At 43.7% G+C, this 115343-nt stretch carries 98 protein-coding genes and 2 pseudogenes (1 of these 100 running past the window's edge); 33 read left to right on the forward strand and 67 right to left on the reverse strand.

The genetic code is table 11. From position 1 onward, the window contains the following. The 3 genes and pseudogenes from OS173_RS10680 to OS173_RS10690 form a co-directional block, all read left to right on the forward strand. Positions 1-127: pseudogene (locus tag OS173_RS10680) on the forward strand (IS982 family transposase); the annotation flags it as partial. 186 nt (positions 128-313) lie between these two features. After that, positions 314-790, forward strand: coding sequence for a hypothetical protein (locus OS173_RS10685; protein ID WP_267184277.1), 477 nt, complete (start codon positions 314-316; stop codon positions 788-790). A gap of 412 nt (positions 791-1202) precedes the next feature. Then, positions 1203-2810, forward strand: a complete 1608-nt coding sequence (locus OS173_RS10690) for a tetratricopeptide repeat protein (protein ID WP_267184278.1) — start codon at positions 1203-1205, stop codon at positions 2808-2810. Between the two features lie 25 nt (positions 2811-2835). On the opposite strand, the gene OS173_RS10695 is transcribed toward OS173_RS10690, so the two are convergent. From OS173_RS10695 to ccoN, 18 genes are all read right to left on the reverse strand, one after another. Further along, positions 2836-3387 carry a hypothetical protein gene (locus OS173_RS10695; protein WP_267184279.1) on the reverse strand — a complete coding sequence of 184 codons (552 nt, stop codon included), beginning with the start codon at positions 3385-3387 and terminating at the stop codon, positions 2836-2838. A gap of 148 nt (positions 3388-3535) precedes the next feature. Next, positions 3536-4216 carry an alpha/beta fold hydrolase gene (locus OS173_RS10700; RefSeq protein ID WP_267184280.1) on the reverse strand — a complete coding sequence of 227 codons (681 nt, stop codon included), beginning with the start codon at positions 4214-4216 and terminating at the stop codon, positions 3536-3538. Between the two features lie 295 nt (positions 4217-4511). Continuing rightward, positions 4512-6152, reverse strand: a complete 1641-nt coding sequence (locus OS173_RS10705; protein WP_267184281.1) for a hypothetical protein — start codon at positions 6150-6152, stop codon at positions 4512-4514. 125 nt (positions 6153-6277) lie between these two features. Continuing rightward, entirely contained in the window at positions 6278-7519 is a 1242-nt protein-coding gene (locus tag OS173_RS10710) for an ABC transporter permease (RefSeq protein ID WP_267184282.1), read from the reverse strand. After that, positions 7516-8715 (reverse strand): efflux RND transporter periplasmic adaptor subunit, encoded by a 1200-nt coding sequence (locus OS173_RS10715; protein WP_267184283.1) that lies wholly within the window; start codon positions 8713-8715, stop codon positions 7516-7518. The genes OS173_RS10710 and OS173_RS10715 overlap by 4 nt, the downstream gene beginning before the upstream one ends. Further along, entirely contained in the window at positions 8712-9683 is a 972-nt protein-coding gene (locus tag OS173_RS10720) for an HlyD family secretion protein (protein ID WP_267184284.1), read from the reverse strand. Before OS173_RS10720 ends, OS173_RS10715 begins: the two co-directional genes overlap by 4 nt. Continuing rightward, positions 9680-10621 (reverse strand): HlyD family secretion protein, encoded by a 942-nt coding sequence (locus OS173_RS10725; RefSeq protein WP_267184285.1) that lies wholly within the window; start codon positions 10619-10621, stop codon positions 9680-9682. The genes OS173_RS10720 and OS173_RS10725 overlap by 4 nt, the downstream gene beginning before the upstream one ends. After that, the gene (locus OS173_RS10730) at positions 10618-11283 is read right to left on the reverse strand and encodes an ABC transporter ATP-binding protein (protein WP_267184286.1); all 666 of its coding nucleotides are present in this window, start codon (positions 11281-11283) and stop codon (positions 10618-10620) included. Before OS173_RS10730 ends, OS173_RS10725 begins: the two co-directional genes overlap by 4 nt. Positions 11284-11434: 151 nt before the next feature. Continuing rightward, positions 11435-12145, reverse strand: coding sequence for a sulfite exporter TauE/SafE family protein (locus tag OS173_RS10735; RefSeq protein WP_267184287.1), 711 nt, complete (start codon positions 12143-12145; stop codon positions 11435-11437). 7 nt (positions 12146-12152) lie between these two features. Further along, positions 12153-12386: a cbb3-type cytochrome oxidase assembly protein CcoS gene (ccoS, locus tag OS173_RS10740; protein ID WP_267184288.1), complete on the reverse strand. Its 234-nt coding sequence runs from the start codon at positions 12384-12386 to the stop codon at positions 12153-12155. Between the two features lie 3 nt (positions 12387-12389). Continuing rightward, on the reverse strand, positions 12390-14780 hold the full coding sequence (locus tag OS173_RS10745; protein WP_267184289.1) for a heavy metal translocating P-type ATPase: 2391 nt from the start codon (positions 14778-14780) through the stop codon (positions 12390-12392). Then, positions 14781-14960, reverse strand: coding sequence for a FixH family protein (locus tag OS173_RS10750; protein ID WP_267184290.1), 180 nt, complete (start codon positions 14958-14960; stop codon positions 14781-14783). Next, positions 14957-16342: a cytochrome c oxidase accessory protein CcoG gene (ccoG, locus tag OS173_RS10755; RefSeq protein ID WP_267184291.1), complete on the reverse strand. Its 1386-nt coding sequence runs from the start codon at positions 16340-16342 to the stop codon at positions 14957-14959. The genes OS173_RS10750 and ccoG overlap by 4 nt, the downstream gene beginning before the upstream one ends. A gap of 23 nt (positions 16343-16365) precedes the next feature. Beyond that, entirely contained in the window at positions 16366-16680 is a 315-nt protein-coding gene (locus OS173_RS10760) for a hypothetical protein (RefSeq protein WP_267184292.1), read from the reverse strand. 4 nt (positions 16681-16684) lie between these two features. Then, positions 16685-17569 (reverse strand): cytochrome-c oxidase, cbb3-type subunit III, encoded by an 885-nt coding sequence (gene ccoP / locus OS173_RS10765; protein ID WP_267184293.1) that lies wholly within the window; start codon positions 17567-17569, stop codon positions 16685-16687. Then, positions 17562-17720, reverse strand: a complete 159-nt coding sequence (locus tag OS173_RS10770) for a cbb3-type cytochrome oxidase subunit 3 (protein ID WP_267184294.1) — start codon at positions 17718-17720, stop codon at positions 17562-17564. Before OS173_RS10770 ends, ccoP begins: the two co-directional genes overlap by 8 nt. Beyond that, the gene (gene ccoO / locus OS173_RS10775; RefSeq protein ID WP_456085714.1) at positions 17717-18331 is read right to left on the reverse strand and encodes a cytochrome-c oxidase, cbb3-type subunit II; all 615 of its coding nucleotides are present in this window, start codon (positions 18329-18331) and stop codon (positions 17717-17719) included. The genes OS173_RS10770 and ccoO overlap by 4 nt, the downstream gene beginning before the upstream one ends. Then, positions 18328-19746 (reverse strand): cytochrome-c oxidase, cbb3-type subunit I, encoded by a 1419-nt coding sequence (gene ccoN / locus OS173_RS10780; RefSeq protein WP_267184295.1) that lies wholly within the window; start codon positions 19744-19746, stop codon positions 18328-18330. The genes ccoO and ccoN overlap by 4 nt, the downstream gene beginning before the upstream one ends. 115 nt (positions 19747-19861) lie before the next feature. Between ccoN and OS173_RS10785 the strand changes: the two genes are divergently transcribed. The 4 genes and pseudogenes from OS173_RS10785 to OS173_RS10800 all read left to right on the forward strand — a co-directional run bounded on the left by OS173_RS10785 (position 19862) and on the right by OS173_RS10800 (position 23698). Further along, a complete protein-coding gene (locus tag OS173_RS10785; RefSeq protein ID WP_267184296.1) occupies positions 19862-20593 on the forward strand; it encodes a helix-turn-helix domain-containing protein in 732 nt (243 codons plus the stop codon). A 50-nt stretch (positions 20594-20643) separates the two neighbouring features. Then, a complete protein-coding gene (trxA, locus tag OS173_RS10790; protein ID WP_267184297.1) occupies positions 20644-20970 on the forward strand; it encodes a thioredoxin TrxA in 327 nt (108 codons plus the stop codon). 234 nt (positions 20971-21204) lie between these two features. After that, a pseudogene (rho, locus tag OS173_RS10795) lies at positions 21205-22458 on the forward strand (transcription termination factor Rho); the annotation flags it as partial. A 94-nt stretch (positions 22459-22552) separates the two neighbouring features. Beyond that, positions 22553-23698, forward strand: coding sequence for a glycosyltransferase family 4 protein (locus OS173_RS10800; protein ID WP_267184299.1), 1146 nt, complete (start codon positions 22553-22555; stop codon positions 23696-23698). A 5-nt stretch (positions 23699-23703) separates the two neighbouring features. Here OS173_RS10800 and OS173_RS10805 read toward each other — a convergent pair whose 3' ends face one another. Then, positions 23704-25587, reverse strand: a complete 1884-nt coding sequence (locus OS173_RS10805; RefSeq protein ID WP_267184300.1) for an ATP-binding cassette domain-containing protein — start codon at positions 25585-25587, stop codon at positions 23704-23706. 208 nt (positions 25588-25795) lie between these two features. Here OS173_RS10805 and OS173_RS10810 point away from each other — a divergent pair, with 208 nt between their 5' ends. Next, positions 25796-26017, forward strand: a complete 222-nt coding sequence (locus OS173_RS10810) for a hypothetical protein (protein ID WP_267184301.1) — start codon at positions 25796-25798, stop codon at positions 26015-26017. 16 nt (positions 26018-26033) lie between these two features. Continuing rightward, positions 26034-29081, forward strand: a complete 3048-nt coding sequence (locus OS173_RS10815) for an MSCRAMM family protein (RefSeq protein WP_267184302.1) — start codon at positions 26034-26036, stop codon at positions 29079-29081. A 25-nt stretch (positions 29082-29106) separates the two neighbouring features. Here the strand turns inward: OS173_RS10815 and OS173_RS10820 are convergent, their stop codons facing one another. Further along, the gene (locus OS173_RS10820; protein ID WP_267184303.1) at positions 29107-29820 is read right to left on the reverse strand and encodes an SIMPL domain-containing protein; all 714 of its coding nucleotides are present in this window, start codon (positions 29818-29820) and stop codon (positions 29107-29109) included. Positions 29821-30231: 411 nt separating this feature from the next. Here OS173_RS10820 and OS173_RS10825 point away from each other — a divergent pair, with 411 nt between their 5' ends. After that, positions 30232-30957: a LytTR family DNA-binding domain-containing protein gene (locus OS173_RS10825; protein ID WP_267184304.1), complete on the forward strand. Its 726-nt coding sequence runs from the start codon at positions 30232-30234 to the stop codon at positions 30955-30957. Here the strand turns inward: OS173_RS10825 and OS173_RS10830 are convergent. The 3 genes from OS173_RS10830 to OS173_RS10840 all read right to left on the reverse strand — a co-directional run bounded on the left by OS173_RS10830 (position 30954) and on the right by OS173_RS10840 (position 33825). Then, a complete protein-coding gene (locus tag OS173_RS10830; protein WP_267184305.1) occupies positions 30954-32453 on the reverse strand; it encodes a carotenoid oxygenase family protein in 1500 nt (499 codons plus the stop codon). The two genes, OS173_RS10825 and OS173_RS10830, sit on opposite strands and share 4 nt — an antisense overlap. A gap of 9 nt (positions 32454-32462) precedes the next feature. Continuing rightward, positions 32463-32897, reverse strand: a complete 435-nt coding sequence (locus OS173_RS10835) for a DUF2141 domain-containing protein (RefSeq protein ID WP_267184306.1) — start codon at positions 32895-32897, stop codon at positions 32463-32465. A 262-nt stretch (positions 32898-33159) separates the two neighbouring features. Beyond that, complete coding sequence (locus OS173_RS10840) at positions 33160-33825, reverse strand: hypothetical protein (protein ID WP_267184307.1); 666 nt, start codon at positions 33823-33825, stop codon at positions 33160-33162. A gap of 196 nt (positions 33826-34021) precedes the next feature. On the opposite strand from OS173_RS10840, the gene OS173_RS10845 reads away from it, so the two are divergent. From OS173_RS10845 to OS173_RS10855, 3 genes are all read left to right on the forward strand, one after another. Next, on the forward strand, positions 34022-34267 hold the full coding sequence (locus OS173_RS10845) for a type B 50S ribosomal protein L31 (protein WP_267184394.1): 246 nt from the start codon (positions 34022-34024) through the stop codon (positions 34265-34267). A gap of 201 nt (positions 34268-34468) precedes the next feature. Continuing rightward, positions 34469-35761 carry a citrate synthase gene (locus OS173_RS10850; protein WP_267184308.1) on the forward strand — a complete coding sequence of 431 codons (1293 nt, stop codon included), beginning with the start codon at positions 34469-34471 and terminating at the stop codon, positions 35759-35761. After that, complete coding sequence (locus OS173_RS10855; protein WP_267184309.1) at positions 35761-36447, forward strand: class I SAM-dependent methyltransferase; 687 nt, start codon at positions 35761-35763, stop codon at positions 36445-36447. Before OS173_RS10850 ends, OS173_RS10855 begins: the two co-directional genes overlap by 1 nt. Before the next feature lie 168 nt (positions 36448-36615). On the opposite strand, the gene OS173_RS10860 is transcribed toward OS173_RS10855, so the two are convergent. Further along, positions 36616-38136 carry a peptide ABC transporter substrate-binding protein gene (locus OS173_RS10860; protein ID WP_267184310.1) on the reverse strand — a complete coding sequence of 507 codons (1521 nt, stop codon included), beginning with the start codon at positions 38134-38136 and terminating at the stop codon, positions 36616-36618. Positions 38137-38163: 27 nt separating this feature from the next. Between OS173_RS10860 and OS173_RS10865 the strand changes: the two genes are divergently transcribed. Beyond that, positions 38164-39516 carry a glutamate--cysteine ligase gene (locus OS173_RS10865; protein WP_267184311.1) on the forward strand — a complete coding sequence of 451 codons (1353 nt, stop codon included), beginning with the start codon at positions 38164-38166 and terminating at the stop codon, positions 39514-39516. 39 nt (positions 39517-39555) lie between these two features. On the opposite strand, the gene OS173_RS10870 is transcribed toward OS173_RS10865, so the two are convergent. The 10 genes from OS173_RS10870 to OS173_RS10915 all read right to left on the reverse strand — a co-directional run bounded on the left by OS173_RS10870 (position 39556) and on the right by OS173_RS10915 (position 51621). After that, on the reverse strand, positions 39556-44037 hold the full coding sequence (locus OS173_RS10870; protein WP_267184312.1) for a PA domain-containing protein: 4482 nt from the start codon (positions 44035-44037) through the stop codon (positions 39556-39558). Positions 44038-44218: 181 nt separating this feature from the next. Further along, entirely contained in the window at positions 44219-45913 is a 1695-nt protein-coding gene (locus OS173_RS10875; RefSeq protein ID WP_267184313.1) for a Na(+)/H(+) antiporter subunit D, read from the reverse strand. Further along, positions 45906-46217, reverse strand: a complete 312-nt coding sequence (locus OS173_RS10880) for a hypothetical protein (protein ID WP_267184314.1) — start codon at positions 46215-46217, stop codon at positions 45906-45908. The genes OS173_RS10875 and OS173_RS10880 overlap by 8 nt, the downstream gene beginning before the upstream one ends. Beyond that, positions 46207-47697: a monovalent cation/H+ antiporter subunit D family protein gene (locus tag OS173_RS10885; protein ID WP_267184315.1), complete on the reverse strand. Its 1491-nt coding sequence runs from the start codon at positions 47695-47697 to the stop codon at positions 46207-46209. The genes OS173_RS10880 and OS173_RS10885 overlap by 11 nt, the downstream gene beginning before the upstream one ends. Next, positions 47694-49169, reverse strand: a complete 1476-nt coding sequence (locus OS173_RS10890; RefSeq protein WP_267184316.1) for a monovalent cation/H+ antiporter subunit D family protein — start codon at positions 49167-49169, stop codon at positions 47694-47696. The genes OS173_RS10885 and OS173_RS10890 overlap by 4 nt, the downstream gene beginning before the upstream one ends. Beyond that, on the reverse strand, positions 49169-49519 hold the full coding sequence (locus tag OS173_RS10895; protein WP_267184317.1) for a cation:proton antiporter subunit C: 351 nt from the start codon (positions 49517-49519) through the stop codon (positions 49169-49171). Before OS173_RS10895 ends, OS173_RS10890 begins: the two co-directional genes overlap by 1 nt. A gap of 2 nt (positions 49520-49521) precedes the next feature. Continuing rightward, positions 49522-50496: a Na(+)/H(+) antiporter subunit B gene (locus OS173_RS10900; RefSeq protein WP_267184395.1), complete on the reverse strand. Its 975-nt coding sequence runs from the start codon at positions 50494-50496 to the stop codon at positions 49522-49524. A gap of 23 nt (positions 50497-50519) precedes the next feature. Beyond that, positions 50520-50858: a monovalent cation/H(+) antiporter subunit G gene (gene mnhG, locus OS173_RS10905; RefSeq protein ID WP_267184318.1), complete on the reverse strand. Its 339-nt coding sequence runs from the start codon at positions 50856-50858 to the stop codon at positions 50520-50522. Further along, the gene (locus tag OS173_RS10910; protein WP_267184319.1) at positions 50858-51148 is read right to left on the reverse strand and encodes a monovalent cation/H+ antiporter complex subunit F; all 291 of its coding nucleotides are present in this window, start codon (positions 51146-51148) and stop codon (positions 50858-50860) included. Before OS173_RS10910 ends, mnhG begins: the two co-directional genes overlap by 1 nt. Continuing rightward, positions 51145-51621, reverse strand: coding sequence for a Na+/H+ antiporter subunit E (locus tag OS173_RS10915; RefSeq protein ID WP_267184320.1), 477 nt, complete (start codon positions 51619-51621; stop codon positions 51145-51147). The genes OS173_RS10910 and OS173_RS10915 overlap by 4 nt, the downstream gene beginning before the upstream one ends. Before the next feature lie 571 nt (positions 51622-52192). Between OS173_RS10915 and OS173_RS10920 the strand changes: the two genes are divergently transcribed. Next, positions 52193-54241, forward strand: a complete 2049-nt coding sequence (locus tag OS173_RS10920) for a hypothetical protein (RefSeq protein ID WP_267184321.1) — start codon at positions 52193-52195, stop codon at positions 54239-54241. 409 nt (positions 54242-54650) lie between these two features. Here the strand turns inward: OS173_RS10920 and OS173_RS10925 are convergent, their stop codons facing one another. From OS173_RS10925 to pal, 5 genes are all read right to left on the reverse strand, one after another. Next, positions 54651-57164 carry a serine/threonine-protein kinase gene (locus OS173_RS10925; protein WP_267184322.1) on the reverse strand — a complete coding sequence of 838 codons (2514 nt, stop codon included), beginning with the start codon at positions 57162-57164 and terminating at the stop codon, positions 54651-54653. Positions 57165-57247: 83 nt separating this feature from the next. Continuing rightward, on the reverse strand, positions 57248-57928 hold the full coding sequence (queC, locus tag OS173_RS10930; protein ID WP_267184323.1) for a 7-cyano-7-deazaguanine synthase QueC: 681 nt from the start codon (positions 57926-57928) through the stop codon (positions 57248-57250). A gap of 14 nt (positions 57929-57942) precedes the next feature. Beyond that, a complete protein-coding gene (queE, locus tag OS173_RS10935) occupies positions 57943-58599 on the reverse strand; it encodes a 7-carboxy-7-deazaguanine synthase QueE (RefSeq protein WP_267184324.1) in 657 nt (218 codons plus the stop codon). Then, positions 58596-59468: a tol-pal system protein YbgF gene (ybgF, locus tag OS173_RS10940; RefSeq protein ID WP_267184325.1), complete on the reverse strand. Its 873-nt coding sequence runs from the start codon at positions 59466-59468 to the stop codon at positions 58596-58598. Before ybgF ends, queE begins: the two co-directional genes overlap by 4 nt. Positions 59469-59546: 78 nt before the next feature. Further along, a complete protein-coding gene (gene pal, locus OS173_RS10945; protein ID WP_267184326.1) occupies positions 59547-60074 on the reverse strand; it encodes a peptidoglycan-associated lipoprotein Pal in 528 nt (175 codons plus the stop codon). Positions 60075-60546: 472 nt separating this feature from the next. On the opposite strand from pal, the gene OS173_RS10950 reads away from it, so the two are divergent. The 3 genes from OS173_RS10950 (at position 60547) to OS173_RS10960 (ending at position 63412) form a co-directional block, all read left to right on the forward strand. Next, entirely contained in the window at positions 60547-61401 is an 855-nt protein-coding gene (locus OS173_RS10950; protein WP_267184327.1) for a hypothetical protein, read from the forward strand. A gap of 16 nt (positions 61402-61417) precedes the next feature. Further along, positions 61418-62671 (forward strand): DUF4785 domain-containing protein, encoded by a 1254-nt coding sequence (locus OS173_RS10955; RefSeq protein ID WP_267184328.1) that lies wholly within the window; start codon positions 61418-61420, stop codon positions 62669-62671. A 135-nt stretch (positions 62672-62806) separates the two neighbouring features. After that, on the forward strand, positions 62807-63412 hold the full coding sequence (locus OS173_RS10960) for a hypothetical protein (RefSeq protein ID WP_267184329.1): 606 nt from the start codon (positions 62807-62809) through the stop codon (positions 63410-63412). A 7-nt stretch (positions 63413-63419) separates the two neighbouring features. Here the strand turns inward: OS173_RS10960 and OS173_RS10965 are convergent, their stop codons facing one another. The 3 genes from OS173_RS10965 to OS173_RS10975 are packed head-to-tail and all read right to left on the reverse strand — an operon-like array spanning position 63420 to position 66543. Next, positions 63420-63989: a lysophospholipid acyltransferase family protein gene (locus tag OS173_RS10965; RefSeq protein ID WP_267184330.1), complete on the reverse strand. Its 570-nt coding sequence runs from the start codon at positions 63987-63989 to the stop codon at positions 63420-63422. Beyond that, positions 63989-66046, reverse strand: a complete 2058-nt coding sequence (paaZ, locus tag OS173_RS10970) for a phenylacetic acid degradation bifunctional protein PaaZ (RefSeq protein WP_267184331.1) — start codon at positions 66044-66046, stop codon at positions 63989-63991. Before paaZ ends, OS173_RS10965 begins: the two co-directional genes overlap by 1 nt. 5 nt (positions 66047-66051) lie before the next feature. Further along, the gene (locus OS173_RS10975) at positions 66052-66543 is read right to left on the reverse strand and encodes a hotdog fold domain-containing protein (RefSeq protein WP_267184332.1); all 492 of its coding nucleotides are present in this window, start codon (positions 66541-66543) and stop codon (positions 66052-66054) included. Between the two features lie 100 nt (positions 66544-66643). On the opposite strand from OS173_RS10975, the gene OS173_RS10980 reads away from it, so the two are divergent. After that, positions 66644-70948: an ATP-binding protein gene (locus OS173_RS10980; RefSeq protein WP_267184333.1), complete on the forward strand. Its 4305-nt coding sequence runs from the start codon at positions 66644-66646 to the stop codon at positions 70946-70948. Here the strand turns inward: OS173_RS10980 and OS173_RS10985 are convergent. The 3 genes from OS173_RS10985 to glnA form a co-directional block, all read right to left on the reverse strand. Next, the gene (locus OS173_RS10985) at positions 70938-71390 is read right to left on the reverse strand and encodes a GAF domain-containing protein (RefSeq protein WP_267184334.1); all 453 of its coding nucleotides are present in this window, start codon (positions 71388-71390) and stop codon (positions 70938-70940) included. The two genes, OS173_RS10980 and OS173_RS10985, sit on opposite strands and share 11 nt — an antisense overlap. Then, the gene (gene mscL / locus OS173_RS10990) at positions 71391-71795 is read right to left on the reverse strand and encodes a large-conductance mechanosensitive channel protein MscL (RefSeq protein ID WP_267184335.1); all 405 of its coding nucleotides are present in this window, start codon (positions 71793-71795) and stop codon (positions 71391-71393) included. A gap of 99 nt (positions 71796-71894) precedes the next feature. Further along, positions 71895-73298, reverse strand: a complete 1404-nt coding sequence (gene glnA / locus OS173_RS10995; protein WP_267184336.1) for a type I glutamate--ammonia ligase — start codon at positions 73296-73298, stop codon at positions 71895-71897. Between the two features lie 145 nt (positions 73299-73443). On the opposite strand from glnA, the gene OS173_RS11000 reads away from it, so the two are divergent. Next, entirely contained in the window at positions 73444-74796 is a 1353-nt protein-coding gene (locus tag OS173_RS11000; RefSeq protein ID WP_267184337.1) for a mechanosensitive ion channel family protein, read from the forward strand. 10 nt (positions 74797-74806) lie between these two features. Here the strand turns inward: OS173_RS11000 and eno are convergent, their stop codons facing one another. The 6 genes from eno to OS173_RS11030 all read right to left on the reverse strand — a co-directional run bounded on the left by eno (position 74807) and on the right by OS173_RS11030 (position 84061). Beyond that, a complete protein-coding gene (gene eno, locus OS173_RS11005) occupies positions 74807-76093 on the reverse strand; it encodes a phosphopyruvate hydratase (RefSeq protein WP_267184396.1) in 1287 nt (428 codons plus the stop codon). A 4-nt stretch (positions 76094-76097) separates the two neighbouring features. Next, positions 76098-76940: a 3-deoxy-8-phosphooctulonate synthase gene (gene kdsA, locus OS173_RS11010; RefSeq protein WP_267184338.1), complete on the reverse strand. Its 843-nt coding sequence runs from the start codon at positions 76938-76940 to the stop codon at positions 76098-76100. A gap of 11 nt (positions 76941-76951) precedes the next feature. After that, the gene (locus OS173_RS11015) at positions 76952-78589 is read right to left on the reverse strand and encodes a CTP synthase (RefSeq protein ID WP_267184339.1); all 1638 of its coding nucleotides are present in this window, start codon (positions 78587-78589) and stop codon (positions 76952-76954) included. A gap of 203 nt (positions 78590-78792) precedes the next feature. Then, entirely contained in the window at positions 78793-81171 is a 2379-nt protein-coding gene (locus OS173_RS11020) for an FG-GAP repeat protein (protein WP_267184340.1), read from the reverse strand. 12 nt (positions 81172-81183) lie between these two features. Next, on the reverse strand, positions 81184-83055 hold the full coding sequence (locus OS173_RS11025) for an FG-GAP repeat protein (RefSeq protein WP_267184341.1): 1872 nt from the start codon (positions 83053-83055) through the stop codon (positions 81184-81186). 370 nt (positions 83056-83425) lie between these two features. Next, on the reverse strand, positions 83426-84061 hold the full coding sequence (locus OS173_RS11030) for an energy transducer TonB (RefSeq protein WP_267184342.1): 636 nt from the start codon (positions 84059-84061) through the stop codon (positions 83426-83428). A gap of 157 nt (positions 84062-84218) precedes the next feature. Here OS173_RS11030 and OS173_RS11035 point away from each other — a divergent pair, with 157 nt between their 5' ends. Together OS173_RS11035 and OS173_RS11040 are read left to right on the forward strand one after the other, a co-directional pair. Continuing rightward, positions 84219-84767 carry a pseudouridine synthase gene (locus OS173_RS11035; RefSeq protein ID WP_267184343.1) on the forward strand — a complete coding sequence of 183 codons (549 nt, stop codon included), beginning with the start codon at positions 84219-84221 and terminating at the stop codon, positions 84765-84767. 329 nt (positions 84768-85096) lie between these two features. Next, positions 85097-85720 (forward strand): hypothetical protein, encoded by a 624-nt coding sequence (locus OS173_RS11040; RefSeq protein WP_267184344.1) that lies wholly within the window; start codon positions 85097-85099, stop codon positions 85718-85720. 25 nt (positions 85721-85745) lie between these two features. Here OS173_RS11040 and folK read toward each other — a convergent pair whose 3' ends face one another. The 5 genes from folK to ftsB are packed head-to-tail and all read right to left on the reverse strand — an operon-like array spanning position 85746 to position 88180. Beyond that, positions 85746-86258: a 2-amino-4-hydroxy-6-hydroxymethyldihydropteridine diphosphokinase gene (gene folK, locus OS173_RS11045; RefSeq protein ID WP_267184345.1), complete on the reverse strand. Its 513-nt coding sequence runs from the start codon at positions 86256-86258 to the stop codon at positions 85746-85748. Positions 86259-86271: 13 nt separating this feature from the next. Further along, positions 86272-86640, reverse strand: a complete 369-nt coding sequence (locus OS173_RS11050) for a SirB2 family protein (protein WP_267184346.1) — start codon at positions 86638-86640, stop codon at positions 86272-86274. Positions 86641-86676: 36 nt separating this feature from the next. Continuing rightward, complete coding sequence (ispF, locus tag OS173_RS11055; protein WP_267184347.1) at positions 86677-87159, reverse strand: 2-C-methyl-D-erythritol 2,4-cyclodiphosphate synthase; 483 nt, start codon at positions 87157-87159, stop codon at positions 86677-86679. 1 nt (position 87160) lies between these two features. Continuing rightward, a complete protein-coding gene (gene ispD, locus OS173_RS11060) occupies positions 87161-87886 on the reverse strand; it encodes a 2-C-methyl-D-erythritol 4-phosphate cytidylyltransferase (protein WP_267184348.1) in 726 nt (241 codons plus the stop codon). A 6-nt stretch (positions 87887-87892) separates the two neighbouring features. After that, positions 87893-88180: a cell division protein FtsB gene (gene ftsB, locus OS173_RS11065; protein WP_267184349.1), complete on the reverse strand. Its 288-nt coding sequence runs from the start codon at positions 88178-88180 to the stop codon at positions 87893-87895. A 148-nt stretch (positions 88181-88328) separates the two neighbouring features. Between ftsB and OS173_RS11070 the strand changes: the two genes are divergently transcribed. From OS173_RS11070 to OS173_RS11090, 5 genes are read left to right on the forward strand one after another with little or no spacing between them, the layout of a single operon-like run. Next, positions 88329-89240 (forward strand): ABC transporter ATP-binding protein, encoded by a 912-nt coding sequence (locus OS173_RS11070; RefSeq protein WP_267184350.1) that lies wholly within the window; start codon positions 88329-88331, stop codon positions 89238-89240. Between the two features lie 8 nt (positions 89241-89248). Beyond that, positions 89249-90490, forward strand: a complete 1242-nt coding sequence (locus tag OS173_RS11075) for an ABC transporter permease (RefSeq protein ID WP_267184351.1) — start codon at positions 89249-89251, stop codon at positions 90488-90490. Further along, positions 90487-91653 carry an ABC transporter permease gene (locus OS173_RS11080; RefSeq protein WP_267184352.1) on the forward strand — a complete coding sequence of 389 codons (1167 nt, stop codon included), beginning with the start codon at positions 90487-90489 and terminating at the stop codon, positions 91651-91653. Before OS173_RS11075 ends, OS173_RS11080 begins: the two co-directional genes overlap by 4 nt. Before the next feature lie 48 nt (positions 91654-91701). Then, the gene (gene ypfJ / locus OS173_RS11085) at positions 91702-92562 is read left to right on the forward strand and encodes a KPN_02809 family neutral zinc metallopeptidase (protein WP_267184353.1); all 861 of its coding nucleotides are present in this window, start codon (positions 91702-91704) and stop codon (positions 92560-92562) included. Between the two features lie 21 nt (positions 92563-92583). Continuing rightward, positions 92584-93096: an acyloxyacyl hydrolase gene (locus tag OS173_RS11090; protein ID WP_267184354.1), complete on the forward strand. Its 513-nt coding sequence runs from the start codon at positions 92584-92586 to the stop codon at positions 93094-93096. 4 nt (positions 93097-93100) lie between these two features. Here OS173_RS11090 and OS173_RS11095 read toward each other — a convergent pair whose 3' ends face one another. Then, positions 93101-94510, reverse strand: coding sequence for a gamma-glutamyltransferase (locus OS173_RS11095; protein WP_267184355.1), 1410 nt, complete (start codon positions 94508-94510; stop codon positions 93101-93103). Between the two features lie 93 nt (positions 94511-94603). Between OS173_RS11095 and hemL the strand changes: the two genes are divergently transcribed. Beyond that, complete coding sequence (hemL, locus tag OS173_RS11100; RefSeq protein WP_267184356.1) at positions 94604-95878, forward strand: glutamate-1-semialdehyde 2,1-aminomutase; 1275 nt, start codon at positions 94604-94606, stop codon at positions 95876-95878. A gap of 1 nt (position 95879) precedes the next feature. Then, the gene (locus tag OS173_RS11105; protein WP_267184357.1) at positions 95880-97784 is read left to right on the forward strand and encodes a DedA family protein; all 1905 of its coding nucleotides are present in this window, start codon (positions 95880-95882) and stop codon (positions 97782-97784) included. Here the strand turns inward: OS173_RS11105 and OS173_RS11110 are convergent. Next, on the reverse strand, positions 97756-98508 hold the full coding sequence (locus OS173_RS11110) for a hypothetical protein (RefSeq protein WP_267184358.1): 753 nt from the start codon (positions 98506-98508) through the stop codon (positions 97756-97758). The genes OS173_RS11105 and OS173_RS11110 overlap by 29 nt on opposite strands. 342 nt (positions 98509-98850) lie before the next feature. Here OS173_RS11110 and OS173_RS11115 point away from each other — a divergent pair, with 342 nt between their 5' ends. The 3 genes from OS173_RS11115 (at position 98851) to OS173_RS11125 (ending at position 104542) form a co-directional block, all read left to right on the forward strand. Then, positions 98851-99924 carry an efflux RND transporter periplasmic adaptor subunit gene (locus tag OS173_RS11115; RefSeq protein ID WP_267184359.1) on the forward strand — a complete coding sequence of 358 codons (1074 nt, stop codon included), beginning with the start codon at positions 98851-98853 and terminating at the stop codon, positions 99922-99924. After that, positions 99921-103052, forward strand: a complete 3132-nt coding sequence (locus OS173_RS11120; protein ID WP_267184360.1) for an efflux RND transporter permease subunit — start codon at positions 99921-99923, stop codon at positions 103050-103052. Before OS173_RS11115 ends, OS173_RS11120 begins: the two co-directional genes overlap by 4 nt. 83 nt (positions 103053-103135) lie before the next feature. Further along, a complete protein-coding gene (locus OS173_RS11125) occupies positions 103136-104542 on the forward strand; it encodes a hypothetical protein (RefSeq protein WP_267184361.1) in 1407 nt (468 codons plus the stop codon). On the opposite strand, the gene msrA is transcribed toward OS173_RS11125, so the two are convergent. From msrA to OS173_RS11155, 6 genes are all read right to left on the reverse strand, one after another. Continuing rightward, entirely contained in the window at positions 104539-105849 is a 1311-nt protein-coding gene (gene msrA / locus OS173_RS11130) for a peptide-methionine (S)-S-oxide reductase MsrA (protein WP_267184362.1), read from the reverse strand. The genes OS173_RS11125 and msrA overlap by 4 nt on opposite strands. Positions 105850-106074: 225 nt before the next feature. Continuing rightward, positions 106075-108588 (reverse strand): M14 family zinc carboxypeptidase, encoded by a 2514-nt coding sequence (locus OS173_RS11135; protein WP_267184363.1) that lies wholly within the window; start codon positions 108586-108588, stop codon positions 106075-106077. Between the two features lie 12 nt (positions 108589-108600). Beyond that, complete coding sequence (locus tag OS173_RS11140; RefSeq protein WP_407659820.1) at positions 108601-109839, reverse strand: multifunctional CCA addition/repair protein; 1239 nt, start codon at positions 109837-109839, stop codon at positions 108601-108603. Further along, positions 109830-111815 (reverse strand): transglycosylase SLT domain-containing protein, encoded by a 1986-nt coding sequence (locus tag OS173_RS11145; RefSeq protein WP_267184364.1) that lies wholly within the window; start codon positions 111813-111815, stop codon positions 109830-109832. Before OS173_RS11145 ends, OS173_RS11140 begins: the two co-directional genes overlap by 10 nt. After that, positions 111806-112456, reverse strand: coding sequence for an HD domain-containing protein (locus tag OS173_RS11150; RefSeq protein WP_267184365.1), 651 nt, complete (start codon positions 112454-112456; stop codon positions 111806-111808). Before OS173_RS11150 ends, OS173_RS11145 begins: the two co-directional genes overlap by 10 nt. Before the next feature lie 6 nt (positions 112457-112462). Next, positions 112463-113359 (reverse strand): recombination-associated protein RdgC, encoded by an 897-nt coding sequence (locus OS173_RS11155; RefSeq protein WP_267184366.1) that lies wholly within the window; start codon positions 113357-113359, stop codon positions 112463-112465. Between the two features lie 201 nt (positions 113360-113560). Between OS173_RS11155 and OS173_RS11160 the strand changes: the two genes are divergently transcribed. Further along, entirely contained in the window at positions 113561-113755 is a 195-nt protein-coding gene (locus OS173_RS11160) for a hypothetical protein (RefSeq protein WP_267184367.1), read from the forward strand. Positions 113756-113763: 8 nt separating this feature from the next. On the opposite strand, the gene OS173_RS11165 is transcribed toward OS173_RS11160, so the two are convergent. The 3 genes from OS173_RS11165 to OS173_RS11175 all read right to left on the reverse strand — a co-directional run. Next, positions 113764-114213, reverse strand: coding sequence for a potassium channel family protein (locus OS173_RS11165; RefSeq protein WP_267184368.1), 450 nt, complete (start codon positions 114211-114213; stop codon positions 113764-113766). Between the two features lie 50 nt (positions 114214-114263). Further along, positions 114264-114704 carry an acyl-CoA thioesterase gene (locus OS173_RS11170; RefSeq protein WP_267184369.1) on the reverse strand — a complete coding sequence of 147 codons (441 nt, stop codon included), beginning with the start codon at positions 114702-114704 and terminating at the stop codon, positions 114264-114266. Positions 114705-114839: 135 nt separating this feature from the next. After that, positions 114840-115343, reverse strand: the 3' portion of a protein-coding gene (locus OS173_RS11175; protein WP_267184370.1) for a hypothetical protein. It continues 138 nt past the right edge of the window; 504 of the gene's 642 nt are visible here — the last part of the coding sequence; its start codon lies off the right edge, out of view; its stop codon occupies positions 114840-114842.

Below are 115343 nucleotides of genomic sequence, written 5' to 3' on the forward strand. Positions count from 1 at the left end.
CTATGCAAAAACATTTAAAGGGTTCGCCACCAGAATCATGGCAAAAATCACTGCACTGACCATAATTCAATGGATAAATTATTTGGAAAACAGGAATATTAACAACCTAAAAATCAAGATCGCCTAAATGCACCACGGGTATCTTATATAAAAACATAACCAGTTTTTTCCTTATTTAGCTGTTCTTTCCTGTGCTATGGCTGGCTTATAAGTGGTTCAGCAAATAATCTTAATAGCCACATCATATAGATGTTTAATTTAACCCCGAAGTGACATTAATGATTAAGTCACTTATAAATAGGAGAGAACAATTATGAAAATTAAATCTTTAAAACTTATGTTGGGCCTTAGTGTATTTATAGCCGGAAGCGTCTCAGCAGAAACCTGGTGTAATGGTGGAACCATCGTTAATGTTGCCACAGTAAACTGGACAGGCACAGTTAACGAGAACATAGCCGGAAACATCATCGTCCCGCCTGGAAATAATGATCCCGAACGATACCAAGCGCAACATGCCGCAGCAAATTATTGCAGCACTTATAAAGGTGGTGGTGGTCCGACATTTGGCCCTGTTGTAACAGGGGCAGGCAGTGTATCAACTATAATTACAGGCCCATTCACATATACCAATACAACGAACAACTATGAGTTGTATATGGGTTTAAATTTCGAATGTAAAAAGTGTTATTCAATACCACCCTATAAAGAAATATTCGAATTAAAAATCGTTAAGCCATTGCCCGGTACAGAAGGTAACGCAGAATATGAGCGAGTTATCGAAAAAAGATAAACATCAAAACTTAGCTTGATTGGTCAAGGGTAGTAATTCTACCCTTGATTTATTTACGCAGAAGACTTTAAACAACACATTAAACTGACTCCAGTATTAATAACCAGCCATTAAAATTCTTTATCAAATCACTGTTTTAAAAATCAACAATCGATACAATGGCTTATTTTAAAGCTATTTATAATGATTATTGAAGATAGATCAGCGTCTCTATTAACCCCTGTTTTATCTTCTATATAAACGTGTGAATTGTATGCGCTGCTTTTTATTTTTGATGTTATTTGGCTTAGTTTTGTTTCCCATAGAAACACGCGCCACCACGGACAATTGTGAGAAAAGTTATGATTTAGGCGATTTTCATAAAGCTGAGATTATCTGTTTAAATGATCTCAAATCAGTAACTCCTGGTAGCTTGTCAGAACTTAATATACTTCTCAATTTAATGACCATCCAACAACACCTACAAGCACCTGAGAAACAAGACTACTATATCGCTAAAGCCAAAAAACACCCTGAATTTATAAACAACATTGCTATCCAATATGACTGGTATCGAAAAGTTGGCCAAAAATTTTACTTTGCGGCCGATTATGCCCAAGCCAAAAAACATTTAAATTCAGCCTATGAAATCGCACAAAAAGAATCAAATAATATCTGGTTAGGTAAAAGCCATAATGATTTAGGTTTAGCGGAAATGAAATTAGGGCGCTATAAACAGGCGTTGTCACACTTTCAAAACAGCCTCTTACAAAAACAGGAAATTGGTAATGACTATCAAATTGCCAAAACTCTGAATAACATTGGTCTCATCAATTTATATTTAGAACAACCCAATCAAGCAGTTAAATATTATGAATCAGCGTTAGCACATTATTTGGACTACAGTAAAAAAGATCAGTTTAATCAACAGGTTTTTAATGACATTACCCATATTTACGAAGATTTAGCAAAAGCCCATGGCGCCGCCGGTAACACCAAAGAAGCTGAGTTCTATGCTCAAAACATAGTCAGTTCCTTAGCTTCCAAAGCCAACAAATCAGAACACTTACGGGCACTGATTAACCTATCACGTTGGCATTGGCAAAATAACAATTATTTAGCACTAAAACAATTAACGACTGCTGCTGAGACTTTAATCAATAACGAATCAAACCCTGAATTTATAGCGCAACTTCATTTACTACAAGCCCAAATGCATGCCCAAGACAATCAGCTCGAACAAGCCCTTGTCCTCATTGAACAAGGGCTCAAAGCCACTGATCGAATACCGGGCTCAATTCTGTTGGCTGATTTACTTAAATTAAAAGCTGAGATTCTAGAGAACAGTCAACCAAAAAAAGCCTTACAAATTTTCAAACAGTACCATGAAATGCGCGCGCAGTTTTTTCAGCAAAAATATGACTCAGACTTAAAAACCATTCAACATCAAATTGATACTCACAAAATAGAACAACAGTTATTGAACCAAGAATTAGCCAACAGCCAACAACAACAAAGGCTTCAAAAGTTAACTAATATGACATTAGCTGTCGGGCTTATTTTATTTTTTGTTACCGCCTTGTTTATTTTTTACCTGCAAAGAAAGAAAAAAGAACAAGATTTATTAAAGCAATCAATTCGCTACCATAAACAGCAATTACTGGTTTTGCAAACCAACCAAAAGAAAGACACTGATGACGATCCCACAAACCACAAGGAAGAGCTAAAAATTGCTCTGGTGGAAGCACTTATTGACACCCTCACAATTTGGGAAAAAACAACTCAAACCAGTCATATTGAATTAGCAGAACAATCAAAAGTCTGGACAGTAACCATCGACAACGGCACATTACGAACACGCTCTCTGGATAAATATCTGTCATTAGATAAAATCCCCGAAAACCCGCGATGGCGAAATGTGGTTCAAACAGGACACTTTGTGCTTAGTCAAAAAAACTTGACGACAAAAGACCGGAAAACCTTAGAGCAGCACTTGGATGACATTATGGAGTTGGTCAGGACTTTATCGCTTAAAAGTTAATATCGATAAAGTCCTGTTTAACTGTTTAGTACGCTATTTTCTTTAATTCCTGTGAATAAGTGGCTTTTTTCATTTTCACTCCGACACAGTTAAAGTGTAACCCATGTGCTAATTTGTAATCGGTGTGGTGATTTTGTGTTGCACTGACACCGTCAGTAAACGTGTTTGGACCAATGTACTGAGGAATTAAGCCATTTTTGTACTGCGATGAATACAGTGAAGCATAAGCATCACATTTATTAATGGCGGCAGAACGTGCTTTAGAGAAATCGTCAAATACACCACAGGTTTTTTCAATGGCATCTGACTCAAAATCACAAATGGTTTTACCTACTTGCTTGTATTCCTGCGCTTTATTACTCGCTCCTGAGCGCTTAGTTAAGGTTTTCATTTCAAATTGAGCTTGTTGCAAATCAAGCGTATCTAATAAATCCTGCTCATCAAACTCAAAGGTTACGGCTATGTGATAATTATTGGCCTCGTAATCATCATTATATACCAGTATTTCAGTCAAAAAGTCGTGGCCATAAACCGGTGAAAACCCTAAAGTCATTAATAGTAAAATAATTTTTTTCATGTCATTCTCCAGATTATATTTATATAGATAATCATACATTTCAATCGTGATTGTCTCCATTGAATAACTGGAACAAACTGGAAAAAATATATTTTTATATTTAATTACAATAACTTAGGAAACATGTTGGTGTTTGACACATTGCATTTTAGGGTATTATTAAATCAACTTGTTTCACCTGCGTAGCAGACTGTAAACCAAAATGACCCAAGTAATAGTTGTAACTCGCCTCTTCACCCCAAATAGAAGAGGAATGAATGCCACCGACAGTACAACCACCGTAGCAAACAATTTGATCTGACCAGCTTTTAATCGAATATACGCGTTTTGCAAAAGTTTTATTTCTTATACTGTTTAAAAACGGACTACCAATCGATAAGCCCCAATAACCACAAGTGGATGTGTACATATTATAAGGGTAATATCCACAACTATGTAAACCACGAACTGCGCCAGCAATACCTACAAATTCGTTGACATTATTTGACAAGCCTAAGTCGATAATTTCTTTGATGGCTAAGGTCACACCCATAGAGTGCCCAATGACATCAATATCTCCACTACAAGAATTTTCCAATGCATCCAATAAAGCATTGGCCACCGGCACTTCTTCACGACCAGAATGATTATTACACGCCACACAAGCACTACCCCAATCAGGTCGATAAATTTCTGCTGCGCTATAACCGCGATTGAGTAACTCAGAATACGTATTCTGCCAATCCGATGAATCTCCACCATTGCCATGAACCAATACCACGTTATCACGACATGCTGCAAAACCCACTGACGTCAAAAAACAACTTAATATAAATACAACGTTTTTCATAAAATTCTCCTCTTTTGTTTTTATTAGCGTATGCGCGTTTTATACAAGTGTCAATATTATTTAAACATATGATTAATTTTCAGTCAGATTTTTGTTATTGCTACTGGTCGTTTTTTTGGAATAAAGTAAACATAAGAAATTTTTATTTAACCGATCAACCCAGTCACAAATGCGCTGCCATCAAAAGCATGCCACACCGGTATTAACCTAAGAACTACCGAAAACAAAGCCAGCAGTACTTAACGTATACTTACAAGGCACTATCCGGAGGGGTTTTTGATTATGATATTAGGGTTTATAAGGCATTGAGTTTTCGATAAACTTCTATGTGTTTACTCGGTTTACCATTTGCATCATAGAGACCCAAAACCTGGGTGAATCCAAACAATTTAATTTCATCAATTAAAACAGGGGATTGGGCTGTGAGGCTGAAGTCAATAGACGCGTTTAGCCTAAACGGATCAGCGGAAACTTTAGTGCAACTTTGCTGTGGCTGAACTTGCCACTCCTTGAGAATCACGCCATCCACCTTAACCTCAAGAACAGTCGCTGCATCGGCCACCAGACAAATTGAAATGTCTTGGTAATTTTCCAGTAACTTAAAGCGTTTATCAGCTAACAAGGATTGTGTGATTGAACTACCTGCTTGCATGTACAAACTTTGATCCTGCTGATTGGTTTTTATTTCAGTCTGTCCTTCAATAAGCCAGCCTTGAGTACCCATCTCAAATGAACCATTAAGAATGGCATTATCATGGTAATCGCGATAGGCCCACACCCCAAAGCCTTTGCTGTATTTTTTTAATAATGGTCCCGCAGCCAAGAGAAAATCACCAATTTCATCCGGTATGATATTGGCATGGTTGGGGTAATGCACTGTGTTGTCATAGAAGTTAAACTGTTCAAGCACATGGTGGGTGTTTTCACCGTTATTTGTGACCATTTTTAACAGATAATCAAAATTCATTAAAGCTTGTTCAGCGGAAATCAGCTCACCTTTATTTTCCGCACCCCAAAAGGGTGCCCAGTAGGTGCCTCTTAGATTTTTTTCTTCTAAATGCAAGTCATGCGCAATCCAGGTATATTGATCATTCTGCTTAACCCCCAGCTGATCTACCCTGATCTCCATGGCAGCATTTGGAAACACCGACTGTGCTGGTTTTAAGACATCTTTAGCAAATTTTTGATCAATGAAATCCATATATAAAACATAGGATAAATCGGCGGGTTGCGGCACCCTCACTTGATTAAAATTAATATGATTTTGTTGAAGCAGCACTTTAACTATATTTTGATTTTGTTGTTGCAGCCAGTCGCCGTAACCCATGGATTGTGCCAATTCAAGGCGTTTTTCTTCATCCCAAGAAGGAAATAGAGTATGCGGACACCAGAAGTCTTCCCATGAGACCAAGATACCGGCAGACGATTTCTGGAATGGTGTGATGGTTTGCTTAATCTTTTCTAAATAGTCAGCCCACTGGTTTTGAGTTTTTCCATCGGTATAAATCCCAATACACTGTTCAAGCGCATAGGTTTTGGTATCAGGCATATGGTAATGAGGAAAACCTAATCGCAGGATAAAACTTAAATCATTCTCAACAATACCATTTAATACAAAACCGAGTCGCTCATAGAGTATCTGATTCGATTGCGTTTGATTTTTATCGAAACCAATTTCAAAACCACGCCACGGCACAATCAAAACAATGGTATTAAACCCATCATTTTTTATTTGTTGTAATTCTCCGGCAACATCATCTTTTTCAAACTCTTGCCAAAATGTGATCGGCCAGGCTGAGGAGAAATAATGTGCTGATTTAATAAAATCCGGCACCAACTTTCCTGTAGACTCAACTTCATTGTAGGTTTCAGGGCTGGTTGTTTGTTCTTGATTGCAACCGGAAATAAAGAGTAAACAAAGAATTATTTTTTTCATTGTTGATTTTAAATTTTTGAATAAAAATATAACAGAATGATTTAATTTTAGTCTAAAAATACGATTAGACTCTGCATGATGGTCACATTCCAGTTATATTTCAAATATTTGTGAGAGATAGTGGTTTAGTTTTTCTGCAATGCCCGAATCGGGTCTAATTCAGCGGCTTGTTTCGCCGGATAGTAACCAAACACGACACCTGTCAATAGACACACGCCCACAGCCAGCACAATTGAAAATAAACTCCAAGCCACCGGCCAATCGGCAAATGATTGAATTAAAAAGGACAAAATGATTCCCATGACAATACCAATCACCGCACCCACCGCAGCGATGGTGGCACTTTCAATCAAAAACTGATTTTTGATGTCAACTTTTCGGGCACCCAAAGCACGCAACAGACCAATTTCCTTGGTTCTCTCCAATACTGTCGCCAACATAATATTCATGATACCAATGCCACCAACCAGTAATGAAATACCGGCGATGCTGGACATGACGATGGTGAAAATTTGCTGGGTTTGGTTTTGTTGATTCAGTAAAGAGGCCGGCACCACAATATTATAATCATCAATATTGCCATGGCGACGCTTTAACAAACGATCAATGGCCACTGAAGCCACCTGCGGCTTTATGCTGTCGTCTAATCCCAAGCGAATGGTATCTAACTGACTCTCCAAAGTGTCCCACTTAAGTCGTTTAAATGCGGTTTCGATGGGAATAAAAACCTGATTATGCTCAGCACCCAGTTTAATTCCTTGGATTTCATTTTTACTCAATTCATCTTTTTGTAAAACACCGATAATGGTTAGCCATAAGTGATTCACTTTAATTCGCTCACCAATCACAGATTCGGTATCGGGAAACAGTTCAGCGGCCACTTCTGAACCAATCACAGCCACCTGTTCATAACTTTGATTCTCCGCATCACCGAAAAGTCGTCCACCATCAACCTGTAAATTACTCATGGCAAAACAATTGGGTGAAATGGCTTTTACTGATCCATTGGAATTACCGTTGCTGGAAAACAAACTCCAGGTTTTAATGGTTTTTTCACCACAGGTTTGTTCTATAAAAGGTAAGCTTTTTTGTAGTGCGTAAATATCATTCATATTTAAACCCAGGGAGTCTTCACGCATCTCTTTTAAGGTTTCCATGTCGAGTTGTTTTTCTTCAATCACCAAATTACGCAGACCCATTTTTTCAATTAACCGGGTGGCTTCCGCCTGTGCACCTTCACCAATGCTCAACATGGCGATAACCGCACCAACCCCAAAAACCATACCCAACAATGTCAGCAAGGTACGCAACTTATGGTGCATCATTTCTGCCAGCGCATGACGCAAATTAATTAATATGGAATTCATAAAGCAACCTCTTGCGTGGGCTCAGTCAAAGCGATGACATCACCATCATTTAATCCACTTTCAATAATACAAAGAGCGGCACTACAAAATCGGGTGGTGATTTGTTGTCGTTCAAACTTGTTGCCCCGTTGTACTTGGACCCAGGATTTATCTTGATCGCGTGAAATCGCTAAAATAGGCACCGCTATGGCGTGATCTGCGGTGGCAACTTTAATGTCAGCCGCTAACCGTTGCGCCGGACGAAAGCGTTCATCATGACCATCCAATGCCACCGTGATGGTAAAATATTTCACCGGATTGTCACGTTCACGGGGTTGAGCCGTTTGACTAAGCGACTCTACGACACCAGTAAAGGTCTCGTTAGGATAGGCATCTAAGCTCAGTTTAACCGGTTGTTCAGGCTTAATGCCAATGGCCTCTATTTCTGGCACATAAACCAGGGCCTGCATTTTCGATAAATCCGGCAGTGCGCCTAATTTAGTACCCGGGAAAACTGCCTTACCCGGTTCCGGCATGGTGCCATCCCAGCTGGCTTGCAATACCAACAAGCCATCATGAGGTGCCACCACTTCAAGGGCACTCAAACTCGCCTGATTAACTTCTTTTTTGGCTTCTTGGACTGCTTTTGAACTTTCTAAAACGCCCAGTTCGGTGGCGGATTTCTCTTCAAAGTTTTCACTGACCTTCTCGATGTGCTGAGTCTTGGCTTTAAGAAATTCTTCATTATCACCGGCTTCAATAATCTCGATTTTGGTATAAAGTAAAGGATCATTGATATTAAACTGCTTGGCCAATTCATACTCATAATCCACCACCTGAGATTCGGTATTAAAAGAGAATTGGGTGTTATCAATTTCTCGTTCTTTATCAAGCATGGCGTATCTTAATTTCTCAAGTTCATAAGCGGTTTCATCCAGCTCAAGCTGAAAATCAGTGCCATCAAAACGCGCCACCACATCACCTTTTTTAACTTCCGAAAATTGCGGCAAAATCCAAGCCAGGGTTTGCGGTCGTCGAGATCCGGCCGGTACCGTCAAAGGCGTTGATTGGGTGGCTTCCAGTTCGCCGGCGGCTCTAACGATCAACTCCACCGGTTGTTTTTGTAAAACCAAAGTAGGTATTTGACTTGTTTCTTTGGGCTGTGTGTCACACCCAGTGATGAGTAAAGTGATAAAAATGAGCGCTATATTTTTCATGATTCGTCTATAATTTTTGCTTTAATGCTCATATTTGGGCGCATAATGGATTTATCCGGGTCATTAATTTTGACTTTAGCATCTAATATTTTAGAGGGTTGGTTTTGCGATTTGGTGCGAACCACTTTTGATAATTCGAAAATGCGACCGGAAAACTCAAGGTCTGGATAAGCATCCATATTAAATGTTACTTTCTGACCCACTTTAACTCGTGACACGTCATTTTCTTTAACCTCCAATTGCGCAATAATATTATCCATATCAGCCACTTCAATTACCCGAGCACCACCCCAAACCTGATCACCAATGGCATATTTATTATTGCCATGATCAGTTTGATGAATGATGATACCGCGCCTTTTAGCCATAATTCTCATACTTGACATGGACTCTTGAAGCTCTGCCACATCGGCTTTTAACTTGGTAATGTTGGCGTTGAGGATATCTATTTCGGTGTCGATTTTTTCTTCATTTAAACGCAAATCATCCTGAGCATGTTGGTATTGTAATTTAGCCAATTCATAATTAAGCTGATTCTCTTCATAATCGTTCTTGGCAATCACATTTTGTGGTAAATCCGCTTTGCGTTTGGCTTTATCCAGATTCATTTTGGTCTCTTCAACCGCCAGGGCTTTATCTGCCAGGGTTTCTACTTTTGTGGATATTTTATTTTTTAATTCGCTTTGTTTTATGCTGAGTTCACCTTGCTTATCCATCAGCTGTTCTTGAATCTCATCGGTCTTAAACATCAATATTGGTTGCCCGGGATTCACTTGACTGCCATCATCTGCCATAAATGCAATGGTATAACGCCAAATTCGTCGCACGTTGGGTGGTGAATAACTGTCCTTTTCAACCGCAACCAGTTGTCCTGAGGTGCTGATAGTTTGGGCTTGAACTGCTGCTGATTGCAACCCAAAAAAACCCATTGCCATAAAAATTAAGTATTGCAACAAAGTCCTCATCATGATGCTTCCTCGGTATAAACTAAGGCACTCATACCAGGTAACAAATCCACCTCATCACTGTTTTCTAAATCGACCGTGATTTCATAGTAAAGTCCGCTACCCCAATTTTTTTTATCATGGCCTCCGGCAGATATGGCAATAATTTCACCGTTTAACTCGACACTCGGTAAAGCATCAAAACGTACCCTAACCGGTTGATTTTTTTTAACCTTTGGCAAGTCAATGGCATTCACCCAAGTTTTAACCTGCATATCAGTGACTTTTGATACTTTAACAATCACTTCACCGGTTCGTACCTGATCACCGATTTGGTATTTACTACCACTCATGGGCTGGGTGGCGTGAATCACATAACCAGCTTGGTTGGCTGTTATGGTTAAACCTTCTAAACGTTCTTGCCAATAAGCCAGCTGCTGTTTTTTTTGTTGCAGACCCAATTCAATTTCTATTCGCTTTTCTTGTTCACGGAGCTTTAAAGAAGCCAGTTTTTTTTCATTATCAACCAGCGTTTTACTGATTTGCTTTAAGGTTAACTGACGCTGCTTGTATTCAAGTTCGCCAATAAAGCTTATGGGCACACCGGCTTTTAAACTGGCCACTTTATGATCTACTTTGGCTTTTTCATAAGCCAATTTAGCATTATTGACATCAATTCTTAACTGAATCATATCGCGCTTTGAGCTGGCTTGATAAACATCTAAAGCTTCCTTTTGTGCTTCAATGGTGGCATCCAAATCACTGCCATCAATGCGCGCAATGAAGTCACCCACTTCGACGCGACTGCCTTCAGTGACCAAGTCGGCTATTTCGGCACGCCAACTTCGCACCATCGGCATGGTTACTTGCTGGGTTTGGCTGGATTCCACTTCACCCGTCAGCATCAGCGTCGAAGCCGGTATACTGGTCATCAATAAAGCCATCATAATAATCATTTTCATGACACAATCTTTCCGTCTAAAAATTCAATGGTACGCCCAGCATTTTCGGCAATATCAGGTTCATGAGTAACCATCACAATGGTTTGACCTTGCTGGTTGAGATCAATTAATAAATCGATGATTTGTTGTGAAATGGCACTGTCTAAATTACCGGTGGGCTCATCTGCTAACAACACGGCAGGGTTGTTAATAAGGGAACGGGCGATGGCCACTCGCTGAATTTGACCACCTGACATTTCATTGGACTGGTGATGAATACGATCACCTAAACCGACTTTTGTTAGTAATTCTTTGGCGCGTTCAATACCGTTTTGTTGTTTTTCCGCGCTCGAAAAACGCAAAGGCACCAGTACATTTTCTAATGCCGATAGCCGTGGTAATAAATGAAATCCTTGAAACACAAAACCAATGTATTCATTGCGGATTTTTGATAAGGCATCGTCATCAAGAACACTGACATCTTGTCCCGCCAACCAATACTTACCTGAACTCGGCTTATCCATACATCCTAATATATTCAGCATGGTGGATTTACCGGATCCGGAACGCCCCATAATGGCGACAAACTCACCTTCTTTTATGCTTAAATCCACTTCATCTAAAGCGCGGATGGTTTCTCCTTGGGTTTTATAAATCTTTGATATTTGTTCCAGTTTTATCATCGGCGTTTATTTAAATGGGTAATTTTGTTGGTTATTATAAAGTGTTACTTGTGAATATTAATAGGTCAAAGGTACCAAATGCACTTGGTATTTAACATTTTTTTAATTTATCTGTCATAGACAGGGATGAATGTAAAAAGTGCCCGACTATTTAAGGGATACACATATCAAGAACGGCACTGAGCTGATAAAAGTAGGGATTATCGGCTGGAATTAATCCATGAGAGATCCAAGGTGCCAACAATACCCATAGGCCAATAATAAAAATAAAGACTGCCGCAGTTCGACGCCAAAATGCCATCGACCCCCGCTCCATCATTTTACGAATCGCCCACTGGGATGCCAATAACGGTAATATCGTACCTAAACCAAAAAACAGCATAAACTGCATACCACTTAATGCATTGGCAGTGGTGGCGGCAATAATCAGCATGCCATACAGTAAACCACATGGAATTAAGCCCCACAACATACCCTTGATAAAAGAAGCACTGCTGTTATGTTTGTTTTGTAATTGTTTTAACTTAAGCGAAACCTTAGACCATCCGGGCAAGGGTTTTTGAATGGTCAGTAAACGGTGATTTTTAAAGAATAAAGCCACCGCTGTTAATACCAGCATGACACCCATAATCATGCGTAACCAAAACCCCCAAGCAACCACCGGTATCGATAAACTGGCACCTTGTACCAACCCGGCAAATACGACACCCAGTATAGTGTAAGTGGCCACACGACCTAAATTAGTAATGAGTACCTGATTATTATTTTGCTTGTGACACAAAGCAGCGCATAAACCGCCACACATGGCAATACAATGGAAACCCGAAAAAAATCCAATTATCAGTGGGGTGAGAAATGACATCGATTAATTACTGCGCATCTTCCTGTTCATTATCAGTTGATTTCTGCGTATCATGTTGTGGGTTGGCAGATTGCTGTTGGCGTCTCTGGTAACGATCAGCCGGTGTATCATCTTCCAGAATAGAATAAGCCGGCGAGTCTAAATCATCAAATTGATTCTTACTAATCGCCCAATGAATTGCCCACACAGCAGCCACCGCTAACAGCAGTGATAACAACACCAAAACAAAAATCATATTCATCTGTTAATTCCGCATTATCCGTCTTGAATTAAGCACCACCAACAATGAGCTAAGCGACATACCAATGGCCGCCATCCAAGGTGCCAGCAGTCCCATCATCGCCACCGGTGTCACCGAACCATTATATAACAAGGCCCAGAATAAATTTTGCTTGATGATGCGTTGTGATTTTTTGGCGGTATTGACGGCCTGTTCAATCGGTGCCAATGAACGTCCCAAAATAATTAAGTCAGAGGCAGAATGGGCTAAATGAGCGCCTTGTTTTAAACTAATGGAGACATCTGCCTGAGATAACACCGGTGCATCATTCACACCATCACCCACCATAACACATTGATTCCCTTGTTGTTGGACCTGTTCAATGGCTTTTATTTTATCTTGGGCTTGCATATTACCTTGGTGCTTCTCGATACCCAACTGTGCCGCCCAAGCGGACACTGTATCGGCCTGGTCGCCACTGATGATGGCCAATTCGCGGTGCTGGCTTTTCAGCCATTGAATCAATACCTGCGCACCTTGTCTTGGTTTAGCTGCCAAGGCAAAAGCCGCTTCAACAGTTGTTTCACAGGCTATGTAAACCACGGTTTGTCCGGATTCTACCGGTGCCGGCTTAAGATTTTTGACACCAACAGATTGTAACCATTCAAAACTACCCATGCGCCACAAGCGACCTGAAACCGTACCCTGAACACCGCGGCCGGTTAATTCTTGGGCATCGTCAACTGCCACCGATTGGTGCTGTCGAAATGCACTGGCCAGTGGGTGATTACTGATGCGTTGTAAACCGGAAGCAATGTCTTCCAGTTGGTCGTTTTGACCATAGCGATGAATCGCTGCAACCACCAATTGATCTTCTGTGAGGGTACCGGTCTTGTCAAAGAACCAATATTGACTTCGTGGTAATTGTTGTAATGCCTCAGTGTTGTTGACCAAAACACCTTGTTGTAACAGTTTGATGCCTCCGGCGGTTAGCGCCGTCGGGGTCGCCAGTGACAAAGCACAAGGACAGGTCGCAATCAATACTGAAAGAACCACCGGCAGCACCAATTCTGGCTGGTGTTGCAAATACCAAAATCCGGTGACCACCGCCAACAATAACACCACAGCAACAAAATAGCCGGCAATGCGATCAACAGTCTGTAAGGTTTTAGGTTTTTTGCTTTGCGCCAGCTCCATCAAGTCAGCTAATTTAGCTAAAAATGTATTTTGGTTATTAACGGTGGTCTCAATGATGACTTCTTCATTAAGTAACCGCGATCCGGCATACACAGTATCACCCTTGGTTTTTTTAACCGGTGTCGATTCTCCGGTTAATAACGACTCATCAAAACGACCCTGTCCTTGTTTAATCTCACCATCGCAAGGCACCACTTGTTGTGATTTTATGAGTAGCCAATCTCCCTTCTTAACTTGATCGACCGGAATCTGCTCTGTCCGATCTTTAGCTATTCGCAAAGCGCTGACCGGAATTAAGGCATTCAGCGCCGATCGCACATCCATACCTTTGTGCTTCACCGCTGATTCCACAAACCGGCCTAATAACAAGAAAAAGATAAACATTGCCATGGAATCAAAATAGACATGACCATGATCAGTAAAACTAATATAAACACTGACAAAATAAGCGATGCTGATGGACAGTGCCACCGGCACATCCATACCCAAATGGCGGTTTGTAATATCGCGCCAAGCATTGCGGACAAAGCTTTGTCCCGCATAAAAGTAAACAACTGTGGCAATTAGCAGGCTAATTAAGCGAAAAAACTGACCGATGTCAGGATCTTGCGCCATTGACTCCGGATTATATAAAGGCACCGCCAAAGTCATGATAAACATCATGCCGAAACCGGCCACAGCGATTTGTCTGAGCTGCTTTTTACGGGCAATATCAGCTTGATGGGCGGTGTCTTGTTGGTACATCGGTCTATAACCCAAACGTGTTATCTGTGAGAACAGTTCACTAAGCGACAGCTGGGACGGATCAAACTCAACGCGCATATTTTGGGTGACACTGTTTATGTGTAAATCCTCAACACCGGGCAAATCCAGTAAAACTTTTTGAATCAGCCAGCCACAAGCACTGCAATACATGCCCTCAATTTTTATCGTGACTTGCCGAAGATTATTGCCGGTTTCTTGGGTTAAACGGTCAAAGACTGCAGGCTCATCTAAATGTGACCATGATTGGCCATCACTATCGACTTGCACACCCGGTCTTTTGCCATCACGGTATTGATAAAAATCATCGTGAGATTCATCCGCCAGAAAACGGGCCACCGCCTGACAACCGATACAACACATGGGCTGTTCAACACCATCAATGGTGGCGGTTAGACGGCAGTTGTCGGGCACCGGTTCCCCACAATGAAAACAGTGTGAGGTTGTGATAGACATTTAATCGTTTTTAAGCTGAAATTTGTTTTGCTTGGCAATCACTTGTGGGGGGTGTTGATAGGCCATGTAAACCGTATACAAACTGGCAACAACAGCGGACGCCGGTAGGGCGATGATAAACCAAACCCAGGCATGTTTATACCAAGGTGCGGGTTTGAACTCTGTGGGATTTTTACTCATTTGTCATATCCAAAATATTTAACCGTTTCGGTACTGCTATTATTGGGGTTATCAACCTCATTCACAATGACCTTAATGGTGTGAATCTTTTTATTGGCCACAGCTCTATCAGCACGAATACGGATAGGCACACTGATAAGTTCACCGGGTTCTGCCGTCAAACCATCTTCAGTTTCAAAATCAACTTTTAAGCCGTCTAAACCGGTGGCTGTTACCTGATACTGAGCAGTAACCGGACCCTTATTCATAATTTTTAAGTTATAAACATTTTCAATTCGTTTAGCATCAACAATGCGGTAAAAACTATTGCGATCAGGTATCACATTGGCATCAATGGTGCTTCGAGAAAACAGGGCATAACCAAATGCACTTAATAACAGGGTTAAAATAATGCCGTAAATAATAATACGGGGTCGAAAAACCCTTGACTCCTTGCCTGCCAAACTATTTTCAGTGGTGTAACGAATTAAACCTTTCGGCAATCCAACCGTCTCCATCACTTCATCACAGGCATCGATACAAGCTGCGCAGGCAATGCATTCATATTGTAGGCCGTCCCGTATATCAATCCCTGTCGGGCACACCTGAACACACATGGTGCAATCAATACAGTCACCGGGATTTTCCGCCTCACGTCGGGTTTTACCACGCATTCTGGGTTCACCACGGGCCACATCATAAGAAATAATGAGGGTCTCTTTATCAAACATGGCGCCTTGAAAACGGGCATAGGGACACATGTAAAGGCAGACTTGCTCACGCAGAAAACCGGCATTACCATAGGTGGCAAAGCCATAAAAGAACATCCAAAAGGTTTCCCATGGACCTAAATTCCAGGTCCAAACACCCACCGCCAATTCTTTAATCGGCGTAAAAAACCCAACAAAAGTAAAACCGGTCCACAATGCAAAGGTAATCCACATTGCCTGTTTTGCCGTTTTTCGCCAGATTTTATTAAAATTCCATGGCCCTTTATCCAGCTTCATGCGTTTATTGCGATTACCTTCGGTGAGTTGCTCCATCCAGATAAAGACTTCGGTCCAGACGGTTTGTGGGCAAGCAAAGCCACACCACAAACGACCGGCCAAAGCGGTGAAGAAAAACAGCGAGAACGCAGCTATAATGAGCATCAAAGCCAAAAAGATAAAATCTTGCGGCCACAGGGTAATACCAAAAATATAGAATCGTCGAGCCGGCAAATCAAATAACACCGCCTGATGACCACCCCAATCTAACCAAGGCAGAAAATAAAACAATCCCAGCAAAACAAAAACCGCTAATTTTCGCTTAAACTGAAAACGACCCTTGGTTTCTCTTGGATAGACTTTCTCGTGGGCTTTATAAAGTTTTAGCTCAACCGGTTTGGTTTCATTTGTTGACATATTTTATGTATTTATTCTTGCATTTATTTGTGGGCGGTTCTTTGCGCTAATTTAGTGCGAGGCATGGCCATAATAACACCACAAAATAAGCCGGTGATAAAATTAAAACCCCAAAAGAACACAAAACCTAAGGCATAGCCTTGCCAGCGACCAATGCTGATGGTGATGCTGGCAATTTCATTCAAATAAGCCGGATCAAATTGTGCAAAAAACACCACTGATTGCACCGCCGCCACCAAAAAGGAAACCCAAATAGCTATGCCTAAGCGACGATAAAAAATACGTTTAATTTGACGCTCATTAAAGTCTTTGTTGGCTGTGATTGGCTGCGTTGGCATGGTTTTATTTCCTGCTTAAAGAATAAACATAGGCGGCCACCAACTTAATACGATGCTCATCCAGCACTTCATTTTGAGGCGGCATATGACCCTGCAGTCCTTCATAAAGCGCGGTTTCGATGATTTCATGAGAACCATACAGCCAATTGTCATCGGTTAAATTAGGTGCACCGAGCATCTGATTACCTTTGCCCTCAGGACCATGACAGGCTGTACAAAACATCTGAAATTTAGGGGCACCTGCTTCTGCTAAGGCAGCATCATGTTCAATACCTGATAAGCTTCGAACATAAGCAGCCACTTGTTGCACACCTTCTTCACCCAAAGGACCTGCCCAGGGTGTCATAATGCCGGTACGGCCATTGGTGATGCTTTGTATAATGGTTTCAAACTCACCACCCCACTTCCAATCATTGTCAGTTAAGTTCGGGTAGCCGTAACCACCTTTGGCATCTGAGGCATGACATTGTGCACAATTATTGGCGTAAATACGCTGCCCGAGTAACATCGCGGTATCATCTTTAATGATTTCATCTACCGGTTTATTAATGAAGGCTGCGTAGGTTTCCTCACGCGCTTCCACCACTTCCTGGTAAGCTGCCTGGAACTCACCTAATTGCGTCCATTCTTTGGTGCCTTTGTAATTACCCATACCCGGATACAGAATTAAATAAATCACTGAAAAGATAATGGTACCGACAAACAGCCATAACCACCATCGTGGCATGGGGTTATCTAACTCAGTAATATCATCATCCCAGACGTGACCGGTGGTATTATCAGCGAGCTTATCGGTTTTTTTCTTGGCTGTTGCAAAAAGTAACCAGCAATAGGCAACGATGTGTAAAGCAACCACAATAATGACGGTCCAATGCCAAAAATTACTCATCTTTTTTCTCCTCAGTTTTTACCCGATCTTCTTCATCTAAAGCCATTTGAGACAGATCTTTAAAGGTATCTTTGTTTTTTTTACTATAAGCCCACAACACAATGCCAATAAAAATAATAAGCAATAAGGCGGTCATTAAGCCACTAATCATTGGTATCTCCGCGACACCGCTGTCCCTAAATTCTGTAGATAGGCCACCAACGCATCCAGATCTGTTTTATCCGCCAAAGCGTCAGCCACACCGGCCAAATCCTCATCACTGTAAGGATGGCCTAACATACGCAACACTTTCATGCTTTTGTATGTTTGTTCAACATCCACAGGTGTTTCGGCCAACCAAGGATAACCAGGCATATTAGATTCAGGCACCAAGGCCCGTGGATCGATTAAATGGATTTCGTGCCATTCATCTGAGTAACGACCACCCACTCGCGCCAAATCTGGCCCGGTCCGTTTTGAACCCCACTGATGGGGCCGGTCATAAACAGACTCACCGGCCAATGAATAATGACCGTAACGCAAAGTTTCATCCACAAAGGGTCGAATCTGTTGTGAATGACAGTTATAACAACCTTCAGCCACGTAGATATTTTGTCCCGCCAGTTGTAAAGCATTTCGAGGCTTCATGCCTTCCACCGGCTCAACCACACTGGCTTGTGAAAACAAGGGAATGATTTCAATGATGGCTGAGAAGCTAATTACGATTGCAATCAATACCCCTAACAGGCCGACATTTCTTTCTACTTTCTCATGCTTAATCATGCTTTTTCTCCAACCACTTCAACCATGCTTTCCTCATCTCTGACTTCACCTTTGATTGTTTTCCAGGTGTTATAAGCCTGAATAAAAATACCGACTAAGAACAAAACACCACCTAAAAATCGAATAATGTAATAGGGGTATGTGGCTTTAATACTTTCCACATGGGTATACACCAAAGAACCACTGGCATCCACTTCACGCCACATTAAACCTTGCATAACACCGGCAATCCACATGGACGCGATATACAGCACGATTCCTAAAGTCGCCACCCAGAAATGGGTATTGATTAATTGCACAGAGTACATCCGTTCTCGTCCCCAAAGTCGCGGAGTCAGTGTATACAATGAACCCATGGTCATCATGGCTACCCAGCCCAATGCACCTGAATGTACATGACCTACGGTCCAATCGGTGTAATGCGATAAGGCATTAACCGTTTTAATGGACATCATCGGCCCTTCAAAAGTACTCATGCCGTAGAACGACAACGCCACAATCATCATTTTAATAATCGGATCTGAACGTAATTTTTCCCAGGCACCGGAAATTGTCATGATGCCGTTAATCATACCGCCCCATGATGGAGCAAACAGAATCAAGGAAAACACCATGCCCAATGATTGTGCCCAATCCGGTAACGAGGTGTAATGCAAATGGTGAGGTCCGGCCCACATATAAGTCGAAATCAACGCCCAAAAGTGAACGATAGATAATCGATAGGAATACACCGGACGTTGCGCTTGCTTGGGAACGAAGTAATACATCATACCTAAGAAACCGGCAGTTAGGAAAAAGCCCACCGCATTATGACCATACCACCACTGGGTTAAGGCATCCACAGCACCGGAGAAGACAGGATAAGACAAATGCCAGTTAACCGGAATCGCCAGGTTATTAACAATGTGCAACAGAGCAATGGTAATGATAAAGGCGGCATAGAACCAGTTAGCCACATAAATATGTTTCACTTTACGGGTTGCCAGGGTACCAAAATAAACCACTGCATACATCACCCAAACGATGGTCAACAGCACATCCAATGGCCAAATCAGCTCCGCATACTCTTTACTTTGGGTGAAACCGAAAGGTAACGTAAAAACCGCACCTACAATCACCAGCTGGTATAACCAAAAGGTCAGGGTTGCTAATTTTTCAGAGAATAACTTCACCTGACAGGTTTTCATCGCCACATACAGCGAAGTACCAATCAATGCGTTACCACCAAAAGCGAAAATAACTGCGTTGGTGTGTAACGGACGTAAACGGCTGTAAGTTAACCATGGAATGTCAAAATTGAGCGCCGGCCAAGCCAACTGTGCCGCAATAAAAACCCCTACAAGCATACCAATAATGCCCCAAAAAATGGTGGCAATGGTAAACTGCTTAATTACCTTTTCATTAAATTCAGTCATGATGTTTGCTGTTTATTTCCCATTTAATTTATATGCGGAATTATAATTTCCTTCCAACAATGTTAATATTGACATTTGTCAAGTTTCCTACACTCTGCAGTATAAGACTTTCGATATGTTTAATCAAAAAACCTCAAGTGGCACCCATTTTAACCAATCTGTCAGCAATTGTGGAGACTGTGAGTTATGTACCCGCATTGTTGACAACCGACGGGTCAGAATTCAATCCAATGAAATTGCTGCCATCGAGACCATTATTGATGCCCACATTATGGTTGAAAAGGGTCAAACCGTCTATGAAAACGACCAAACCTTTCAAAATTTATATACGGTTCATTCTGGCATGTTTAAATCAGTCTACATCACCCAACAAGGCGAAGAACGGATTGTCGATATATTTATTCCCGGTCAAATTATGGGTTTTGACGGTATTCACGGCGGCAAGTATAAAACCACTGTCCGCGCCATAAGCTCGGGCTCTTACTGCGTGATTCCCTTTTATCCGCTGCAGGAATTGGCGATGAAACACCGCGACATCCAAAATCGTTTGATGAAAATGATGAGCGCTAAAATATTTCAGTTTGAGGTGACTCATTCAGAATACACAGCACAACAAAAATTGGTTGATTTTATTCAAGAAGTCTCAGACTTATATTATTCACGCGGTTTTTCTGCCAAACAATTCCCTTTCCAGATTTCGCAACGGGATTTAGCCAACTTTTTAGGCCTGGCAGAAGAAACCTTAAGCAGAACCTTCTCAAAATTAAAAAAACAAGAAATTATGGCATTAACCAATCAACAAATCACCATTTTGGATATGGCAAAATTTAAACAAATCATTGAATAAAAATAATTAACCCCAAAATTAAACAGCTGAATTTAATAGGAGACACGCTTATGAGCGACAAAATCATTACCGCCACAGACGATAACTTCGCTGAAGTTACCAACTCAGAAACACCGGTATTAATGGATTACTGGGCAGAATGGTGCGGTCCTTGCCGCATGATTGCACCGGTTTTGGAAGAGGTGGCAGAAGAACTTGACGGCCAGGTCAAAGTGGCAAAATTAAATATCGAAGACAATAAAGACACCCCGGTCAAAATGGGGATTCGTGGTATCCCTACCTTAATGGTTTTCAAAAATGGTGAAGTCATTGATCAGCATGTTGGCGCTGTATCAAAAGGTCAGTTAATGGACTTTTTAAAGAAACACATCAGCTAAAAACTGTTCAAATGCCCGAATTAATCGCTAATTCGGGCATTTTTTTAATTGTTACTGGACAGTCTAAAATTTTAATGGTAGTTTATGCAACATCCAGTCGGGCAAACCTATTCTCCCGAAAAACCATTCAATACTAATTAATAAAAAACAATACACAACGCTGCTGAACGCAGTTTAGGGATTTTACACTTTTCTACAATACGACTATAACGGCGCCCTGCCGACTAACCTATGAACCTATCTGAATTAAAACAACTACCCTCGACCAAGCTAACTGAAATTGCTGAACAAGTTGGCGTCGATACCCGCTCACGGGTCCACAAGCAAAACTTAATCTTTTCCATCCTAAAGAAGCATGCCAAAAAAGGTGATGATATTTTTGGTGACGGCGTTTTAGAGGTACTACCCGACGGATTTGGGTTTTTGCGCTCACCTGAAGGCTCGTATCAAGCCGGACCTGATGACATTTATGTCTCACCCAGCCAAATTAGACGCTTTGGGTTACGCACCGGTGATACCATTGCCGGCAAAATTAGGCCACCAAAAGACAGCGAGCGTTATTTTGCTTTATTGCAAATCAGCTCCATTAACTATGAGCCACCCGAAAACACCAAAGGTAAAATTGTTTTTGAAAACCTGACGCCTTTGTTCCCTACGGAGCAGCTTAAGCTTGAGCGTGGTGACGGATCTCGAGAAGATTTAACCACCCGAATTATTGATCTTATTTCACCCATCGGCAAAGGCCAGCGCGGACTCATCGTGTCACCGCCAAAAGCCGGTAAAACCATGATATTGCAAAATATCGCCACATCCATTGCCAAAAACAACCCGGAAGCAAAATTATTTGTGCTACTCATAGATGAGCGCCCGGAAGAAGTCACCGAAATGCAACGCACCGTTCGTGGTGAGGTGATTGCCTCAACCTTTGACGAGCCCGCCACCCGTCACGTCATGGTCGCAGATTTGGTCATTGAACGGGCCAAACGTCTGGTTGAACATAAACAAGATGTGATTATTCTTCTGGATTCCATCACCCGTTTAGCACGCGCCTACAACACAGTAACACCGGCATCCGGCAAAATCCTCACCGGGGGTGTCGATGCCAATGCTTTACACAGACCGAAAAAATTCTTTGGCGCAGCACGAAATGTCGAAGAAGGCGGTAGCTTGACCATTTTGGCCACCGGCTTGGTTGAAACCGGCTCTAAAATGGACGAAGTTATTTTTGAAGAATTTAAAGGCACCGGTAACATGGAAGTCCACTTGGATCGTCGCGCAGCAGAAAAACGACTTTGGCCGGCCTTAAACATTAATAAATCAGGCACACGCCGTGAGGAATTAATTGTGGATCCGGAATTTTTACAAAAAGCCTGGATCTTACGCAAAATCCTCAATCCAATGGATGATATACAGGCCATTGAGTTCTTGTTGGAAAAACTGAAAGACACCAAAACCAACGAAGAATTCTTTACCTCCATGAAACGGTAATTGTCTTGTGCGACATCATATTTAACCATTGATGTCGCTAATTCTTCAGGGTCATGGTTTATAATTTCAATTGTATGATGACCAGATTCAAGCCATGACCCAAGCCCTGAATATTATTTATAATGTCGATGCCATCAGTCATCCGTTAACGGGTATTGGTCGCTACACCCATCAACTGGGTTTGCAACTGCAAAATCAGCCGCTAATAAAAGACTTAAAACTCTACTCGGGTGGCCGCTGGCCCTCTGATTTTGAATCATTGGCTGATAATAATCGCTGGCTGGCCAGAGCCCGTCGTTTTATACCCATGAAAAGCTTGGCATTGCGCGTTTATCATGCGCAGCGCAGTCGTGGCTTACAACGTTTGGCCACTTCTTTAAATGACTATGTATTGCACAGTCCTAATTTTATTTTAATGCCCTTTGATGGGCCATCAGTGGCCACCATTCACGACTTAAGTCATGTCCATTACCGTCAAACCCAACCCAGATATCGATTACAGTTTTTAGACCGCGAAATTCCGAAAACGCTGGCCCGGGCAAACCACATTATCACCGTATCTGAAAGTGTAAAATCAGAATTAATAAGCACCTATGGCTTATCTGAAGATCAAATCAGCGTGACTTATTTAGGCGTCGATCGGCGCTTTAAACCGTTACCGGTAGTCGATTGCCAAGAAGTCTTAACCACTTTTGACCTCAACCATCGGCACTATTTTTTGGCTGTGGCCACCCGTGAACCACGAAAAAATCTGATACGTCTGATTCAGGCCTATGCCGGCCTGCCCGCCCAGATAAAAAAACAATACCCTTTGGTGTTGGTGGGTGACCGCGGCTGGCTGAATCATGAACTTAATCAATTAATCAAACAACATCAACAACACATTCGCTTAACCGGTTACCTTGATCAATCCCAGTTGCATCAGTTATATACCGGCGCCACCATGACCTTAATGCCATCTTTGTATGAGGGTTTTGGTTTGCCGATTATTGAATCCATGGCTTGTGGCACACCGGTGATGACCTCCGATGTCGGCGCCATGCAAGAAGTCGCAGGTGGTCATGCATTGTTATGCTGTCCCTTAGAAGTTGATGATATACAAGACAAGTTACAATGGGCGATCGACAACCCAAAATGGCGCCAGCAAGCCGCTGTTAATGGCTTAAACCACAGCCAACAATTCAGCTGGCAAAATTGTGCTGAAGCAACCATCAAGGCTTATGAAAAAGCCCTTCAATAAATAAATTACTCACCCAACTGCTCAGCCAATTCTAACCATTCCGCTTCAACCTCATCCAGCTGGCTTTGATTGGCCTTCGATGCCGCCAACAGATGCTGTAATTTATCAGTCTGATCAGCCTGGTATAAACCTTCGTCATTCAATTCATCGGCCAATTGTTTCTTCTTTTGCGTTAAAAGTTGTAACTGCTTGTCCAGTTTCTGCAGTCGATTTCTTTGGGCTTTCAGCTGCTTACGATTGGCCTGATGGGCTTGACCCTGACTGGAGCCGGTTTCAGCTGTATTTTTTGTTGCTGACGTTTTATCGTTATCATGCGCCCGTAATTCGGCCTTAATGTGTTTTTGATAGGCTTGTAAATCACCGGCAAAATGGTGCACATCACCGGCGTGCACATACCACAAATCATCCACCACACTGTCAATCAAATGTTGGTCATGGGAGACCAGAATCACGGCACCCTGATAGTCCTGTAATGCCAGAGAGATGGCTTCGCGCATATTCAAATCCAAATGGTTGGTGGGTTCATCCAATAACAACAAATCCGGCCGTTGATAGACAATCAAAGACAAGGCTAACCGCGCTTTTTCACCGCCTGAAAAAGGCGCAATCGCACAATCAGCCCGCTCACCGCGAAAACCAAAACCACCGAGAAAATTCAACAAATCCTGAGTGGTGGCGTTGTTATCCACCGCCTGTAAATGATTCAGCGCACTGCTGTCTTTATCTAACTGTTCAAGCTGATGCTGAGCAAAATAACCAATGGATAAATCTTTGGCTGTTATCCGTTCGCCGCCGGCCAAAGCCTTTTCACCGGCCAATGCCTTAATTAAGGTGGATTTACCGGCACCATTGCGACCCAGTAAACCGATGCGATCACCGGCAGCGATGGCAAAGTCCAGGCCCTCAAAGATAAGATGATCGCCATAACCTATATCTGCCCGGTTCAGTGAAACCACCTGATGGGCTAAATTTTGACATGGAAAAAACCGAAAACTAAAGGGATTATCACTTTGCACCGCCGCGACTTTCTCCATGCGCTCTAATGCCTTTAAGCGACTTTGTGCCTGTTTCGCCTTACTGGCTTTATATCGAAAGCGCTCCACATAAGAATGCATATGCGCCATCACTTGTTGCTGTTTTTCATGCTGCGCCTGTTGTGCCGCCAATCGCTCGGCACGAATCACTTCAAAATCAGAATAGTTACCGCTGTATAAAGTCAGCTGATTGTGCTCAATATGCAAAATATGATTCACCACCGCATCCAGAAAATCCCGGTCATGGGCAATCACTAAAAGCGTCCCTTGGTACTGTTTTAACCAGTCAATCAACCACACCACCGCTTCTAAATCCAAGTGGTTAGTGGGCTCATCCAATAGTAATAAATCTGAACGACACATCAACGCCTGCGCCAGATTTAATCGCATACGCCAACCGCCTGAAAATGATTCCACCGGATTGTTCACCTCATCGGCTGAAAACCCCAGTCCATGCAGCATTTGTGAAGCCCGCGCCGGCGCTGAAAACCCGCCGATATGCTCCATTTGGGCATACAATTCACCCAACTGCTCATGCTGTTCACTCGCGGTGGCCTCTGCAATCGATTGTTCAATTTCCCGATAGTGCGCATCACCATCCAACACATAATCCAAAGCCGAACATTCCAAAGCCGGTGTTTCCTGCTTCACATGGGCCAACTGCCAATTTTTAGGTAATTCACAAGAACCACTGTCCGGCTGTAACTGACCACGAAATAAAGTAAATAAAGACGATTTACCGGTGCCATTGGCGCCGGTTAAACCCACCTTTTGACCGGGAAAAATGCTGACATCGGCCTCGTCGAACAACAACAAAGCACCACGCCGTAAGCTCATATTGGATAGTTTAATCATGGTCGGGCATTGTGCGGTAAAGAAGCCTCAAAATCAATTAAGAACTATGCGGGAATCTGTTCTTTCGTCTGTCATTCTCGGGCCAGGTAACTACCGCATCCTGCTAACGTTACAGACTTACGTCGTGTAAGCCACCCGAGAATCTCATCACAAAACGAAATACAAATAATCACATGAACTTCGACAAACATTAACTTATAATCAACTTATGGACACTTTGCCTCTGATTCAATCCACTTTGCTTGGGCTGATATTTATCAGTATCAGCGTCGGTTTTTACGCCCTCATAACAACGCTTAAAAACATCCAAAAACAGCAACACCAATTAAACCAAAGCCTCGAAGACATCGCCCGCTCGCAACGCATCCTCGCCAACAACCCCAAAGATTTCGAAGAAACCAAGCGCATTAACCAATTAAAACGGAACTAACACCAGAAAACCGCTTATGAAACAAACAACCTATCTTCTTTCTTTTATCTTTATTAGCTTATTTTTGTCCAGTGCTGTCCATGCCAAAACTGAGTATAAAGTTAACTACAACTATTTTGGCGAATCATTAACTGATCAAAAATCACTCACTCAGTTAAAACAAGACACACAAGGCGATGGTGTTATAAAAGGCCGGCTTGTAGATCGTGATAGCGGCAATCTATTAAGTGAAGACATCAAATTTTATGTTGTTTTATACAAGCAGCACCCCCGATTTGGTAGTTGGGATGCCGTTGATTCTGTGGATTCGGGCCAGGGTCAAGATTATGAATTTACCGGATTAGAAGTCGGCGAATATGCTGTCGTGATAGGCTGGAAATATCCCGATTTTGAAAATCCAAATTATGAAACGGCTTTTTTAACCACAATATGGACGCCAACAGGTGGTGAGTCATGTGATCACTGTGAGCCTTTAAAACAACAAGCCATATCATTAACTGAATCAAATCCACAAACTCAAGCCGATTTCATGTTAGATAAGGCCGCCGTATTGGAAGTCGATTTATATACACCGGATTCAGAAGAATTAACGGGCTATCCATATATATACAGTTTAGACGAACTGGGCATTAAACGTCCTAAAAGATTTACCGTCACTAAAGTGAATTTTGATCCTTTTGGAACAACAACCTATACAAATAAAGCCGTATTCTTATTACCCGAAGGAGATTACCGTATTTATGCCGAACAAGCACAATACCATGGGTTTATATACGGCGAATCTGAATCATGCAGGCATTGTGAGTTCAAAGTTCGGTCCGGAGCCGGACAAACACTTTCACTCAGCAAAGACCAACCAAAATTGGCCGAAATAACCTTTAAAAGGATATCAGGTGGCTTTAAAGGTTTAATCAAAGACATCGAGAGGTCGTTTATTCAGATTATGGATTTCAATAAGAGTGGAAACCCGTATGACTATTATACAAAAAGTAACGATAATCCGGATTCAGACTACCCTTTAGAGCTCAATGTAACGAATTTAGCCAGCGGTTATTACATGTTACAGTTTTCAAATTATCCTAATATTTATAGCGACCCTTTAAATGATCCAAACTACTATGCCTATTCAAGCCTATATGGTGGTGATTACTGTGATCACCCTCATTGCGACTTTGACAATGTAACCCCGATATTGGTACGCAAACATCAAACCACGCAACTTAGACCCCATGACAACAAACCCACCGGTGGTATGCTAATTGGCCGTACTTATGATCCTCACACACCAGATGGATATTTAATAAGTGATGTCATTTCAGATAACCCAAACGCTTCTCCCTCATTTTATACGTCTAATTGGCTCTCTATCTATAACGAAAACAAGGAACTGATTACCACCAATATCACTTCAGGACCCTTTCAGTATAATTTACCCGCTGGTCACTACTATTTAAAAACCGGTCACGGCAAATTCGGATTTACAAATCGCTACTATGCCAGCACACTCTACCCCAACGTGGACTGTGCGGGTCGGTACTGTGATTTTTCTCAAGGCACACTGGTAGAAGTGAAAGACGATGAGGACACCATTATTGATGATATAGCCTTAAAACGAGGCCAAGGCATTAAAGGTCAAGTCACAGACAAGCAAACTGGCCAGGGCTTAAGCGGCATTAGAGTGGAAGTACTCGACAGTGACCAACATTTAGTTAGTAGCGCATTGACGTCTGTTGATGGTTACTACAGCCATTGGGGATTGTTACCCGGAAAATACTATTTACGCACTCAAAACGGCAGCAAATATCTCAATAAAAGGTATAACATTAACAAAGCCTACACGGGCGGTTATATAAATCAACTATACCCCGACACAACTTGTCTCAATAACCAATGTGATTTCAGCCAGGGAACAGCCATAACCATTACACATGAGGATATTGATCATATTGACTTTAATCTTGTCGCAGGAGAACAACTATCCGGCACAGTCCTTGATATAAATTCCGGGGCGCCTTTATACAAAAAACGCATTAAAGTCTACCAGACCGACGGCACCCAAGTAGGCAATCATCTCACCGATCAACTCGGTGCTTTTACCACGTCTGCACTATTACCCGGTGATTATAAAATCCTGGTGGATGGCGGTTATTTATATTTGGATAAGGCCGTTGGTAACGATGACAAAGACTGCTTATTTGAAGTTTGTGAATTATCCGATGCGCAAACCATCACTTTGCCGTCCGAACCGTTGGATATCCAACTCACCCATAAAAAAGATGTTTTACCGCACTACACCGGTATGTGGTTTAACCCGGAGGAATCCGGCCATGGTCTGCAGTTTGAGGTCCTCGACCATGATAATGCAGCGATTTTATATGTCACCTGGTTTGCGCATGTGGATGGCGAGCCCATGTGGTTGACCGGTTCCGGACCTTTGCTCGGTGATCGTGCTTTTGTAGACTTGATTATCACCGATGGCCAAGATTTTCCGGCCAGTATGAATGCCAAAATTTGGGGCGAACTGCGGGTTAAATTTGATGATTTGAACCACGCCTCGATGAGCTGGCAGCCTTTACTGGAAGGCTTTGAATCGGGCGAACTTGAGTTTGAACGCCTCACCATTGCCACCATTCCGGAACAAGGTGAAGCTTTTTATACTGAAAACACCAACCTGGATGCCTGTGTAACCGGCTCTTATTATGACCCCAAACGCAGCGGTGAAGGCATCCAGATTACCGCCTTGGGTAACCCGAGTAACCATTTGTCTTTTAACTGGTACACTTATTTAGGCGATAAACAATTCTGGTTCACCGGCCAGGGCGACTTTAACCAAGATACTGTTGATTCACTGGCTTATTACACCACAGGCGTTAATTTCACTCCCGATTTCGATCCAAACCAAGTCGAGCTTATTGACTGGGGCAATGTCACCATCCGAAAAATACCACAAGATAATCTTGAAGTGACTTTTACACCAAACGCAGCGCACAGTGATTTTGAGCAAAGAACAGTTCAGCTCATTAGAAACAGCTCGCCTTTCCCGGTAGAATGTGGCTTTCATTAACCGAGGATTATTAATTATCAAAAACCTACGGCTTAATCCTAAACACCACATTAACCTCTTGGTGTAAAACGATATGACTTGGTACCAGCATTTTTGAAAAACTTTTAGGTGGTATCCGTCGATAGGATGTTTTGGGTGAAATACGATAGCGAATATCATATATTTCAAAGCTTTGATCTTCCGCAACAGCTTGTACACCGGCAAGCTCGACACCCAATGCTTCGGCCATACTCTCTGCTCGATGGCGAGCATCTTTACCGGCTGTCAGCATAAGCTCATGAGTCAATGCTTGCTTATTATTAACATCGAATTCCGTGTCTATTTCCGCGACGTTATCAATTGCCACCAACTGAACCATCATATTTTGATAGTTTGATAATTCACTGAGTCGAATTACGATATTGCGTTTGACTTCATAACCTTTGGTGGCCAGCTTATTGTGATTATCATCGCGATCTCGAATGGTTTCTTTCAGAAAGTTAGAAGCTTCCAAAGCATCTTCATTGACGTCGCTATCAGCTAATATTTTTATGATTTTATCCGTGGCATTATTGACGTCTTGCAAAGCATCATCAGAACTTCCACGGTACGAAAATAATTCGATATCAATTTTTGCTAACATCGGCTTGACATTTTTTTCAGCCATGCCGTGGGCAATCAGATAAGGCGGGTGACTGTTTTCGGCGTTAATCACGCCAGTCATTAATAAAAGAATTAAAAAACCCATACGCTGCATCATAATTTTCTCCTGAGATATTCAGTTATCATATCGCAATCTGCACAAAATCGTATATAGCACTTAACCATTTGAACTGTTTTTTGTGTACTTAGAGACTTTTGCATTAATCATGAATCGAGTTAAAAACCATAAAATTCCACCACTCTGCGTTAGAAAACTAGCTAATAACGGCGTATTAGACTGCGTTTCCTGCCTTGATTGGTGAAATTTTAGTATTTTTTCCACCGGCTCAGATTTATGCAAAGGTCTCACTTAATTTTTTAAATTCATGTCATGGTGGATTTTGGATTATTCTAAAAGACCGGATTATTGGTGATACAATTCTTCTTTACATGTAAAAACTAACATTGAGCTTTGCCGAATTCTAAAATCGATTTGAATAAACCGCTGCGTATTCAGTTACCCAGTTTAATGAGCGTGATCATAACCCTGGCTATCGGCCTGGTTGTTGGTTATCTGGGACCGTTTGGCAGTTATGAAATGCCACTGCTAAACAGACTGCTTTATTGGGTGATTTTAATCGGCGGGGGACATATTATTTTTGCACAGACAGATAAAGTTTGTCATTATTTTTTAGATGCGAATAGAACCAACCCGATTTTAACACTGGTGACTTCATCACTGGTGGGTGCTTTATTTTTGTCTTTTTTTGTGGAATTAATATCCCACTATTTTTTTGGCTTAAACTTTCGATTTCCGGAAAATTTTCTGTTTTTCTATCCCAAGGTGCTGGCATTAAGTCTGGTGATTAATGTTGTGGGGTTTTTGTTATCCTCACCCTTAAGTCAAATACCTGAGGTTAACTCAACGGCACAACAGCAACCGGGGCAACTGTTCCTGAAACGGATTCCCCATAAATTAGGCAATGAGTTGGTTTGTTTCACCATGGAAGACCATTATTTACATGTCTTTACCACAAAAGGTGACCACATGATGTTGTTGCGCATGAAAGATGCCTTAATGGAACTTAAGGATTATCCCGGTTTCCAGGTACATCGTTCCTGGTGGGTGGCCACCGATGCCATTGTCGAGGTGCATAAACAACCCAGAAAAGCCGTGTTAACACTAAAAAACGATTTACAAGTTCCGGTTTCACAGAAGTATTTATCACAACTCAAAAAGCACGCATTGATCTAAACACGCTGCGGTTTGAAATTCCCATGAAATCCCAGAGGGATATGAAACGGCAGCCAGGCTCTGGCAATCGGCCCTGCACTTAAATTCTCGGCTTTAAATAAAGAAACACAGGATCTTTTCGATGGCCAGTGTAAGGCTGTACCCAGTAACCAGCCATTGGATTGGGCTTTTTGGCCCTGTTCTACCACAATATGTTCTTCAACCAGATAGTCACGTCCATAATCAAATAAATCAATATGACCTGTTTCCAGATTCACCGAGCGGATTGAATGCATTGTCTCAGCATCAGGATGGCCACTGGTTGTGAATACCTTGGTGTTTTTCAAACCAGTTAATGACGGGTATATTCTTGGAAATTCACTCAACCCGTCAAAAAACGCTTGTTTAGTTTGACCATTTGGATGAATCGAAAACACAACGGTCTGGCTCAATGACTGTTTGTTTGGGCTGGTTTGACCGGCCATGACATCACCCAATACAGTCATAACATTAAAGTCAGGATAACGGCAACCATCAAATTTCAGGGTGCCGTCTTTTTCCTCCCAGGCGTTTCCAAAATGAAACATAAAACAGGCCGGAAATTCATGTGCGGACTTCACTTGAAGGTTGTTCTTATCCACCACCAACACGCGCATGGCTTGGTTTTTGTCGAACTTTTGTTGTTGCATAAAACTTCCGGCATTCACATCAATACTTAAGGGAGGCAATATAAACAACAGGTGGTTTTTAGTGATTAAGAAATCATGCAAAATGGCATGATAACCACTGTCAATCAGGCCATATTTTTTTAATTGACCCCTGGCATTTAACTGGTAAATAATGATTTGACCACTGCCATAATCTAAACCGAAATTCCATATGGTACCGTCCGCTTCCACTTTCGGATGGGCTGAAAACGGCATGCCTTTAAGCTGATCATTTAAACCGATAACACCACTTGTTTCTAAGGTGTCGGGATTCACGCCATAGGCCGAACCTGCCTCCCATAAGGCCCAAAGCTCATCACCCACCGGCAGGATATTTGTGTTGGCCGGATTAATGGTGTCCGCACTACTTATGGGCAGTGGATTCGGGATGCCGATGTCACTGAAATCATATAAAAAGCGATCGGCTGCTTGCTCGGTTTTAAATTTGTGGGTTTGCACAAATTTGTTTCTAAAACTCACCTGGCCCTGTTTAAAGGTAAATGCTTGTATCATGCCGTCACCTTCAAACAAGTGCCCATAGCGAATTGCATTGCGCTCAAACAAGGCCGGACCATTTCGAAATAACCGGCCATTAAAATCAGCCGGGAACTGACCTTCAATTTCCAATTGATCCACCACCCGTTCCTGCGTGTAATTCTGATAACCCAGTAACTCAGGGTTTTTCTGCAGCGCCTGCCGAAATAACTCAAAGGTGCTTGTGGCTGTATCACCCAAAGCCAACAGCGACTTAGGCACCAAACCCATGGCACTTATCAGACCAAGTTGCGATATAAATTGTCTTCTGTTCATGGAAATCTCTTATAAATACGTCATCTTGGTCTTGGTTTTGACGACGCCATCAGATTCTTCTATGCGAACCACCATATCTTTGTATTGCGGCGGCCCCATGTTGGCAACGGCTTCATTGGAAAATCCGTAACCTTCTAACGGCATACCAAAGGCATTCATGTCCAATTGTTGATTACCGTTTTCATCGTGGTAAAGACGCACCACATAATCACCAGGGGTTAAATCTTTAAAAGTGAATTCACCGGCGCCTTGCTTGGCCGGCATCATGGCACTTTGTGCTGCGTTGTTATTGTTATAACTGTCCTCGCCTAAAAATAACTGCGCATAGACAGTCCCTTCGTCACTTTTAATATGATCGATTGTGACTGTCAAATCTGCGGCTTTAACCGAGCAGGTGATTGATAAGATCAATAATCCAGTTGCTATGGCTTTTCGTAAATTCATAATGAATGTTCTCATTGATTAAAGTGAAATCCATCATAATTGGCTTACGCGAAGAATCAATGACCATTACGTCAATGAGCCCGATGGCTTCGCAAAATACCGGTCTAACCGCTTTACGATTCGCGAAATAACCGCTTAAATGACGTGGATTTAGTTGATTAGTAGAATTTAGAGCTGTGGTAATGTGACCACTTAACATCTATGCTGAACTGTTGACAATGAAATTCCTAAAGCGTTTTGGTTTTCAATAATTTTTTATACACTATTCAAGCGCTTGCCTGTCTTCCAATATTGCGAGCCATTGATCAGCCAGGAAATTTGGTGGACTAAGGAGGTTGATTTTAAGGTCACCTTTGCGGTTGGCGAGGCATTTATTGGCAAAGTCGCCAGCCATATTTTCTTTAGTCAGATTAATGCAGGGGTCGTTGTTGGCCATTTCAGTCAATCGCTGATTGATTTCATAGGGCGACGAAATGACTTTCAATCGGCCACGCATTAAGTTAGCACATACCGGCTGCTCATCAATACAGCGGCTAAAATCGATGTTGCTGGGTGCCACCAATAATTCTTCACGCTGTAATATGCGGATGTCTTTGCCGGTTTCACGACGATAAATGGGATGCAAATAAGCCCACAGCAAAATGGGTTTAAGGATTTGTTGTTGATAAAAGCTATATTGATGATAGTTTTCAATCAGCAGTTTAGAATTGGCAACCACAGCAGAAGGCTTGTTATCAATCATCAATAAATAAAGGTTAATGATGTTGTCATTTTTAACAGACAATTGATGGTGACCACGCTCGGCGATAATGACCGTGCGGTCTTGGCTTATCAAAGCATTAACCAATGGATTGTAATCGGGCTTGACCGGCTGACTGGCGCAGGCGACCAGTAACGCGATTGCAGAAAGTAAGATAAGGTGACGCATAACTAGACTTCATGTTAAATAATGGGCTATTGTAGCGTCCATTTCATAAAAATAAATGTGATGCAGCACCCTTTTTGCTGTGATGTTGCCTATTAATGGATTTTATACACTGGAAAAAGTGTTTTGTGGCTTTACTTTATGGGCTTTGTTCTTTAGAATACGCGGTCTTGTTTTGTACAGAACAGTGGACACGATTATGAGAAAAGACATTCACCCAGAATACCGTGAAGTGGTATTTCAAGATTCAGGCGCTGACTTTGCGTTTTTGACGCGCTCATGCCTGCATACTAAAGAAACCATCAAATGGGAAGACGGTAACGAATATCCTTTGGTAAAAATCGAAATCTCATCCAAATCACATCCTTTTTACACCGGTCAACATAAAGTGGTTGATTCCGGCGGACGTGTGGATCGATTCAAACGCCGTTACCAAAGAAAATAGTAAAGAGTCTTTTGCAATAAGGCTTTTTGCCAAGTATTTCAAAAAACCCGATTTTATCGGGTTTTTTTGTGCCAAAGCGATGACAAATTAATGGGTTTGTTATCCTTGCTTAGGTTGATTTGTTTAATCGGTCTCAATATGATGGTAAAATAAACGCTTGTTTGAAACCTGCCCAAGAATAAGAATTCGGAGAATAATTTCATGAGTGACGACGTTGTTAAAATCACCACCCCGGAAGGAACCACCGCTGAGCTACCTGTTAAGCGTTCAGTTTTAGGACCACCTACATTTGATATCAAAACGCTGCACAAACAAACCGGCTATTTTACCTATGATTCAGGTTTTGCCGCCACCGCAGCTTGTACCAGCGATATTACCTTTATTGACGGTGAAGAAGGTGTGTTGTTATACCGTGGTTACCCCATTGAACAATTGGCTGAAAACAGTAACTTCATGGAAGTATCCTATTTATTACTGAATGGCGAACTACCAACCACCAAGGAATATGATAACTTCACATCCTTGATAACCCGGCACACCATGGTACATGAAAAAATCCGCTCTTTCATGAAAGGATTTCAATACGATGCCCATCCAATGGCCATGATGATGAGTGTGGTTGGCTCATTCGCGGCTTTTTATCACCATGATACCGATGTTAACAACCCAAAAGACCGACACTTAGCGGCGATTCGTTTGATTGCTAAGATGCCCACCGTGGCAGCAGCCGTCTACAAAAACTATATTGGCCAACCCATCATGTATCCCAATAACAGTTTAAACTTCACTGAACGGCTGTTACACATGATGTATGGCGTCCCTGCAGAGCCTTACGAAGTTAATCCGGTGGCTGCAAAAGCTTTGGATTTATTGTTTATATTGCATGCCGATCATGAGCAAAATGCCAGTACCTCAACAGTACGTCTGGTGGGTTCTACCGGCGCCAATCCTTATGCCAGTATTGCCGGTGGTATCGCTTCTTTGTGGGGTCCGGCACATGGAGGCGCCAATGAGGCCGTTTTAAATATGCTGGATGAAATTGGTGATGTCAGCCAGATTGATAAATACATCGACAAAGCCAAAGACAAGGATGATCCGTTTAGATTAATGGGTTTTGGCCATCGGGTTTATAAGAACTTTGACCCACGCGCCACCATTATTCGCAAAGCCACCCATGAAGTATTGGATGCGTTAGGGATTGATGATCCACGTTTGGAATTGGCCATGAAATTAGAAGAAATTGCGTTAAAAGATGATTATTTCGTAGAACGTAAGCTTTACCCGAATGTGGATTTTTACTCCGGTATTATCTACAAAGCCTTAAACATTCCGGTACAAATGTTCACCGTGATGTTTGCTTTGGCACGAACAGTTGGCTGGACTGCTCAGTGGTTAGAGCAGCATGAAACTGAAGACACCCGTATCGGACGTCCGCGTCAAGTCTACCGGGGTGCCGAAAAACGTGATTACGTGGCACGACACAAACGCAGTTAATGCTTAAACAACAGTTGCAGATACTGGGTTTCGACCCGGAAATCACACTGCAACAACTTGACGATAATTTAACCCTGTCTTATCAAGACGGGGTTTTGTCTTTATGCCGACAAGGCAATTTAGAACGCTGCTTTGCCATTAATTTCAACGACCCTAAATTTACCTACCGCTTACAACGCGCATCACATGAACAGGTGGTTAAAGCCTGCCGTATAAAAAAACAGAAGCACCTTCGTATTATGGATGCCACTTGTGGCCTGGGTCGTGATGCCATGTTATTACAACAGGCGGGTTTCTCGGTCACTGCGTATGAGCGTCACCCAATTTTAGCGGCATTATTGGCCGATGCTTTACATCGCTTGCCTGAAACCATGACAGGATTCAAATTACAAGCAGCGGCAGCTGAAACCGGATTTAACCACACTGATTATGATGTGATTTATCTGGACCCAATGTTCCCAAGTACTGCAAAATCAGCACGGGTAAAAAAGGATATGCACATCCTGCAAAAATTACACCACCTTGCATCGGATAATGGCCTGGCTTTATTTTACGCCGCCTGGCAAGCCGATTGTCAGCGTATTGTTATTAAACGACCACAAAAAGCCGACACCATAACATCGCAAAAACCCACATTTCAAATTAACGGTAAAACCTGTCGCTTTGATGTCTATCAACGGGCTTAAACTGCTGAGACCTCTGCTTACTGCTTAAGCCTGAGACTTTGTAAAAAAGAATTAAAAGTCTAAAGTTCAAGGCAGGAAACGCGAATAATGGCAGGGTTATAGATTTTTTTAACGCGAAAATTGAGACTTTTTAACGTGATTTGCGACTTAAATTGAGATCTCGATAGATTAAAACCTTAAATATCTACTTAAATGTTTATCGGCCAGATTATCGCTGTAACCTTTGATCTGAGGTTTGACCAAATGTCGTGACACATAGAAATACAAAGGAATCAGCGGTAATTCTGATTGCAAAATGCTTTCCGCTTGTTTAATTAAGTCATTGCGATTATTTTTATCCGAGGTGGCACGGATTTGTTGTACCAATTGGTCATAATCAGCATCATTAAATTGGTAATAATTAAAGCGCGAATCTGATTCAAACAGCTGTAGATAATTCAGCGGATCTTTGTAATCAGCAATCCAGCCACCACGAAACACTTGTTTATTGGGGCCTTGGCGGGTTTTGATAAAAACCTTCCATTCTTGATTATGCAAGCGAGTCTTAATACCTAAATTTTGTCGCCACATGGCAGCCACGGCAAGTGCCGTTTTTTTCTGATTATTACTGTTATTATAGAGTAAATCCAATCGCTCACTATCAACTTTGAAATCACTTTTGGCTAAGTATTCTCGAGCTTTGTACAGGTCAAAGGCATTGCGCTCATTATTTCTCGTCGGAATTAAACCGGCGGCCGGTTTTTGGCCGGATTTCAGTACTTTATCCACCAAAATATCCCGGTCTATGGCCCAATAAAGTGCTGTGCGCAGATTTTTATCTTGCAGGTGTTTATCTGCCAAATTTAAACCCAGAAAAAAGCTTCCGTTGTAAGGCGCCACCCGCAACGCTTTGGGATAATGTTTGCGAAGCCAATCCAACTGATTATCAGGAACGGTTTCGGTGATGTCTAATTCACCGGCACGAAATTTAAGTAGCTCACTGTTTTGGTTTTCAGTAACGATGTACCTTATAACGGGTATGCGCACTGTTTCATGACTGTGATAGTGGCGGTTTTTGTGCAAAGCAATCCATTCATGAGGGCGATGTTCCGACAAGACATAAGCGCCATTATAAACCGGCTCATCAGGCTGGTGTTTCGGCATGGGTGCAAATACCGGTAACAATAACTTATCGGCTAATGCCGAATCTATCTGATTCAGTTGAATGCGTAAATGAGAGGCCTGGTCGCTTGAAATACGTAATTGTCCATCTCGCTGCATATTCGCAAATAAAAATGCGTAAGGTGCTACTGTATCTGGCGACACCGCTTTTTGCCACGCAAAGATAAAATCAGCCGCCGTTAGCGGCTCTCCGTCACTCCAAGAAGCATTGTCTTTGAGGTAAAAGTCCCAGGTTAAACCATCGTCGCTAATTTCATAACGTGCAACAGCACCCGGCACAGCCTGACCGGTTTCATTATAGGTAAATAAACCCTCGTATATATCATGCAAAATATTATGACTATTTAAGCCTTGCGCCAAATGGGGGCGCAGTGAATCCGGTTCTGCACCATTTCCTCGGTTTAATGTATTCGTTTCCGCGGTTGCGACAGAGACAATCAAACTAAACACTAAAATCAACAAGTGGGTGCTGGATATCAATGAATTAACCATAAATGATGTGGTTTTCCGGTTCAGTTTTGGTATCATTCTTATACTTTATCATGGCTCTATCTTATGACCAAATCTGTGCTCATTGAATCAAAAAATCAACTGATTGACTACATTGCTTCAGGCAGTAAACCCAAAGCAGAGTGGAAGGTCGGCACCGAGCATGAAAAATTTGGTTTTCACAAACATAACTTAAAGCCATTACACTATGATGAACCGGGCGGGATTCGTGATATTTTAGAAGGTTTAGCCAAACACCATAATTGGCAACCGGTTTATGAAAACGGTTACCTCATAGCGCTTTCTCGTAACGGTTGTTCAATCACCTTAGAACCGGGTGGACAACTGGAATTATCCGGCGCCCCGTTGGCTGATGTTCACCAAACCTGTGCTGAAACAAATCTCCATCTCAACGAGGTCAAAAGTGTGGCTGAACCATTTGGAACTGCCTTTCTTGGTATGGGTTTTCAACCCACAGCCAGTCGTGAAGACATTGCTTTTATGCCAAAAGACCGTTACAAAATCATGAGTGCTTATATGCCTAAAATGGGCAATTTAGGCTTAGACATGATGAAACGCACCTGCACCATTCAAGCCAACTTAGATTATTCTTCAGAAGCCGACATGGTGAAAAAGTTTCGCGTGAGCTTGGCTTTGCAGCCGGTGGCAACCGCATTATTCGCCAACTCTCCTTTTACCGAAGGTAAAACCAACGGTTTTCTTAGCTATCGCTCGCACATTTGGACAGATACCGACCCTGATCGCTGTGGTATTCTGCCTTTTGTTTTTGAATCCGATATGGGCTTTGAACGATACGTGGATTATATGCTGGACGTACCCATGTATTTCGTTTTACGAAATGGCATTTACTTAGATGCTAGCGGCTTATCATTCCGTGATTTTATGGCCGGCAAGCTGAGTATTTTACCGGGTGAAAAACCCACAATGAAAGATTGGGAAGATCATTTAACCACCGCTTTTCCTGAAGTTCGACTAAAGAAATTCTTAGAAATGCGTGGTGCCGACGGTGGACCTTGGCGGCGAATTTGTGCTTTACCGGCTCTCTGGGTGGGGTTATTGTACGACCAAACCCAACTTAACCAAGCCGCTGACATGATCAGTGACTGGTCCATAGAAGACCATGCTTATTTGCGTAATCAGGTGCCCAAATTAGGACTGTGTACTCCTTTTAAATCAGGCAACGTCAGGGATTTGGCCTTAACCATGCTGGCCATGGCCCGCGCCGGTCTAGAGAAGCGTGCCATTAAAACCAGCTGCGGCAAAGACGAAACGGTTCATTTAAACGCTTTACAAGTCATCGCCGATACCGGCGTCACACCGGCAGAACGTAAATTGGGCAAATACCATGGTGTTTGGAACCAACAATTGGATGAGATTTTTAAACTTTGTGCTTATTGAGCCATAAAAAAAGCCCGCTTATAAACGGGCTTTTCTGATTTAATTTAACTTGAACAAGGTCTGTAAGGGCACAGATTCTCGCAACCATTGCCCACCTTCAACACCATCATAGTTTATGTCGATATCGGCGCTGCCATCGGTTGATAGATCATTCAACTTATTCTTAAGATTTAACCGCAAACTACCCACTTCATTAAATATTAATGGTTGTGGCGCGGCGTCTCTGGGGTAACCCTCCACTTGATAGAAGGCACTGTTATAGTCTTTACTCGGCGATAAAGGTTCATCATCGGCTAAAGCCCAACGCGGATTACCGTCAGCATCATAGTAAAACAAGTAGCCAACCATGGCTTCTTTGTTATGAACAAGAGAAAAACCCCATCCGGTATCCGCTTCACCACCATACCATGCGGTACTGAAATCAGGTTCGGCTTTATTAACATCAACCAGAATAGGCTGAATACACCACACTTCTTGCTCGCCATTAATATGCCATTCTGCCAATGCCACTCGCTGTAAATCGCGATTTTCGTTGTCTTGACAAGCGGCATGGTTTTGAGCTGTTTCCACATTAAAATCAATGCGTAAGCGTCCATCACTTAAATTTGGGTCCTCATACAGTGGATAACCATTTTCCGGATTGATCTGGTAATCATATAAGACCCGTTGCAAAGTTTGTGGTTCAAAGCTGTCATTGAGTACACCATTTTCCAAGGTTGAATAAGATAAATACCAATCAGGTTTACCCAAATCATCATAGGTGTAGAACATGGTGTAATAAATATTGTCACGGCCAACCGGCTCAATTATAAATCCATGACCATTATATTTGGGGTCATACCAAGAACCTTTGGTCGGTCTCACATTACCGGCATTGACACAACTATCACAACTCAATTGCTCACGGTTAAAAACATTGGTTAAACGAATATCATCGACCCAAAACCCATTGACCGATGATTGCGTATCTGACACCACCCGAAATCTGAAACGGATGGTTTTGCTGACGTAAGCTTCACCCAAATCAATATCGGCTTCGCGCCATTGAGGGCGACTTCCAGACCAAGCAAAATGACCTTGAGCGGTGTTATTATTGCTTAATTGTCCATCATAAGGCACACTGCTTAATAAGCCGATATCAAGCCATTCATCTTGGCTTTGTACCTGCATTTCTAAAACTGCACCGTCCCAATATTGGTTGTTACCAAATTCTAAATCATAAGCCAAAGCGAAACTTAAGACGTTACCACCATCGGCCAAAGTCAGCCAAGGTGAGGTCAGGGTTTTATCTGCGAATTTATTTTCCGAGGCAGCAAACCAACTGGCATTACCATTAAAGGCTTTACTGCTGTCTTTTTTCCAGGCCACTGTACCTAAATTTAAACTATCTTGCATCAAGTCGTTGGCTTCGGCACCGGCAAAAAAGTCACCTTTTGTCAGTGTTTGATTCACCGCTGTCATGGCTGTTATCTCAGTAGCAAAATTCCCATACTCGGTCATAATGGTTACTGGAACATTAATGGCGGCTGCACAAGTCGCCGAACTGGCTAAGCTGACAGCCACAGCCACTTTTTGTTGACTAAATGGGGCTAAATTAACTTTTTTGTTACCACCATTAACCGTTAAAGAGCCCTTATTTGACAACGCAAGACTAACATTTTTTAGGGCTTGATCACTGTGATTTTCTAACATCAGCATAAAATGACCCTGTTCACCACGATCAATAAAGTCATCATCATCACAACTGGCATCCGCTGCAATAAATTTCAATAAAGAAACGCTGATTGGGTTTCTTTGTGCACGGTAAGTGCCGCGACCATGGGTGCCGATATATAAATCATTGTCACCGTTCCACACCAAATCCATAACCCGGGTAAAGGCAGGACCGTACTGATATCGCTGCCAGCTATAATCAACGCCATTGGATGTTTCTCCAACCCATAACCCCAGTTCACTGCCCACAAATAAACGTTTAGATTCCATTGGGTCATTAATGACTTGAAATAAAGGAATCTGAGGCAGATTACCGGTGATGTCAAACCAGGATTGACCAGCATTCGTGGATTTAATCAATCGACCTTTGTAATAACCGCCTAACGTGACATACACAGTATTACCGGTGGTATCAAATTCATCCACCCGAATATCAGTGACCACTGTGCTGTTAAATCCAATGACATCTGAATTAATTTTAATTTTAGTTACCGTGTTACTACTGCCTAAGCCATCAATTCTAACCAGGTGATTATTATTTACATTGGCCATACCGGCAAATGCTTGACTTGTTTTATGGGGGTTAAAGGCCACTGCGGACACGGAAGATCCGCTGATTACACCAGTCACATCTTGCCAACTGGCATTCCCTAATTGTCGAATATTACTGGAATAATACACTTTATTGGTACCCACCAACATTCGGTTACCATTATTCTCATCTAATACATATGGCTGAATAAATCGGGCACCTTCAGTATCCGGTAGTTCGATGGCTTCTGCACTTAAACCACCATCTCTGGAGCCGTACATTTGACCGTTCACATAAGAATTATAGATATAATTACTTTGTTGCTGATCCCAGGCGCTGTAACCGCCATCTCCGCCTTGCCACTCTAGCCAAGTCTGCTTATCACCAAAATACAACTGGGCACCATTATCTTGGGTACCTGAGTTGACAAAGCGACCGTCCGGACTGACTGAAATTCCATAAGATTGAGAAATATTCAAACCATTGTTCAAATGGGTAAAGCTATTTCCACCATCCACTGATTTTGCAACACCACCATCATTAACAAAATAAATATGATTGGGGTTATGTGGCGAGAAAAAATAACCGTGATGATCAGCATGCATATAACGCTGTACCTGTCCGGCCTGAGGGAACCAGTTTGATTTCTTAACTATGGCATTACCACCATCATTCGATACAAATAAATCGATGGCGCCGATTAAAACATGGTTGGCATCGTTGGGATTAACAGCAATTGCCAGATCATACCAACCTTGACGCTCAATAAAATTGGTTTGTGAAGCTGTTTTATTAAACTGTAGTTGGTTGCCTGAGTTCGCTGTCCATAAACCCAAGGTTCCATTGGTGGCGCCACCTTCTAATTCCACCGCTTCTTTTGAAACAGCCACATAAACTTGACCGGTTTTTGCAAAACCAATCTCCATACGCTCCACCTCATCGATGGGCAGACCACTGTTACTGAGCTTTTGCCAATTAGCACCTCCATCAATTGAACGCATCACAAAGCGCTGCAGATTTGTCACTGTGGCGGGTTTAATTTGACCGTTGACCGTTGCTTGAGCATTGATGATTTTATTGCCCAAAGACTGTGTAATCATGACTGAAGGAATGCTTATTGAACCATCTTCTCCACCCATAATGATGGGCAAAGAGCTGTCATTTTGATAAACAACCACGGCTTTTGCGCCGGCTGTTTGTGCATTTTTAACTTTAATGGTGAAGTCACATTGGCCCCGTTGAATCAGTGCAATTTTACCGCTGATGTTATTGCTGATACTTTCACAGCCATCTTGGGTGGTAGCAGTGCCATCTTTAACCATGACTATTTCACCACTGATACCAGTATTGGGTACTGCTGGCCCGAAGCCGGCAGGCACGGCATCATATTCACCCACCAAGCCGCCTGGTGTGGTAATCTTTAACGTTGCCTGTACTTGATTTGGGCTACCAAAATGATAAGCCAGCAAATGCTGTTGATTTGATGGGTCTCTTTTTAAATCCGTAAAACCCCGACCCGTGGTGGTGTGTTGGCTTACTTCCTGCCAGCTTTGTCCTAAATTGGTGGAGCGCATAATACCGGCATTGGTGGCCGCCAATAACACGTTACTGCCGGGGATACGGGCTAAACGGTTAACATAAAAAAACTGGGACTGGTTGGTGCTGTTTAGTTGTTGCCAGGTTTCACCAAAATCTTCTGAAACAAAAATACCGGCACCTTGGGCGGCATCGAAATTAAAGAAACCTTCGCCGGTACCGATAAAAACCCGCTCAGAATTATCGGGATCCACCAACATGCTGCCGATAGCAATATTCGGTAAGAAATCGGTTTTAGGCTCCCAGCTCTGGCCATCATCTATTGACTTCCAGACACCTCCTGAGACACCACCGGCCAATAGATAACCGGGTTTATCAGGATGAATGGCAAAACCGCGAATTCGACCACCAAACACACCAGGTCCAATATCTGCAAAGCGCATGGGTAAGGCATGACCGGTTTTAAGTGCTTTTTCCTTGGCCTGAATTTGACGTTTGATGTCCATATTCATTTGTGAAGGATTCTTATTACCTTTCGGCATCTGACGCATATCCGCAAGCCATCGCGCTGCTTGATCCGGTTTATCGTACTTTTTAGGTTCTTTTTGCTTTTTGAAAACGTTAATATTTTTTGTTATTTCACTTAACTGTTCATCACCACCGATTTGCGCCGATGGTCGCATAATGAACACCAAGACACCGAGCAGTGCAACAAACAATAAATTGACAAATAATTTCATGGCTTTGTGGGTGTGGAAAACAGAGCATTTTACCACAAATTAAAAATTAGCCACTGACAAAGCATTTATGCCAAATTAATCAACTGTAACAATGTGAAAGACTTAACTCGGCACTAGGAACCGTGGCAGCAGATAAAAACTGATTAGTTTATATCTGCTGCCAAAGTAAAAAGGGGGTTCTTTATTGAAGAAATGTTAACAGTAGATAGGATGCCAGGATCACCACCACCCAAAGAACCATACTACCGGCCGGGTGTTTGTCAGAAAGTAAACCACTTATTTTAGCGTTTTTGTGTGCCAAATAGTTTGTGGTTAGGGTAAATACCCGAGTCACTGACTGGCTGAACAAACCGTAAACCCGCTGAGACATGGCCACAGTACCTTGCCAAACTGCCGGTAATACACGTCGATAAGTCCATTCCACGTCTATGTTGGTTGACCGTAATTCCGGCGGATACAGGTTTTTCAGGTTTAGCCACACAAAAGCCAAAGCCGAGAAGAACAACAGTTGCGTTTGTGCCAATATATGGGTGGCATCATAAGGGTTATAACCGGTGTCATAAGGCAACAAGGAATACAGGGCCGCCGGATACACACCAATACCGACACATAAGGCCGCTGCTATAAACATGGCAATCAACATATTACTGGGCGGATCACTGGCTCTGATACCTGAGTCATGGGCAAAGAACGCAAAATAAGGAATCTTAATACCGGCGTGATGGAAAACACCTGCCGAGGCAAATAATAACATTAACCACACCCAGTTATGACCATTTTCGAGGGCTGCGCTCATCACCATGGACTTACTCACAAAACCGCTAAACAGCGGGAATGCCGAAATCGAGGCGGCACCCACAATACATAAAATCGTGGTTTTGGGCATGGTTTTATACAAACCACCCAAATCAGAACCATTAATACGTCCGGTCATGTGTAACACCGCACCCATGGACATAAACAACAGACCTTTAAATATAACATCGTTAAACGCATGGGAAACCGCGCCATTAATGGCCAATGCAGTACCAATACCGACACCCACCACCATAAAACCAACCTGGTTAATCAGGCTGTAAGCCAGCACCCGCCGCAGATCATTTTCAATCACCGCAAAAAATATCGGGAAACAGGTCATGGCCGCACCAATATAAATCAACAGTTCGGTACCCGGATAGGCCCGTGCCAAGCTGTAAACAGCCACTTTACTGGTGAAGGCACTGAGGAACACGGTTCCGGTGACTGTGGCTTCAGGATAGGCATCGGTCAACCAGTTATGGGCAAACGGGAAGGCACATTTAATACCAAAAGCGATAAAAATCAGCCAACCTGCAATGCCTTGTAAACCAATATATCCAAAGGCTAGGGTGCCATTCTCGGCGGCATAAAACAGGGCACCCACCAACAAAAGAAGACCCGATATAACCTGGATAATAAGATAACGCATTCCGGCGGTATAAGCTTTTTGCGTGCGACGTGCCCAAATCAGAAACACCGAAGTAAACGCCAATAATTCCCAGAACACAAACAGGCTCAGTAAATCACCTGAAAACACGGCGCCCAAACCACTACCGGCATACATTAAAGCCGCCACTTGCTGCACCGTATCACGCACATGTAAGGCGTAAATAATGGCAATAAAAGCGGCAATATGAAATACATAGCCGAACATCAGGCTGAGTTTGTCTACCCGATAGGGGATTAATTCATAACTGAGAAAGGCAAATTGCAGGTGACTACCTTCAGGCACAGTCCATAAATGAATGGCACTGAGCACCGGGATGAGCACCATCACCAGGCCACGCAAACGCCCACGGGTAACGGCGGCAATCACAGCACCAATAAAAAAAGGTACAAACGGCGGTATCTCAAGCATCCACATTGTTATCACCTTTTGTTAATTGCTGATCTTTTTGGAACCTGGCTTCTTCCAGCTTTTCATAATAATCTTCAGGTCGCATCAAAAAGGTGCGCATCCATTTAGCGACAAACACCAACACCACACAACCCACAAATCCATAGATCGGATAAAACCCCCATAAATTCTCCCAGGGGTGATAGATATGGCGATCTATAACAAAATCCAAAAGCAATAGCAGCGCACACAGCACATAAAACACGGTTAATAAGCGTTTGACGTTTTTTGGATTGTCGAAAATATATTGTTTTTTATTGGCCATTGGCGACCCCCGGCGTGTTGAGTATGGCTTGCACTAATTCATAAAGCGGTTGTGGGTAAACAAACAACACCACACAAGCCACAGTGGTCAAAGATAATGCCATTAATGATGGCAACGGTGCTTCATTCACTGTGATTGCAGATCGGTCAATCGAATCTTTGGGGAAGAAACCCCGTAATGGTATGGGCAATAAGTAAGCAATGTTCAGCAGTGAACTAATCATCAGTATCACCATCAGCGCCCATTGCTGGGTTTCCATGGTACCCATTAATAAGAACCATTTGCTCCAGGTACCACCACCCGGTGGCACCCCGATAATGCTGAGGCTGGCAATGAAAAATGCGATCATGGTCACCGGCATTTGCCAGCCCAATCCCTGCATCTCGCTAATTTTCGATTTTCCGGCAGTCACCAATATGGCACCGGCACAGAAGAACAGGGTGATTTTGCCAAAAGCATGCATGGCGATGTGCATGGATCCGCCAATCACTCCCGCTGATGTGGCTAACAAAGCACCGATGGTGATATAGCCCAGTTGACTGATGGTCGAATAGGCCAAACGGGCTTTTAAATTATCCTGGCGCATGGCAATCAGTGATGATAAAAGTACCGTGATACCCGCCAAGTAAAGTAAAAATTGGGTGCTCGGTAAAATCGCCAATAGATCAATGCCGAAAATAAACACACACACTTTCATGATTGAAAAGACACCGGCCTTAACCACCGCCACAGCATGTAACAAAGCACTGACCGGTGTTGGTGCCACCATCGCAGCAGGTAACCAACGGTGAAAAGGCATAATCGCTGCTTTACCAATACCAAACACGAACAGCATCAAAATAGCACCGGCCAACACCAGATTGACATCACCAGCAAAAACACCGCCGGCGGTAAATGCCAGGCTACCGGCCACCATCCAGGTACTGATTATCGCCATCAGGAAAAATAAAATCGAAGTACTCAGTAAAATGCCCAGATATACCCGGCCTCCGGCTTTGGCTTTATCCGTTCCGGCATGAGTTACCAATGGATAAGTCGATAATGTCAGCACCTCGTAAAAGATAAACAAGGTAAATAAATCAGCGGCAAAGGCCACGCCCATGACGGCACTGATGGCAATCGCAAAAAAACTGTAAAAACGGGTTTGCTTAACCTCATTGTGTTTACGCATGTAACCAATGGCATAAACGGTGGTAATAATCCACAGAAAACTGGCAATCAAGGCAAACAGCATACCCAGGGGTTCTATGCGGAAATTAATACCTAAACCGGGAATGATTTCCAACCACTGAACTTGGATATCTGCGCCTTGTTTTAACCCGTTATAAAGCATAACAACACAATAAAACAGCAGTAAGCCAGTGCCAATGGAAACGCCTTCCCGTAGATTGGGCTTACGGCCCGTGGCCACAATCGCAATCACCGCAAAAAAAGGCAGTGCAATGGACAATTGTAATAATGTTTCTAACGATAGATTCATGGCGCAACCCCAAACAAGTTTTCCGCTGCCATTTGAGCGATTTGCACATTAATCCGGGTATCAACACCAAAATACACATTCGCCAACACCAAAATCCATGTAGGTATTAAGATGCCCAGCGGTGCCTCTTTAACGGATTCGTTGTCTTTATTCGGGGCACGGAAATAAGCGACTTCAACCACGCGCCACAGATAGATAATGGCCAATAAAGAACCGAACAGGATGAGTATCGCCACCGGCCACCAGCCGTTTTCAATCATGGCAACAACCAGATACCACTTACTGATAAAGCCAACTGTGAGCGGCACACCGATTAAACTCAAACCACCGACCACAATAGCCGCCATGGTTAAAGGCATTTGTCGTCCTAAACCCTGAAAACTTTTTAATTGAACATTGCCCAGTCGGTACATAACGCCGGCCAAAGCCAGGAATAAAGCACCTTTCATCAACGCATGGTTAAATATGTGCATAAGACTGGCCGATAAGCCCGCCGCTGTGCCGACACTGATACCGACAATCATGTAACCCACCTGGGCGATACTCGAATAGGCAAATATATGCTTTACATTTTGTTGATAAATGGCCGAAGTGGAGGCCACAAAAACACCCAGCAGCCCCAACACCAAAAACAATATATTTAAGGGCAAAGTGGTGAATGAGAAAGATAAGCCAAAAACAGTAAACGTAAATCTGATGAGCAGATAAATCGCCACTTTGGTGGAAGTAGCCGCCAACATCGCGGTGACAATTGACGGTGCGTAGGCATAGGCATTGGGTAACCACAAATGCAGCGGAAACAACGCCAACTTTAAACACACCCCAACCACCACAAATGCAAAAGACACAAACACGGTTCGGGTTTGCGCCACCTCCGGCAACCGTTCCGCCAGGTCTTGCATATTCAAGGTACCGGTCATCTGATACATTAAGCCGATACCAATTAAAATAAAGGTGGCACCAATGGTACCCATAATGAGGTATTGATAAGACGCCCACAAAGCGCGCCTGTCTTTACCCATGGCAATCAAGGCATAGGCTGACAACGATGAAATTTCCAAAAACACAAACACGTTAAAGGCATCACCGGTGGCCAGAATACCAAGCATACCGGTTAAGGACAACAAATACAGGGCATAAAAATAGGTCTGGCGATTGCTTGATAACTCATTTTCTAAACTGGTGCGAGCCGCCAGAAGAACCACAGCACTGAGACCTGAAACAACCATTATCACAAAGGCATTTAAGGCATCAATGCGGTATTCTATTCCCCACGGTGGTGCCCAGCCGCCCAGTTCGTAACTAATGACCCCTGTGCTGGTGACTTGTTGCACCAACAGAACACTGATTGTGAACGTTAACGCCGTAACCACACAAGCAAACAGCCAAACTAGTTTTGGTCGCTTTAAGAATAAGCACAAAGGTGCCGCCAGCAGGGGTAATATGACCTGCAATATGGGTAAATGTGCCATCACGATAGATTATCTTGTTGTTGAATGAATTCTTCTTCGATACTGTCATACGCTTCGTTAATGCGGACAATAATCGCAAGCCCCAAAGCCGTGGTGGCAATACCCACCACAATTGCTGTCAAAATCAGCACATGGGGTAAGGGATTTGAGTATTGAGTGATACCATCGGCTAAAATTGGGGCACTGCCGCCATCCACTTTGGCCACACTGATGTAAAAAATAAACACCGAGGTTTGAAAAATGGTCAAGCCCACCAATTTTTTTATGAGATTTCCATGCGCAATAATGATATAAAAACCAAGCATCATCAACGCCACCACAACCCAATAATTGTAATGTCCAATTAACATATTTATGCTCCTAAATCATCCGAGATTTGTTGAGGTCCTTTGCGCCCGGCAAAGTTAAAGAAAATAATGATAATCACCGATGCAACGGTCATACCGACGCCCAACTCAATCAGTAAAATGCCTAAATGCTGTCCCGCCACCGGGTTTTCCAACAACACGTTATAATCCAGAAAAGTGCCGCCATTGAGGAAAGAAACAACCCCGACTGCGCCATAAAGCAAAACACCAAAAGCCGCAATCAATTGAATCAAACTTTGACTAATAACCCGGCGGGCTATATCCATGCCAAACAACATCGCATATAAAATGATACCGGCACCAAAAATCACACCGGCTTGGAAACCGCCGCCAGGCCCGTATTCGCCATGAAATTGTACATATAAGGCAAACAACAGAATAAAAGGAATTAATATCTTCCCGACAATGCGCAGTACGATGTGTTGATCTTCAATGGAGTCATTAATCGTCGGCAGTTTCTTGCGGGTGCCTGTACCATTGACTGTGGATAACAAACCAATAATACCGAGACCGGCGGTAAAAATAACCACCACTTCACCAAAAGTATCAAATCCCCGGTAAGAAGATAAAACTGAGGTCACAATATTCGGGATACCAATTTCATCATAGGAGTCTTCAATATAGCGTTGCGCAACATGTGTATGAGCGGGTGCATCAGCCATACCAAAAATAGGCATGTCATAGGTGCCGTAAATTAATAAACCACCTGTGATCACCACCACCAGCAACGCCAGCAACGGTTTATGACGGGAAGGGTGTTCCTTGCGCTTTGTTTTGGCAATCGCCACCAACAATAACAAGGTGGAAATTCCGGCACCGACAGAAGCTTCGGTAAACGCCACATCCACAGCATCCATGGCCATAAAAAAACTGGCGGTGAGTAAACCATAAATACCGAGCAACATAACAACGGCAATCAGGTCTTTCATCCAAATGATTGCGACAACCACGCCCACCATCAAGATGAGCAAGACAATATCAATTAACGTTTCGATGATTTCGACTCCTGCTGACTTTTGTTGTTGGAAATTGGCTTAAGACCACTGCGAAAAGCGGCTTTGGCTAAGGCATGCCCGGCTGTTGGACTGGTCAGTAAAATTAACAATAAAATGATGACCAGCTTCATAATCGCCAAAGCACCCGGATTGAGCAACATCATACCTATGATAATCATGGTCGACGCCAGGGTGTCGGTGACCCCGGTGGCATGCATTCGCGTATAAAAATCAGGAAACCTGATTAAACCAATACCGCCGGCTAAAATTAACAGCGCCCCTGTCAATAAAAATATTCCGCTGAGTATTTCCATGAACATGTCCATTAACGTCTCTCCTGCTGTGATTGGCTGTCACTGTCCTGACTAAACCCATCAGAATCTGATAGCCGCAAGAAGCCAATGACACTGATGAAATTAATTAAGGCATATACCAGAGCCACATCCAAAAAATCCGGGCGACCCATGAAAAACCCCATTAAAGCAATCAATAACACGGTTTTGGTACCAAAAACGTTAACCGCCAGAATGCGGTCATACAGGCTTGGCCCCATAAAACAACGCATGATGGACAAAGCCATAACGACAAATACTGCGATAATTGTGGCACTAATCATGATTTTTCCAGTTGACAAACGCGGCGATCCATTTCGCCGGCTTTAAGGGCTTCTAAATCCTCATGCAATAATGCATGAACGGTTATTTCATCGTCTTCTAACTCAATTGCCACGGTGCCTGGTGTTAAAGTGATTGAATTGGCCAGGATAACTTTACCCATGTCGGTTTTAGCACAGATTTTTATGGTCGCCATGGACGGTGAAATATAGGCTTTGCCTAGCACAATATGTTTTACCACCTTAATGTTGGACAGCACAATCTCTTTCATCAACCAGCCATAATATCGCGGCAACCTAAAGGCTAAATGAAACGGCACCGATTCATAATCAACGACATCCATACGACGGGCAATAAACACCACCAACGCCACAGACACGACCCCTAACATCAGGATAATCGGCGTAAACATGCCGGAATTCATCAACCAAAACAAAACCAGCGCTATTGTTATACTCAGAGTGTATCGCATCATAATATTCGCTCATTAAAAGCCAAGAAAAGATCTGTAAGCAAAGACCATCGGTTTGGCATTCGGGCAGGCTTGCTTATCGCCCTCATAGGAATGGCGTTAAAGGTGAGATAATTTGTGGTCAAGGTTTGTTGCATTAATACTGTCTCTTATCTAATTAATGTGTCATTCCGATCATAAGTATTTGTAAGTAAACTTAATAGAGGCTCAACAACACGTTTGTACCGTTATCAAAACCCAAACCAAAAAAATGATTTTGAGATAATAAGCAATTGTTACCATGGGTGCAAGCATTGACGGAATAATCGGTGCTTAAAAAGCGCAGATAACACCATGGTGAGCCATTAAAAAAACCATCCTGCCGTCATTTTCCAGCTCACTTATACCATGTGCCTGCTAAATCGTGCGATATTATGCTGTTTTTTTAACAGGGAAACAACCGCTTTATAACCGAAAAGTGATGTGCCAAATATCCTAAGAGACCTTTGAACATGTTAACAACCCCCCCCAACCTTGGGGGTACTGTCAAAATGTATTGCACGCTAAACTTTCACCATTAATTTTGGAGAAAACAATGAAATATGTATTTTTAATGCTGTTAAGCAGCACAGTGATGGCTCAACCCTGGTCTTTTGTTGAAGATCTGACCCCTGCCGAGGCCATTGAAGGCGATTATGGTATTGGTATTGTATTTGCCGGTGATTACCTGGTGGCCTCCTGGCCACGTACTTTTTCAGGGGGTCTGACCCAGGGCAGTACCGGCCCAGATTCCTGTGGTGAAATTATTACCTATGAAAAAATCGACGGTCGATTTACCGAGTTATCACGATTAACTGCAGCAGATTTGGTCGGCAGTTGTGTTGAAGGCGATGGCTTTGGTTATGCGATGGCCTATGATAAGGGTCGCTTAGCCATTGGTATGCCGGCCGGTGTTCGTGCCGGTATGGGACGACCGGGTGGTGCAACCGATGCCGATTCTCGGGTTTTTATGACGCATTTTGATAACGGTAACTGGGTGTTAGATGAAACACTGATGGCCAATGATTTAGGCGGTGGCCGCGGCATGGGTATGCAAATGGTTTTAGAAGATGATGTGCTGCTGGTTCATGCCCATGAATACGACACCATTTACGGTTTTTCATTTATTGTGAGTACCGGTGTTTATATTTTTGAAGACAGTGGTAATGGTTTTAGTCAAACCCAAAAACTGACTGAAAACTTCCACTTATTTGGCCAGGATTTTGACATTGAAAATAATCAAATTGTGGTCGGTGCCTGGGGCGAACAAGCCTTAACCCAACCGGGCCGTATCTATGTCTATGATAAACAAGGTACAAACTGGACGCTAACGCAAACCATTAATGATACCCGCAATACCAATCTCGGCAATCAAATAACCATCGACGGAAACCTAATGGCAGTAGGTGCCGTGCAAGCCGGGGGTAATGGGGCAGCGGTCATATATGAAAAATCGGGAAACCAATGGCAAGAAAAGCAGTTTATCCAACCCGATGACAGTGCTTTTAATGACCAGTTTGGCATCCAAGTTCAACTTCATCAAGGTGAGTTGATGGTGGGTGCCACCGGCGGCACCAATTCAGGCGTCAATGGTGGTTTTAATGTGGGTGCTGTTTACTATTTTGAACAAGACACTTCGGGTCAGTTTAAACAAATTCAAAAATTAGAAACCTTAGATCCAAATACCGGCGATGATCAGTTTGCCAGCAATCTCATCTTTAATGACACCGACTTATTAGTGAGCGACTCCAGTGGCGGCACAATCAGCGACGGCATCACGGAACTGGCTCATTTTAGCCGAGAATCAACCGGTGGTCCGGTAAATGCACCGGATGTCAGTTCAAAAACCGCCGGCTTATGGACAGTTGATGGCGTTAATAACCAGGGCGTGAGCATTGAAATCTTAAAAGATGACCGAGTTGTATTTTATGCCCAAGTGAATCACAACAGTGACATGCTGTGGCTGTTTGGTTATGGTGAATTTAATAACAATATGATTGATGTGGTTGATGTCTATCAAGCTGAAGGGGCTAATTTTGGCCAGGGTTTTAATGCCCAAGATGTCCAGATCCAACGCATTGGATCGGCCATGATGACCTTATCAGCCTGTCATCAAGCGGAATTGTTGGTCGATTTAAGCGGCATCAGCACGGAAGCTTATCAGCTGACAAAATCCGTTGAAGTGATTGGTAATGAATGCGGTAACACGACAAAAGTTTTACCCAATGGCATCTCCGGCTCCTGGTTTGACCCCAGTCGAAACGGCGAAGGCTTCAGCGTAATTATGTTTAAAGACAACAATGAAACCAAAGCCCATGTCAGCTGGTACACCTATGACCAAGGTCAACCGTTAACCTTAACCGGTATTGCCGAGGTCAATGGCCAAACTCTGACGGTCAATGAACTGCACAGTTTTTCCGGTGCTGACTTCTTATCAGGCACCAGCCAAGTGACTAACAGAGGACAGTTAAATATGACTTGGAACAAATGCCGTACAGCTGAAGTTGATTATGATTTATCCGCAAGCGGCTTAGACAGCGGCACCATGGATTTAATCCAACTGAGCATTTTAAAAGACACGGATTGTGGCGCATTAACTAAATAATCGTTCATCGTCCTCTCAAGGATGAGTCTTAGGCGCTGTGGCTTCTTGCAACAGCGCCTTTTTTATGTGCCTTGATATTGGATTCGGTATATAATCATAATCCACATACAAAAACAGATATTCATATGAAAAAATTAGCATTAATTCTACTTTGTTGGTCGTTTTTCTCAACTGTAAATGCATCCAACATATCAAGTACCAGCAATGAAACTGTTGTTGTGTGTAAACCTATTGTATTGGCTGACAATACCCAAGCGATGCAGTGTGAGTTGATAGAAGTTAGCTCGTTACAGTCAATTGACAAATGGATTGCTACAATTAATTCTTAATCTTAGTAAATCAGCTTAACTTAAGAACACTCAGCGCATGACTGCTGGTTTTATGGTTAGATAAGCATTAATTTTATGCATCAATCTATGCCCATGAGTTTGTCCAATTTTTTGAGACGTTTATTAGATTCAATAACTCGGTAATGCTCGGCGCCATATTTTTCAATCAGTGCAGGGTTTGAGTAGGCCATCAATTCAGCGGCCTTTTTATATTCACCTAATTGAATCAAAATATCAGCATGAGAATCAGCCATAATGATACACAAGGGGTGTTCAAGGCTGAGCGTGGCTTCACATTGTGGCCGATAAGTTTTATAGACCTCATTGGCCTTTTGGTATTTGCTTTGTTTATTGTAAACAATAGCCATGTTGTGCGGAATTATCAAGGTGGTATAGTTGTCCTTGCTTTCAGATTGTAAAAATAAATCCAGTGTCTCTTGATACATAGCCAATGCTTCGTCTAATTGGCCGGTGTTGTCTAAGACGCCACCCCTAATACTTCTCAAGGTCAAGGTGAATTGATGCATGGGGCCAATATGCTCAATCATTTTAGGCAGCAATTCTGCGGTCATGACATCCGCTTGTGCAAAATCACCGGCATACATATACGTGGTGGCTTTGTTCATTTTGGCCACAAAAGTAGAGGCACTGTTTTCACCGTAATTTTGTTTCATCCCCTCTATGAGCGTGTCATACAATTCAAGCGCTTCATCAATCTTGTTGGTTTCTTGTAAGGCCAATGTCAATTCTTGAATCAAACTCAAGGTGGTGGGGTGTGATTCACCAAATACTGTTTTGGCTTTTTCCAGTTCAGATCTAAACAGCTTCTCTGCTTGATGAACTTCACCCATCTGTCGGTGTATATGGGCTCGGTATTTATTAACCGCAAATTGCTGGTTCAAGTCTAAATCAGTTTGTTGTTGCAATTCATTAATGACCGCTAAGGCTTCAACCATTTTGCCATTGGCAGTATAAAAAGTAGCTTCTTCGAACAAAATTTTGTTATTTAAGGCATTGATTTCGCGTTCATTCAAATCGGCATTATGTAACTGTGCTTTCAATTGCTCAATGGACAGCATCAACTGTTCAAACTGCGTGTTGCTGGCCAACGTTATCAGTTTTTGGGTGGCTATCTCAAAATAAAGTTGGTCTTTTGTTTCAAGTCGATCCAAGCCTTTTTGGTACTGGGAAAGCGCAGCCGGGTAAAGTTCAATCGCATCAAACACATTACCCAAAACCAAACGAATTTGCGCTTCAACCTGTGGTTCATCGGATAAATCTTTATCAACAGAATATTGCGCGCCTTGAATCACTTGTTTAACTGTAATGGCTTCGCCTAAACTTTCCGTGGGATCGGCATTAACGAATAAATCATTGATGAATTGAACCACTTGACGGTTACTTTCTGCTTTTTGTTCCGCCAAGCTACGCGCTTGCTGTTCTTTTAAACCAAACGACACCGCAAACACCAGACCGGTCAACAAACCTAAAAATGCCAATGAGGCACCAGTCACCAGGGCTTTATTTTTTCGGGCGGCTTGTTTTAACCAATACCAGGATGACAAATGAGCCACCGATAAAGGTTCCTGATTTAACCAAGCACTTAAATCTTTTAGTAATTCAGACACAGACTGGTATCTTTGCTTGGCATTTTTTTCCATGGCATGGTGCACCACCGCTGCCAAACCATCATCAATATCACGATTAATGGTGGCCAAAGAAGGGGGCGTTTGGTTAATGATGTCATGTACCGCCGAAAAAAATTGCCCGGCATCCACTTGAATGGGTAATCGACCACTGAGCAGTTGATAAATAACCACACCCATGGCGTAAATATCACTGCGTAAATCACTTTTATCGCTACCGGTAATTTGCTCCGGACTCATATAAGCCAAGGTACCGACAATATCACCCGTGCCGGTTAATTGGGTGAGCATGTGAGTGGCATCATCGCCCAAAGTGGCAATGCCAAAATCCAATAGAATCGGCTGTCCATCTTCTTTGACGATGATATTATCCGGCTTTATATCTCGGTGAATCACACTTTTTAGGTGGGCATATTGCAAAGCGTCCAAAACCTGTAGGCTTAAATCAATAATTTGTGTGGCTGATAATGACTGTTGCTGCACATATCGATCAATGGCGATTCCTGGAATATAATCCATCACTAAAAAAGGTAACTTTTGATCTGCCACCTGAAAATCACCGAAGTCTTTTACCTTGGCAATATTGGGGTGATCCAACCGTGACAACACCTTAACTTCGTGATGAAAACGACTTAATTGGTCATCATTGAGCCACATATTGGGAATTTTGACCGCACATTGCCGACCTGATTGGTCAGTGGCTAAAAACACCCTGCCATTGGCGCCACGACCAATAAGTTTAACCAGTTTATAACCGGGAATTTCCGGCATAAAGCCTGGTTCAATCGCAGCTTCGGAGTCTTTCGGCACAGCATCCAGCCAATCTAATTTATCGGGATATTTTTTCTGAAATTGTTCGACAAGTGCCTGTCTTTGAGGCCCGTTAGTCTGACTTATTTGTTTTAGGTGACTGTAAAAATCATTAACATCAAATGGCGCAGACTGCATAATTGTATTAGCTGTTAGAAAAATTTAAATCCTACCATAAAACAGTCTTATCTAATCAAGAATAATGAATCCGTTGCAGATTATTATTGATAATTAGTTGGATCCGGAACACCGGCTTGCTCAAAGCCAAGTCTTCTGTGATGACACGCATCACACCGCCCACAAGCCCGGCCTTTATCATCCGCCTGATAACAACTGACGGTCAATCCATAATCGACACCCAAATCTGTTCCCAGTCGAATAATCTCAGCTTTACTTAAATCAATCAAAGGTGTTTTGACTTTTAAATAACGACCATCTTCAACTGCCGCCACAGTCGCCAGATTCGCCAAACGTTCAAAAGCATCTATAAATTCCTGCCGGCAATCGGGGTAACCGGAATAATCAACGGCCGTGACACCAATGTATAAGGCCTCGGCACCAACCACTTCAGCATAAGCCAATGCGGTGGATAAGAATATGGTGTTTCTGGCCGGCACATAAGTTAATGGGACTGAAGTGGCATCGGCATCATAATCAGAAACTGCCATGCTGGTATCGGTCAGTGATGACCCACCAAAAGCACCTAAATCCATTTTAATTTGTTTATGATTTTTGGCACCGCCGGCTTTCGAGACTTTTTGAGAGGCGATTAATTCGGCTCGATGGCGTTGTCCGTAATCGATGACTAAGGTATAACAATCATAACCATCGGCTTTGGCGGCGGCCAATGCGGTGGCCGAATCCAGACCACCTGATAATAAAATAACGGCTTTTTTTGTCATGGAAAAAAGAAAGTTTAGGTTCCGGGGGTATCGCCCCACAATAATTTATGTAATTGAATTTGCATACGAACCGGCAAATGATCGGCTAAAATCCATTCAGCCAGTTGCTTAGGGGGCAAGACATCCGCCACCGGCGAAAAAAGCACCTGACAGCGCTCATGGATGGCGTATTTATGTAAGGTCGCCACCGCCCATTGATAGTCCTTATCATCGGCAATCACAAATTTGACCTGATCCTTGTGACTGACCAAATCCAGATTGGTATAATCATTTTTCATCATTTCGCCGGAGCCCGGGGCTTTGAGATCAATGATTTTTATCACATCAGGATGCACATCAGCCACCGATAAGGCACCGGCCGTTTCCAGACTGACTGTATAGTTCTCTGCCATTAAGCGATCCAGCAAACCATGTACCCGTTTCTGTGCCAGCGGTTCACCACCGGTGACACACACATAAGGTGTTTGATGTTGTGCCACTTCAGCCAAAATATCATCGTAGTGCATCCACTGACCGCCGCCAAAAGCATATTCAGTATCACACCACACACAACGCAGCGGACAACCGGTTAAACGCACAAAAACAGTGGGTAAGCCGGTGAGGGTGCTTTCACCTTGCAGCGAATAAAAAATTTCATGGATTTTCAGTTGATCACTGCGATCTTCGCTCAATTGACTTTACCCTCACGCTTTAATAAATTCAGCCGATTTTGTGCCAACCGAGCCACCGATTCATTGGGGAAACTGTTCATGACTTTTGTTAAAGCTGTTTGCGCCTGACTGTAATCTTCCAATTCGTGATAGGTGTAACCGATTTTTAGCAAGGCATCAGGTAGTTTTGCGCTGAGCGGAAATTGCTGCTCCAGTTTTTGAAAAGCAGCTAAAGCCAGTGGATATTGCCGCGTCACATAGTAACTTTCACCCAACCAATAATAAGCATTATCTGTTAACTCATGGTTTGGATAGCTTTGAATAAAGTCTTCAAAAGCCCGGGCAGATTCAGCAAAACGACCTTGTTTCAATTGGTTAAACGCCTGTTGATAATGGGATTGTGCCATGGGATCAGACGCCTCTTGCTGAGCTGATACACTGTCGTTTCCGAGGGTGGATGTGGTTAATTCTGCATCGATTGGCTCACTTAATTCCACTTCATGTTGTTGTCCGCTGTTACTGTCTGACAAAGGTTGATTGCTCGAATCATCATTAACGGCGCTGTCTATGGTCAATTCATTGGTGGATTTAACAGTGACGCCGGCCGTGGCTTCTTCAACTTGTGTTAAACGGTTATCCACGTCCATATATAATACTTTTTGGCGCTCTTTGAGCTGTGTGATTTCGTGTGCTTGCTGCTCAATTTGACCCTGTAACTCGGCAATTTGTGATTGTAATTGCTGTACCTGAATCACCAAATCACCAACATTGGATCCGCTTCCGGCTTGTTGCTCTAAGTTTTTGAGGCGATCTTGAATAGATAAGTTTTGAGCATTGGCACTGAGATTTACTAATGCCAATAACATGACTGTGGTTAATAATTTTCGCATAGTTAATTCCTTATTGGGGACCATTAATAAAAAAACCCGACATAAGCCGGGTTTTTGACCGTTCACCAACGGTAAAGTTTATCTTGCAGTGTAGTTAATCACAGCGCGTCTGTTCTGTGACCAACATGATTCATCACTACACATGGCAACCGGACGCTCTTCACCATAGCTAACCACATTGATTTGATTGTCTGAAGCACCTTCAGCGCGCAACAAATTAGCCACTGAATTACCACGTCGCTCACCAAGAGCCAAGTTATATTCACGTGAACCACGCTCATCTGCATGACCTTCTAACGTCATACGAGCTGATGGGTTCTCACTTAAGTAGCGGCCGTGTAAAGCAATGATATCGCGGAACTCAGCACGAATGGTTGATTGATCAAAGTCAAAATAGATGACACGTTTAGACAACAAGCTATCTGGGTTGTCTAAATCTTCCGGATTACAACAAATGGGACCGTCATGAACCGGGCGGGTATCAACAACATCCGGGGTGTCTCTGGTATCTGAGGTATCGGTATCAGGTTTGACTTCATCTTTTTTACATGCTGTAAAAGCGAATGCAATCAATAAGATAATGGCTAATTTTGTTATTTTGTTCATAGTCACTCCAAGGGGTGTGTAATAAAATCGATTCAACCACATAGTTTACAACAAATCCAATTTAATTAAATGATTTTTTATGTTTATTAGCGGTTACCGCTTTTTAGCCACCCATTTTCCGCACCTCCTTATGTTTCGCTCTATGTACACGTGAGATTTTGTTCCTGACAAAACTTTCACGCCAACCCGAAGGGCAATGGATAGGGACATCCATTGTAAAATTTGTTCCTGACAGATTTTTTATTCGGCGCTTCCCTGCGCCTCACCCTTCGGGCTTCGTGAATATTTGTTCCCGACAAATATTTATTCGGCGCTTCCCTGCGCCTCACCCTTCGGGCTACGTGAAAATCTGTTCCAGACAGATTTTTCAAACGAACGTTTGAAGTATATGCTCTAATGTGCTATAAAAACTTGCCGTTAAAAAATACACTGATATTTACGGCGATTATTAATCTAAAAAGAGGAGCTAACCATGAAACACAAATGTTGGGCACTGCTGTGCCTGTTATTCTTATCGGCACCGTTATGGGCCAACACCGGCGTGGCCTTTGTTCACGGCACCGGTCACCAAACCAACGCCGCATCGGATTACTGGACCTGGTCGAATATCAATTCCATCCGTCAAGGTTTACCAAACCAAAGTAACTATGTGGTGATAAACTGTAATTTTGAAAAATATATGTGGGACAGCGCTGCCAGTGGTTGCTTAGCAGGTCAATTAACCACGTTTATCAATCAAAAAAATATCACCGATTTGGTGGTGATTACCCATTCTAACGGTGGTAATGTCATGCGCTGGATCATGTCAAACCCAACCTGGGACGCTCGCTATCCTAATATTATCAATAAAATTCGTTGGGTCAATGCGTTGGCACCATCATCTAAAGGTACGCCTTTGGCCAATGCCGTGATGCAAGGCAATGTTTTTGAATCGGCCTTGGGTTGGATTTTAGGATACAAAAGTGATGCCGTGAGAATGCAACAAACCTCATGGATGTCTGTTTATAACAACCAATATCTGTTTGGAACTTCAGGTCGACCCAGTTTACCCAAAGGGTTTTGGAACGTGGTGGGATCAGATGTAAAAAGCTCACCGTTCAGTGGCAATGCCTATTGTGGCGGTTATGCGCAAAGCGTCGGGCTTAAGGTCACACAAAACTGGTTGAGTTCTTGTTCAGATGGTTTCTTAGAATGTTCTTCACAAGCCGGTGCCGGCAGCACCTGGTTTTATGACACTTCTCGAACCAAAAGCGGTCGAGTATTAAATCACAACCAGTCAAGACGCAACTGTTTTGATTTGGATAAAATTTTACGAAACGACATTTAAACCACAGGAGCAAACCATGAAATTAATCAAAAATATAACGATTTTGAGCCTGCTGAGTTTATCAACGTTAAGCTTGGCCCAGTACACACCAGAGTGGACTGAATCACCTCAGGAAATTGATTTGGTTGATAGCCAATCACTCAAAAGCATCAGTGATCCTGCCAATACTGAGCAAAAGTCGGTGAATTTCCACTTTAGCCTGCTTGGCAGCGAACCATTAATCGACAACAACCAGGGTTATTTAGCCGAGTCCAAGCAATATTGGCTGAACACCGATGCCCAAAAACTGAAGCAAGGCCTGCAATTGCCCGTCACTTCAGATTTGGCAGTAATTCGTATTAATCCGCTTAATCCGAGCAAATCATCACAGGCACTGAACCAACAGGATATTGTCGTCACTCAATTTGATCAGAATCTGAGCGTCGATGTATTTGCCAACAGTGAGCAACTCAAAGCCACCGGCATGCCGGTATCCGATCACACCGTGGCTTTAGAAGTGCAAACCCAGCCGGGCATGCTAACTTTATCGATGCCGACTGCCACCAAGTCACTGACCAAAGACGATACCTTTGTAGTTCATGTATTTGAGCCCAACAGCGAATATGTGTTGCAACTCAAAACTTCACAGCAGCAATATGCCGCTCATCAAGTGGTTAAAATAAACAGCCAATTACTATCTCATCAAGGCAATAATGATATGACCATGACCGGCTACATCAGCCAACCCAACGGTGAAAAAGTGGCTGACTTAAACTTTCAGCCTAATAAAAATGGGGACTATCAAGCCAGCACCGACCAGTTAACCGGCCAATCCTTGGCACATGGTCTTTGGGAAGTACACACCGTGGCAAGCAGCGACATTAACGGTTTAAAAGTCATGCGTGATGTCTCTTCAGCCTTTGTCTTGAGCTTACCCACAGCCCGCATTAATCAGCAAATGACAGTGCAAAACCATACCCTGAAATTAGGTTTGGATGTGGCTGTGGCCGGTCGTTACGAGGTCAGTGGTGTTTTGTCAGGCATCAATGCGCAAGGCGAGAAGCAAGCCATTGCCATGTTAATGTCGGCAGCCCAATTAAATAAGGGCCAAGCGGACTTAACGCTTGATTTACCCCAGGATTTGATCCGTCAATCGGGTTTTACAGGGCCTTTCGTGGTTGATCATATTAATCTGAAAAACCAAAGTCTGATGGTACCGGTACAACAGTTAAGTGCAGGTATTCAATTGATGCCACTTCGTAAACCCATGAATCAAGACGATTTACGCTAAAGCGTGTCTTAATAAACCCAAAAACCCGGCGATGAGTCGGGTTTTTTGTTAGAATGTTTTAATAATACCGAATCACTCACAATATCCAAGGTTGATTTCCCTATGGATTTATTTTATCAATAGCACTGCAACGTCATGAAGGAAAAGGTCAGTTTGTTCTTGTTATGTTTACTTTTATTTTCGAATAATGCTTTGTCGGGCTCTATTGATTTAAGCATCGAAATTAATCCGGAAACTGTTAACATTTTTAGTGCTGAAGACGTTGGTGAATTTAGTATTACCATTACAAATAATGGTGTAGATGATGCAGGTGCCAGCTCCGGGGATCCTTTCCCTATATCAATTGATACTGAGAGAATATATCTTGAAAATGGTGGGTATTTTGTTGGGTTTGAAGCCAACCCCGATATCAATCAAGATTGTGTTTTGTATCCCTTTTTTGTCGACCCTATTCCCGGAGACCCGCCCAGTGTTTTCTATTCATTTTACACCCCCGTTATTGCCGCAGGTGGATCAATGACTTGTTATGGCCGATACTATACAAACTTAAAAAATGAAACAAAAACGATAGAATGGAGCCCATTGAGTGTAACGGATAATGACACAGACCCATCTAATAACATTTCTGTGATGACCTTTAGGGGGTATATTCCAACAGTCCCCAGTTTATCCATATTCGGACTGGTATTTTTAACATTGGCAGTAATGGGTATAATATTTCGGTTTAACGCTAAAACTTAGTGTTTGTTCACATCGATTTAGGTTTAGGATTTTCCATTTTTAAGCGAATCGGGCCCTGGTTTTCAGGTTTTTTGCCTTGAACACCGGCATAAAAAGCCCTCACTTTATCCATGTCTTTAACCACATCACCTTGCGGCATAAAACAATCGCCAAATTTAATTTGTTTTTCAGCAAAGTTTATAGTGGCCATCACAATTGGTACTCCGGCACCACAAGCGATGTGATAAAAACCCGATTTCCAGTAATTCAAACGACTGCGGGTACCTTCAGGTGACATGGTTAAAATCATATGATCGCGTTGTGAGAACTGTTGTACCATTTGTTCCACCATATTTAGTTTCTGATCTCGATAAACAGGAATGCCGCCCAGGGCCTTAAACCACCAGCCCAACGGTGATTTAAATAAACTGGCCTTTCCTAAAAAGTTCACATTCAGACCCACCGCCCATTTCGCCAGAACCCCATAAATAAAATCCCAATTACTGGTGTGCGGCGCCACTATCAACATATATTTCTTATCATCAGGCAGCTCATTAACAATGTGCCAACCCAACATTTTTAAAATCCACCTGGCCATCAGTTGTCATCTTCGACCACAGGCTCATATTTTGAAGCCACCAAGGTTAAAATATCGTACTGAGCCACCACTTCATCGACTTGATTGGTGGCTTGAATAAACCAGCGAACCTCTCCATAGCCTTTACCGCGACGGTAGGCTTTTTGTTTACAGGTAAAGTGAATGGTGATGTCATCACCGGGATAAACAGGCTCGGTGAAACGCAAATCATCCAAACCATAATTGGCCAGCACCGGACCCTCATCAGGATAAACAAACAAACCGGCTGCCATCGACACAATGAAATAGCCGTGCGCCACACGTTGATCAAAAAATGGATTGCGGGCAGCGGCTTCTTCGTCCATATGGGCGTAAAAACGATCACCGGATAAATCGGCAAAGGCCTCAATATCCGCCAGGGTGATGGTGCGGCTTTCGGTGGTTAGTGACTGTCCTATCTGCAAATCTTCAAAATGCAGTTTAAAGGGATGCTGCGCCGGTTCACTGGTTTGAGCGCCGGGCAAATATTGCCCGATAATTCGGGTGAGGGTGGTGGGCGAACCTTGTAATGCGGTGCGCTGCATATAATGTAATACACCGCGAATACCACCTAGTTCTTCACCACCTCCGGCACGTCCCGGACCACCGTGGGTTAAATGCGGCAAGGGTGAGCCATGACCCGAAGACTGCTTCGCTGAATCCCGATTAATAAGTAATAACCGGCCATGGTATGAGGCGGTACTGATAACCAGCTCATTCACCGCTTCATCATCATAGCCAAAAACCGAACCCACCAGAGAACCTTCACCCATATTGGCCAATTGGGCGGCTTCTTTAAGCGTGTCATAACCCATCAAAGTACTGACCGGACCAAAAGCCTCAATATCATGAACTTCCGGACAAGTGAGGGCATTATGAGCACGCAACAAAATCGGCGAGATAAAAGCGCCGGTTTTTTGATTGCCATCGACCACTTCAACCTGATCGGTATCACCATAAACAGTCACCGCATATTGCGACAATTCCGCCACCCGTTCACGCACTTCACGTTGTTGATCAAGGCTGGCCAAAGCCCCCATTTTCACCGTTTCATTGGCGGGATCACCAATCACCAGATTTTTCAATTGTTCACTGATTGCTTCAGCGACTGCATCGATGAGACTATTGGGAACAATGGCGCGACGAATGGCGGTACATTTTTGGCCACATTTGACCGTCATTTCCCGCACCACTTCATTGACATAGGCTTTAAATTCAGGTGTGTCCGGGGTCGCATCCGGCGTTAAAATGGAACAATTTAAGGAGTCGGCCTCCATGGTAAAACGAACACCCTGTCGCATGATGTTGTCTTTTGATTTCAAATATTGACCGGTGGACGCTGATCCGGTGAACGCCACCACATCCTGACCATCCAACAAGTCCAATAAATTCCCGGTGGAACCGCAGATTAACTGTACCGAACCTTCCGGTAAAACACCCGAAGCAATCATTTCCCGGAACATTAATTCAGTTAAATAAGCGGTATCAGAAGCCGGTTTGACAATCGCCGGCATACCGGCCAATAAAGTCGGCGCCAGTTTTTCCAGCATGCCCCAACAAGGAAAATTAAAGGCATTAATATGCACCGCCACACCTTGCATCGGCGTGCAGATATGTTGACCAATAAAACTACCGTCTTTGGACAACGGTTCATAAGCACCATCGATATAAACTGTATGATCCGGCATTTCCCGCCTGCCTTTACCGGAATAAACGAACAGGGTGCCAATACCGCCTTCGATATCAATCCAGGAATCTTGACGGGTGGCACCGGTGGCCCGTGATAAGCGGTAAAAATCATCTTTTTTAGACAATAAATACAAGGCCAGCTCTTTGAGCATCAAGGCCCGCTCGTGAAAGGTCATCTGCGCCAGCGATGACTGTCCCTTATCTCTGGCGTAATCACGCATGGTTGCGAAATCTAAATCCTGACTGGAAATCCGGGCCATCGGTTCGCCAGTTATGGCGTTGTGGCATGTTTTAAATCCGGCATCGGCCTGATGCCATTGTCCTTGCGCAAATGAGTTTAATGTCAGCATAATTTTTATTTTTCAGAAAGTGGAGATAATAACCAAGTGACGGTAACACGCGTTACCTCATCGCCGGCTTCATCATAAATATGGGCTTGTACCTGATAGTCTGTTTTATCTTCAGTCACCACGGGTATATCTACATCCGCTTGACCAATTAAATCGCCTCGGGCTTTTTTCAAATATTCCGTATCAATGCGGGTGACGATGCCTCTGACATCTTCCGGAAGTCCGGTTAGCATGGCCAAGCCACCCACTAACTCACCCAAATTTGCAGTGGCCAAAGCATGAATAGAGTTCAAATGGTTGGTGTTACTGCGTCGATATTTTAACAACACCTGACAGTGACCCGGCTCAAGTATTTTAACCTTGGGTTTAATACTACCTGAATAGGGAACCTTAAATGCCAAAATTTGATTAAATAGCCATGGACCAAGTGGTTTATTTTGAAGTTTTTGCCAATAGTGATAAAGCCGTTGGCCGGCAGCTTTTTTTGGTGATGTCATGGCTAAATTATATCATGACAAATTCATTAAACTTAGCCGGATTATGACCGAAATGCAACGATGTGGTATATTAAGTGAGTCAAAATTTCAAATACAGTACATGCTTACAAACCTGACTGCACGCGCCATCATTATTCTGCTTAGTTTCAGTGTGTGCTTTCCAGCCATTGCTGATGTAAACAATCATAATGATAACAGCAATGCGCAATTTATTAATGTCATTCACTATGATCAATTTCAGGGTTTGTTAGGGGAAAAGGTCACACAAATGGATCAAGACCATTTAGGCTATATGTGGTTTGCAACGCATCAGGGATTAAATCGTTTTGACAGCCAGACTTTTCATCATTTTAAACAAGACAGTTTAGATGCCGGCAGTCTGCCCAGCAATGAAATATCACTGTTCGTTCAATCTGAACATGATATGTGGTTAAGCCTTAACAACATCGGTTTAGCCCGTTATAAAAAAGACAGCAATGAATTTGCACTAATTCCTCAAATTGACCTCAAAGGTGACGATCAAAGCCACGGCATATTTCACTCCATGATATTTGCCCTAGCCAACGATGATGTGGGCAACACGTGGGTATTTCAGTTTGATGCCGGAATTTCGATTTTTAACCAACAAAGCCAACGTTTTTCACATTTAACCCAAGAAAATACCGAGTGGTTACAATCAGTTCGGTTTTTTGATGCCCAAACCGATGACGATGGCCACATATGGGTCGCCACTTTGGAAGGCATTGTTTATGAGATTGACCCAAACAGCCAACAAGCCGTCATTCATCACATCGAGGTGGCTGATAAGTCGGCCAAAGAAGCCCGCATTTACAGCATCGGCATCTCACAAGACGGTACCGTTTATTTAGGCGCTTACCAAGGTGTTTATCGGTTTGATTCGCAACAGAAACAATTTAGTCAAATCATTAGCCGTGAGCACATCAATCAATTAATGGGCGAGCCGTTGTCGATACGCAATATTATGTCAGACAGCGATGGCCGATTGTGGCTATCGACGATAAAAGGTTTACTTCTGTTTAATCAAGGTTTACTCAGCCACATCAAATTTATCAATCAAGGTGAAGTCATGGATGACCACATCAATATTCGCTCCGTGTATGAAGATAAAGAAAGAAACATTTGGGTGGCCACGGATAATCGCGGTGTGTTGCGATTAAATCACCATTGGGATCAAACCACCATAAAAAGACCTTTTACAAACGCCAAAAAACTCAATATCAGCGAAGCACTCCATAGCGAAGGTCACTTCGAAGACAATATTTGGCTGTACGACAATCAGCAACACGTGTTGTCTCTGAATCTATACAAGAACGGTCGATTAACGACCTTAAAGACCTACGATGCTGAAAATAATTTACCCGACCAAGTCAATGGACTGTTTGTTGACCGTAACTTTAATTTATGGGTGCCCTCAGTCATGGGCCTATACCGACTGAATAACAACACCCTGCAATTTGATTTAATGTCGGAAATGACCGGTATCATGGCGCTGTTTGAAATTAAAGGTCAGCTCTATTTAACCGCTTATGGCGACAATCAACTCTATCGTTGGAATTATCAGCAAAATAGTGTGGAACCGCTACCACAAACACATCTCAATGAAATTAGCACAAATTTAATTGAGGATAATGCCGGCCGACTCTGGATGACCGGCAATAATGGCTTGGAAGTTATGGATGTCAACACATTTGAAACCTTATTTGAAATACCTTCTGAAGAAGGCTTTTTGAATGTTATTTTGGATGAAGACAAAGTCTGGCTATTATCTAACGGTAAAGTTTTGCGCTATCGTCAACAGGACGGTGAGTTAATCAATGAATCAACCAGCCAATTAAATCAATTAATATCAACCTATGGCGTCTATCATTTTCATATTTTTAACCAGCAGTTATGGCTGATAAGTCAAGAAGGCGTGTTGGTGGTTGACCCGTCTGATAATCGTTTAATTAAACGATACAGCAACACCGATGACTTACCCGGACGCTTAGCGATTGATTTGTTAAAAATGCATGACGGCGGAGTCATTATTGTCACTGATAACGGTTTAGCCCAAATTAAAAACCAACCGCAATCAACTGAAACCAACATAAAATCCACTTTGGTGTTAGAACAATTACGCCACAATGGTCAACAAATCAGTGATTTAACAGCGTTGCCATATAACTACGGCAGTTTACAAGTGGACTATCAATTACTGTCTTTTAGTCGGCCTGACAGTCACCGCTATCAATACCGTTTACAATCAAATCAAGACTGGCTGGACAGCGGTCATCAAACCAGTCAAAATTTTTACCAATTACCGGCTGACAACTACCAATTACAAATCCGCGGCAAAACCCTGGAGCAAGATTGGTCTGATCCCCTCACCATAACCTTTCATGTGGCAAAAGAACCCTGGAAAACCGCCACTGCTTATTGGATTTATGGTCTCTTGAGCTTGCTACTGCTTTTAACTTTATTTCTTATTTGGCGAAAACGTTGGCAGTATAATCAGGAACTTAGATTCGCCCATGAAAAACAAGCCTTTGTAGAGAATCAATTATCACTCACCAGTTCGTTGGTACAGTCGTTGGATGTGGATGAACTATTCGCCAAAATCAAACATCAGATTGGCAAACATATTATCTGTGATGCCATTGAAGTATGTTACTGGAACAATGACAATAATGACCAGGTTTTTAGTGATGATAAACTCACCGTCAGTGAACAAAATCGCCTGGGCAGCGTGGCCTTAAAACTCCATGAAACCGACCAAAAATACATGCTTGAATCTATTCAGGATGGTGAACACTTGCGGGTTTTATTCAGTCACTCTGAAAACCGCTTAGGTCTGGTTTCTTTTCATCGCCAATCAGAATCTTTTAAAGCCAACACCATTTCTTTGGCCATTGCCTATGTGGCACAAGCCTCTTTAGCCATCGAAAATGCCAGATTGTTTCAGGCAGTACAACATTTAGCGGAACAAGCCAATACTTCAAGCCAAGCCAAAAGTGATTTCTTAGCTCAAGTTTCTCATGAAATCCGCACCCCGATGAACGGTATTCTCGGCATGAATCAACTTTTGCTTGACTCGCCATTAAATGAAGACCAACGTCTCTACGCCGATGCCGTTAATGAATCAGGTGAGCATTTACTGGCCATTATTAACGATATTTTAGATTTATCCAAAATCGAAGCGGGCAAATTGGTGTTGGAACAGCGACCCTTTAATTTAGTGGAGTTGGCGGATGAGGTCACCCAATCTTTCATTTCTGTCAGTAAAAACAAACGCTTAGACTTTGTCACTTGTTTAGACGCTGAATTGAATGCCAACTGCATTGGCGATGCCACGCGTATTAAGCAAATCATTATCAACCTACTGAGTAATGCTTTTAAATTCACCCAATCCGGTGAAGTTTTATTGAGTATTCTTCCGGCGGATAATCCCGATGAATTACTGATTGTGGTTAAAGACACTGGCATGGGCATAGCACAAAGTATGATTAACAATTTATTCGATCCTTTTGCGCAAGCCGATAGTTCCATTACCCGCAAGTATGGTGGCACTGGTTTAGGTTTAAGTATCGTAAAACAGCTGTGTGAGAAAATGGCCGGTGACATCAACATTGAAAGTCACCCCGGACAAGGCACCGAGGTCAGCTGCCTGATTAAAGTTGGCCGCGATCATTCACCCCAATCCACACCTCAAGTTCGTCATGCCACCGCTGGTTTAATGGCAGAAGATTCAATGGTTAAATCTGCTTTGTCAGAAAGCTTACTGCGCTTAGGCATGACTGTTAGTTACGATATAGAGGAACCGTTTGATTATTTGTTTGTGATTGATCATGGGCAAGCCCATTATGATCATGCCATCAGTATAGCCCACCGTGAATTGAAACCGGTTTACTTACTGAAAAGTCAATTACAAAACAATCCACGTCATCAAGGTTCTTTTAAAGTGCTTAACTGGCCTTTTTTGCAAAAACACATCGCCGGCTTATTTGTGACTTCTCAAGCCGTCACTGAACACACACATAAACCCCTGACAACTAACCGTTCAATGCATTTATTGGTGTTGGAAGACAATGTCATTAACCAACAATTATTGTTGGAATTATTAGAAAAAGCAGGACATGTGGTGGACATATTCGACGATCCTCAACAGGCGCTCAGTGCCATTGACAGCAACCATTATGATGCTTTATTGGTGGATTATCATTTACCGAACATGACCGGCATTGATTTTGTCCTGGCTTGTCGTGAATTAGGTACTCAGTGCACAACAGTTATGATGAGTGCAGATATTTCCACTGAACTCAAACAACGCTGCCAGCAACATCAAATTGATAAGTTAATTATAAAACCCTTTAAAATTGATGACTTAATGCAATTGCTTAGTGACTGATTGAATCACCATAAATCCGCACGACTTGTTCAAAGAATGCGGTATCTTGTTGATCAAATCGATTTAAATCAGGGCTGTCAACATCCAAAACCCCTGTCATCTTGTCATGATAAAATGGCACCACCACTTCCGATTGGCTGGCCGTATCACAGTAAATGTGACCGCTAAATTTGGACACATCCGCCACCGTTAATGATTGCTTGTTGGCAAACGCCTTACCACAAACGCCTTGACCAATGGGCAAACGCGTACAAGCTGGCTGACCATGGAAAGGACCAAGCACCAGCTCATCGCCTTGTTGAAAATAAAACCCCAACCAATTGACGGCATCCAGGGAATGATACAAAAAAGCAGATAGGTTGGCTGCATTAGCCAAAGGGTCATGTTCGCCTTTAAGTAACGCAGCCAGTTGTTGTAATAATAAATCGTGGTTTGAATTCACTTAGCTTTTATCCTTCAATAAATCTCTAATTTCCATTAACAGTAATTCCTCTTTACTGGGTTCCGGTGGGGCTTCGGGCTTGGCTTCTTCTTTGGCTTTTAAATTATTCATAACTTTAACCACTAAAAATATAGCAAACGCAATAATCAAAAAATCAATCGCAGTTTGTACAAATAACCCCCATTGCAATAATACCGGTTCAGTATTTTCAGTACCTGCCTTTAGCACAATGGCTAATTCAGAAAAATCAACACCACCTATTAACAAACCTAACGGCGGCATTAAAACACCATTGACAAAGGCGGTCACGATTTTACCAAAAGCCGCGCCAATAATAATACCCACGGCCATATCCATGACATTGCCTTTGACCGCAAACTTTTTAAATTCAGCCATCATTCCCATAACATTTTTCCTCGATTTTTAGATAAAAAAAGCGCCTGCTAATAGCAACAGACGCTTAAAATTATATACAAGCCAAACAGAAGTTTGGTAATTTAATTTTTACAACGAGTAATACATATCAAACTCAATGGGATGGGTGCTCATACGCATGCGTTGTACTTCTTTCATTTTTAACGCAATAAAACCATCAATCACATCATCGGTAAACACGCCACCGGCTTTTAAGAAATCACGATCCGTATCTAAAGCCGCCAAAGCTTCTTCTAAAGAATGACACACTGTTGGAATATCTTTGGCTTCTTCCGGTGGCAAATCATATAAATCTTTATCCATGGCAGAACCGGGGTCAATTTTATTTTTAATACCATCCAAACCAGCCATCATCATGGAAGCAAACATCAGATAGGGATTACCCATGGGATCACCAAAACGCACTTCAATACGGCGCCCTTTGGGGTTGTTGATAAACGGAATACGTACCGACGCAGATCGGTTCTTGGCCGAATAGGCCAGCATCACAGGCGCTTCAAAGCCCGGTACCAAACGCTTATAGGAGTTGGTCGATGAATTGGCAAAGGCATTAATTGCCCGTGCATGTTTAAAAATACCGCCAATATAATAAAGTGCGGTTTGCGATAAACCACCGTAACCCTCACCGGTAAACAGATTCACACCATCCTTCGCCAAAGACTGATGCACGTGCATACCACTACCATTTTGACCCATCACAGGTTTGGGCATAAAAGTGGCGGTGTAACCATAATCATTTGCCACATTATGAACCACATATTTCATCATCAGCACTTCATCGGCTTTTTTAACCAGGGTGTTAAAACGCATACCAATTTCACACTGGCCCGGACCGCCCACTTCATGATGGTGTACCTCCACCACAAGACCAATATCTTCCATGACTTTACACATGGCCGAGCGTAAATCGTTTAAACTATCCACCGGTTGTACCGGAAAATAACCACCTTGATGACCCGGTCTATGGCCCAAATTCTCGCGGGCATCGGTGGCGCTATCCCAGTGACTTTCACGGGAATAAATTTCAAAATTCATGCGATTGGGCTCAACATTCCAACTGATGCCATCAAACACAAAAAATTCCGGCTCAGGACCAAACAAAGCGGTATCCGCAATGCCGGTTTGTTGCAGGTACGCTTCTGCCCGCTTGGCAATAGAACGCGGATCACGCTCATAGCCTTGCATGGTGTTGGGTTCCAAAATATCACAGCGCACCACCAAGGTTGGAAATTGGCTGAATGGATCCATAAAGGTACCATCTTCAATCGGCATCAACACCATGTCAGATTCGCTGATACCCTTCCAACCGGCTATCGATGAGCCGTCAAACATCTTACCGTCTTCAAATAAATCTTCATCAACCTGAGAAACCGGTAACGTGATGTGGTGCTCCTTGCCTAAGGTGTCACAAAATCGTAAATCCACAAAATCGACATTCTCTTCCTTTATTAAATCTAAAATTTTATCACTCATGGCTGGCTCAAGATTGAAAGCCAGCTATTTTAAGTCATCACTTGATAAATTTATAGCGAATTCCATGCTTTTACAGCTACATTTATTCACGCCATTTATGACAGTTATGCTATTATAATTTTACATTTACGCTGAATGTTCTTTTATGCGACAACTTATTATTTTTTGGGTATTCATCATCCCGGCGCTATCATCTTGGCAACTATCCGCGCAAAGTGTTGTCACAGAACCCACCCTTAAAGACACCGAACAAGTCATTGAAGTTGATAATAAAATCAGTGACGACGCCATTGCCGAGCGACTCAGCAATATTTTAATCAGCTCCAACCGCTTTCAAAACATTGATGTGGCTGTAGAAGACGGCATTGTTTTTATCCAAGGCGAAACCCAGGATCAAAATCATAAACAATGGGCTGAAAATTTAGCCACCCGCACCGAAGGCGTGATTGCGGTGATTAACAACATCGAGATTAAACTGGAAGATGCCTGGAGTTTTCAGCCCGCCGTCGATGAAACACTTAGGCTGTATGACGGGTTTATTCGCACCATTCCTAAAATAACCATTGCCGCCATATTATTGCTATTGACTTGGTTTGTCGGTAAGTTAAGCGTCCGCACTTCTCGACGTATCTTAGACCGTAAATTGAACAACCCGTTTGTGTTGCGAATGGTCACCCGATTAATTGCTTTACCGGTTTTTATCATTGGACTTTATCTGGTTTTACAAATCACCGGCCTCACTAAACTGGCACTGACTTTATTAGGCGGTACCGGGTTAATGGGCGTGATTATCGGCTTGGCTTTTAAAGACATTGCAGAAAACTTTTTAGCCAGTATGCTGATTAGCGTACAACGGCCTTTTAAAATTGGCGATTTAATCAAAGTGGATGACCATGAAGGCGTGGTGCAAAGTGTCACCACCCGGGGCACGGTTATTATGACTTTGGATGGTAACCACATCCAAATCCCCAATTCAACCATCTATAAAACCACCATCATTAATGTTACGGCCAACCCTAAAATCAGACAACAATTTAGCATCGGCATCGGCTATAACGATGGTATTGCCATAGCTCAGCAAATTGCTGTGGACACATTACTCAAACAAGAAGCCATTTTAAAAGACCCGCCACCGGAAGCTTTGGTTGACAGTTTAGGCTCGTCCACGGTTAATTTAGAAATCTATTTTTGGGTGGACGGCACCAAAAACAGCACCTCAAAAGTGAAATCGGCGGCCATCCGTTTGGTAAAACGGGCCTTCGATGCGGCTGATATCAGCATGCCGGATGAAGCCAGAGAAATGGTGTTTCCGGAGGGTATCCGAATTTTATCAGGCGATGCACCGGCACCGATTGACACACCCAAGAAACCGGCCGAACCACTGGCCAACAAAGCCGAAGACAACTTACAAAACGACGAAGTCACAACGGTTCGTGAACAAGGCAAGCGAAACCAGCTGACCACCGAAGATCAGAATTTAATATCGGATGATGCCTAAAAAGTAGCGCTTAGAAAATATTCAGTAAATCAAAAGCACTGCGACCGGCAAATTTAGCCTGAGAACCTAAATAATCTTCAATGCGCAACAACTGGTTGTATTTGGCAGTCCGATCGGAGCGACACAAGGAACCGGTTTTAATCTGAGTGGCCGAGGTGGCCACCGCTAAATCTGCAATGGTGGCATCTTCGGTTTCGCCGGAACGGTGTGAAATCACCGCGGTATAACCCGATTGCCTGGCCAGTTCGATGGCTGCTAAGGTTTCACTCAAGGTACCGATTTGATTCAGTTTTATCAAAATTGAATTGGCAATGTTACGGTCAATGCCCTGTTGGAATATCTGTGGATTGGTGACAAATAAATCATCCCCCACCAGCTGAATTTTATCGCCCAGTTGTTCGGTCATATACTGCCAACCATCCCAGTCAGCCTCATCCAAACCATCCTCAATGCTGATCATGGGATATTGACGCACCCAACCTGCCAGAAAATCGGTCATTTGCTCAGCGGTTAATTGTTTATTTTCACCATCTAAATGGTATAAACCATCGCGATAAAACTCAGAACTGGCGACATCCAAACCCAGATAAACATCTTTTCCGGCGGTGTAACCGGCTTCTTCGATAGCGGTTAAAATCACCTCAACCGCGGCCACATTGGAACTTAAATTGGGCGCAAAGCCACCTTCATCACCGACTGCTGTGGACAAGCCTTGTTTTTTTAACACCGATTTAAGGGCATGGAAAATTTCGGTACCGGCACGCAAACTCTCGGAAAAAGAATCAAATCCCGTCGGTAGCACCATAAATTCCTGCACATCCACATTGTTATCGGCATGGGCACCGCCATTGATGATGTTCATCATCGGCAACGGTAACTGGAAGTCATCCACCGTAGCGATACTTTTAAACAAAGGTTGTTGCTGTTCTGCCGCCACTGCATGGGCATAAGCTAAAGATACACCTAATAGTGCATTGGCACCGAGTTTGCTTTTGTTGTCGGTGCCGTCTAATGCCAACAAGTCACCATCTAATTGCGCCTGACTGTCATAGCTTTTGCCTTCGCAGGCCCCGGCAATGGTGGTATTGACATTGTTCACCGCTTTGCGCACACCTTTGCCCAGGTAGCGTTGTTTATCGCCATCTCGTAACTCGATGGCTTCACGGGCGCCGGTTGAGGCGCCGGATGGCACCATGGCGCGGCCAAAAGCACCCGATTGCAAGGTAATTTCTGCTTCCAAAGTGGGATTACCGCGTGAATCCAAAATTTCACGGGCATGAATTTTTTGAATACCCATATTTTTAGTGCCAGTCATCAGTTTCCTCCGCAAGTGGTTGACTTTTTACTGTGTTATCAATGGCTTTTAAGGTGGTTAACAATGATTTCATTTGTGATAAACGCACCGCATTGGGGCCGTCACTTTTGGCCTCTTCCGGCCGTGGGTGGGTTTCCATAAACAAACCGGAAATACCTGCCGCTGTGGCCGCCCGCGCCAGTACCGGAATATGTTCTCTTTGGCCACCGGAGGTACCGCCCTGGCCGCCGGGCAATTGCACCGAATGGGTGGCATCGAACACCACCGGACAACCGGTTTCACGCATCACCGCCAAAGACCGCATATCAGACACTAAGTTGTTATAACCAAAGCTGGCGCCGCGTTCACAGACCATAATCTGCTGGTTGCCGGTGGAACGGGCTTTTTCAATGACATTTTTCATATCCCAGGGCGCCATAAACTGGCCTTTTTTAATATTAACCGGTTTCCCGGCGGCACACACCCGCAGAATAAAGTTTGTCTGACGCACCAAAAATGCCGGTGTTTGTAAGATATCAACCACATCCGCCACCTCATCAATGGGGCTGTCGTCATGAACGTCGGTAATCACCGGTACGCCAATTTGTTTTTGTACTTCGGACAAAATGTTTAAACCTTCTTCCATACCCAAACCCCGAAACGAATCAAGCGACGTTCGATTAGCCTTGTCATAAGAGGACTTAAAAACAAACGGAATACCCAGTTCGTCGGTGATTTCTTTTAAGTAACCGGCGGTATCAAGTGCCAGTTGCATGGACTCAATAACGCAGGGACCTGCAAGCAGAAAAAAAGGTTGGTCTAAACCGGCTTCAAAGTGACATATTTTCATAACTGTGCTCTTTATGCTTTTTGGCTGTGTTGATAGTTTAACGCAGCCGCAATGTAATGGCTAAATAAAGGATGACCATCACGGGGTGTGGAATTAAATTCCGGATGAAACTGACAGGCTAAAAACCAGGGATGATCGCTTATCTCAACAATTTCCACCAGTTGACCATCCGCCGAATGACCTGAAAAAATTAAACCGGCTGCGGCCAATTGTTCCGCATACTGGTTGTTAAATTCATAGCGATGACGGTGGCGCTCACTAATCACATCCCGGCCATAAACGTTGGCAGCCAAAGTACCTTTAGACAGCTTCGTGTCTTGTGCCCCTAAACGCATGGTGCCACCTAAATCCGAATGACTGTCACGGTATTCTTTTTGCCCCTGGGCATCCATCCATTCAGTGATTAAGCCAATCACCGGGTACTCGGTTTCGGGGTTGTTTTCCGTGGTATTGGCACCTTTTAAACCACAGACGTTGCGCGCGTAATCAATCACCGCCGCATGCATACCATAACAAATCCCTAAATACGGAATGTTCAGTTCCCGGGCCTGGCTCACCGCCCAAATTTTACCTTCAAAACCACGGTTTCCAAATCCACCGGGTACTAAAATGGCATCCACGCCATGCCACACAGCCGAATCGGGATTGTGTTCCAGTTCTTCCGAATCGATGTGCTTAATATGGACTTTTGCTGATTTTCTGATGCCGGCATGGCGCAAAGCTTCATTCAGCGATTTATAGGCATCACTGTGGTCTAAATACTTGCCCACCATGGCCACAGTGACATCATGTTCGGTATTGGCCTCGGCGGCCACCACCCGTCGCCACTCGGATAAATCAATGCTTTGCCCCTGTAAACCCAAGCGTTTGACCACCAATTCATCAAAACCTTCTTTATGTAATTCCTCTGGGATTTGATAAATATTGGCACAATCCAGAACCGGAATCACGGCTTCTGACTTAACATTGGTGAACAGCGCAATTTTTTGCTGCTCCGATTCCGGAATCGGATGCTCACTGCGGCACAATAAAATATCCGGTTGAATACCGATGGAGCGCAGTTCTTTCACTGAATGTTGGGTGGGTTTGGTTTTTAATTCGCCGGCGGCTTTGATATAAGGTACTAGGGTTAAATGCACAAACAGGGTATTTTCTTGGCCTTCTTCCACCCCCATTTGCCGAATCGCTTCCATAAAGGGTAGGGATTCAATGTCACCAACGGTGCCGCCAATCTCCACCATAATAACATCAAAGCCCTCAGCGGCGAGACGCACTTTTTCTTTGATTTCATCGGTGATATGCGGAATGACCTGAACTGTACCACCCAAATAATCCCCCCGGCGTTCTTTACGTATGACATTTTCGTAAATTTGGCCGGTGGTATAATTATTGTGGCGTGACATTTTGGTGCGCACAAAGCGCTCATAATGACCCAAATCCAAATCAGTTTCCGCGCCGTCTTCAGTGACAAACACCTCACCATGCTGAAACGGACTCATGGTGCCCGGATCGACGTTGATATAAGGATCGAGTTTCATCAGGGTGACGTTCAGCCCACGGGCTTCTAATAAGGAGGCGAGCGAAGCCGCAGCAATTCCTTTCCCCAGTGACGATACCACGCCACCGGTCACAAACACATACTTAGCCATAACGGTTAATTATCAGAGACATTCGTTCAATGCGCAGTCCACTCCAATCAATGAAGGCAAAAACCTTGATGAAAAGTGAACACCAGAAAGGACGTGTATTATAGCCGATGACCGAGCTTAAAAGAAGTGTTGAGAATGATAACTTGCCGCAATCGATCATTGCCTGAACTTCCTAAAAAGGTCTTTTTTAAGCCACTACGACTTCACAGTTCAGGCTCCCACAGTGCCCGACTGATGGCATCCGGTCCGTCAAAGCCATGGCGGAAAATCAAATCATCGCCAAATTCACAGCTGATAAACACATCGTTAACATCTGCACCGGTTATGGTCCCGCTGTCATTAATCAAATCACAATTTTGCATGGGATCATTGGGCTGGGTGTGAATGCTGACGTCATAACTTTGCTGGTCATCTAAAGGCGTGGCAAAGGCAAAGGCGCCCGGCTGGTTAATAATTAAATCATCCGTTAAATTGTTTTGTAACCGCATAAAATTATCCGGTATCAAACCATGGACATAACCGCCAATAAAATACTGGCTGATGCTGCAATTGACCTCAATATCGGTGACATCAGCACCTTGTACAGTGCCTGTACCATTAACCACTGCGCAGTTTTGATTGGGGGTGGTGGGATTGGACAGAACCGTGACCTGATACGCCGAACCATCTGTTAAAGGATTTATAAACGAGAATGAACCATTACTGTTAACCACCAGATATTCATCGCCTGAATTGATTGATAAAGTGACGTAATTACCGCTGAACAGGCCCGAGATATTACCGCCGATGGTATGAACATCGGTCACACAATGAACCTGAACGGTGTTAACATCGGCACCGGCAATCACGCCTGAGCCCTGGCTGACGGCACAATGTTGGTTGGGTGAGCTTGGCTGTGTCAGTACGGTCACAGCATAAGCGGACTGATCATCTAACTTGGTGTTAAAGGTAAAACCACCATCGGCATTTACCGTCAGATCATCACCACCATTATTTTGTAACACCACGCCGCCGGTCAGACCGGACACTGTACCGCCAACAGAATACTGGTTGGTACTGCAGGTCACTGTAATGTCCGTGACATCGGCACCGGCCAATGTGCCACTGCCATCATTATGACTGCCCCCTGAAACCACACAGGTTTGGTTCGGTGCAGTGGGTTGGGTCAGAACAGTGACACTGTAATTGGATACGTCATACAGCGCTGTGGCAAAGGTAAAGTTACCATCGGAACTGATGCTTAAATCATCGCCACCGTTATTTTGCAGAACCACTGTATTACCGGCAGCCAGACCGGAAACCTGGCCACCGATGGTGTAGGTATCTAAATTAATCTCATAAACATAAGCCGAACCGGCATCGTCACCATAGGCACCAATCAAAGCCCGCTCACCGGACAGACTGACAGAATAGCCAAAATAGTCAAAGTTTGTTCCATCACTGGTCGTCAGCTTATCCGTTTCAACCCAAACACCGTTATGTAAATCAAACACATAAGCCGCACCTGCGTCCCCACCAATATCATCATCACCGTAGGAACCGATGACAGCCCAATCACCGGACAGACTCACAGACACCCCAAAAAAATCATGGGAATCACCATCACTGGCTGTTAACTTGGCCGATTCAGCCCACAGACCGCCTTGTAAATCAAAAACATAAGCCGAGCCCTTGTTATTACCATCCCGATAGGCCCCGATCAAAGCCCGATCACCCGACAGACTGACCGAATTACCAAAATGATCGAGGTTTCCACCATCACCAGCCATCAACTTAGCCGTTTCAGACCAGCCACCGCCATTTAAATCAAAAATATAGGCCGCACCGGAATCACTGCCATTGTCATTATCAAGATAAGCGCCGATTAAAGCCCGATCGCCGGATAAGCTCACTGCATTACCAAACCGATCTTCAGCACCGCCATCCGAAGCGGTCAGCTTGATTGTTTCCAGCCAACTCCCACCTTGTAAATCAAAGATATAAGCAGCGCCGGAATTAGGTCCATCATCATCATTGTTATGTGCACCGACCAGTGCCCGGTCGCCGGACAGACTAACGGAAATACCAAAAGTATCATCTCCCGATGCATCACTGGCCGTCAATTTGCTTGTTTCCAACCAACTACCGCCTTGTAATTCAAAGACATAAGCCGAACCGGAATTGGTACCATTATCATCATCTTGATGGGCACCGATTAACGCCCGATCCCCCGATAAACTGACTGAATGACCAAATCTATCATTGTAGGCACCATCGCTGGCCGTCAACTTCGCGGTTTCAACCCAACTGCCGCTTTGTAACTCAAAAATATAAGCAGCACCTGAATCGCTGCCATTATCATCATCGAGATAAGATCCTATTAAAGCCCGGTCACCGGATAAACTGACGGAATAACCAAAACGATTATTGGCTGCACCGTACGCAGGTATTAATTTAGCCTCCTCAACCGCCGCTTTTAAGGAAGACCGCTGGGCGCCACTGATACCTTCAGGTTTGTGCTGATCAAAAGCCCAGGCCTGACACTGGAACAAGCCCAGCAGTAAAACCAAAAATAATGGCCGATAGAAACATAAAATAGTCATGCTAAACCTCTGTTATTGTTTATTGTCATCTGGCGCCCACAGTTCCCGACTGATGGCATCTGGCCCGTCAAAGCCATGGCGGAAAATCAAATCATCGCCAAATTCACAGCTGATAAACACATCGTTAACATCTGCACCGGTTATGGTCCCGCTGTCATTAATCAAATCACAATTTTGCATGGGATCATTGGGCTGGGTGTGAATGCTGACGTCATAACTTTGCTGGTCATCTAAAGGCGTGGCAAAGGCAAAGGCGCCCGGCTGGCTAATAATTAAATCATCCGTTAAATTGTTTTGTAACCGCATAAAATTATCCGGTATCAAACCATGGACATAACCGCCAATAAAATACTGGCTGATGCTGCAATTGACCTCAATATCGGTGACATCAGCACCTTGTACAGTGCCTGTACCATTAACCACGGCGCAGTTTTGATTGGGGGTGGTGGGATTGGACAGAACCGTGACCTGATAGGCTGAGGTATCTGTTAAAGGATTTAAAAATGAAAATGAACCGTTGCTGTTAACCACCAAATATTCATCTCCGGAATTGATCGATAAAGTGACATAGTTTCCACTGATCAGGCCCGAAACCTGGCCGCCGATGCTGTAGGCCTGCAAGCGACTAAAAACATACGCCGATCCGGAAAAACTGCCGTTATCATCGTCACCATAAGCCCCAATTAAAGCCCGTTCACCCGACAAACTGACAGCATAGCCAAATAAATCATCGCTGGCTGCATCGCCGGCGGTGAGCTTATCGGTTTGATACCAACGACCACCTTGTAAATTAAAGACATACGCTGAACCGGCTTCGTTGCCATAATCATCATCGCCATAGGCACCAATCAAAGCTCGATCACCCGACAGGCTGACTGAATAGCCAAAAACATCATAGGTTTGCCCATCATCGGGCAATAATTTAACGGTTTCAGTCCAACTGCCACCCTGTAAGTCAAATATATACGCCGATCCTGAATCAGTACCATAATCATCGTTCCTGTAAGCGCCAATCAAAGCCCGATTATTTGATAGACTTACTGCATAGCCAAAGTAATCCTTAAGGGTCGCATCGCTGGCCGTTAGTTTTATCGTCTCAATCCAACCACCAACCTGTAAATCAAAGACATAGGCTGAGCCGGCATCGTTGGCATGATCATCATCACCAAAAGAGCCTATTAAGGCTCGGCCGCCAAGCAAGCTGACGGATACGCCGAATTGATCACCACCGGCGGCATCACTGGCCGTCAGCTTGGTTGTTTCAGTCCAGCTGCCCCCTTGTAAATCAAACACATAAGCTGAGCCGGAATTGGAACCATGGTCATCATCATGATAAGAACCGATAAGTGCACGATCTCCCGACAGACTGACTGAATACGCAAAATAATCATAGGCCGCACCATCGCTGGCCGTTAGCTTGGCCGTTTCAGTCCAAATGCCACCTTGCAATTCAAACACATAAGCAGAACCGGAATCACTGCCGTTGTCATCATCTTTGTAAGACCCAATCAAAGCCCGATCACCGGACAGACTGACAGAAACACCAAATCTGTCAGCCACGGCACCATCACTGGCCACGAGCTTGGCCGTTTCAACCCAACTGCCGCCTTGTAATTCAAACACGTACGCCGAGCCGGAACCGGTGCCGCCAATGGCGCCAATTAGAGCCCGGTCGCCGGACAGGCTGACAGAATACGCAAATTGTTGAGAAGCGACACCATCAGTAGGCAGCAGTTTGGCATCCTCAACCGCCGCTTTTACGGATGACCCGTTTTTATCACTCAAACTATCTGGATGTTGTGGTACAAAAGCCCAGGCCTGGCAGGACAACATGCCGGCCAATAAAAATAAAATAAATGTCTTTAACGCGAATGGCAGTGGCATAAATTTAGATCGGTTGAAAATACAATAACCCTATCACAAATTAAGCGTTTTATAAAATAGTTTCCTCTAAAGTGAGGACATAAACATCACTGGCAGACACATTTAAAAACGCTTGCTTTTTATATGGAAACTTATTTTTTTAGATAACAATCAGGTACATAGATAAGGCACGACCAATCACCAAGGAACGATTTAACCAATTTATTTTTGCACTATGTTCTGGTGAGATTTTTGCCGATGACGTATTTTGTCAGTGGTAGCAACTTTTAAAACAGGCGTTTTATCTGATACCGTGATTAATGACGACTAAGCCGAGAAGCTTATTCAGTGCACCGTTTTTGCCTTAAAAGATGCACTGAATATTGGTTTTTTATTGATCTAAGGTAAATTCAATTTTTTGCACCACTTGGTAAGGCACAACTTGGCCATCCACCTTTTTCGGATGGAAAGTCCACTTATAGACAGCTTTTTTAGCCGCCTGTTCGAAGGCACCGCGCGGTTCAGCACCCAGCACAGAGACACCGGTGACGCGACCGTCTGTACCGACTTTGATTAAAACTTCAACCCAGCCTTCAGTTTGGTTTATGGCTGCTTTACGCGGGTAAAAAGGCGCGATTCCATTTTTTAAACCGCCACCATCATTGCTGATAGAGTGTTCACCGATACCGACACCGGTGTGAGTAAAATCTTTATAAAGCTCAATGTTTTTAGTGTCAACTTTCCCAGGTGGCACACGGACTATACCATCATTGCTATCAGTCATATCAATGGCAGGCATGGCCGGTGGTGTGCTGGTTTTTTCCATCTCCGGTGGTTTTGGCGGTTCTGCCCGGTCCGGAGTGTTAATCTCCGGTGTGGTTTTGACAAAATTAAAAGCAATATTGGCGTCGGTGTTACTTGGTTTAAAGTGCGCCGGTGTCAAAAAACTCAACATCAACAAAAACAGGCCGATAGCGACGATAAATCCCAGGAACCCGGATAAGGTGGAGCGAATCATGGTTTGCATATGCTGTCCTCTTTTCAAGTGTGCTTAATGCACTAAAACCCCCGCTTCAATAACAAACATAAAAATATCTGTTATAAATTGTGACCCCCGCTTTTTGATTTGGTTTAAAAAAATTGACAAATGGTGTAATGTTAGACTGTCCTTCAACATACTTTTTATGAGCGAAATTATTGTTTTTAATAAGCCCTTTCAAGTGATGTCACAGTTCACCGACACGCAACAGCGCGCTCATTTAGGTGACTATATTGAACAACCCGGCTTTTATCCGGCCGGACGTTTGGATTACGATTCTGAAGGCTTAATGCTGCTGACCGATGATGGAAAATTACAACATCAAATCAGCGGTTCTGACTGGCACAAAACCTATCTGATTCAAGTGGAAGGCATCCTCAAAACCAAAGAATTACAGCGATTAAGGACAGGCATCACGATTAAAGATTATCAGGCCAAAGCCATAGACGTAACAGTGCTGGCAAAAAAACCCGGCTGGCTATGGCCACGCACGCCACCGGTGCGCTTCCGCAAAAAAATCCCAACCAGCTGGCTCACAATCACCTTAAATCAGGGTAAAAACCGACAGGTCCGGCATATGCTGGCGGCGGTCAATTTACCGGTATTACGCTTAATCCGAATCCAAATGGGTACCATCGCATTGACCGATTTAAAACCAGGCGAGTGGCGCTGGCAGACACTGACGACCTCTTAAGAATTAACAAGATACCGAAAGTCCTAAAACCTTTACCGGCGAAGGCCGGTATCCAGCGTCTTTTACGATGGTGCATATAAAATAAAACGATTACCACAGAGGCACAGAGGGCACAGAGAAAATAAAAACCTGATGTGTAACATGACATCACACCACAACATCTGTCCTTTGAGTAGGCCAATATCAAGTGTCTCTGAGAATGAGCTTGCTTACAGTGTGATTTATAACTAAGATCGTTGTAATAAAAATCGCCATTAAATAAAGTGAAACCGCATTAAAGTGGAGAGCCAAGAATTTTCTGTAAAGGAATTACAGGGCTGTGAGTAAAAATGCATAAATTAATAATTTTTATTAATATCGTTATATCAGGTACTTTATTAGCTGGCACAGCCGATTTAGCGCTTGAGTTAGAATTCAATGAATTTAATGGGGTTGTTTATGAGCCTCAAGGCGATTTCATTGCCAGAATAACAAATTTAGGCCCCGATGTTGCAGCTGATAATATTCCATTTCCCTTGCCATTAACAACATTCACTTCTGCAATTGACGATAATGGCAATTTTACGCCTGAAATTCAATTTTCTGCAGACACACAAAATAATAATCAAGAATGTTATTTCACACTTGCTATTGGCTCTCCTCCACCTGGATCAATTGGACCCAAATATGTCTATGGAATTGATATACCATCACTCGCTGTTAACGAAACGATTGAATGTCACGGTATATTTTCAAGGCATTTCCAATCAGGTACAAGAGATGTTACTTGGCAGACGTACAATTCATTTGATCATGATCCAAACACTGACAATAACAGTCAGGTTATTACTTTTGGAATCCCTCCCAAAGCGGTGTCGGTAAATAATGTATTTGCTTTAGTATTGCTGTTACTATTGGTGTTTTATTTCGGTTACCATTCAAAATCTAATGACGACATAAAAAACATTTCATAAGTCATTTACACAACTACGCATAACTTTATAAAAACCAATTCTCACTGTTGACCAAGCGGATTGTATTTGCTTCTGCCGCATCAAGCTGTTGCCAAATTTCAGCCATTGTTTGTCCGGTTTCCGGGTGTGTTAGTTGTGGCACTAAATCAAATAATGGCTTCAATACATAGGCACGTTTTGTCAGTTCCGGGCGTGGCAAACGTAGCGTGTTATGTTTTAAAACAACATCACCCGCCAATAAAATATCCATGTCCAGAAAACGGTTGGAAAAACGCGTTTGTTGCTGACTGCGACCGCAGGTGTATTCCAACTGGCGCAACCACTTTTTCAGCACCAGAGGCGCCATGGCGCTGTCAAAGCTGACCACCATATTATAAAAATCCGGCCCTGTAAAACCATAGGCCGGCGATTGGTAAACCGGTGAACAAGTGACGCTTCCAAAGGTGGCTTTTAAAAACCGAATGGCGCATGCCAAATGCGCCCGGCGATTGAGGTTACTGCCCAATGACAGGTAATAGTGAATGCGTTGTCTATTCACCTGACATCATTGACTATAAGAAAAAGGTCGGATTTTTAGTCACGGCCACAGCCACGATATAAGCAAAGGTCAAGGTGGCTAATATGTAGCCAATCCAACGCATCTGACCACGGCCACGCATTGCCAGAACACCAAAACCCACATAGAAAAATAATGCCACTATTTTAGTGGTTAACCAGGGCGAATTCCCCAACGTAAAACCAACGATATAAGCCACAGTAATACCAGTAACCAACAGCAAAGTATCAATAATATGGGGGGTGATTTTAAAGAGTTTACCGGGTGTACGAACTTTGACTGCAAAAGCCCAATAGCGGTATTGAAAAAGAAGAATACTGATTACTGCCAATAAAGCATGGGTGTGTTTAAAAGCCGGATACATGGCAAGTCCTGTTAGTTTGAGAAAGTCGCTATCTTATCAGAAGTTATTAACTGCTGTCAGTAAGCAGATGGCTTGCGCTGCCATGCCTTCTTCCCGGCCCACAAAACCAAGTTTCTCGGTGGTGGTGGCTTTGACGCTGATTTGGTTAATTTTAAGGTTTAAAATGTCAGCTAATTTGTCTTGAATGGCTTTTTTATGGGGTCCGATTTTGGGCTGTTCTGCCATTATCACCGTGTCAATATGGGCGATTTGATAACCGGCTTTGTGAACCAATTTATGACAATGGCGCAAAAAATCGGCACTGTCACAATCCGCCCACTTGGGATCATTCGGTGGAAAATGATCACCGATATCACCCAACGCCAAAGCCCCCAACAGGGCATCACAGATGGCATGAATCAGCACATCGCCATCGGAATGGGCGATAAAACCACGGTTAAACGGGATACGGACATTGCCCAGCATCAGATGATCACCTTCACCAAAGGCATGCACATCAAAACCCAATCCTACGCGCATATTATTCTCCCTGTAACGCCGTTAAATGACTTAAAAAAGATTCAACCTGAGGCAGTTGTTCAGCCCGTGTCAGTTTAATATTACTGGCCCGACCTGATACCATCAGCGGTCGTTCACCCATGGCTTCCATCGCGGAGGATTCGTCGGTGATGGTCATCCCTTGTTGGTCAGCAGCCGTTAAAGCACTCAATAAATCACCCAAAACAAACATTTGCGGGGTTAATGCCGCATACACTTGTTCACGCTTGATGGTTTTATCTACCTGCTGTCCATCTTGAGAAAATTTGAGGGTGTCGTTAATCGGGTTCACCAATAAGCCACCACGCTGCGCAGATACACAGACTTGAATTAAATCTTTGATTTCCTGTTCAGTGACACAACAACGGGCGGCATCATGCACCAGCACCCAGTCTGAATCTGCGGCACCGCCTTGCTGTAAAGCTTGTAAACCTAAACGCACAGAATCAGCCCGAGTTTGACCGCCAACGGCAGTCATTACTGTAAACGGGCCATTGAGTTTTATGTCCGCAAAGTGTGTGTCATCAGGATTTAATGCAATAACGACAGACGTGAGTGGGCTATTGTCAAAAGCTGATAAGCTGTGCTCTAAAACAGTTTGACCGGCAATTTTAATATATTGTTTCGGAACTGAATAATCGTTGGCATCCGCGGCAAAACGCCGACCACTACCGGCAGCTAGTAACAATAAGTGGATTTGTTTAGACATAATAATTTAATCCTGTGAATCCGGGGGGTTGACCACCTGTATAAAGGTTTCACCTTCCTTAATCATTCCCAGTTCCGAACGTGCTCGTTCTTCAATCGCCTCTAAGCCGGTTTTCAAACTCGCCACCTCAGCGGCCAACTGATCATTGCGACGTTCAAGCTCATCTATCTGCGCCTGCTGATCCATCAACTGCTGCTGTTTTTCCCGCAAATCCTGTCGGCCACCGTCACCAAACTGCCACTGCCACAGCGCCAGAATCAACAACAGTACCAACACCCCATTTAACCACTTCACAGCCGTTCCATTCAAATTCAACCAGCGCTTATTGTAACAGTTTTAAGCAACAAACATGTCCGGCTTCATTGATTTAGTGACGAATGCCATATTGTTAGCGGTCAGTCAGTCATGCTAAAGTAGCCATTAAAAGATTCGGGGATTTTATGTGTTAAATGTTGTTCAAATTTCTAAGCGTTTTGGGCAGATAGAGGCGATAAAAAAGGTCTCATTTGAGGTCAAGCCGGGGGAGATTTATGGTCTTTTAGGGCCCAATGGAGCGGGAAAATCCACCTCCATTCGATGTTTATCCGGCCTGACGGTACCTGATGAGGGCGAGTGCCTGATTAATGGTCATTCCATTCACAATGAACCGATTCAAGCCAAAAAACATCTGGGTTTAGTGCCACAGGATCTGGCCATGTACCAGGATCTATCGGCACGGGAGAATCTACAATTTTGGGGGCGTGCCTATGGTCTGTCAGGTCAGGTCCTTAAACTTCGTCAACAAGAAGTGCTTGAACAAGTGGGTTTGGACAAACGGGCCAAAGAACCGGTTAATAATTTCTCAGGTGGCATGAAACGGCGTTTGAATTTTGCCTGTGGCATTATTCATCAACCCAAAGCCCTGTTATTGGATGAGCCCACCGTGGGTGTCGACCCGCAGTCACGGGAACATTTATTATCTGCCATTGAGGACTTAAAAAACCAGGGTACTGCCGTGCTCTATACCACCCACTATATGCAAGAAGCGGAGCGATTATGTGATCGTGTCGGTATTATCGACCAGGGAGAAATTATCGCTCAGGGCAGTGTTACCGAACTCAGAAAACAGATGGGAGAAAAAGATCTGATAACACTGGAAGGGCAATTTTCTGAGACCGACAAAGCCCAATTAGATCACTCTGAAATACTTGAGTTCACGCCCCAACAAATCCGCCTGATGACGAGCAACGCCTCGTCTCAATTGTCGGAGATTTTGGCTCGTTTTGATTCACAGAAAGTGCACCAAGCTTCGGTGCAACAGGCTAATTTGGAAAGTCTCTTTATTAAACTCACCGGTCGTGAACTACGCGACTAAGGCCACCGATGTTATCTTTATCTCACTTAATCGCTAAAATCAGACTGCAATCGGTGGTACGTGAAAAATGGGGGCTGTTTTCCTGGATCACGATTCCCATTATCATTGTTTTTTTGATGAGTTTTATCACCGGTGGCGGTGATCAGGGCGAATCACGCGGTACCTTATTGGTCACCGATTTAGACGATTCTTTTGTCTCCAACTTACTGGTCAACAGTCTATCCCAGGGTGAATTATCGAGCTGGATAGGAATTAAAAAAGTCGACACTGAACAAGGGCAAAATATCATGCAGTCAGGTGATGCCAGTGCCTGGCTCACCATTGAACCGGAACTTGCAAGTGATTTCCTGAACCAAAAACCCACCACTTTATCGCTGGTTAAAAATCCTGCACAGACTGTTATTCCTGACTTAATTGAATCTGCTTTACTACTTTTTACCGATGCCGGCGGCTATTTACAGCAATTGTTTCGTGAGGAATTGGCCACCTTAGCAGCCATAAACAGCAATGATGATTTATCAGATCTTGAATTCACTGCCTTGAGTCTGTCTATTCGTGATCGCATAGACGTTTTTGCGATGAGTTTAGACCCGCTGTTAATCGAGCTGAAAGAACGGCAACAGGAAACCGATAAGTCTTCAACCTCAGTCAATTTTGGGCTACTGATGTTCCCCGGAGCCATTATGATGGCCCTACTGTTTAGCATCAGCTCTTTGGCAATGCTCATTTGGGATGATTTAAAATCGGGTGTGCTGACCCGGCTGAGTGCTTCATCACGCGGCTTAAGTGCCTATTTTTTTGGCCAGCAGTGGGCTGTACTGATTATTTTTAGTGGTATCGTCTTGATGTTGTCTGTACTCGGCGGGCTGTATTTTGGTTTACCTGCACGACAATGGCCGCTGTTGATGATTGGCTTAGTGGTCAGTGGCTTTGCCATGTGGCAAATCCTGTTATCACTGGTGTTACTCATGCCGACGCAGCGCTCGGCCAATATTGTGGTCAATGCCGCAATTTTCCCCATTTTAATGTTGGGTGGCAGTTTCTTTCCCATGGAGGCCTTACCGGACTGGTTGGCACAAGTTGGCTTATATTTTCCAAACGGTTATTTTCTGCAGGCCATTAAAGACGCGATATTTAACCAACAAAACTATGTACTGTCAGCCGGTCTCATAGCCACTGCCATTATTGGGGCATTTGGGTTGATTAATCGAACTTTATTGAAGCGTTTAACGAGGCACAATAACGTATGAAAAATATCCAATTTATTGCCGTTGGGGATCTTCTGGTTACCCTTAAGGATAAAATTGTTTTATTGTGGCTGTTTATCATGCCGATTGTTTTTTTTGCTTTTATCGGCTCCACCACTGGGGGTTTAAGCGGTGGTCAAAACAATGTAAAAACCCTGGCTGTTTGGTATGCCGGTGACATCCAAGACCCGGTTTATGAACAATTAAGCAACTATTTACAGGATAATAATTTTGCTTTACGTGTCTTTAACAATCAACAATCCTTATATAAGGATCAGTGGACTTTTGATGACTATAATCGCCAACTTTGGGTGCCGGATAATCCTGCACAATCGCTCCTGAACAACCAGACTGTCGAAATCACTTACCGATTTTCAGGCGGTGGCATGGACAGTGACTATCAAGTCTTTAAACTCTATCAATCGGTGTATAAAACACTGGCCGATACCATTGTTCTGCGTAGCAATTACCCTCAACAAGCGTCCGTTCTGGATTTTTCTATACTGGATGAACAAATCAAGGCCATTGGTCTTGATGTCAGCCTGGCCGGTGAACCCAGAGTGATACCGAATGGTTACAAACAAGCCGTCCCGGGTATTTTGGTTATGTTTGTTATGATGATTGCGCTGACCAGTGGTGCCATTACCTTGTTATTGGAACGGCAAAGCGGTGCGCTCGAGCGTTTGGCGGCTACACCGGTTAAACGCAGTCAACTGATTATCGGTAAATGTCTCGGCAAATGGCTTTTAACGTCCTGCCAACTGGTCTACGGCATGATTATGGGAAGTTTATTATTTTCTATCAGTTGGGGACCGTACTGGCATTGGGTCTTTATTCTGCTGTTTATGTGGGCCGGTGCCTGTGCCGCATTAGCGATTTTGTTGGGTTCATGGGGCCGTAGCGAATCCCAGGTTAGCGGTATTGCTGTAATTGGCTCTTTATTATTGGCAGCGCTGGGTGGCTGTTGGTGGCCGATTGAAGTGGCACCTGTCTGGATGCAACAACTGGCGCTGTTTTTGCCCACCGGTTGGGTCATGGATGCCTTGCATCGTTTGATGTATTTTGGTGACAATCTGGGTGATGTCAGTAACCATCTCATTGGATTATTTGTCTTAATGCTACTGGCTTTGACCTGGGCGTATCAAAAATTTAAATTCTCTGCATGAACTTTTTTCATAGATTCCGCTATAATTGCTGATTTATCGGGATTTGCTATGCGCTGGAAAAACCAAAGAAGAAGTCAACGGGTTGACGACCGACGGGGACGTGGTATCGCTAAAGGTGGTGCCAAATTATCCGGTGGCGTGGTGGTCATTGCCATCATTATTGCGGTGGTCACCGGCCAAAATCCTTTGGCACTTTTGGGCAACATGATGGAACAAGGTGGCAGCTCAAGCCAACAAGTGAATATACCGCAACAGCAATCACCGCAACAACAACAGCAAGCCGATTTTAGCTCTGTTATTTTAGCCTCCACTGAAGATGTCTGGACGGCTATATTTAAGCAACAAGGCCAGCAATATCCGGCGCCGACCATGGTGTTATTCGATGGTCGGGTGCAATCAGCCTGTGGCGTTAATTCTGAAGCAGTGGGACCTTTTTATTGCCCGGCTGATCAAAAAGTGTATCTGTCTTTAAGTTTTTTTAGGCAGTTAGAGCAATTGGGTGCGCCCGGTGACTTTGCCCGTGCTTACGTGATTGGTCATGAGGTCGGGCATCATATTCAAAACATCACCGGCACCAACCGTCAGGTTCGCGAGTGGCAACAACAAGCCTCTTCGAAAAGTCAGGTTAACCAATTGTCGGTATTAATGGAACTACAAGCTGATTGCTACGCCGGTGTCTGGGCACACCACGCTAACAAGCAACAAAATATGCTGGAACCGGGGGACGTGGAAGAGGGCTTACAAGCCGCCGCATCGATTGGTGATGACCGTTTACAAAAACGTGCGGGGCGACAAGTGAATGTCGAAGCGTTTACCCACGGATCTTCGCAACAACGGGTCAAATGGCTCAAAACCGGATTACAGAGCGGCCGTTATGATGCTTGTAACACCTTTCAACAAGGCGCTTAAACCATAAGAGGACAATAATACATGTACCACAGATATGTCGGCATCTTTGCCCTTGCCTGTCTAATTTTCTTCAACGCTAAAACCAACGCACAACATCCCTTCAGTGAACATACAGATCGTCACAGTATGCAATTTTATGGCGGTCAGATAAATGCTTTTAATGGCAGTATCAGAAACGCGGTTTATGGCCTGGAATACCGTTTTCCCAAGTTCTCACAATGGGGTCTGGTACCCGCCATTGGCTATTTAACTTCTGATGCCGGCGCCGAATATAGTTATTTGGATATGAAGTATACTTTTTCATTAAGCGAACATTGGGGTTTAATGATTAGCACCGGGATTGGCTTTTTTGAGGATGGTAAATTCTTGGATTTAGGTCACACCATCGAGTTTAAATCCGGTTTAGAGCTGTTTTATGAATTTAACAACCGGCAACGCATCGGTGTGGCTGCCCACCATTACTCCAACAGTCGATTGTCAAAAACAAATCCCGGCACCGAATCTGTCACAATGGGTTATACCGTGGCTTTTTAATGTTTTACTTTAAGCCCACAAGACCACAGCCATGACGGCGAAAATCACCCACCGCCGCCAGTGTCTCGCCGGTTTGTACGGCATTAACGCCACCAAAATAAAGATTATTATTCTGCCATTGAATTACTTTTGTTTCATTCTGATAATGACTGATTTCAGCCGCCGCAAAACCAGGCTCCAAATCTAAGTGATTATCTTCAAAATGCATTCGCGGCGCTTCCACCGCAGTTTTTAATAAACTATTGTGATTAATTATTCGGTTCGCCACTTGAAAAATAGCGGTTTTAATCCGGTTAGAACCACCTGATCCCAAAGCGTAACTGTTTTCTGGGTGGCGAATAAGCGTCGGTGCCATCATTGATCGCATACGCTGACCCGATGACCAGTTAAAAAATCCTTCTTGGTTAATATCTGACTCACCCAAAAAATTATTCATCATAAAACCACAGCCAGGCACAATGTGGCCATTGCCTTCACCATTACTCAAGGTTAAGGATGCCAAATTACCCAGGTGATCAGCGACACTGATGTGGGTGGTGCCGCGTGATACTGTGTTTAACAGCTTTTGCTTATTTTTCTCCATTGATACCATGGCATTAAATACCGGATAGTCTGAGGTGAGCTGCCGGTGGTGTTTCAATTGTTCAGCAATTAACAGACCACCGGTACTGGGGTAAGGGTTTGTAAGCACTTGATAATCACCACATTGCAGTTGCAAAGGTTCTCTTACGATACACTGATAGTTGTGAAAATCTACGCTTTGCAATAAACAGTCTTTAGAACCATACATAGAATCACTCAATGGTTGGCGGTAAAACCAGTCATGATGAGATTTGCTCAGCGTGTCAAGAAAATCTGCCAGCTGTGAGTTTTTCCATACCGCACCTTGTTTAAGTGACTGATATAAAACACTTGCTTGTTTGGTTGCATTAATCACCGGGGTGAGAATTGTTGCCACAAAAGCCTGTTGGCTGTTGATTTCAATGCCTTTAGTGGCTGCTTGAATGGCTGGCCGAGCCAACAGCGTTAATGGCATTGTCGCTAATTTTTCATGCGTTTTGTAAATACCTGCCACCACGCCCGGTACGGCAGCGGCGGCACGACCAATATGAAATTCCTGCGTCTTGTCACCAAAATCACCTGAAATGGGGTAGAAATCCCAGTCACTTGGTTTTAAATCTCTACTGTCAATCAATGGCGTATTAGAGAAAAAGTCCAATAATTTGGGTGCTTGCTCAGGCCCTGCAGCCAATAAAAAACCACCACCACCCGGCGATGACAATAAGGGCTCTGCCACAAAAGACATGAGAACCGCCGCAATAACCGCATCATAGGCATTACCACCTTGCTGCAGAATATCTTCTGCAGCTTTCGCGGTCAAAGGGTGGCCAGCCGCAACAGCATAAGTTTGCATATTTAATGGCTTGTAAAACTCTCCATTGTAGAACATGCCAATTCAGCTTGAAAACATTTATAATGAGGCCACCCAAAATAATATTTGACTCATATGAATAAAAACCACGATTTATTTACCCAGGCACAACGATTTATTCCCGGCGGTGTTAATTCACCGGTGCGGGCTTTTCACGGTGTCGGTGGCGAGCCGATTTTTATTAAGGCCGCTAAAGGCCCTTATATGTACGACGTTAACGACAAAGCGTATATTGATTATGTCGGTAGCTGGGGGCCGATGATTGCAGGCCACGGACATGACCGCGTATTACAAGCCGTTCATGCCGCCGTGGATCAAGGTTTGAGTTTCGGCACACCGGCGGAATCTGAAATTACCCTGGCTGAAAAAGTCTGTAATTTAATTCCTTCTGTTGATTTGGTGCGCATGGTTAATTCCGGCACCGAAGCCACCATGAGTGCCATTCGCTTGGCTCGTGGCTTTACCGGCCGCGATAAAATCATCAAATTTGAAGGCTGTTACCACGGCCACGCGGATTCGTTCTTGGTAAAAGCCGGTAGTGGGGTGGTGACATTAGGTATTCCGGGCTCACCGGGTGTACCAAAAGCGGTTGCTGATTTAACCTTAACTGTACCATTTAACGATTTAGATGCGTTGACACAGATGATGGTAGAACACGGTGATGATGTGGCCGCCATTATTATTGAGCCGATTGCCGGTAACATGAATATGATTGAGCCGTTACCCGGCTATTTACAAGGCTTGCGAGACATTTGTGACGATCATGGCTCGGTGCTGATTTTTGATGAGGTCATGACCGGTTTCCGGGTCGCGCGGGGCGGCGCGCAAGAACTCTATGGCATTAAACCTGATTTAACCACTTTTGGAAAAATTATTGGTGGCGGTTTACCGGTGGGTGCTTTTGGTGGGCGCCGAGATATTATGGAATACATTGCGCCACAAGGTCCTGTCTATCAGGCCGGTACATTGTCCGGAAATCCTCTGGCCATGGCCGCAGGTTCAGCGATGATGGACATTATTAGCGAACCGGGGTTTTATGTCTATTTAAGTGGCCAGGCAAAAAAACTCACCGATGGTTTGCAACAAGTGGCCGATAACGCCGGCGTACCCTTTGCCACCCGGCAACAAGGGGGTATGTTTGGATTATTTTTTGCGGCTGAAGCGGCGGATAATTTTGATCAGCTGGAAGCCTGCGATTTAGACCATTTTAAACGCTTTTTCCACGCCATGTTAGAACACGGCATCTATCTGGCGCCTTCCGCCTATGAGGCTGGCTTTATATCAAGTCAGCATAATGATGACATTATCCAGCAAACCTTAAACGCAGCTCAGAAGGCCATCATCGCTTAATATGGAAGCCGAAGGTTGGATCAAGGACGTTTTCGATTGGGTGCAACAAAACCCCAATTGGACAGGTCTGATTATTTTCGGCTTTTCTTTTTTAGAATCTCTTCTGCTGGTCGGAATTATTTTCCCGGGTGCGGCTTTCCTGGTCAGTCTTGGTGCTTTAATTGGTCTTGGTGTCCTGGACTTTTACAGTGCCTGGTTTTGGGCTTCTTTCGGTGGTTTTTGCGGTGATGGTTTAAGTTATTGGATTGGCTATTATTACCGGGAGAAACTTTTAACCAAATGGCCCATTAACCGCTTCCCGAACTTAATTGAAAACGGTCAACGTTTTTTCAAAAAGTACGGCATTATCAGCATTATCATCGGCCGCTTTGTAGGTCCGGTGAGACCCATTATTCCCGCCATTGTCGGCATTATGGGTATGCCCATCAGACGTTATTTACTGATTAGTTTACTGGCGTCTATATTATGGGCACCTTTTTATCTATTACCGGGCATTTTATTCGGCTCAGCCATTGAAAGCATGGCCAAAGTGGCGGTTAAATTGGCAGGACTCACGTTAGTATTGGCGGCTTTAATTTGGCTGATATTTTGGCTTATCCAATTTATTTACCAATTATTTGTGCCGCGCGCTTATCGCTGGCTTAGTCGGGTTCTGTCTTGGAGCCAAAAACACCCGAAATTAGGTCGTCTGACATCCGGTCTGGTTGACCCGCGACAACCCGAAACCGGCTCTTTAGCCATGATGGCTTTTATTCTGGCACTGTTGACCGTATTGGTGATTGTATTTATGGCGGGCAATCAAATTCTGATTGGCTGGAACCAAACCAGCGAAGGTTTTTTCTACACCTTTCACAATCCATGGACTTTGCCACTCATGCAATGGTTTTTATATTTGGGTCATGATTTGGTGCTGTGGTTAATTACTGTTTTTATTGCAGTGTGGTTAATTTACCGACGCTTGCATTTGGTTTTAAGCCATTGGCTTATCTTATCTATCAGTGCTTACATTTTTTCTGTGATTATCTGTCGGATCGATCATGGTCAATGGCATCTGCTGTCCTCACACCATGTTTTTTGGTACGTGGCAGTAACTGCATTTTGGGCCATATTAGTGGCGGGCGCTTATCCCATTAAGTGGCGCAGCTGGCCGTATATATTAACCGCAGTATTATCTGCCTTATATATATTCGCCATCTTATTTTTCTTTAAACTGACCTTACAGATTGCTTTATTATCAGGCATTATGGCCGCCATCTGGGCAATGGTTGTGGGAATTGCTTTTCGCACGCGTTATCGTAGACAGTTTTTAGGTTTGCCGTTAAAACTTATTTTTTTGATCATCACATTCAGTGCCCCGGTTGTCGCTTGGCTTATTTTCCCGGGTGCCAGTCATATTCAAAAACCACAATGGCTGGCACAACAAGATTACAGCACCACCACCGGCTGGGCCAATACCGGCAAACAGGAGTTGGATATTCACTTTAACGGCGAGCTCACGGACTTGCAAAAACGCCTCCAAAAACAAGGCTGGCAAGTTATTGAGGTGGAAACATGGGCCAACCTAATTACCGCTTTAGCGGTCAAAAAAAATGGTGATTTGCCGGTACTTTCCTATGTTCACAAAGGTGAATTAGAACACTTGCTGATGACAAAACCTCATAACCAACAATTATGGGCATTACGGGTTTGGCCGGAGTCCGCCTCTAAATCGAATCAATGGTCAGCCACCGTAACCCGACATAAGAGAGACACTGATGTATGGTTTTTCCATCATTGGGGTTATGTGGATACCTTAGATGACAAAACAGCGTTAATAGATGACTTTAAAAATGCCGGTTTAGCCGTCACACCCTCGATGCACGGCTGGCAAGTTGATGTTATCCCCGAGCCACAAAATTCACAGTAAAATTCTGCGCAAATGGCGCATTTAAACCACCATAGGGTAACTCGATTAATTGCTCAAATAAGGTTTGTAACTCCACCACAAAGTCTTCATCACACTGCTCGGCAAACATATAAGACTGCACCTGACCGCCGGGTAATTGTTTCACATTGACGCGACACTCTCCACGAACTTGTCGATTATGCCAGTGACTTTTAATTGTCTGCACCAAAGCAATCCAATAACGGGTTTCTTCGGGCTCGGTATCGTTTAAATACTGACTGTTGATATCATCGGTATAGGTGGCATAAAACAAAGAATATAAAAGCTGCCGTGCAAACACACGTGTTGCTTGTTGCCAGGCATCCCCGTTAAGTTCAACCCAAACATTGGTTGGCGTTGTGCCCAAGGTATCGGTGATGGTCAGATGCAGATGAATGGATTGCTCATTTTCTTCAATGCGGCCGGAAATTAAATACCGCACCCCTGCCAAACGCCAATGATGTAAATTCCATTTGTCACGTGATTTTAATTGCCACGGTTGATGGAATAAACCTGATTGCGATAGTTGCGCCACCAAGATATCTTCAATCACCACCGCGGGACTGATGCCATTTCCCTCATAGTGCAACGGTCGCATAATAACACCCACCGGGTTATCAGCACCGCCAATAATGATAAATTTCGGGGTTAAATGAGCGGGCAAAGACCACGTCATTAACACCAATGACAACACAAAGATTCGCATAAACAGAAGTTTAGCACAGCCGAATTAAAACAGATTCTGATTTTTTATAGATATTAAATATAATTGATAATATATATATTTCAATCACTTACAAAATATAGTTAATAATAATTGTTATTTATTCGCATAATCTCTTGCATTAACAATATTCTGTATGTTATTGTTTTACATATCAAATGTGCCTAAGCCGATTTTGGAGTTTATCGGTTATACCTTTAATCCCAACCTTGTTGGGATTTTTTTTGCCTTTAATAAATCAATGTTAAGCCCATTATCCACACTGTTTTCACAATTGGCGGCAAGTAATCGTTTAAAATACAAAAAAATTTCGCTTTCTTACCCATGAAAAATTTAAAAATAACTTTATGTTTACTTCTGCTGTTTGTCTTTACGCATACCGCCTTGGCACAGCAGGCTAATCCGGTTATTGTCGCACTGGTCAAAGCCACCACCTTATCCGGCAATATTCAAGCCTTGGGCGATTTACAAGCCATTAACAATGTTAACCTGACCTCCCAAGTAACGGACTACATCACCGAAATTTATTTTGAAGATGGTCAGCGGGTTAGCAAGGGCGATACCCTGATTGTTATGGATACCGCTGATGAACAAGCCTTGTTGGCGGAAGAACAAGCGCGCTTGGATGAAGCTCAGCGACAAGTCAACCGACTTAATCCCTTAATTGAAAAGATGGCGGCTTCCCGTTCCGCACTGGACACCCAAAAAAGCCTGGTGGCCATTTCTAAAGCCCGCATTCAAGGTATCCAAACAGCCATCGATAAACGTACCATGACAGCGCCTTTTGACGGCGTTGTGGGGTTACGTCAAATCAGTGTCGGTAGCCTGGCTCAACCCGGTATGCAACTGGCAACCTTAGACCAGGACAGTCAAATGAAACTGGATTTCACGGTATCAGCGGATCAGTTGTCACAATTACAACCCGGTTTAAGCGTGTCTGCCACCACCACCGCTTATCCGGATAAAACATTTACCGGTACCTTGGTGAGTTTAGACAGCCGTGTGAACCCCGTGACCCGCATGATCAGAGGCCGCGTTATTATTGATAACCAAGATTTTTTACTTAAAACCGGCTTATTGATGCGGGTTAATATTGCGGGTGAAGAAAAACCGGCAATCTTAATTCCCGAAGAGGCTTTAATATCTGAAGGCGGTCAACATTATGTGTTTGTGACTGAACAGCACGATGACCGCACCAGTGTTCGCAAACAAGCCATTAAAATCGGCGACCGCCCGGAAGGGCAAATCGCTGTTGTCTCGGGTTTAGAGGCGGGTCAACAAGTTGTCATTCATGGTGCTTTGCGTATTCATGACGGCTCCACAGTGACCATCACGGCGGTCAAAAAAGCGGATGAGCGCTTAACTGAGTTATTACAGCAAAATCGGTCTGAACCATGATTATTTCCGATATTTCCGTCAAGCGACCGGTTTTTGCTTCGGTTATTTCACTGTTACTCATTGCCTTTGGCCTGGTGTCGTTTGAACGTTTGTCGTTACGCGAATATCCAGACATTGACCCACCGATTGTCACTGTTGAGGTCGATTACCCCGGGGCACCGGCGAATGTCATTGAAACCCGTATTACAGAAATCATTGAAGACCGCATCTCCGGTATTGAAGGCATTGAATACATTGAATCATCTTCTCGCGATGGCCGCTCCCGAGTCACCATAGAGTTTTCCATCGACCGTGACATTGATTCAGCCGCCAATGATGTCAGAGATCGCATTGCCGGCGTGCGCGATAATTTACCGGAAGAAGCCGACCCACCCGAAGTGCAGAAAGTTGATTCCAGTGATGATGTGGTTATTTGGCAAAATTTAGCCAGTTCTGAAATGTCCACACCGGAGCTGACCGATTATGCGGAACGGTATCTGGTGGATCAATATTCAACTTTAGACGGTGTTGCACGGGTTCGTGTCGGTGGCGGCTTTCGTTACGCCATGCGCGTTTGGCTTGATCGCACTGCCATGACCGCACGACAATTAAGTGTCAGCGACATTGAACAAGCCTTACGCACAGAAAACGTAGAATTACCGGCCGGTAGCTTAGAATCCGATCAGCGTGTTTTTAAGGCACGTGTCGCACGTCAGTTTAACACCGCTGAGGATTTTGCTGGTATGGTGATTGCCGCCGGCGCTGATGGCTCTTTGGTGCGTCTGGGTGATGTCGCCCGGGTAGAACGCGGACTGCGTGAAGATCGCACCATCTTTCGCGGCAACGGTGACCCCATGGTTGGTATCGGTATTGTTAAGCAATCCAATGCCAACACCATCACGGTGGCGCGCGGCGTTAAGGAATTGTCAGAAAAACTCAATGCCAACTTACCAAGCGGCATGACCATTAATCAAAGTTATGATGCCTCAGTTTTCATCGAATCCGCGGTTCACGAAGTGTATATCACTCTATTTATCGCCATCACCTTTGTGGTAATAATTATATTCTTATTTTTAGGTAATTGGCGCGCCATGCTGATTCCGGCGGTCACTGTACCAGTGTCGGTTACTGCCACTTTTATTGTTATCTATGCACTCGGCTTTTCCATTAACCTACTGACCTTACTGGCCTTAGTGCTGGCCATTGGTTTGGTGGTGGATGATGCCATTGTGATGCTGGAAAATATTGTCAGGCGGATGCAGGAAAAACACGAAACACCGCTGGTGGCTGCCTACCGTGGCGCCCGGCAAGTGGGGTTCGCGGTGATTGCCACAACTTTGGTTTTGGTGGCTGTTTTCGTACCCATTACTTTTTTAGAAGGTGATCTTGGGCGTTTATTCACTGAATTTTCACTGACCATTGCCGCAGCGGTGGTTTTTTCATCGTTGGTGGCACTGACGCTATCACCGATGTTGGCTTCGGTTTTATTAAAGCCCAATCAAAATAAAAACAAGTCACTAAAAGCCATCGATACCGGTATTCGTCGTAGCCGCCGCAAGTATGGCCGCTGGCTGGTCACTTGGATTAGACGCCCCATCTACATGATTATTTTGTTTGTGGCCATCGTTGTCGCCACAGTGTGGCTGTATTCTGACACCGCACAGGAATTCACCCCCACAGAAGACCGCGGCTCTTTTTTCGTGCGAATTTCAGGACCTGAAGGTGCCAGTTACGAGTTCATGTCGGAATACATGAGCGAAATTGAGCGACGTTTACTGCATTACGTGGAAGATGGCCGCATAGACCGCATGTTGGTGCGCGCACCCTTAGGTTGGGGCAACATCGAATCTTTTAATGGTGGCTTTGTTATCGCCCGCTTAAAAGGCTGGGAAGAGCGCGATTTTTCTGCCTTTGAGCTAATGGATCAAATTAAAGAAGAATTATCTGACTTACCCGGTGTTCGTGCCTTTCCAATAATGCGTCAAGGTTTGGGTGGTGGCAGTGGTAAACAAGTGCAATTTGTTCTCGGCGGCTCCAGTTATGAAGAGTTGGCTCAGTGGCGAGATATTTTACTCACCGAAATTGAAAAAAATAACCCGGGACTTGAAGGTTTGGACAGTGACTATAAAGAAAACCGTCCACAAATTGATTTTAATGTGGATTATGACGCCGCTGCTGATTTAGGGGTTCGCATCAATGACATTGGTCGCACTTTACAAACCATGCTATCCGGTCGCAATGTCACCACTTTTATTGATGATGGTGAAGAGTATGATGTTATTTTAGAGGGCGAGCGCAACCAACAACGCACCTTTAGCGACATCCAAAATATTTATGTCCGCTCACAACGCAGCAGTGAATTGATTCCGCTAAGTAATTTAGTCAGTATTAAAGAGTATGGAGCTGCGGACAACCTCAGCCGTTATAACCGTGTTCGTGCCATTACCCTGGAAGCCAGTTTAGCCGAAGGCTATCGCTTAGGTGATGCCCTTGACTACCTCAACTCAATGGTTGATCAACATTTGCCTGATTACGCCATCGTTGACTATAAAGGTCAAAGCCGTGACTTTGTTAATTCCGGTAGTTCCATTATGTTTGTGTTCTTACTGGGGCTGGTGGTGGTGTTTTTGGTTTTGGCGGCACAGTTTGAAAGTTACGTGCACCCCATGGTTATTATGCTGACCGTGCCTCTGGCCATCGCCGGTGGTTTATTTGGTTTATGGCTAACCGGTGGGTCTATTAATATTTATTCGCAAATCGGTTTAATTATTCTGGTCGGCCTGGCCACTAAAAATGGCATCCTTATTGTTGAATTTGCCAATCAAATGCGTGACCAAGGTTACCGTTTTAACCGCGCCATTTTGACCGCTGCTCGGGTGCGATACCGGCCCATCGTCATGACCGGTCTCACCACCGTCGCCGGCGCCATTCCCCTGGTGATTGCCTCCGGTGCCGGTGCCGAAACCCGCATTGTCATTGGTACTGTGATTTTATTCGGTGTTATCGCCGCCACCTTGTTCACCTTATTTGTGATTCCGGTGGCCTACAGCTTGTTGGCCCGTAAAACCGGCTCGCCAGGCGATGTGACACGCAGATTAGATGAACAGTCAAAAATCACCCGACAACAACAAAAACAACTGAATCAATAACAAGTGTAATCACTCACTTCACAGTTTGTTAATCCCATATTGGCTATACTATTAGGGTTATTCAAGCCAATATGGGGTTTATCATGAAACGCTTCCTTACAATCATCAGTCTTTTTTTAATCGGCTTTCAATGCCAAACTTTAGCTGCTGTGCATTTATCCAATGACGGTACCGGCCAGCTTGGGATTGTGCCGTTTTATTCCGTGGTGGACGGTAACGAAACGCATGTGAGGGTCATGAACACCAGTGATCAATACAAAGCCGTGCGGGTTAATGTCCGCAGCGCTGATACGGCTGCACAATCGCTATACAGTCTAAATATTTATCTGCGGCCACACGATACCTGGCGTATTGCCTTGCTTCAACGTGATGGATTTATCACCGGCCTTAATACCGACAACACCTGTACTTTAGGTCTCACAGATCCAAGAAAACAGCCCACAGATTGGTCCAATCATATCTGGGAAACGGGTTTTATTGAAGTCATTGAGATGGGTGAAATTGATCCGGCAACCATGGATTTTTACTCAGATTATCCGGGTGAGGTCAATTATTGCGGCAGTATTGAACAAGCCTGGTCAAATAACGGTATTTGGTCCAATAATCCGCTGCAAGGTCTTCAACCCGCTACCGGTGGTTTACAAGTTACCACTGAGCTAATTAATGTCGCTGCTGGTTTTTCTTTTCATATGCCGGTGACTATGCTGGCCGATTTCTATCCGAGTAATACCACACTTCATACAGCTGCCGGTTCAGCTGAGCCGAATTTAAGTAGCGGCAGTAAAGACAGCCGGATTTTATATGATGGTGATGTTGTGGAAACCACATGGAATCATGGTTATGAAGCTGTCAGTGCTTTATTAATGAAACAATCTGTGACCAATGAATTCAGTCTAATAACCGAGGTACGTGGACAAACCGAATGGACCATGACATTTCCAACCTTAGCGTACCATCTGAGCGATCCTGATTTTTCTGAGAACTTTTATTACCCAAATAATGAAGTTGACTATGCGGCCTTTTCCGTTGAAGGATGGCAAACGCCTTATCCCTGTTTGAGTGGTCATACATGCTCGTCAAGCCACGCAACAAAAATTGATTATTTAAAACAGCATACGGCTGTTTATAATTTCATGCGCTACATTAACCAAGATGACCCAATGAATTTGAGCCGAACAGATGCAGACAACGTCTATATTTATCATGTTAATTCTGAAAGTTGGCGGTTAAATCCGCAATTAAGAAAACAGTCTCAATCAGGCACAGCCCATTTAATATTTACTTCAAATCACCCATATAGTGGTGATTCATCTGTCACAGCACAACTCACAGGTGTCGATACTCATTCCGGTAAACCGCATGTTTATAAAGGCTTGCCGATGATTGGTTTCGCCGTGCATTTTTCTTATAACGATGCAGTACCCGCTGTTTATAGTAGAAGCCAAGCGCATAGTGCCAAGCGCCTGATCAATAAAATTGAATCCAATTAATTACGTGCCACAAAATCCAAAACGGTGGCATTAATACAATATCGGGGTTGGCCGTTTGGGCCATCATCGAACACATGGCCCAAATGGATGCCACTGGTTTTAGCAATGACTTCAGTGCGAACCATACCCAGGCTGTGATCTGGCTTTTCGATTACCGAATCTTCAACCGGTTTGGTGAAAGACAACCAGCCGGTTCCGGAATCAAAGCGATGGTCGGTATCGAATAAAGGCTCACCACTGAGTTTATCGGTAAATACACCCGGCGGCGTGTCTTTAAATAAATCATATTGCTTGCAAAACCGGTTATCGGTCCCTTCAGCAAAGGCGACTTTATAGGCTTCACTGTCACCAAGCTTAAAAGCCCCTAAGGCTTTATAAAATTCTTTGGCAGACATATAGCCTTGTTTGGCAAAGGTTTCTTGACCATCTTCTAAGAAGTAAATCGTGGGTGTGGCCCAGGTGGGTGTTTCAATATCGAGGTCTTTTAATTGTTTGGCGGTGCGGTACACCAGAGGGATATCGCCCTGATAGTTTTCACTGACATCCTTGCGGAATTTTTCACAATAAGGGCAGTAGCCATCAGCTTCTAATACCATTATGGCTTTGCCTGTCAGCAGTGCATCGTTATCAACCTGCGTGACAGCTTTTTTTTGACCCGGAGAATCACGAAAAGTGACACCGGTTGAATGATCCGGACAATAACCATTGGGGTTTTTCGCGATATAATCCTGGTGATATTCTTCTGCCGGATAAAACGTGTCCAGGGGTTTAATGATGGTTTGAATCCGGCCATAGCCCGCAGCGGTGAGCTGTTTTTGGTATTCATCGCGCAGGTTTTTGGCTAATTTTAATTGTTCTTCATCCGTGGTCAACAAGATAGATCGGTATTGCGTACCGATATCATTACCCTGACGGTTTTTTTGGGTTGGGTCATGTAGCTCAAAAAAATGTTTGATTAAATCGTCGCTGGATAATTGATTGCGGTTATAGCTGACTTTGACCACTTCGGCAAAATTATTGTCATTAAATCGGTTTTGTGCCTGGGTGATGGCCCGGTAAGTCGGTGCAACGCCCTGGCCGTCGGCATAACCGGACACCGCATCAATGACACCGTCTAAACTTTCATAGAATTTTTCCGCACCCCAAAAACAACCTGAACCCAGTACCAGGGTATTGACGTGACTGGTAGCTGCTTCCGGTGTGGTGATTTTTTTATTTGTTATCTTTTTGTCAACATCCGCACAGGCCAATAGGCTGGTCAGCATTAACAGAACTGTTGATATTTTTAGATAATTTTGATTGCTCATAATTATGCTCAATTTCAATAAGTCATAATTATAGACAACTGTACGTGAAAAATCTGTTTGGAACAAATATGACAATAGATGTCCTTATCCATTGACCAACGGGTTGGCATGAAATTATTGTCAGGAACAAAACTTCACGTTGCTCGTAGAGTGAGGCGCAGGGATCCGTCGAATAAAATATGTTCAAAAAAGCCGCCCCTTTTCAAAGACGGCTTGCACAAAAGACTATTTATTGAGCTTGGTCTCGCGTACTAAATCAGCTAAATAGATGGCATTAATTAACCAACGCTGGGTGCCATACCAGAAACCACGAAAGTTGGGGTTAAAGCCAAATTGAATAACACTGCCACGTCCCAGTCTATCCGCGGTAATTAACGGTTTTTCAGTGAGTTTTTCCTGCCAATAATCAGACACATAACCGGCAGCTTCCACTTCTTTTGCAAGGCGCAAAGGTGTGGCATAAGGATTTTCAGATTCACTTAACACCACATCGCCTTTTAGCAGAGGATATTGGGTTTCATTCAAGGTACCAAAAGCCAAAGGATGGCTTAAATCTGCTTTGGCAGTGACAATGGCGCCACCCAAGATGCGTTTAGCTTGATCGGCTTCAAAATCAGCGTAATGCTTAGATTCAGCAACTGTGTCTTTTTTATCTACTTTGCTGTCTTCGTTGGTTTTTTCCGATTCTGATTTGGCTTGCAGGTTTTTATCCGCCCAAACAGCACCTCGTTGTAAACCAATCAAATGACCGCCGGCTTGTACCCACTTTTGAATCGATTGGCTGTGCTGCTCGCTAAAATCTTGGTTGTATCGGCCATCCGGCATTATGATGTGGGTGTAACGGTGTAACGGTACACGGCTGAGTTGATTTATGCGGACTTTGGTCAGTGGTAAATGCACCTGGGTATCGAATAAATGCCACAAGCTGCCGGCCTGATAAGCATTAACGCCTTGACCCACCACCATCAATACTTTCGGTGCTTTCACTTGCTGCACCTGAGGCGAACCGACATCAATGCCGCTGTCAGCCTGAAAAGTGCGTAAAGCATGCCACTCAACAGCAAACAAATCACTGACTGCACTTAACATGGAAAATAAATCATCTTCTGATTGGTCTTTAACGGTCAGAATAAAACTACCTGCCGGTAATTTTTTACCATCAACATGTAGGGGTTTCGCACTGATAAAGAGTTCTTGTTGTTGCGATAGCAAATAGTTTAACGCCGCAGGTGCATTGGCATTATCCCAATTAAAAGCAAAGGCCACCGCATCTTTTTTATAGCCGTTTTGGCTTTTCGGTACCTCAAACTGATCATTGCTGTCTATACTGCCGGAAACCGGTGCCCAAGGTAAGCCCCAGGCCATCGGCAAATTCCAGGCCGAGACATCATAAAAGGTATTATTTTCAAAGCGCTTATCGGTGGCAAATAAGGCTTGCACCAAGGTTGTTTGCGGCTGATCTAAACTGATATAAACCGCCTGATCCTTAATAAAACGCTGGTTATCAATGGTTTTATTGGCTGCCAGATTACGGACTTCAATGTCATGGCGGTCGAGGAAATCCAGTAATTGCAATCGTCGTTGCGGTTGTTTTGAAACATCCACCACAAAGCCTTTCATAGTAAGCTTAGCAGCGGCTTCGCGGGCTTTCTGGCTGAACTCACGTTGGTGACTGATAAAATCATCGCGTAAGGCATTGGCGCCCACTAAGCTCGTGACTGCTGTGGTAAATTGGTTGCGAATACCATCAGCTAAACTACGTTCTCCGTTACGGGTTTCAATGACGCCGCCTTCGGCACGCGCTTGTTCAAATAAAATACCGACACTGCCTTGAATATCCGGATAGGTCGAGCCTTTACCGGGATAAAAATCATCGAAACTTTCGCGGCTATAATAACTTTGTCCGAGTTTATCCAGGCCTTTGGCGTGGTAATCCGCCAGTTTTTCGGTCAAGGTGACATTGTTGCTGACAATTAATGGGTTTTTGCGATCCGGTACACCCGGCTGAAAGAAGAAACTGGCGGCCGACCCCATTTCATGGTGATCGGTGATTAAATGCGGTTGCCATTTCTGGTATTGAGTGATGCGGCCTTGTGATTCGGGCTGGGTTAATAACAGCCAATCACGGTTTAAATCAAACCAATAGTGGTTGGTGCGACCACTGGGCCATTGCTCATTGTGTGACATGTCATAAGGGTCGGTAACTGTGGCTTTAGATCGAAAACTGTTGGCAAAGGTGGCAAACCGATCAAAACCATCAGGATTAATGGTCGGGTCAATTAAAATAACGGTCTTATTAAGGCTGTCACGAATCGCCTGGTTATTGGTTGACAGCACATACCATGCATACAAAACTGAGGCATTACCACCACTGGGCTCATTGCCATGAACACTGAAACCCTGCCAGACTTTCAGCAAATCTTTACGCTGAGGCAAATCTTCAAACTGTTGCATATTTTCAGCACTGCTGATAACCAACAACACCAGGCGTCGGCCTTCATGACTTTGACCATATTCAATCAATTTGGCTTCCGGCGAACTGGCAGCTAACATCCCCATATAACGCACGACTTGGTCATGACGCAGGTGTTCGTCACCTAAATCCTGATTAAGAAAACCACTCGGAGAGGGAATACTGGCGTTAAAACGTTCACCTTCAGGTAAGTAATAATCGATGGGCTTGGCCCATAGTGAGCCGGCCAACATCAGGCAGATGACGGCAATTATTTTATGAAGCATATGTTTGGTGTCCTATGTTGAGTCTGTTTGACACAATTCTATGGCACGGATGCGGTTTTGTCTAATTTGCTGGCCTAATTTCTCGCCTTCATAGCCTGCCTCGATTAGCGGTTTAATATCCACTGCCTGGGCGGCTTTAAAATAGCGACGTACGATGTCAGCCTGTGGATAATCCTGAAACTCATCGCCCCAGCGGCCGGTGGCATCGGCCTGGCAGGCTTGTACAAACTGTTCCACCCGTTCGGGTCGCCGATAAGCATCTAAATCCTGAAATAATTTATCCACGGTTTTGGCTCGTAACACTTCAATGGTGTGACATTTTAAATGTAAGCGACACACCAATTCTGCCAATTGCTGATAGTTTTTTGGTACTTTTAAACGCCGGCTTACCGCTCGCACTAAAGGCACTCCGGTGGCTTCATGACCTCGATGACTTGGCAATACATGCGCCGGGGTAATGCCTTTGCCCAAATCATGCACCATCACCGCATAAGCCACTTCGTTACTTAAATGCTTGGCATTATCTATTGCCAACATGGCATGCACGCCGGTATCGATTTCCGGGTGCCATTGACGGGTTTGCGGTATCCCGAAATAAGCATCAATTTCCGGTAACAATTGTTTTAAAGCACCGCATTCACGCAAGGTCCAGAAAAATGCCGAGGGCGTTGGTTCATTCAGGCTTTTTTTAATTTCTTGCCAGATACGTTCAGCCGGTAATTCTTGTAGTTCATTGTCGGCCACCAATTGTTGCATCATGACGATTGTTTCCGGATGCACGGTAAAGCCTAAATGCGCAAAGCGGGCCATAAACCGCGCCACCCGCAGTACCCGTAACGGGTCTTCAGCAAAAGCCGGCGACACATGGCGCAAAACCTTGTTTTTTATGTCTTGCTGCCCACCCCAGGGGTCGATCAACTCATCAGTGGATTCATCCACAGCCATGGCATTAATGGTTAAATCACGACGCTGTAAATCTTCTTTCAAGGTGACTTCAGCTGAGGCATCCACGGTAAAACCATGGTAGCCGCGACCGGATTTTCGTTCCGTACGTGCCAGGGCATATTCGTGTTTGGTTTTGGGATGTAAAAATACCGGAAAATCATCACCCACCGGCAAGAAACCACGTTGCTGCATCTCCTCAACCGTACTGCCCACCACCACATAATCTTTATCTTTCACCGCAATATTTAACAGACGATCACGTACTGCACCACCGACTAAATAAACACGCAAACCAGTTAATGGCATAAGGTTTCAACCCGTTCCAAAGGCACCTTTTTATTAGGCCAGAGATCACTTTTCTGACCATCAATGGGCATGGTCGGCATCCAGTGACTAATGCGATTGGGCTGACCTGAGTTTAGCCAGTCATAAATCACCACATTCGATAAAATTCGTGGAATATAACCACGGGTTTCTCGATAGGGAATGGTTTCCAACCAAACATCCGGCGCCGTGGGAAAATTTTTGCTCCAGTCAATACTTTTGCCTTCACCGGCATTATAAGCGGCGGCTACCAACAAAGGATGATCAAATTGATTAAATAAGTTCTTTTGATAATGAATACCTAACTGTAAATTCAGCGGGGCGGTATATAAATCGTCACGACTGCAACAAACCAATCCAAGTTCTTTACCCATGCGTCCGGCAGTTTCCGGTAATAACTGCATCAGACCATGCGCTCGTGCCGGTGACAGCGCGTCTTTGGCCCAGGCACTTTCCTGTTTAATCACTGCCATCACCCACGGCGATGTCACTTTAGATTCAGCAGCGAAACCGTCAATGGTATCGGCATAAGCCACCGGATAGCGTGATTCATAATCTTGCCAGCGGCCTAAATCTGCCATGGTGGTAATCACCTTCGCGTACCAACCTTCAGCTTTCATGTGCTGTGCCAGTGCCAGCTTTTCGTCAGCGGATAAACCGCTATAAGCCAAATTCCATTCACTGCGCGCCATGGTTAATAAACCGGCATGATACAGTTCCACAGCCCGTTCAATGGGTTTAGGTAAAATGAAATCTGTAGTGCCTTTATCGGCAGGTTTTTGGCACAAATAATAAGGTAAACGTAGATGGTCTGCCGCTAAAAAGCCATAATAATGAGTCTGCTTACTTAGGTTTCGAAATAAATCCCGGGCTTTTGTGGTTTCTCCGGTTTTAGCGTAGGATCTGGCCAGCCAATACTGCCAGCGTTCATCAAGTTTTTGCGTGACCGGCATTTTTTCAATGCTTTCGGCCACCGCAGCCCAATCGCCATTGAACAAGTAATACCGGGTAATCCAGGCGCGAATTTGTTTGTCCTGTGAAGCCGGCGGCAAGGCCTTCATGGCAGCAATGGAAAAAGGCTCATAATCAGTGGCAGCAAACAAGGCTGTAAGCCGTTCAACGGTATTGATTTGTGTCTCACTAAAGTCATGCTGTTTTTTTAAATCCGGCCAAATCTCATACAATTGTGCGGGTTTTTTTTTGGCTGCATTTTCCGCGGCAAGGTAGAGTAATTCGCTGGTTTTGGGATGGGGTTTTAATTTTGCGGCTTTTTTGAAGGTGGTCATATCATCCACCAACAAATCCTCAGCCAGGCTCACCCAATCGGGTGTTTGAGTCAGCTGTTGCGTTAAATAGCGCAATAGGGGCAATTGGCGTTCCTGAAAGCTCAGCTTAATCCGTTTTAGCAGCAATTCATCGGTTTGATAACCTTGCGCTCGCCACCAGTCAAACACCTCATTACAAGCATCAGGTATTGAATGTCCCTGTAACCATGTTTGTTCAACCAAATTTGGTAAATTATCTTTTTTACCGGTTTTTAGAAGCGCCGTCAAATACCAGCATTGGCGTTGGCCTGAACTAAAAGTTGCACCATGTTTGAGTAGTAAAGACCATTTTTTTTGCTGCGCCAAGGCGGTCTGTAAATGACCAGATAAGCGCCGATTCAAGGGACTATCAGGATGTGCTAGTTTAAAGGCATTGATTTTAGTAATTGGTAAATTATCCATATCAGCCACTAGCAAGGCATAATCTAAATAATGGATGACGGGGTAATCTTTAAGTTGCTCCCGCTTTTTTTTAACCGCAGCCGTTTGACCGTTGAGTGCTTGATAATAGAGTTGTTTGAATAAACTACGTTGTTGGTCATTATCATCAGCAAAAGCGGGGGCATTGAACACCAAAACACATAAAAGTAATAGCCGACTCAACGGCTTAAGTGAACAATTTTTTATTCGCATCCTGTCACCTCGCTTTCCAGTTGTTGTAAAAAATCCAGCATAAATTGATGGCGTCGATTGGCTTCTTGGCAGGCTGATTCAGTGTGAAAACTGTCTTTTAAATGTAATAACTTGGTATAAAAGTGATCCACCATAGCCAATTTATCATCCGGCTTTCTATGATAACAAAACGGGTCTTCATTATGTGTTAACGGATTACCCAAGCTTGTACCAACCATCACCGTTCGCGCTACACCAATGGCACCGATTGCGTCCATTCGATCCGCATCCTGAACAATTTTGGCTTCCAGCGTTTGGCATGGGATATTGGCAGAATAACTGTGGGCTTCTATGGCATGTTGAATGGCCGGAATATGGCTGTCCGGATAATCCCAGTTTTGCAGCAAATTGCCGGCTTTTTCAGCGGCTAAAACCGATGCCTTCGCTCGTCGGGAATCATCCTTAGCCACTGCCACACAATCATGTAACCAAGCGGCAGGTATCACCACCGCCAAATCAGCCTGTTCCATTTCAGCCAGTTGCCGGGCCGTTTTCACCACCCGTTTTATGTGGTTAATATCATGCGCGCCATCAGCTGTTTTTTGGCTTTTTAGCCATTCACAAAATCGTTGTTGCCATTGTTGAAGTGCCGCAGGCTGCATTGAGATTTATTGTTTAAACAATTTATTTAATTCTGTTAGTAGCGCCCGAACCTCTAAACTGAATAAGGTAAATTGACTGTCCAAAAGCTGCCATTCAGATTCAATGCTGCTTTCTTCAAGCTGATCCAACACCACATCCGTAAACTTAATTTTCTTAATGCCCATATCATGACCTAACACAAACTCCACCCGATCCTGATAACTTAAACCCAATTGTGTCACTAAATAGCCGTTTTCAATGTGTCGCTTCATTTGATCATCAAGATGTTCAATGTTTCGGCCGCGCACAACGCCTTTGTTATCATCCAGGGTTTCTAACACAATTTCCGTGTCCAGCATAAAACCACCGGGCGGTTGATCTTTAATCACCCATTGGGTCATGCTGTCGGCCATTGAGGAAGATGGCCCATAGGCCGAGGCTTTAAAAGAACCCAGGGTTTGGCGTAATTGACTGACCAGATCTTCAGCGGCATTTTGTGAGGCACTGTTAACCACCAATTGATTCAGCTTAATGTCAATATAAGCATGCACTGTTTTGGGTTTAACAAAAGCCTTTGGTAACATTTCATTCATTAACTGTTGCTTAATATCCATTTGCTGCTTACGACCGGGCTTTTCGCCGGTGGTTTGTTTGATTTGCGCCACCTGCTGACTTAATTGGTGATTCACCACCGCCGCCGGCATGACTTTTTCTTCAATACCCAAATTAAATAACATGGCATCGCCACTTTGCAGCACAAACAAATCACTGTCTTCGCCAAACGGCGACAACCAACCTTTCGATACCATCTCCATAGGGCCACAGGGGCGTAATGCATCAGCTTTTAAAGCATCAGACAATTGTTCTGCATTAAGTGAGAAATCTTCATTAAGTTGAAACAAACGGGCGTTCTTAAACCACATAAGGAATCCTTGTAAAAAGTGTGCATTTTAACAAAGAACCCACCTGAATACTGTTCATAACGATTCTCATATTGTTAGCTTTAAAACCAATCAAATTCCTTTTTGCTGGATTTTTTTGCCATTTCATGCTAATAATAATTAAGCTAACAAGATGCCTGAACACTTAATTTAAAATGATAACCAGGCACGGGAAAGGGGTATATGACATCATTATTTAGAACACTTTTTGGTGGTAAATCCACCCATAAACACGCCAACTTCGACCGCCGACATTATGATCGACGCCAAAACACAGACCGGCGCCAAACCATACGTTTCGACAACGACTTTCAGGATCGACGCAGCGGTAAAGATCGCAGACGTGGTCACGGTATCTGGGACCATCACGAACAGTAAATCTTAGATTAATCGTTATGCCAATACTTTTGCATCTTAATAAATAAAAAAGATGCCGACCAAGTAATCAGCACCAAACCGGTGAGAGATTCGATACCGGTTAAAAAACGCACTAAACCATGGGGTTCAATGTCACCGAATCCCAAGGTTGAAAACGTGGTAAAAGAAAAATACACACAATCCCAAAAAGAGCCATCAAATTCACCGGTCATTGAACCAAATGCGGGATTCTTCAACTGCAGATAATAACCAACAGCAAACACCCACACTTCCACCGAATGAGCAATTAAGGCGCCTACCACGCCTTTAAGAACACGTAATCTCGGTTTTATTGGCTTGTTTTCAGGAAATACACTGAGGCGTGATAAAAACTCATAATGAATCAACACAACCAGAGCCACCAATGTGATATTAATGGCTGAGGCAGCAATAAACATAGCAGGACTGGGCGTCATCATTGCTTAAGTTTATCAGGAAAAATAGCGATTGATGTGGAAAAAACCATCGATTAACCTTTTTCTTCAATGTACCTTATGGCATCCAACATTTGTTGATCAGGCTTAAGCTTAGCACCGGTTTTATAATCCAACAACACGATGCGACCACTGCCGACACTACACACAGTTTTTTGCGTTTCGCTATAAATACCATAACGCATCAAAAAACCATATTCATGGTTTTCTACCACCGAAGCACCAACCAAAATATGATCAGGATATGTCAGAGGTCTTTTAAAACGGCAGTCTGTTTCTGCCAGAATAGGGCCAATCTGTTTTTTCTGCATGGTTTCCAGTAGCTTCATATCAGCCATATAAGCCAATCGCGCCGTTTCAAAATAACGGAAATATAGGGTGTTATTAACATGCCCAAAAGCATCCATATCACCCCACTGCACCGGCAAAGTCACTTGTACCGGAAATGCCTTGTTGAATTCATCTAAAGTTCTCATCTAACTCACACATATAAAACAATCAGATTGCCACGCTTTTGATCACATCTCAAGCATTTCAGTAAAACAAAATGCTATCCACTAAAAAAAGGCGCCATGGTGGCGCCTTTGAAGAAACGCTTGCCTCATCTGGTCTTAAAAGCTAAACCAAATACCAAAATCACCGTCACCCATGCGCCAGCCGTTATGGTAGGGGTAGTGATTATAGTAACTCACATAGAAATTTGGTGCGTGGTAAACATCACACCAGTGGCCTTCATGCCAATGGCCATAACCGTAACCGACTCGTTGATAATAATGGCCTAAGCCACGCACCGGACGGTACCGATATCGGTCATGATTATAAGGCTGGTAATAATAGTAAGTATGACCATAAGTCCGCCATTGGCTGTGGTAATGACGGCTGTCATTGCGCCAATCACCATAGCTATAGTTTCGGTACTTGTTGCGGTAAGAGCCCTGTGAATAATTAGGTTTGGTTACCACATAACTGTCATCAAAATGGCGGTTGCCGCGATAATCATGGTTGAAACCGCCTTGACCACGGATCTGTCCGTGGGACCTATTATGAGATCTGTTTTTGTTTGAACTATAGGTACTGGGCTGTTGTTTTGACTGATAACGTGAGGGCTGTGGGCT

This window comes from Marinicella gelatinilytica (genome assembly GCF_026410405.1).
GTDB lineage: Bacteria > Pseudomonadota > Gammaproteobacteria > Xanthomonadales > Marinicellaceae > Marinicella > Marinicella gelatinilytica.

What these genes read in the sequence shown, in the direction of transcription:
- OS173_RS10685 (WP_267184277.1), top strand. Translation starts at nt 314, where the DNA reads ATGAAAATTAAATCTTTAAAACTTATGTTGGGCCTTAGTGTATTTATA.
- OS173_RS10695 (WP_267184279.1), bottom strand. Translation starts at nt 3,387, where the DNA reads ATGAAAAAAATTATTTTACTATTAATGACTTTAGGGTTTTCACCGGTT.
- OS173_RS10700 (WP_267184280.1), bottom strand. Translation starts at nt 4,216, where the DNA reads ATGAAAAACGTTGTATTTATATTAAGTTGTTTTTTGACGTCAGTGGGT.
- OS173_RS10705 (WP_267184281.1), bottom strand. Translation starts at nt 6,152, where the DNA reads ATGAAAAAAATAATTCTTTGTTTACTCTTTATTTCCGGTTGCAATCAA.
- OS173_RS10710 (WP_267184282.1), bottom strand. Translation starts at nt 7,519, where the DNA reads ATGAATTCCATATTAATTAATTTGCGTCATGCGCTGGCAGAAATGATG.
- OS173_RS10715 (WP_267184283.1), bottom strand. Translation starts at nt 8,715, where the DNA reads ATGAAAAATATAGCGCTCATTTTTATCACTTTACTCATCACTGGGTGT.
- OS173_RS10720 (WP_267184284.1), bottom strand. Translation starts at nt 9,683, where the DNA reads ATGATGAGGACTTTGTTGCAATACTTAATTTTTATGGCAATGGGTTTT.
- OS173_RS10725 (WP_267184285.1), bottom strand. Translation starts at nt 10,621, where the DNA reads ATGAAAATGATTATTATGATGGCTTTATTGATGACCAGTATACCGGCT.
- OS173_RS10730 (WP_267184286.1), bottom strand. Translation starts at nt 11,283, where the DNA reads ATGATAAAACTGGAACAAATATCAAAGATTTATAAAACCCAAGGAGAA.
- OS173_RS10735 (WP_267184287.1), bottom strand. Translation starts at nt 12,145, where the DNA reads ATGTCATTTCTCACCCCACTGATAATTGGATTTTTTTCGGGTTTCCAT.
- ccoS (WP_267184288.1), bottom strand. Translation starts at nt 12,386, where the DNA reads ATGAATATGATTTTTGTTTTGGTGTTGTTATCACTGCTGTTAGCGGTG.
- OS173_RS10745 (WP_267184289.1), bottom strand. Translation starts at nt 14,780, where the DNA reads ATGTCTATCACAACCTCACACTGTTTTCATTGTGGGGAACCGGTGCCC.
- OS173_RS10750 (WP_267184290.1), bottom strand. Translation starts at nt 14,960, where the DNA reads ATGAGTAAAAATCCCACAGAGTTCAAACCCGCACCTTGGTATAAACAT.
- ccoG (WP_267184291.1), bottom strand. Translation starts at nt 16,342, where the DNA reads ATGTCAACAAATGAAACCAAACCGGTTGAGCTAAAACTTTATAAAGCC.
- OS173_RS10760 (WP_267184292.1), bottom strand. Translation starts at nt 16,680, where the DNA reads ATGCCAACGCAGCCAATCACAGCCAACAAAGACTTTAATGAGCGTCAA.
- ccoP (WP_267184293.1), bottom strand. Translation starts at nt 17,569, where the DNA reads ATGAGTAATTTTTGGCATTGGACCGTCATTATTGTGGTTGCTTTACAC.
- OS173_RS10770 (WP_267184294.1), bottom strand. Translation starts at nt 17,720, where the DNA reads ATGATTAGTGGCTTAATGACCGCCTTATTGCTTATTATTTTTATTGGC.
- ccoO (WP_456085714.1), bottom strand. Translation starts at nt 18,331, where the DNA reads ATGATTAAGCATGAGAAAGTAGAAAGAAATGTCGGCCTGTTAGGGGTA.
- ccoN (WP_267184295.1), bottom strand. Translation starts at nt 19,746, where the DNA reads ATGACTGAATTTAATGAAAAGGTAATTAAGCAGTTTACCATTGCCACC.
- OS173_RS10785 (WP_267184296.1), top strand. Translation starts at nt 19,862, where the DNA reads ATGTTTAATCAAAAAACCTCAAGTGGCACCCATTTTAACCAATCTGTC.
- trxA (WP_267184297.1), top strand. Translation starts at nt 20,644, where the DNA reads ATGAGCGACAAAATCATTACCGCCACAGACGATAACTTCGCTGAAGTT.
- OS173_RS10800 (WP_267184299.1), top strand. Translation starts at nt 22,553, where the DNA reads ATGACCCAAGCCCTGAATATTATTTATAATGTCGATGCCATCAGTCAT.
- OS173_RS10805 (WP_267184300.1), bottom strand. Translation starts at nt 25,587, where the DNA reads ATGATTAAACTATCCAATATGAGCTTACGGCGTGGTGCTTTGTTGTTG.
- OS173_RS10810 (WP_267184301.1), top strand. Translation starts at nt 25,796, where the DNA reads ATGGACACTTTGCCTCTGATTCAATCCACTTTGCTTGGGCTGATATTT.
- OS173_RS10815 (WP_267184302.1), top strand. Translation starts at nt 26,034, where the DNA reads ATGAAACAAACAACCTATCTTCTTTCTTTTATCTTTATTAGCTTATTT.
- OS173_RS10820 (WP_267184303.1), bottom strand. Translation starts at nt 29,820, where the DNA reads ATGATGCAGCGTATGGGTTTTTTAATTCTTTTATTAATGACTGGCGTG.
- OS173_RS10825 (WP_267184304.1), top strand. Translation starts at nt 30,232, where the DNA reads ATGAGCGTGATCATAACCCTGGCTATCGGCCTGGTTGTTGGTTATCTG.
- OS173_RS10830 (WP_267184305.1), bottom strand. Translation starts at nt 32,453, where the DNA reads ATGAACAGAAGACAATTTATATCGCAACTTGGTCTGATAAGTGCCATG.
- OS173_RS10835 (WP_267184306.1), bottom strand. Translation starts at nt 32,897, where the DNA reads ATGAATTTACGAAAAGCCATAGCAACTGGATTATTGATCTTATCAATC.
- OS173_RS10840 (WP_267184307.1), bottom strand. Translation starts at nt 33,825, where the DNA reads ATGCGTCACCTTATCTTACTTTCTGCAATCGCGTTACTGGTCGCCTGC.
- OS173_RS10845 (WP_267184394.1), top strand. Translation starts at nt 34,022, where the DNA reads ATGAGAAAAGACATTCACCCAGAATACCGTGAAGTGGTATTTCAAGAT.
- OS173_RS10850 (WP_267184308.1), top strand. Translation starts at nt 34,469, where the DNA reads ATGAGTGACGACGTTGTTAAAATCACCACCCCGGAAGGAACCACCGCT.
- OS173_RS10855 (WP_267184309.1), top strand. Translation starts at nt 35,761, where the DNA reads ATGCTTAAACAACAGTTGCAGATACTGGGTTTCGACCCGGAAATCACA.
- OS173_RS10860 (WP_267184310.1), bottom strand. Translation starts at nt 38,136, where the DNA reads ATGATACCAAAACTGAACCGGAAAACCACATCATTTATGGTTAATTCA.
- OS173_RS10865 (WP_267184311.1), top strand. Translation starts at nt 38,164, where the DNA reads ATGACCAAATCTGTGCTCATTGAATCAAAAAATCAACTGATTGACTAC.
- OS173_RS10870 (WP_267184312.1), bottom strand. Translation starts at nt 44,037, where the DNA reads ATGAAATTATTTGTCAATTTATTGTTTGTTGCACTGCTCGGTGTCTTG.
- OS173_RS10875 (WP_267184313.1), bottom strand. Translation starts at nt 45,913, where the DNA reads ATGCTTGAGATACCGCCGTTTGTACCTTTTTTTATTGGTGCTGTGATT.
- OS173_RS10880 (WP_267184314.1), bottom strand. Translation starts at nt 46,217, where the DNA reads ATGGCCAATAAAAAACAATATATTTTCGACAATCCAAAAAACGTCAAA.
- OS173_RS10885 (WP_267184315.1), bottom strand. Translation starts at nt 47,697, where the DNA reads ATGAATCTATCGTTAGAAACATTATTACAATTGTCCATTGCACTGCCT.
- OS173_RS10890 (WP_267184316.1), bottom strand. Translation starts at nt 49,169, where the DNA reads ATGGCACATTTACCCATATTGCAGGTCATATTACCCCTGCTGGCGGCA.
- OS173_RS10895 (WP_267184317.1), bottom strand. Translation starts at nt 49,519, where the DNA reads ATGTTAATTGGACATTACAATTATTGGGTTGTGGTGGCGTTGATGATG.
- OS173_RS10900 (WP_267184395.1), bottom strand. Translation starts at nt 50,496, where the DNA reads ATGGTGGGCGTGGTTGTCGCAATCATTTGGATGAAAGACCTGATTGCC.
- mnhG (WP_267184318.1), bottom strand. Translation starts at nt 50,858, where the DNA reads ATGGACATGTTCATGGAAATACTCAGCGGAATATTTTTATTGACAGGG.
- OS173_RS10910 (WP_267184319.1), bottom strand. Translation starts at nt 51,148, where the DNA reads ATGATTAGTGCCACAATTATCGCAGTATTTGTCGTTATGGCTTTGTCC.
- OS173_RS10915 (WP_267184320.1), bottom strand. Translation starts at nt 51,621, where the DNA reads ATGATGCGATACACTCTGAGTATAACAATAGCGCTGGTTTTGTTTTGG.
- OS173_RS10920 (WP_267184321.1), top strand. Translation starts at nt 52,193, where the DNA reads ATGAAATATGTATTTTTAATGCTGTTAAGCAGCACAGTGATGGCTCAA.
- OS173_RS10925 (WP_267184322.1), bottom strand. Translation starts at nt 57,164, where the DNA reads ATGCAGTCTGCGCCATTTGATGTTAATGATTTTTACAGTCACCTAAAA.
- queC (WP_267184323.1), bottom strand. Translation starts at nt 57,928, where the DNA reads ATGACAAAAAAAGCCGTTATTTTATTATCAGGTGGTCTGGATTCGGCC.
- ybgF (WP_267184325.1), bottom strand. Translation starts at nt 59,468, where the DNA reads ATGCGAAAATTATTAACCACAGTCATGTTATTGGCATTAGTAAATCTC.
- pal (WP_267184326.1), bottom strand. Translation starts at nt 60,074, where the DNA reads ATGAACAAAATAACAAAATTAGCCATTATCTTATTGATTGCATTCGCT.
- OS173_RS10950 (WP_267184327.1), top strand. Translation starts at nt 60,547, where the DNA reads ATGAAACACAAATGTTGGGCACTGCTGTGCCTGTTATTCTTATCGGCA.
- OS173_RS10955 (WP_267184328.1), top strand. Translation starts at nt 61,418, where the DNA reads ATGAAATTAATCAAAAATATAACGATTTTGAGCCTGCTGAGTTTATCA.
- OS173_RS10960 (WP_267184329.1), top strand. Translation starts at nt 62,807, where the DNA reads ATGAAGGAAAAGGTCAGTTTGTTCTTGTTATGTTTACTTTTATTTTCG.
- OS173_RS10965 (WP_267184330.1), bottom strand. Translation starts at nt 63,989, where the DNA reads ATGGCCAGGTGGATTTTAAAAATGTTGGGTTGGCACATTGTTAATGAG.
- paaZ (WP_267184331.1), bottom strand. Translation starts at nt 66,046, where the DNA reads ATGCTGACATTAAACTCATTTGCGCAAGGACAATGGCATCAGGCCGAT.
- OS173_RS10975 (WP_267184332.1), bottom strand. Translation starts at nt 66,543, where the DNA reads ATGACATCACCAAAAAAAGCTGCCGGCCAACGGCTTTATCACTATTGG.
- OS173_RS10980 (WP_267184333.1), top strand. Translation starts at nt 66,644, where the DNA reads ATGCTTACAAACCTGACTGCACGCGCCATCATTATTCTGCTTAGTTTC.
- mscL (WP_267184335.1), bottom strand. Translation starts at nt 71,795, where the DNA reads ATGGGAATGATGGCTGAATTTAAAAAGTTTGCGGTCAAAGGCAATGTC.
- glnA (WP_267184336.1), bottom strand. Translation starts at nt 73,298, where the DNA reads ATGAGTGATAAAATTTTAGATTTAATAAAGGAAGAGAATGTCGATTTT.
- OS173_RS11000 (WP_267184337.1), top strand. Translation starts at nt 73,444, where the DNA reads ATGCGACAACTTATTATTTTTTGGGTATTCATCATCCCGGCGCTATCA.
- eno (WP_267184396.1), bottom strand. Translation starts at nt 76,093, where the DNA reads ATGGGTATTCAAAAAATTCATGCCCGTGAAATTTTGGATTCACGCGGT.
- kdsA (WP_267184338.1), bottom strand. Translation starts at nt 76,940, where the DNA reads ATGAAAATATGTCACTTTGAAGCCGGTTTAGACCAACCTTTTTTTCTG.
- OS173_RS11015 (WP_267184339.1), bottom strand. Translation starts at nt 78,589, where the DNA reads ATGGCTAAGTATGTGTTTGTGACCGGTGGCGTGGTATCGTCACTGGGG.
- OS173_RS11020 (WP_267184340.1), bottom strand. Translation starts at nt 81,171, where the DNA reads ATGACTATTTTATGTTTCTATCGGCCATTATTTTTGGTTTTACTGCTG.
- OS173_RS11025 (WP_267184341.1), bottom strand. Translation starts at nt 83,055, where the DNA reads ATGCCACTGCCATTCGCGTTAAAGACATTTATTTTATTTTTATTGGCC.
- OS173_RS11030 (WP_267184342.1), bottom strand. Translation starts at nt 84,061, where the DNA reads ATGCAAACCATGATTCGCTCCACCTTATCCGGGTTCCTGGGATTTATC.
- OS173_RS11035 (WP_267184343.1), top strand. Translation starts at nt 84,219, where the DNA reads ATGAGCGAAATTATTGTTTTTAATAAGCCCTTTCAAGTGATGTCACAG.
- OS173_RS11040 (WP_267184344.1), top strand. Translation starts at nt 85,097, where the DNA reads ATGCATAAATTAATAATTTTTATTAATATCGTTATATCAGGTACTTTA.
- OS173_RS11050 (WP_267184346.1), bottom strand. Translation starts at nt 86,640, where the DNA reads ATGTATCCGGCTTTTAAACACACCCATGCTTTATTGGCAGTAATCAGT.
- ispF (WP_267184347.1), bottom strand. Translation starts at nt 87,159, where the DNA reads ATGCGCGTAGGATTGGGTTTTGATGTGCATGCCTTTGGTGAAGGTGAT.
- ispD (WP_267184348.1), bottom strand. Translation starts at nt 87,886, where the DNA reads ATGTCTAAACAAATCCACTTATTGTTACTAGCTGCCGGTAGTGGTCGG.
- OS173_RS11075 (WP_267184351.1), top strand. Translation starts at nt 89,249, where the DNA reads ATGTTATCTTTATCTCACTTAATCGCTAAAATCAGACTGCAATCGGTG.
- OS173_RS11080 (WP_267184352.1), top strand. Translation starts at nt 90,487, where the DNA reads ATGAAAAATATCCAATTTATTGCCGTTGGGGATCTTCTGGTTACCCTT.
- ypfJ (WP_267184353.1), top strand. Translation starts at nt 91,702, where the DNA reads ATGCGCTGGAAAAACCAAAGAAGAAGTCAACGGGTTGACGACCGACGG.
- OS173_RS11090 (WP_267184354.1), top strand. Translation starts at nt 92,584, where the DNA reads ATGTACCACAGATATGTCGGCATCTTTGCCCTTGCCTGTCTAATTTTC.
- OS173_RS11095 (WP_267184355.1), bottom strand. Translation starts at nt 94,510, where the DNA reads ATGCAAACTTATGCTGTTGCGGCTGGCCACCCTTTGACCGCGAAAGCT.
- hemL (WP_267184356.1), top strand. Translation starts at nt 94,604, where the DNA reads ATGAATAAAAACCACGATTTATTTACCCAGGCACAACGATTTATTCCC.
- OS173_RS11105 (WP_267184357.1), top strand. Translation starts at nt 95,880, where the DNA reads ATGGAAGCCGAAGGTTGGATCAAGGACGTTTTCGATTGGGTGCAACAA.
- OS173_RS11110 (WP_267184358.1), bottom strand. Translation starts at nt 98,508, where the DNA reads ATGCGAATCTTTGTGTTGTCATTGGTGTTAATGACGTGGTCTTTGCCC.
- OS173_RS11115 (WP_267184359.1), top strand. Translation starts at nt 98,851, where the DNA reads ATGAAAAATTTAAAAATAACTTTATGTTTACTTCTGCTGTTTGTCTTT.
- OS173_RS11120 (WP_267184360.1), top strand. Translation starts at nt 99,921, where the DNA reads ATGATTATTTCCGATATTTCCGTCAAGCGACCGGTTTTTGCTTCGGTT.
- OS173_RS11125 (WP_267184361.1), top strand. Translation starts at nt 103,136, where the DNA reads ATGAAACGCTTCCTTACAATCATCAGTCTTTTTTTAATCGGCTTTCAA.
- msrA (WP_267184362.1), bottom strand. Translation starts at nt 105,849, where the DNA reads ATGAGCAATCAAAATTATCTAAAAATATCAACAGTTCTGTTAATGCTG.
- OS173_RS11135 (WP_267184363.1), bottom strand. Translation starts at nt 108,588, where the DNA reads ATGCTTCATAAAATAATTGCCGTCATCTGCCTGATGTTGGCCGGCTCA.
- OS173_RS11140 (WP_407659820.1), bottom strand. Translation starts at nt 109,839, where the DNA reads ATGCCATTAACTGGTTTGCGTGTTTATTTAGTCGGTGGTGCAGTACGT.
- OS173_RS11145 (WP_267184364.1), bottom strand. Translation starts at nt 111,815, where the DNA reads ATGCGAATAAAAAATTGTTCACTTAAGCCGTTGAGTCGGCTATTACTT.
- OS173_RS11150 (WP_267184365.1), bottom strand. Translation starts at nt 112,456, where the DNA reads ATGCAGCCTGCGGCACTTCAACAATGGCAACAACGATTTTGTGAATGG.
- OS173_RS11155 (WP_267184366.1), bottom strand. Translation starts at nt 113,359, where the DNA reads ATGTGGTTTAAGAACGCCCGTTTGTTTCAACTTAATGAAGATTTCTCA.
- OS173_RS11160 (WP_267184367.1), top strand. Translation starts at nt 113,561, where the DNA reads ATGACATCATTATTTAGAACACTTTTTGGTGGTAAATCCACCCATAAA.
- OS173_RS11165 (WP_267184368.1), bottom strand. Translation starts at nt 114,213, where the DNA reads ATGATGACGCCCAGTCCTGCTATGTTTATTGCTGCCTCAGCCATTAAT.
- OS173_RS11170 (WP_267184369.1), bottom strand. Translation starts at nt 114,704, where the DNA reads ATGAGAACTTTAGATGAATTCAACAAGGCATTTCCGGTACAAGTGACT.